At 33.6% G+C, this 89,092-nt stretch carries 72 protein-coding genes and 2 riboswitches (1 of these 74 running past the window's edge); of the genes, 25 read left to right on the top strand and 47 right to left on the bottom strand.

The annotated features are described in order from the left end of the window. Nucleotides 1-225 precede the first annotated feature (225 nt). The 16 genes from FLACOL7796_RS11470 to FLACOL7796_RS11395 form a co-directional block, all read right to left on the bottom strand. Nucleotides 226-1,635, bottom strand: a complete 1,410-nt coding sequence (locus FLACOL7796_RS11470; protein ID WP_173970919.1) for a pyridoxal phosphate-dependent decarboxylase family protein — start codon at nucleotides 1,633-1,635, stop codon at nucleotides 226-228. 107 nt (nucleotides 1,636-1,742) lie between these two features. Further along, the gene (locus FLACOL7796_RS11465) at nucleotides 1,743-2,966 is read right to left on the bottom strand and encodes a dicarboxylate/amino acid:cation symporter (protein ID WP_173970918.1); all 1,224 of its coding nucleotides are present in this window, start codon (nucleotides 2,964-2,966) and stop codon (nucleotides 1,743-1,745) included. Between the two features lie 330 nt (nucleotides 2,967-3,296). Then, nucleotides 3,297-3,950, bottom strand: a complete 654-nt coding sequence (locus tag FLACOL7796_RS11460) for a class I SAM-dependent methyltransferase (protein WP_173970917.1) — start codon at nucleotides 3,948-3,950, stop codon at nucleotides 3,297-3,299. 135 nt (nucleotides 3,951-4,085) lie between these two features. Further along, nucleotides 4,086-5,042 carry a methylenetetrahydrofolate reductase [NAD(P)H] gene (gene metF / locus FLACOL7796_RS11455; RefSeq protein WP_173970916.1) on the bottom strand — a complete coding sequence of 319 codons (957 nt, stop codon included), beginning with the start codon at nucleotides 5,040-5,042 and terminating at the stop codon, nucleotides 4,086-4,088. Between the two features lie 69 nt (nucleotides 5,043-5,111). Next, the gene (locus FLACOL7796_RS11450) at nucleotides 5,112-5,468 is read right to left on the bottom strand and encodes a four helix bundle protein (RefSeq protein ID WP_095928057.1); all 357 of its coding nucleotides are present in this window, start codon (nucleotides 5,466-5,468) and stop codon (nucleotides 5,112-5,114) included. Between the two features lie 78 nt (nucleotides 5,469-5,546). Beyond that, complete coding sequence (gene metH, locus FLACOL7796_RS11445; RefSeq protein WP_173970915.1) at nucleotides 5,547-8,222, bottom strand: methionine synthase; 2,676 nt, start codon at nucleotides 8,220-8,222, stop codon at nucleotides 5,547-5,549. A gap of 314 nt (nucleotides 8,223-8,536) precedes the next feature. Next, complete coding sequence (locus tag FLACOL7796_RS11440; RefSeq protein ID WP_173970914.1) at nucleotides 8,537-9,106, bottom strand: hypothetical protein; 570 nt, start codon at nucleotides 9,104-9,106, stop codon at nucleotides 8,537-8,539. 42 nt (nucleotides 9,107-9,148) lie between these two features. Next, on the bottom strand, nucleotides 9,149-10,153 hold the full coding sequence (locus FLACOL7796_RS11435) for a homocysteine S-methyltransferase family protein (protein ID WP_173970913.1): 1,005 nt from the start codon (nucleotides 10,151-10,153) through the stop codon (nucleotides 9,149-9,151). A 324-nt stretch (nucleotides 10,154-10,477) separates the two neighbouring features. Further along, a riboswitch (SAM riboswitch) is annotated at nucleotides 10,478-10,592 on the bottom strand. 437 nt (nucleotides 10,593-11,029) lie between these two features. Beyond that, nucleotides 11,030-12,082, bottom strand: coding sequence for an NAD(P)/FAD-dependent oxidoreductase (locus tag FLACOL7796_RS11430; protein ID WP_173970912.1), 1,053 nt, complete (start codon nucleotides 12,080-12,082; stop codon nucleotides 11,030-11,032). A gap of 203 nt (nucleotides 12,083-12,285) precedes the next feature. Next, the gene (locus tag FLACOL7796_RS11425) at nucleotides 12,286-12,867 is read right to left on the bottom strand and encodes a precorrin-2 dehydrogenase/sirohydrochlorin ferrochelatase family protein (protein ID WP_173970911.1); all 582 of its coding nucleotides are present in this window, start codon (nucleotides 12,865-12,867) and stop codon (nucleotides 12,286-12,288) included. A 160-nt stretch (nucleotides 12,868-13,027) separates the two neighbouring features. Beyond that, the gene (gene cobA / locus FLACOL7796_RS11420) at nucleotides 13,028-13,801 is read right to left on the bottom strand and encodes a uroporphyrinogen-III C-methyltransferase (protein ID WP_173970910.1); all 774 of its coding nucleotides are present in this window, start codon (nucleotides 13,799-13,801) and stop codon (nucleotides 13,028-13,030) included. Further along, nucleotides 13,794-15,884, bottom strand: coding sequence for a HEPN domain-containing protein (locus FLACOL7796_RS11415; RefSeq protein WP_173970909.1), 2,091 nt, complete (start codon nucleotides 15,882-15,884; stop codon nucleotides 13,794-13,796). The genes cobA and FLACOL7796_RS11415 overlap by 8 nt, the downstream gene beginning before the upstream one ends. Before the next feature lie 78 nt (nucleotides 15,885-15,962). Next, complete coding sequence (locus FLACOL7796_RS11410; protein WP_173970908.1) at nucleotides 15,963-17,207, bottom strand: sulfate adenylyltransferase subunit 1; 1,245 nt, start codon at nucleotides 17,205-17,207, stop codon at nucleotides 15,963-15,965. A gap of 129 nt (nucleotides 17,208-17,336) precedes the next feature. Further along, nucleotides 17,337-18,242, bottom strand: coding sequence for a sulfate adenylyltransferase subunit CysD (gene cysD / locus FLACOL7796_RS11405; protein WP_173970907.1), 906 nt, complete (start codon nucleotides 18,240-18,242; stop codon nucleotides 17,337-17,339). Nucleotides 18,243-18,516: 274 nt separating this feature from the next. Continuing rightward, complete coding sequence (locus FLACOL7796_RS11400) at nucleotides 18,517-19,227, bottom strand: phosphoadenylyl-sulfate reductase (RefSeq protein ID WP_173970906.1); 711 nt, start codon at nucleotides 19,225-19,227, stop codon at nucleotides 18,517-18,519. A 31-nt stretch (nucleotides 19,228-19,258) separates the two neighbouring features. After that, nucleotides 19,259-20,161, bottom strand: a complete 903-nt coding sequence (locus FLACOL7796_RS11395; RefSeq protein ID WP_173970905.1) for a sulfite exporter TauE/SafE family protein — start codon at nucleotides 20,159-20,161, stop codon at nucleotides 19,259-19,261. A 314-nt stretch (nucleotides 20,162-20,475) separates the two neighbouring features. Here FLACOL7796_RS11395 and FLACOL7796_RS11390 point away from each other — a divergent pair, with 314 nt between their 5' ends. Further along, nucleotides 20,476-21,258 carry a sulfite exporter TauE/SafE family protein gene (locus FLACOL7796_RS11390; protein WP_173970904.1) on the top strand — a complete coding sequence of 261 codons (783 nt, stop codon included), beginning with the start codon at nucleotides 20,476-20,478 and terminating at the stop codon, nucleotides 21,256-21,258. A 103-nt stretch (nucleotides 21,259-21,361) separates the two neighbouring features. On the opposite strand, the gene FLACOL7796_RS11385 is transcribed toward FLACOL7796_RS11390, so the two are convergent. The 11 genes from FLACOL7796_RS11385 to FLACOL7796_RS11335 form a co-directional block, all read right to left on the bottom strand. Then, nucleotides 21,362-21,772 carry an RrF2 family transcriptional regulator gene (locus FLACOL7796_RS11385; RefSeq protein ID WP_055097114.1) on the bottom strand — a complete coding sequence of 137 codons (411 nt, stop codon included), beginning with the start codon at nucleotides 21,770-21,772 and terminating at the stop codon, nucleotides 21,362-21,364. A gap of 286 nt (nucleotides 21,773-22,058) precedes the next feature. Continuing rightward, the gene (locus FLACOL7796_RS11380) at nucleotides 22,059-22,424 is read right to left on the bottom strand and encodes an RDD family protein (RefSeq protein WP_232067358.1); all 366 of its coding nucleotides are present in this window, start codon (nucleotides 22,422-22,424) and stop codon (nucleotides 22,059-22,061) included. A gap of 157 nt (nucleotides 22,425-22,581) precedes the next feature. Further along, on the bottom strand, nucleotides 22,582-23,754 hold the full coding sequence (locus FLACOL7796_RS11375) for a trans-sulfuration enzyme family protein (protein ID WP_173970903.1): 1,173 nt from the start codon (nucleotides 23,752-23,754) through the stop codon (nucleotides 22,582-22,584). 136 nt (nucleotides 23,755-23,890) lie between these two features. Next, nucleotides 23,891-24,316, bottom strand: coding sequence for an OsmC family protein (locus tag FLACOL7796_RS11370; RefSeq protein WP_173970902.1), 426 nt, complete (start codon nucleotides 24,314-24,316; stop codon nucleotides 23,891-23,893). A gap of 203 nt (nucleotides 24,317-24,519) precedes the next feature. After that, nucleotides 24,520-26,934, bottom strand: a complete 2,415-nt coding sequence (thrA, locus tag FLACOL7796_RS11365; RefSeq protein WP_173970901.1) for a bifunctional aspartate kinase/homoserine dehydrogenase I — start codon at nucleotides 26,932-26,934, stop codon at nucleotides 24,520-24,522. Nucleotide 26,935: 1 nt separating this feature from the next. Continuing rightward, nucleotides 26,936-27,919: an alpha/beta fold hydrolase gene (locus tag FLACOL7796_RS11360; protein ID WP_232067357.1), complete on the bottom strand. Its 984-nt coding sequence runs from the start codon at nucleotides 27,917-27,919 to the stop codon at nucleotides 26,936-26,938. Between the two features lie 77 nt (nucleotides 27,920-27,996). Next, nucleotides 27,997-28,105: riboswitch (SAM riboswitch) on the bottom strand. 189 nt (nucleotides 28,106-28,294) lie between these two features. Further along, complete coding sequence (locus FLACOL7796_RS11355) at nucleotides 28,295-28,486, bottom strand: hypothetical protein (RefSeq protein ID WP_121327140.1); 192 nt, start codon at nucleotides 28,484-28,486, stop codon at nucleotides 28,295-28,297. A gap of 612 nt (nucleotides 28,487-29,098) precedes the next feature. After that, nucleotides 29,099-30,187 carry a homoserine dehydrogenase family protein gene (locus FLACOL7796_RS11350; RefSeq protein WP_173970899.1) on the bottom strand — a complete coding sequence of 363 codons (1,089 nt, stop codon included), beginning with the start codon at nucleotides 30,185-30,187 and terminating at the stop codon, nucleotides 29,099-29,101. 224 nt (nucleotides 30,188-30,411) lie between these two features. Beyond that, nucleotides 30,412-31,716 (bottom strand): O-acetylhomoserine aminocarboxypropyltransferase/cysteine synthase family protein, encoded by a 1,305-nt coding sequence (locus tag FLACOL7796_RS11345; RefSeq protein ID WP_173970898.1) that lies wholly within the window; start codon nucleotides 31,714-31,716, stop codon nucleotides 30,412-30,414. A 71-nt stretch (nucleotides 31,717-31,787) separates the two neighbouring features. Then, nucleotides 31,788-31,985, bottom strand: coding sequence for a hypothetical protein (locus FLACOL7796_RS11340; RefSeq protein ID WP_173970897.1), 198 nt, complete (start codon nucleotides 31,983-31,985; stop codon nucleotides 31,788-31,790). A gap of 468 nt (nucleotides 31,986-32,453) precedes the next feature. Further along, nucleotides 32,454-35,300, bottom strand: a complete 2,847-nt coding sequence (locus FLACOL7796_RS11335; RefSeq protein ID WP_173970896.1) for a TonB-dependent receptor plug domain-containing protein — start codon at nucleotides 35,298-35,300, stop codon at nucleotides 32,454-32,456. A 530-nt stretch (nucleotides 35,301-35,830) separates the two neighbouring features. On the opposite strand from FLACOL7796_RS11335, the gene metK reads away from it, so the two are divergent. Beyond that, nucleotides 35,831-37,081: a methionine adenosyltransferase gene (metK, locus tag FLACOL7796_RS11330; protein WP_173970895.1), complete on the top strand. Its 1,251-nt coding sequence runs from the start codon at nucleotides 35,831-35,833 to the stop codon at nucleotides 37,079-37,081. A gap of 266 nt (nucleotides 37,082-37,347) precedes the next feature. Here metK and FLACOL7796_RS11325 read toward each other — a convergent pair whose 3' ends face one another. Then, nucleotides 37,348-38,814 carry a M28 family metallopeptidase gene (locus FLACOL7796_RS11325; RefSeq protein ID WP_173970894.1) on the bottom strand — a complete coding sequence of 489 codons (1,467 nt, stop codon included), beginning with the start codon at nucleotides 38,812-38,814 and terminating at the stop codon, nucleotides 37,348-37,350. 180 nt (nucleotides 38,815-38,994) lie between these two features. Between FLACOL7796_RS11325 and FLACOL7796_RS11320 the strand changes: the two genes are divergently transcribed. Then, nucleotides 38,995-40,767 (top strand): DUF4153 domain-containing protein, encoded by a 1,773-nt coding sequence (locus FLACOL7796_RS11320; protein ID WP_173970893.1) that lies wholly within the window; start codon nucleotides 38,995-38,997, stop codon nucleotides 40,765-40,767. A gap of 61 nt (nucleotides 40,768-40,828) precedes the next feature. On the opposite strand, the gene FLACOL7796_RS11315 is transcribed toward FLACOL7796_RS11320, so the two are convergent. The 4 genes from FLACOL7796_RS11315 to FLACOL7796_RS11300 all read right to left on the bottom strand — a co-directional run bounded on the left by FLACOL7796_RS11315 (nucleotide 40,829) and on the right by FLACOL7796_RS11300 (nucleotide 49,130). Further along, nucleotides 40,829-43,036 carry a hypothetical protein gene (locus tag FLACOL7796_RS11315; RefSeq protein WP_173970892.1) on the bottom strand — a complete coding sequence of 736 codons (2,208 nt, stop codon included), beginning with the start codon at nucleotides 43,034-43,036 and terminating at the stop codon, nucleotides 40,829-40,831. A 148-nt stretch (nucleotides 43,037-43,184) separates the two neighbouring features. Next, a complete protein-coding gene (locus FLACOL7796_RS11310) occupies nucleotides 43,185-45,416 on the bottom strand; it encodes a hypothetical protein (protein WP_173970891.1) in 2,232 nt (743 codons plus the stop codon). A gap of 92 nt (nucleotides 45,417-45,508) precedes the next feature. Continuing rightward, nucleotides 45,509-48,196 (bottom strand): carboxypeptidase-like regulatory domain-containing protein, encoded by a 2,688-nt coding sequence (locus FLACOL7796_RS11305; protein ID WP_173970890.1) that lies wholly within the window; start codon nucleotides 48,194-48,196, stop codon nucleotides 45,509-45,511. 43 nt (nucleotides 48,197-48,239) lie between these two features. Then, complete coding sequence (locus FLACOL7796_RS11300; protein WP_173970889.1) at nucleotides 48,240-49,130, bottom strand: GLPGLI family protein; 891 nt, start codon at nucleotides 49,128-49,130, stop codon at nucleotides 48,240-48,242. A gap of 224 nt (nucleotides 49,131-49,354) precedes the next feature. Between FLACOL7796_RS11300 and FLACOL7796_RS11295 the strand changes: the two genes are divergently transcribed. Beyond that, entirely contained in the window at nucleotides 49,355-50,170 is an 816-nt protein-coding gene (locus FLACOL7796_RS11295) for a hypothetical protein (protein WP_173970888.1), read from the top strand. Further along, the gene (locus FLACOL7796_RS11290; protein WP_121327165.1) at nucleotides 50,170-50,784 is read left to right on the top strand and encodes a deoxynucleoside kinase; all 615 of its coding nucleotides are present in this window, start codon (nucleotides 50,170-50,172) and stop codon (nucleotides 50,782-50,784) included. Before FLACOL7796_RS11295 ends, FLACOL7796_RS11290 begins: the two co-directional genes overlap by 1 nt. Before the next feature lie 710 nt (nucleotides 50,785-51,494). On the opposite strand, the gene FLACOL7796_RS11285 is transcribed toward FLACOL7796_RS11290, so the two are convergent. From FLACOL7796_RS11285 to FLACOL7796_RS11265, 5 genes are all read right to left on the bottom strand, one after another. Next, complete coding sequence (locus FLACOL7796_RS11285; RefSeq protein ID WP_173970887.1) at nucleotides 51,495-54,041, bottom strand: sodium-translocating pyrophosphatase; 2,547 nt, start codon at nucleotides 54,039-54,041, stop codon at nucleotides 51,495-51,497. A 114-nt stretch (nucleotides 54,042-54,155) separates the two neighbouring features. Continuing rightward, a complete protein-coding gene (locus FLACOL7796_RS11280; RefSeq protein ID WP_065449271.1) occupies nucleotides 54,156-54,686 on the bottom strand; it encodes an inorganic diphosphatase in 531 nt (176 codons plus the stop codon). Nucleotides 54,687-54,796: 110 nt separating this feature from the next. Further along, nucleotides 54,797-55,396 carry a DNA-3-methyladenine glycosylase family protein gene (locus tag FLACOL7796_RS11275; RefSeq protein WP_173970886.1) on the bottom strand — a complete coding sequence of 200 codons (600 nt, stop codon included), beginning with the start codon at nucleotides 55,394-55,396 and terminating at the stop codon, nucleotides 54,797-54,799. A gap of 310 nt (nucleotides 55,397-55,706) precedes the next feature. Beyond that, entirely contained in the window at nucleotides 55,707-58,208 is a 2,502-nt protein-coding gene (locus tag FLACOL7796_RS11270) for a DUF5686 and carboxypeptidase-like regulatory domain-containing protein (RefSeq protein WP_173970885.1), read from the bottom strand. A 70-nt stretch (nucleotides 58,209-58,278) separates the two neighbouring features. After that, nucleotides 58,279-59,256: a pyruvate dehydrogenase complex E1 component subunit beta gene (locus tag FLACOL7796_RS11265; RefSeq protein WP_173970884.1), complete on the bottom strand. Its 978-nt coding sequence runs from the start codon at nucleotides 59,254-59,256 to the stop codon at nucleotides 58,279-58,281. A 491-nt stretch (nucleotides 59,257-59,747) separates the two neighbouring features. On the opposite strand from FLACOL7796_RS11265, the gene FLACOL7796_RS11260 reads away from it, so the two are divergent. The 4 genes from FLACOL7796_RS11260 to FLACOL7796_RS11245 all read left to right on the top strand — a co-directional run bounded on the left by FLACOL7796_RS11260 (nucleotide 59,748) and on the right by FLACOL7796_RS11245 (nucleotide 63,258). Further along, nucleotides 59,748-60,494, top strand: a complete 747-nt coding sequence (locus FLACOL7796_RS11260) for an electron transfer flavoprotein subunit beta/FixA family protein (protein ID WP_173970883.1) — start codon at nucleotides 59,748-59,750, stop codon at nucleotides 60,492-60,494. Nucleotides 60,495-60,573: 79 nt separating this feature from the next. Then, the gene (locus FLACOL7796_RS11255; protein WP_173970882.1) at nucleotides 60,574-61,542 is read left to right on the top strand and encodes an electron transfer flavoprotein subunit alpha/FixB family protein; all 969 of its coding nucleotides are present in this window, start codon (nucleotides 60,574-60,576) and stop codon (nucleotides 61,540-61,542) included. A gap of 165 nt (nucleotides 61,543-61,707) precedes the next feature. Continuing rightward, complete coding sequence (locus FLACOL7796_RS11250) at nucleotides 61,708-62,331, top strand: bifunctional nuclease family protein (RefSeq protein ID WP_042566126.1); 624 nt, start codon at nucleotides 61,708-61,710, stop codon at nucleotides 62,329-62,331. Nucleotides 62,332-62,406: 75 nt separating this feature from the next. Further along, nucleotides 62,407-63,258: a thymidylate synthase gene (locus tag FLACOL7796_RS11245; protein WP_173970881.1), complete on the top strand. Its 852-nt coding sequence runs from the start codon at nucleotides 62,407-62,409 to the stop codon at nucleotides 63,256-63,258. Nucleotides 63,259-63,310: 52 nt separating this feature from the next. Here FLACOL7796_RS11245 and FLACOL7796_RS11240 read toward each other — a convergent pair whose 3' ends face one another. Beyond that, a complete protein-coding gene (locus tag FLACOL7796_RS11240; RefSeq protein WP_173970880.1) occupies nucleotides 63,311-63,607 on the bottom strand; it encodes an isoamylase early set domain-containing protein in 297 nt (98 codons plus the stop codon). A 236-nt stretch (nucleotides 63,608-63,843) separates the two neighbouring features. Between FLACOL7796_RS11240 and FLACOL7796_RS11235 the strand changes: the two genes are divergently transcribed. From FLACOL7796_RS11235 to porT, 4 genes are all read left to right on the top strand, one after another. Continuing rightward, complete coding sequence (locus FLACOL7796_RS11235) at nucleotides 63,844-64,188, top strand: 2TM domain-containing protein (protein WP_173970879.1); 345 nt, start codon at nucleotides 63,844-63,846, stop codon at nucleotides 64,186-64,188. Nucleotides 64,189-64,201: 13 nt separating this feature from the next. Beyond that, nucleotides 64,202-64,684, top strand: coding sequence for a dihydrofolate reductase (locus FLACOL7796_RS11230; RefSeq protein WP_173970878.1), 483 nt, complete (start codon nucleotides 64,202-64,204; stop codon nucleotides 64,682-64,684). A 588-nt stretch (nucleotides 64,685-65,272) separates the two neighbouring features. Beyond that, nucleotides 65,273-66,004: a bifunctional demethylmenaquinone methyltransferase/2-methoxy-6-polyprenyl-1,4-benzoquinol methylase UbiE gene (gene ubiE / locus FLACOL7796_RS11225; RefSeq protein ID WP_173970877.1), complete on the top strand. Its 732-nt coding sequence runs from the start codon at nucleotides 65,273-65,275 to the stop codon at nucleotides 66,002-66,004. Nucleotide 66,005: 1 nt separating this feature from the next. Beyond that, nucleotides 66,006-66,716 carry a type IX secretion/gliding motility protein PorT/SprT gene (porT, locus tag FLACOL7796_RS11220; RefSeq protein ID WP_173970876.1) on the top strand — a complete coding sequence of 237 codons (711 nt, stop codon included), beginning with the start codon at nucleotides 66,006-66,008 and terminating at the stop codon, nucleotides 66,714-66,716. A gap of 9 nt (nucleotides 66,717-66,725) precedes the next feature. Here the strand turns inward: porT and FLACOL7796_RS11215 are convergent, their stop codons facing one another. Beyond that, entirely contained in the window at nucleotides 66,726-67,454 is a 729-nt protein-coding gene (locus FLACOL7796_RS11215; RefSeq protein ID WP_173970875.1) for a TrmH family RNA methyltransferase, read from the bottom strand. A gap of 37 nt (nucleotides 67,455-67,491) precedes the next feature. Here FLACOL7796_RS11215 and tamL point away from each other — a divergent pair, with 37 nt between their 5' ends. From tamL to FLACOL7796_RS11195, 4 genes are all read left to right on the top strand, one after another. After that, a complete protein-coding gene (gene tamL / locus FLACOL7796_RS11210; protein WP_173970874.1) occupies nucleotides 67,492-70,047 on the top strand; it encodes a translocation and assembly module lipoprotein TamL in 2,556 nt (851 codons plus the stop codon). 58 nt (nucleotides 70,048-70,105) lie between these two features. After that, nucleotides 70,106-71,173: a class II fructose-bisphosphate aldolase gene (gene fbaA / locus FLACOL7796_RS11205; protein WP_173970873.1), complete on the top strand. Its 1,068-nt coding sequence runs from the start codon at nucleotides 70,106-70,108 to the stop codon at nucleotides 71,171-71,173. A 110-nt stretch (nucleotides 71,174-71,283) separates the two neighbouring features. Beyond that, complete coding sequence (accD, locus tag FLACOL7796_RS11200) at nucleotides 71,284-72,138, top strand: acetyl-CoA carboxylase, carboxyltransferase subunit beta (RefSeq protein WP_173970872.1); 855 nt, start codon at nucleotides 71,284-71,286, stop codon at nucleotides 72,136-72,138. 82 nt (nucleotides 72,139-72,220) lie between these two features. Then, nucleotides 72,221-72,823 carry a hypothetical protein gene (locus tag FLACOL7796_RS11195; RefSeq protein WP_173970871.1) on the top strand — a complete coding sequence of 201 codons (603 nt, stop codon included), beginning with the start codon at nucleotides 72,221-72,223 and terminating at the stop codon, nucleotides 72,821-72,823. 139 nt (nucleotides 72,824-72,962) lie between these two features. Here the strand turns inward: FLACOL7796_RS11195 and FLACOL7796_RS11190 are convergent, their stop codons facing one another. After that, complete coding sequence (locus FLACOL7796_RS11190) at nucleotides 72,963-74,009, bottom strand: NAD(P)-dependent alcohol dehydrogenase (RefSeq protein WP_232067356.1); 1,047 nt, start codon at nucleotides 74,007-74,009, stop codon at nucleotides 72,963-72,965. 99 nt (nucleotides 74,010-74,108) lie between these two features. After that, complete coding sequence (locus FLACOL7796_RS11185; RefSeq protein ID WP_173970870.1) at nucleotides 74,109-75,356, bottom strand: ABC transporter permease; 1,248 nt, start codon at nucleotides 75,354-75,356, stop codon at nucleotides 74,109-74,111. 166 nt (nucleotides 75,357-75,522) lie between these two features. Here FLACOL7796_RS11185 and purH point away from each other — a divergent pair, with 166 nt between their 5' ends. The 6 genes from purH (at nucleotide 75,523) to rodA (ending at nucleotide 82,770) form a co-directional block, all read left to right on the top strand. Beyond that, nucleotides 75,523-77,049, top strand: a complete 1,527-nt coding sequence (gene purH / locus FLACOL7796_RS11180; RefSeq protein WP_173970869.1) for a bifunctional phosphoribosylaminoimidazolecarboxamide formyltransferase/IMP cyclohydrolase — start codon at nucleotides 75,523-75,525, stop codon at nucleotides 77,047-77,049. A gap of 54 nt (nucleotides 77,050-77,103) precedes the next feature. Beyond that, entirely contained in the window at nucleotides 77,104-78,132 is a 1,029-nt protein-coding gene (locus tag FLACOL7796_RS11175; RefSeq protein WP_007804822.1) for a rod shape-determining protein, read from the top strand. A gap of 109 nt (nucleotides 78,133-78,241) precedes the next feature. Beyond that, nucleotides 78,242-79,072 (top strand): rod shape-determining protein MreC, encoded by an 831-nt coding sequence (mreC, locus tag FLACOL7796_RS11170; protein ID WP_173970868.1) that lies wholly within the window; start codon nucleotides 78,242-78,244, stop codon nucleotides 79,070-79,072. Beyond that, nucleotides 79,065-79,571, top strand: coding sequence for a rod shape-determining protein MreD (locus tag FLACOL7796_RS24675; RefSeq protein WP_232067355.1), 507 nt, complete (start codon nucleotides 79,065-79,067; stop codon nucleotides 79,569-79,571). Before mreC ends, FLACOL7796_RS24675 begins: the two co-directional genes overlap by 8 nt. After that, nucleotides 79,568-81,520, top strand: coding sequence for a penicillin-binding protein 2 (mrdA, locus tag FLACOL7796_RS11165; protein WP_173970867.1), 1,953 nt, complete (start codon nucleotides 79,568-79,570; stop codon nucleotides 81,518-81,520). Before FLACOL7796_RS24675 ends, mrdA begins: the two co-directional genes overlap by 4 nt. A 14-nt stretch (nucleotides 81,521-81,534) precedes the next feature. Further along, nucleotides 81,535-82,770, top strand: a complete 1,236-nt coding sequence (rodA, locus tag FLACOL7796_RS11160; protein ID WP_173970866.1) for a rod shape-determining protein RodA — start codon at nucleotides 81,535-81,537, stop codon at nucleotides 82,768-82,770. 311 nt (nucleotides 82,771-83,081) lie between these two features. On the opposite strand, the gene FLACOL7796_RS11155 is transcribed toward rodA, so the two are convergent. The 6 genes from FLACOL7796_RS11155 to xrtF form a co-directional block, all read right to left on the bottom strand. Continuing rightward, nucleotides 83,082-83,762: a DedA family protein gene (locus FLACOL7796_RS11155; protein WP_173970865.1), complete on the bottom strand. Its 681-nt coding sequence runs from the start codon at nucleotides 83,760-83,762 to the stop codon at nucleotides 83,082-83,084. A 130-nt stretch (nucleotides 83,763-83,892) separates the two neighbouring features. Next, nucleotides 83,893-84,234 (bottom strand): heavy-metal-associated domain-containing protein, encoded by a 342-nt coding sequence (locus tag FLACOL7796_RS11150; protein ID WP_173970864.1) that lies wholly within the window; start codon nucleotides 84,232-84,234, stop codon nucleotides 83,893-83,895. A gap of 48 nt (nucleotides 84,235-84,282) precedes the next feature. Continuing rightward, the gene (locus tag FLACOL7796_RS11145; protein WP_173970863.1) at nucleotides 84,283-86,289 is read right to left on the bottom strand and encodes a TonB-dependent receptor plug domain-containing protein; all 2,007 of its coding nucleotides are present in this window, start codon (nucleotides 86,287-86,289) and stop codon (nucleotides 84,283-84,285) included. A gap of 106 nt (nucleotides 86,290-86,395) precedes the next feature. Further along, the gene (locus FLACOL7796_RS11140; RefSeq protein ID WP_173970862.1) at nucleotides 86,396-86,794 is read right to left on the bottom strand and encodes an HYC_CC_PP family protein; all 399 of its coding nucleotides are present in this window, start codon (nucleotides 86,792-86,794) and stop codon (nucleotides 86,396-86,398) included. A gap of 46 nt (nucleotides 86,795-86,840) precedes the next feature. After that, on the bottom strand, nucleotides 86,841-87,287 hold the full coding sequence (locus FLACOL7796_RS11135) for an exosortase F system-associated membrane protein (protein WP_173970861.1): 447 nt from the start codon (nucleotides 87,285-87,287) through the stop codon (nucleotides 86,841-86,843). After that, entirely contained in the window at nucleotides 87,277-87,813 is a 537-nt protein-coding gene (gene xrtF / locus FLACOL7796_RS11130) for an exosortase family protein XrtF (RefSeq protein ID WP_173970860.1), read from the bottom strand. The genes FLACOL7796_RS11135 and xrtF overlap by 11 nt, the downstream gene beginning before the upstream one ends. Nucleotides 87,814-87,884: 71 nt before the next feature. Here xrtF and FLACOL7796_RS11125 point away from each other — a divergent pair, with 71 nt between their 5' ends. Both FLACOL7796_RS11125 and FLACOL7796_RS11120 read left to right on the top strand, forming a co-directional pair. Continuing rightward, a complete protein-coding gene (locus FLACOL7796_RS11125) occupies nucleotides 87,885-88,340 on the top strand; it encodes a GAF domain-containing protein (RefSeq protein WP_173970859.1) in 456 nt (151 codons plus the stop codon). A 37-nt stretch (nucleotides 88,341-88,377) separates the two neighbouring features. After that, nucleotides 88,378-89,092: the 5' portion of an energy transducer TonB gene (locus FLACOL7796_RS11120; RefSeq protein ID WP_173970858.1), read on the top strand. It continues 230 nt past the right edge of the window; only the first 715 of its 945 coding nucleotides appear in the window; the start codon lies at nucleotides 88,378-88,380; the stop codon falls past the right edge of the window.

Here is an 89,092-nt window from a genome sequence, read left to right as displayed (position 1 = left end):
TTATTTTTAATTATTCTAAATAAACTCAATGATTAACTTTCAAATAGAGAAATCAATAAAAAAACAATTGATTTCTTAAAATATAATTAGGTTTAACTTAATATTTGCTTAATTTTTAATGTGCAAAAAGTTAAATCGCAAAGCTCAACTTCATTAAAAAAAAGATAAATACAATAAAAAAAGCCCGCTTACAACATAAGCGGGCTTTTAAAAATTAGGTTTATTTTATATTTCCAGATCTAAAATCGTTTCTTTTAGTTCTTCAATTATTATTTTTATATCAGTTTCAGAGGTGCGCCAATTTACAAAAGAAGCTCTTATTCCTTTTCGGTTTTGATATACTGTTGGTGTCATAAACACTTTTCCTTTATCATTTAAAAGGCTTAAAAACTGACTTACTTTATCCTGATTGTGATCTCCTTTTAAAGTAAAACAGACATTATTAAGACGAATGGGCGCCAAAAGTTCAAACCTATCATCTTCAATAAGTTCATTTGCAAAATGTAATGCTAAGGCTGTACTTTTTTCTATAATATCTGCAAATCCTTCTTTCCCATAAGCTATTAGCGAAAACCAAACAGGCAAAGCTCTTAAACGACGAGAATTTTCGGGTAATACATTCAGATAATTAAAGTTCTCTAACGGATTCCCTAAATAGGGCGCGTTCGAATTCTGAAAAGTTTCTATTTGAAGATGTACATGTTTTTCTTTAATCAGGTAAAAAGCACTTTCGTAGGGTACATTTAGCCATTTATGGCAATCAATAGTAATACTATCAGCACCTTCCCAACCGTTTACAAGATGTTTAAATTTTTCTGAAACGGACGCAAAACCTCCAAAAGCAGCATCAATATGCCACCAGAAATGGTATTTTTCTTTTAGTTTTGAAATGGCTATAAAATCATCAAAATCAGCTGTGTTTACGGTTCCTGCGCTCGAAATCAGGATAAAAGGTTTGCCGTTTAAATTTTGAATGTTTTTTTCTAAATCATCAATATCAACAGCTTCACGATTACCTTCAATGGTTTTAATTGTGGTGTAATTATTACTTCCAATTCCTAACATCGCCAATGTTTTTATTGAAGATGAATGTGGCGTTGCAGTAAGAATATTGATTGTTTCAGTTATTCCGGTCTTTGCAAAATCTTTTCCTGATTGTGCTCCAAACCATTGTCTGGCAACACCCAAACAAGTAAAATTTGACATGGTTGCTCCTGTTACAAAACCACCTAAAAAAGATTTTGGCAAGTCTAATAATTGCAACAACAAATTGATGGTTTCAAATTCTATTAAAGCCGAAACTCCTCCCTGCGCTTTTATTGCCTGCGTATTTTGATCATAAACTGATGCTAACCAATCTCCCACAATCGAAGCCGGAGTTGAACCACCGGTTACGAAACCTAAATACCTTGGCCCGGGCGAAGCGACCATCAATGGAGCCAATCGTTCTTTAAATTCTTTTAGCGCCGCCAATGATCCTAATCCTTCTTCATCTAAATGTCGCGTTGGATCAATTGTATTGTTAGTTGAAGTTGGAATATTCTCCAGATCGTTCAGAAAATCTAAACTTTGATGTTTGGCCTGATTTAGTATATTTTCGAGATCATTGAGATCATGTTGAAGTATTGCATTCATTCTATAGTTTTTAAATGCTTGTACAAAAGTGCCGTTGTAGACATTGCCCACAAATAACACTGATTAAGCTGATTAACACTGATTTTTTATTTATTGTTGAAAAAAAATTACCACTTGGTTTTTTCAGAAAACCGCGAGACCATCATAGAAGAAATTACGTCGCCGTTGGCATTTAATAAAGTAGCAATAGGATCAACGAGAGTACCTAGGATCATGGCAACCGGCAAAGCTTGTTCCATTGGAAAACCGTAAACGGTAATGGCCAGAATTTCTCCTATATAACCTCCGTTCGGGATTCCGCCTTCGACAATCGATACAATTATGGTAATTCCTAATGCTAAAAGTATCGTAGATGGTGAAGTAAAATCTTTACCAAACATCGCAAAAAGAAAGGTTATTTTTAAAATAGACGACATACTCGAACCATCTTTGTGCAAAGGTGCTCCCAACGGAATAACTAAATTTCTGACGTGCTTAGGGATGCCCATTTTTTCAGCGGCATCGAGGTTTGCCGGAATTGTTGCAATACTGCTGCAGGTTCCTATCGCTGTTAATGAAGGCGTGATATTATTAGTCCAGAAAACAACAAAAGCTCTTTTTCCTCCAGCCACTAAAGCATACAAACTAAAAAATACAAAAAAGTAAAAAATACAAGCCAGATAATAAACACCTAACGGTTTGGCATAAACACCAAATAATTGCGGACCATAATAACTAACCTGATAGGCAAAATAAGCTCCTAAACCTATTGGAGCCAATTTCATAATCATCGTTAAAAGCTGTTTCATTACTTCGTTTCCTGAATCCAGAAAACTCTTGAAAGCATTTCCTTTTTCTCCTGATTGCAAAGTGGCAAATCCTATTAAAAATGAAAAGATAATGAGCGCCAACATGCTTTTTCGAGATAATAACTCATAAAAATCATTGGTTGTAAGCAATTGCGCAATCTGATCACCCACACTTCCGGATTGAATATTCTCTAAAGGAACTTTGGTAATTATAATATTTTCATGAATAGGAAAAAGATAAACGGCTATAATCATGACAATAGCCGAAATAAGAAGTGTTCCTAAAAAAACCGCGATCATGATTACAAATAATCTTCCTAGTTTTTCTGTTTTTTCCAGATTGGCAATAGAAGAAGTAATCGTAAAAAAGACAAGCGGAATAATGGCTGTAAAAAGCAAGTTCAGAAATATATCTCCAACAGGTTTTATAACGGCGACTTTTTCTTTAAAAACTAAACCGAAGATACTTCCAATTATAATTCCTCCCAGAAGTAATAAAACGCTGCTGTAACTTTTTAGAAAATTGATTTTTTTAATCTCCATGGTTTAATCGTATTATAATTTGGAAATAGAAACGTGAAATAAAAATCAATTAAATTAGTCAAAAAAAGAGTGCTGAAACTATTTTTTTATGCCACTGATTAAAAGGATTTCAAATGATTTTTTAATTTATGCGAATTAAATGTGTCGTCAGGCACTAAATATTGGAGATTGATCGTAAATTCGAAATGTGTCGGCGTGCCGTAGGTACGCATAGATATCGGTTTGTTGCGTACCTACGGCACGCCAAATCTATTTTAATTCATGATTTCTACCAACATTTAGTACCTAACGCTACAAAATAAAGAGTTTACGTCATGAATTCGCTAACCATTATTTCTCTAATACCATAGTTGTAAAAGCCCTGTCGACCAATTCTCCGGTTTTGCTTTTTACTTTCTCTGTTAAAGTCTCTTTATTGATGATTTTGAATTCCGATTTTGCTATTAATTCTTCGGCTTTTTCAGTGCTGTATAGCTCAAACTCGAATTGGGTAAAAGGAAGTTGTTTCATGAAACTTTCTTCGGCAAAAGTGATACATAATATTCCCTTTGGCTTTAAAACCCTATAAATTTCTGAAAGCAATTTTTCAGGTTCCTGCCAGAAATAGATCGTGTTTACTGTAAAAATTTTATCGAAAGAAGCTTCCTGAAACGGAATTGTATCTCCGTCATAAATCGAAAAGAAGGCTTGTTTTTGCGAAACAAAATTCCTGTTGATCTGGCGCGCTTCCTGAAACATTAATTCAGACATTTCGAGTCCGTAGTATTTAATATTTTCAGCTTGTTCGAATATAAATGCTACATGTCCTGCGTTTCCATGACCTAGTTCAAGAATTGTATTTCCTGCTGTTATATGTAGATTTTGAATCGAATGATGTGTCATGTTGATGTTAGTTTCATTCATCATGTTACCCATTTCGATCCCTTTTTCTCCCTTGGGATGTTTTAACTGAGAAGCTATTGCTTGTAATTCTTCTTGTTTCATAATGGTAAAAATTAAATTCCAAATTTAAAAATCCAAATTCCAAGCCTTGCTTGTCATTGCGGGGAACGAAGCAACCGCACTATCAAAAGTACAAAAGATAAGCAACATGAGATTGCTTCGTTCCTCGCAATGACATTAAAAAAGATGGCTCGCAATCTGGCGAATATTCTCTGATTTCCCCATTGAGTAATAATGTAAAACAGGAACTCCGGCCGCTTTTAATTCTAATGATTGCTGAATTGCCCATTCGATACCTATTTGTCTGATTTCAGCATTACTCTTGCATTGATCTACGGCATGAATTAAATCTTCAGGCAAATCGATACGGAAAATTTGTGGCAAAACCTGTAAATGTCTTTGAACGGCAATAGGTTTGATTCCAGGAATAATAGGAATTGTGATTCCTATTTCTCTGGCTTTTTCTACAAACTTGAAATATTTTGAGTTGTCGAAAAACATCTGTGTTACCACATAATCAGCTCCGGCATCTACTTTTTCTTTTAGTCTTTTTAAGTCTGATTGCAATGATGGAGATTCTAAATGTTTCTCCGGATAACCAGCAACTCCAATACAGAAATTGGCTCTGTTGTCAGCATCCATTACTTCATGAAGGTATTTACCCTGATTAAGTAAACTAATTTGTTTCACCAAATCAATGGCGTAATCGTTTCCTCCTGCTTTTGGCATAAAATATTGCTCGTCTTTCATGGCATCACCACGCAAAGCCATCACATTGTCGATTCCTAAATAGTTACAATCTACCAAAAGATATTCGGTTTCTTCTTTTGTAAATCCTCCGCAAAGTACGTGAGGAACGGTATCTACGTTGTATTTATGTTTTATAGAAGCGCAAATTCCAAGCGTTCCCGGACGCATACGAGTTAACTTTTTGTCTAAAAGTCCGTTGCCTTTATCAATATAAATATACTCTTCACGAGAAGTCGTTACATCAATAAATGGTGGTTTAAACTCCATCAACGGATCGATATTATCGTATAATTCCTGAATGCTTTTCCCCTTTTGAGGCGGAATAATTTCAAATGAGAATAATGTATTTCCTTTGGCGTTTTCTATATGTTCTGTTACTTTCATTCTTTTTTAGTTGATAGTTTTTGGTTGATGGTTGATGGTTCTTATCGAACTCAACAAGTACAACTTCAACTATATTAATTTTTTATAGTAGTTAATAAAACCGTTTAATAACTTTTTACAAGTTTGAATCTGTGCTAACACAATATTAAATGTATTCTCATCAATGTATTTTTGATCTAATGCTAAATAAAATTGTGTTTCTAATTCATATAATGATCCTCTTGAAATATGAAGAAAGTGTATTGTGTCTTTTGATGTTTGACGCCCACAACCTTCCGCTATATTTGAAGGAATTGAGATTGCCGCTCTTCTCATCTGATTTGTCAATCCAAATAATTCTTCCTTTGGAAACAGTTTAGAAGAGTCATACAATAAATTCACCAACTTCCGCGCTTCAATCCAAACTTCCAATTTACTGTATTCCATTTTTATTAGTTGTTTGTTGATGGTTGACAGTTATTGGTTCTTCTATAGTAATCTATCAACCAAAAACCATCAAGTATTCTAGTCTGCTATATTAGGGTTTAACCATTTCATCGCGTAATCTGTTGGTACATTACGTCGTTTGGCGTAATCTACCACCTGATCTTCTTTTATTTTTCCGAGTCCGAAATACCTGCTTTTTGGGTTTCCGAAGTAATATCCAGAAACCGATGAAGCCGGCCACATTGCCATACTTTCCGTCAAGGTTACTCCAATTTCTTCGGCTACATTTAAAAGTTTCCAGATGGTTGGTTTCTCCAGGTGATCCGGACATGCAGGATATCCTGGCGCAGGACGAATTCCTTTATAATTTTCTTTAATCAATTCTTCGTTGGTTAAAGATTCTTCGATATCATAACCCCAGAATTCTTTACGAACTTTTTCGTGAAGATATTCGGCGAAAGCCTCAGCAAAACGATCGGCTAAAGCTTTAACCATGATCGAATTATAATCGTCAAGATCTTTTTCAAATTCAGCCGCCCATTCGTCTACACCAAAACCTGTGGTTACACAAAAAGCCCCTATATAATCTGTAATTCCTGAATCTTTTGGCAAAATAAAATCGGCTAAAGCAATGTTTGGAGCGCCTTTCGTTTTTTGTGATTGCTGACGAAGCGTTAAGAATTTCTCTAAAACTTTTCCGTTTTCATCACGCAATTCAATATCGTCATCATCCACCTGATTCGCAGGAAAAATTCCGTAAATACCTTTTGCTTTTAGTTTTTTCTCTGCCAAAATTACTTTCAGCATCGCCTGAGCGTCAGCAAAAACCGAAGTCGCTTCTTTACCCACAACCTCATCCGTTAAAATTGCAGGATATTTTCCGTACAATTCCCAAGTCTGAAAAAATGGCGTCCAGTCTATATACGGAACCAAAACATCTAATTCAACTTCAACGATTTGTTTCCCAATTATTTTTGGTTTTGTTGGAGTATATTCAGACCAATCTAACGGAAATTTATTTCTTCGGGCATCTTCAATCGACAGGAAATTTTTATCTCTTGAACGATTTAAGAATGTTTCTCTAAAAGAATCATATTCTGCACGAATATCCGCCGCATATATTTTTCGGTTATGATCTAACAGGTTTCCTGCCACGGTAACGGCTCTCGAAGCATCGTTTACGTGAATTACAGTTTCCCTGTATTGCGGAGCGATTTTCACGGCTGTATGTGCGCGCGAAGTTGTTGCTCCACCAATCATAATAGGGATTTTAATTCCTTGTTTGTCTAATTCTTTAGCCAAATACACCATTTCATCAAGCGAAGGTGTAATCAGTCCGCTTAAACCAATAATGTCGACATTATGTTCAATCGCCGCAGCAATAATTTTTTCTGGAGGCACCATAACACCAAGATCTACAATCTCATAGTTATTACACGCCAAAACCACCGAAACAATATTTTTACCAATATCGTGAACGTCACCTTTTACGGTTGCCATCAATATTTTTCCGTTTCCTTGTTTGTCTCCCGCTTGTTTACTTGCTTCGATATAAGGCAATAAATACGCAACGGCTTTTTTCATTACACGTGCCGATTTTACTACCTGAGGCAAGAACATTTTTCCGCTCCCGAATAAATCTCCAACAACATTCATTCCCGTCATCAAATTAATTTCGATAACTTCAATAGGTTTTGTTGCGGCAAGACGCGCTTCTTCAACATCTTCTTCAATAAAAGCGTCAACTCCTTTTACCAATGAGTGCGTAATACGTTCCTGAACCGTTCCTAAACGCCATTCCTGAATCGCTTTTTCATCACTTTTTACTTCACCTTTTACGTTCTCAGCAAAATCCAAAAGTCTTTCTGTTGCGTCGTCACGTCGGTCAAGAATTACATCTTCAACGTGTTCTAATAAATCCTTTGGGATGTCATCATAAATCGAAAGCATCTCCGGATTTACAATTCCCATTGTCATTCCATTCTTGATCGCATGGTATAAAAACACCGAGTGCATCGCTTCACGAACCGTATCGTTTCCTCTAAAAGAGAATGAAACGTTACTTACACCACCGCTAATATGTGCGTGCGGCAAGTTTTCACGAACCCATTTTGTACCTCTAAAAAAGTCCAAAGCATTTAAGCGATGTTCTTCCATTCCGGTTGCAACGGGAAAAATATTCAAATCGAAAATAATATCCTGTGGAGGAAAACCAACTTTATTAACCAAAATATCATACGAACGCTGACAAATCTCAACTCTTCGATCATAATTATCCGCCTGACCAACTTCATCAAAAGCCATAATAATCGCTGCAGCTCCGTAACGTTTGATTAATTTGGCATGGTGAATAAAGGCTTCTTCTCCTTCTTTCAACGAAATCGAGTTTACAACACTTTTTCCTTGTACTACTTTTAGACCTGCTTCAATGATTTCCCATTTCGAACTATCGATCATAATCGGCACTCTCGAGATGTCGGGTTCTGATGCAATTAAATTCAAAAATTTAGTCATTGCCTGAACCCCATCAAGCATTCCCTCATCCATATTAATATCGATGATTTGTGCTCCTCCTTCTACTTGTTGTCTTGCAATATCAAGTGCCTCGTCATACTTCTCTTCCTTGATCAGGCGAAGGAATTTTCTTGAACCTGTAACATTTGTACGCTCGCCAATGTTTACAAAAACACTAGTAGGCGTAATAATCAACGGTTCTAATCCTGCTAATACAAGGTCTCTTCTATTTTCTGTCATTTCTTTTCTAAGTTACTAAGCTCCTAAGTTGCTTAGGTTCTAAGTTTTTTTATTCTATATTTTTTTAGGCGTTTAAACCTGTAATCTTTAATCTTATTTTGGGCGTGTCCCTCCGGGTCGGGCTATCCGCTATTAGTCCTCGCACTTCCTTCGTCAGGCTGTGGGCTAGCCGCTTCTATCCCTCACGCGACATTCGGTTTCAATTTCAACGGAATAAATTCCGTTGCTACCAATCTGTTGTTCCTACGAAACATTTATTTCCAATTAAACTCTTAATCAATAAAAACATGTTTTTCGAATCCTCCGTAAAACCTTTATTTTGCAGGCACCGGTGAGATGCTTGCGCTAGCTGTAATATTCAAAGCGATTTCGTTTAATGATCGAAGTAACTCATTTATATTATTTTTTGCCGAAACTTCATTGGCTAATCGTAACCTTTTTACCCCAATAAGTGCATCTGAAATTTTAGCGCTACCCGATTGTTTAATATTCTTACTAAACTTTAATTCATTTTTGTAATAAAACTTATACTCTATTGTAGTTTTGACCGTAAAAGTCGTACCAAAAAAAGGTTGATCTACAGAGATTAAATTAATTTCAAGAACCCAGTCGTCATCATTTGTAATCGAATCTATTTTCGAAAATATTTCAGATTCAATAACAGACTTTTTAAATGCCTCTTCAAAATTTTCATTAGAAATCTTAGACGTCCATAATGGATTTGTTTTTTTTCCGCCTGTAACAGATTTTATGTAAATTTTATCTCCAATTTTTTTTTCTGCTTTATAATTTTTAACCGTCATCCCTTCAATGCTTGCTGACGAAGCACATTGCGTAAGTAAAATTGAAAGAAAGACCAATAAACCTAAATATTTTAATTTCATATTAATTCTTCAAGGACAACTATATTTTCTTTATATAAATTTTTACACCAATACTGGCGCCACTCTCGGCTTATAATCCTTCGCCACTTCAGCAATTAATCGAATATGATCTGGAGTTGTTCCGCAACAACCACCAATAATATTGATTAAATTATCGTCTAAATATTCTTTGATGAATGCCTGAGTTTGTTCTGGTGTTTCATCGTATTGTCCGAATGCGTTTGGCAAACCAGCATTTGGATGCGCCGAAACATTAAAACTTGTATGTTGTGCTAATGTTTTCAAGTATGGTTTCAATAAATCAGCTCCAAGAGCGCAATTGAATCCTACACTCAATAATGGAATATGTGATACCGAAATCAAAAACGCTTCTACTGTTTGTCCTGAAAGTGTTCTTCCTGAAGCATCGGTAATTGTTCCTGAAACCATGATAGGGATATCAAGATTACGTTCGTCCTTTACTTCTTCAATAGCAAAAAGTGCCGCTTTTGCGTTTAAGGTATCGAAGATGGTTTCTACCAAAAGTAAATCGCAACCTCCATCCATTAAGGCTTCTACTTGTTGTTTGTAAGCAATACGTAAATCATCAAATGTTACCGCTCTGTAACCCGGATCGTTTACATCTGGTGACATACTTGCCGTACGGTTTGTCGGGCCAATTGAACCGGCTACAAAACGTGGTTTGTCCGGATTTTTGGCTGTAAATTCGTCTGCTACTTCTCTTGCGATTTTAGCCGATTCGTAGTTTAGTTCGTAAACCAAATCTTCCAGGAAGTAATCGGCCATACCGATTGTCGTTCCTGAAAAAGTGTTGGTTTCTACGATGTCTGCGCCAGCTTCGTAATAAGCGGCGTGGACATCGCGGATCGCTTGTGGTTGTGTTATGGATAGTAAATCGTTGTTTCCTTTTAATGGATGCGGGAAATCTTTGAAACGCTCTCCGCGAAAATCTTCTTCGGAGAAATTATAGCGCTGCAACATGGTTCCCATTGCTCCATCAAGGATTAGGATATTTTTTTTTATTGCTTCCTGAATTGTTATTGACATATCTTTTGACTTTTAGCTGCTAAGACACTAAGGTTCTAAGTTGCTAAGTTTTTATTTAATTATAATTTCCGTTTTAAAAACCTGTCGGTTTTAATACGATTTTGATTCACATTAATTCCAAAAATTCACTTTGTTGGCTCATTAGCCCCGATTGAAGTGGAAATCCTTTTGCTTTTTTCTTTAAAAAGTAAAAGATTGCAACGAAAAGCGGGAACGATTGATGGCAAAAATGCGCCAATGATTCGCTCATGATACCAAAGTGAATTCGGTAAAATTATATTGTAAGTTGTCAGGAAGAGTTTTGAGAAATACTTTTATGTATTTGTGTTATCTATCTTAAATACTATGGTTAGTATAAAGTAGAATGTAGCACCTTCTTTATGATAAAGGGTTGCTAAGGTTTCATTGGGTCTTTTCCCTCCGCCTTTCGTGATAACTTTCAGTAATTTTAAGAACAGTGCAAAGTAAAGACATAACCTGAACAATTGCAAGTGTTTTTTAAAGTTTCTAAGTGGCTAAGATTCTGAGGGTCTAAGTTTGTTTTTTTTAAGGAGCTGAGAGACTAAGATTCTAAGATACTGAGTTTATAAGTTTAATATTTTACTTATATTAAAAGCTCCAGCGGAGCGTAATATTTATAAAAAAATTATCCCCACAAAATAAAGCTCCAGCGGAGCGACATAGGGATCATGTTTTGAACATAATATTTCACCCCGCTGGGGCTCTATTTAAAAACTCAATTATGCTATTCTATAAATATATCATCCCTCTGGGATTCTTAATAATAGTGAATAAAAAAAGCCCAAACCATAATGGTTTGGGCTTTATATATAAAAATCTTAGTATCTTAGTCGCTTAGCAACTCAGAACCTCAAATTAAACAATCGCCTTAACAACTGCTTTTGGAGCTTCTTTACGAGTTCCGTCGAAACCGTCTACACCAGAAACTGTTGTATATTTCAATACGTATTTTTTACCTGGATTGATGATTTGGTATGCTGCCTGACACATTAAAGTTGCTTCGTGGAAACCACAAAGGATTAATTTTAATTTTCCAGGGTATGTATTAACGTCTCCAATAGCGAAGATTCCCGGAATATTAGTTTGGTAATCTAATGCATTGTTTACTTTAATGGCATTTTTCTCGATTTCTAATCCCCAGTCTCCAATTGGACCTAATTTTGGTGTTAATCCGAAAAGTGGGATAAAGAAATCTGTTTCGATTTTACGGTGCGCTCCGTTTTCTTCGATATCTAATGATTCAACATGCTCAGCACCATTGATTCCGATAACTTCTGCTGGTGTAATTAATTTAATTTTTCCGGCAGTTTTTAATTCCTGTACTTTTTCTACTGAATCAAGAGCTCCTCTAAATTCGTTTCTACGGTGAATTAATGTTACTTCTGAAGCTACATTTGCCAAGAAGATACTCCAGTCTAATGCTGAATCTCCTCCTCCTGCAATTACAACTCTTTTGTCTCTGAATTTTTCAGGATTTTTGATGAAGTATTTTACTCCTTTATCTTCATAAAACTCGATATCTTCGATAAGTGGTTTACGAGGCTCAAAACTTCCTAAACCTCCTGCGATAGCAATAACCGGCGCGTGAAATTTAGTTCCTTTATTTGAGGTTACGATAAAACTTCCGTCTTCTTGTTTTTCGATCGTTTCAGCACGTTCTCCTAATGTATAACCTGGCTCAAATTGTTTAATTTGTTCTTGTAAGTTATCAATTAAATCTCCTGCTAAAACTTCCGGGAAACCAGGAATATCATAAATAGGTTTTTTAGGATATAATTCAGAAAGTTGTCCTCCTGCTTGTGGCAAAGCATCTAGGATATGACATTTTAATTTTAGTAATCCTGCCTCGAAAACGGCAAATAAACCTGTTGGTCCTGCTCCAATTATAAGTATATCTGTTTTAATCATTATGTTGTTGTTTATAATCATTCTTAATAATACAAAGAAACGAATAATATATTCTAATGTCAAATGATTTTTATCATTGATTTCCTTGCTAAATTTTTTACTCTTTATTTTTTAATGAAGCGGTAATCTCGTTCATCCATCGGGTTATCCCGAAGCCTCGGGACGACGCTACAATATAAATCGTTCCTTCGGAACCTCTTTTCTTATCCTTTATTTTTCAATGAATCGGTAATCTCGTTCATTCTTCTAACCTTGTCTTCAAAATTACCTTTCAAAGTTTTCCTGTATTCATTGAGGTTTTCGACCATTTTATTGATATCCTCGGGGATAACTTCTTCGAAAAATTCCCGTAACCTTTTGGCGGTTGTTGGTGATTTCCCGTTAGTTGAAATCGCAATTTTCACATTTCCTTTTGTTACGATTCCGCCTAAATAGTAATCGCATAAATCTGGCGTATCGGCAATATTGCAAATCAAATAACGCTTTCGGGATAAGTCGTATACCTTTTTATTGACTTTTAAATCATCGGTACAGGCAATAACCATATGGCGTTTTTTGAGCATTTTCTTTTTAAACTTCGATTTTGTTAATGTAACCGAAGGATGTTTCTCTGCCAAAACCTTTATTTCTAAATGGAAATTTGGCGCTACCACCTCAACATTTGCATTAGGACTCGACTTTAGTAAAAAAGAAAGCTTTTCTAATCCTACATTTCCTCCTCCAACAATCAAAACGTTCAAATTATGAAGTTTTAAGAATATTGGATATAATTCGTTTTGTTCCATTTTAATTTAATTTCATCTAAACAAAATTAGATGATTTACCAATGAGATGTTCCTGATGGAACATTTTTCTTTGGCAACATTGGGTTGATCAACTCCGTTATTGTCATGCGTACATCGGGTTAAAACCCGACGATACAATATCAATTGTTCCTTCGGAACTTTATCTTGTGATTTCTTTTGATAGAAATTCTTCGTAAAATCCTTTTAGTTTATTGCTTTCGCGAACCACTTCTCCTAAAACAATAATGGCTGGTGAACTCAATTCTTTTTCTTTTACAATATTCAGAATCGAATCTACTGTTCCAACTCCTACTTTTTCATCAGAAGTTGTTCCGTTTTGAATGATCGCTACGGGTAGATTTCCTTTACCTTCTTTTTGAAACAAATCGATAATCTGAGGCAATTTGTGCATTCCCATCAAAATAACTACTGTTGCAGAAGATTGCGCCGCCAAAGCTACATCCGAAGATAATTTTCTGTCAGAAGTTGTTCCGGTAATCGCCCAAAAACTTTCTGAAACACCTCTTTTAGTTATCGAAATTCCCTGACTTGCAGGAACAGCAACAACTGAAGAGATTCCGGGAATTACAAAAGTTTCAATTCCGAAGCTTTCTACAAATTCTATTTCTTCGCTTCCGCGTCCAAAAATAAACGGATCTCCACCTTTTAAGCGCACTACATTTCCGTACGTTAAAGCATTATCAACAATCAACTGATTGATTTGATCTTGGGTATAGGCGTGATTTCCTATCTTTTTTCCAACAAAAATTTTGATGGCATTTTTAGGTGCGTGTGCTAAGATCTCATCATTGGCTAAGGCATCATACAAAACCACATTTGCTTCAGCTAGTGCTTTTACAGCTTTGAGCGTAAGCAAATCCGGATCGCCGGGACCTGCGCCAACTAAAGTTACTTTTGGTTTGATATTAAGCATTTGCTAATTCTTGAGCTCTGTATTTTTCGATAGTATCAAAAAATGAAATTCCTTGTTGAATATATGCTTTTGCAAATGCTTCTGAAGGCTCATTTTGATTGATTTGATATACTAATTCTCTAAATGTTGTTGGCAATTCTATTTTAGATGTTGCGATGAAAACAGTATCAAATAAGTCTACAATTCCTGCGTGATTATTTGTTTTTTCGTTTTCTGAAAGCAACAATGCTTTTGCACCATTTACAAATCCTGCATAAGCATGATAAATAGCATCTGACCATTTTCCTTCGTCGAATGATTCCTGAGCAAACGTCAATTTATCTTTGGCTTCTAATAATAATGTAGCTACTAAATCAATTACAACTCCGGCACATTCTCCTACTCCAACTGCTTTTACATAGTTGTCTGCATTACCCCAGTCTACGAAATCAGCTTCGGTTAAATTGGTTACATCTGCAAAAGGTTTTAAAATTTCATAGAAATATTTCTCTCCTTTTAGATCGTAATAATTAAGGAATTTTTCTCCGTTTGCATTCGCATCAAAATCATTTAAGATAGTACGCAATGCATCTGGTCCTCTTCGGCTTGGAATTTTAATTACTTTATCAGCAAAACGTCCTGATCCGTTTCCTAATCTTCCTCCGCCTAATAAAACCTGTAAAGCCGGAGCTACTAATTTTCCTGAATTGATCGACATTCCCTGAAAACCAATTGCCGACATATTATGTTGCCCGCAAGCATTCATACAACCCGAAATTTTAATCTCAATTTCCTGATTGTTTAAATACTGAGGATATTCTGCATTTAAAACTTTTTCTAATTCTTCTGCAATACCGGTACTACTTGCAATCCCCAAATTACAAGTATCTGTACCCGGACATGCCGTAATATCTGCTGTAGAATTATATCCTAAATGAACAAAATTCAGTTTGGCTAATTCCTGATAAAAGAAAGGTAAATTCTCCTCTTTTACGTGACGTATTACAATATTTTGACGCAATGAAAAACGTAGTTCGTTTGCTGCGTAATTTTTAATTAAATCAGCTAATAATCTGGCTTTATCAGTATAAAAATCTCCTAATAAAACTTTGATCCCAATAGCATAATAACCTTCTTGTTTTTGTGCAATTACATTCGATTTTTTCCAGGCTTCATATGCTTTGGTATCTTCGATTGTAACTTGCGGCACTTCTAATAAAGGTTCCGGAATTGGTCCGTCAAAAGCTGTTGTGTCGATTTCGTAAGTTTCGAAAGCGATTGCTTTTTTCTCTTTTTCAACCAAATCAAGGAAAACATCTCTTCCCATTTCTTTGATTAAAAATTTCATACGGGCTTTCATTCTTTTTGCACGTTCTCCGTATCGGTCAAATATACGAATCACACCTTCTGCCGTTGGAATGATTTGATTTGCCGGAACGAATTCCGTAAGCAATTCTGCATGTGCCGGCTGAGATCCTAAACCTCCTCCTAACATGATTTTGAAACCACGAACACCATCAACAATTTTAGGGATAAATCCTAAATCGTGTAAATAGCTCAAGGCTGTATCTTCGTCTGAAGATGAAAACGAAATTTTGAATTTACGTCCCATTTCCTGACAAATCGGGTTTCTTAATAAGTATTGAAACAAAGCGTGTGCATAAGGCGAAACATCAAATGGTTCGTTTACATCTACACCTGCTAATTCGCTTCCTGTAATATTTCTAACGGTGTTTCCACAAGCTTCACGCAAGGTAACATCGTCTTTAGCCAAATTTGCCCAAAGTTCTGGAGTTCTGTCTAAACTTACATAGTGAATCTGAATGTCCTGACGTGTTGTAATATGCAAACGTCCTGTAGAATATTCATCAGAAACTTTAGTAATACGTACCAATTGTTCGCTCGTAACTTTACCGTAAGGCAACTTGATACGAATCATTTGAACGCCTTCCTGACGTTGCCCATAAATTCCGCGTGCTAAACGAAGACTACGAAAACGCTCATCATCAATTTTTCCTCCACGGAATAAGTGAATCTTTTTTTCTAAATCGATGATCTCTTTCTGAACAATCGGATTTTCTATTTCTGTTCTAAAACTTTCCATTTTCTTTTTGCTTTTGGCTTTTAGCTATAGCTAACTTTAACTTTCTTATTTTGTGCTCAAGGCTAAGTCTATCGCATTTTATCTAATAAATCCAACTCCCGCGGTGGTATTGGTTGCTGTATCAATTAAGATAAAAGCGCCGTTTGATTTATTATCATTATAGGCATCAAAATATAATGGTTTACTTAATTTGATGCTTACTTCTCCTATTTCGTTTATCGCTAATTGCGATGCTTCTTTTGTTCCTGAATAGTCTGTCGAGATAGTATTTTTAATACTTTCTACTTTGGCTAAAACTGAATTTGTATTGTGTTGTACAATATATTTTGTTCCTGCAACCAGCTTTTTACTGTCCATCCAACAAACTGTTGTACTGATTTCTTTTTCAATTTTTGGAAGTTCAGATGATTTTACAATCATATCGCCTCTTGTTACATTGATATCATTTTCTAATTCGATTGTAATCGAAGAACCTGCAACGGCTTCATCAAATTGTTTGTCGAAAAAGTGAATTTTAGAAACTTTAGATTCTGTTAAAGAAGGTAAAACCGTAACGGCATCTCCAACTTTAATTGAGTTTCCGTATAATTTTCCTGCGTATCCTCTAAAATCGTGGTACTCTTCTGTTTTAGGACGAATAACGGTCTGAACCGGAAAACGTGCTTTTCCTGCTTCAAAAACATCTTCGGCATCTAATCCTTCTAAATGTTGTAAAACAGTCTGACCTGTATACCAAGGCATATTTTCTGATTGATCCACCACGTTTCCGCCATTGATTGCACTTAACGGAATATAACTTACGTTTTGTTCCTTAAAAGTACTTTTTGCGTTTAATGCCTGAAAATCTGCTTTGATTTTATTGAAAACTTCTTCAGAATAATCTACTAAGTCCATTTTGTTAATAGCTACAATTACCTCTTTTACTCTCAATAAATTATTGATAAAAAAGTGACGATAAGTCTGCTCAATAACTCCTTTTCTCGCATCAATTAAAATAATAGAAACCTGAGAAGTCGAAGCTCCTGTAACCATGTTTCTTGTATATTCTACGTGACCCGGAGTATCGGCAATAATGTAACTTTTCTTTGCAGTCGAAAAATAAATATGCGCAACATCAATCGTGATTCCTTGTTCTCTTTCGGCCACTAAACCATCAGTTGCTAATGAAAAATCAAGATAATCATATCCTTTTTGTCTGCTGCTTTTTTCGATTGCTTCTATTTTGTCAGTCGTCAATGATTTTGTGTCGTACAATAATCTCCCGATCAAAGTACTTTTTCCATCATCTACACTTCCTGCTGTTGCTATTTTTAAAACTTCCATTCTTACTATATTGTTTCAGGTTTAAAGCTTCACGTTCTTTCGAAACTTATAAATCTGTATGTTTTTGTTTTTTTGATTCTAACTTTTAATTAATTCTGAATTGCATTTATAATTCACAACTCATAATTATTAAAAGTATCCTTGTTGTTTTCTTTTCTCCATTGCGGCTTCAGAACGTTTGTCATCGATTCTGGCTCCTCTTTCAGAAATAGTAGATTCTCTAATTTCTCCTACTACTTCCTGGATTGTTGCTGCATAAGATTCAACAGCGGCTGTACAACTCATATCTCCAACGGTTCTGAAACGAACAATTCTTTCTTCGATTTGCTCGTCTTCTTCCTGATACACATAAGGAGAATGCGACCAGATTAAACCGTCTCTCAAAAAAACTTTTCTTTTATGTGAAAAATAGATTGATGGAATCTCGATGTGTTCTTTTTCGATATAACTCCAAACATCTAATTCTGTCCAGTTTGAAATTGGGAAAACACGAACGTTTTGTCCGTTTTCTATTTTTCCATTCAAAATATCAAATAACTCAGGTCTTTGATTTTTTTCGTCCCATTGACCGAAATCATCACGAACCGAAAAAATACGTTCTTTAGCTCTTGCTTTTTCTTCATCACGACGTGCTCCACCAATACAAGCATCAAATTTAAATTCTTCGATTGCATCTAAAAGTGTTGTGGTCTGTAAGCTGTTTCTACTAGAATATTTCCCAGTTTCTTCAACCACTTTTCCTTCATCAATAGCATCCTGAACATTACGAACGATTAATTCTAATCCTAATTCTTCTACCAATTTATCTCTGAAAGCAATTGTTTCAGGAAAATTGTGTCCTGTATCAACGTGCAAAAGAGGAAACGGAATTTTAGCAGGAAAAAATGCTTTTTGTGCCAAACGCACTAATGTTATAGAATCTTTTCCTCCAGAAAAAAGTAAAACAGGTTTGTCAAATTGTGAAATTACTTCTCTGAAAATGTATATCGCTTCACTCTCTAAAGCGTTTGTTTTTAATACTGAACTTGAACTCATTTGATATTTTGTTTAATGCTTGATAGTTTTCCAATTTTAAGATCGTTGTGAGTTTAATCTAAAACCTGTAATACTATCGTTATTCTGTGTTTTTTGTTTTTGTTTTTTCAACGGATTTCAATTCGTTGGTTCGAGACGTTATCTTCTTCAATCTCCATCGTGTCGAAATCCATTGCAATCTTATAAATCCCCCGGATTAAAATCCGGCGCTACAATATGGATCGTTCCTCTGGAACTTTAAATCTATATTCTTTATTCTATTCTCTTGCTTCTTCTATTCTTTTTTAGCACTATGCAAACCACATTCTTTATGGCTTGATTCCCACCACCATCTTCCAGCTCTAATATCTTCACCAGGGAAAATTGCTCTTGTGCATGGCGCACATCCTATACTTACGAAACCTTGTTTGTGTAAGGCATTTTGAGGAACATTATTTTCTGACAGATACGCTTCTACTTCTTCTAAAGTCCATTTTAATAAAGGGTTGAACTTTATAATTTCGAAACCTCCATCGTATTCAAACAATTGCAGATCATTTCTATTCTCAGATTGTTCGGCTCTTAAACCGGTAATCCAAACTGAGTTTCCTACCAAAGCTTTTCGTAACGGAACTACTTTTCGAATAAAACAGCACTCTTTTCTGTTTTCTACCGAATCATAAAAGCTGTTTGGCCCTTTTTGTTGTAGTAAACTTTCTACTGCCGCTGCTTCCGGAAAGTATACTTCGATTGGTTTTTTGTATTTTTTTAATGTTTTATGAAAAACATCATAAGTTTCCTGAAATAATCTACCGGTGTCTAAGGTAAAAATGGTAATATCAGTATTACTTTTTGCAATAAAATCTGTAATTACCTGATCTTCCTGACCAAAAGAAGTCGAAAAAATTACTTTTTCCGGATATTCATTTGCTAAAAAAACCAACGTTTCTTCCAGCGAAAAATCTTTTGTTTTATCTAATAATGATTGTATAATCGTCGCACTCATAATCTCTTTCTTTCCCTTTCTAAAAAACTTATTACAATAATTTAGATAATGTTTTTAAACTCAATAATATAATTAAAATTCCAACTGCAACCATCATTGGTTTTCTTTTGATTTTATTTACCAAATAAGCTCCTAATGGTGCTGCAATTACTCCTCCTAAAATTAAACCTATAATAACCTGCCAGCCGTGAATTCCTCCAAAAAGCATGAAAGTAATTCCGCTTGCAAACGAAATCGCAAATTCAGCTGCATTTACAGAACCAATTGTATATCTTGGATTTCTGCCTCGTCCTAATAATGTCGACGTTACGATTGGGCCCCAGCCCCCTCCGCCAACAGCATCCATAAAACCTCCAAAAGTCGCTAAATAGCCAAGCTTTTTTGTTTTCTTTTTAACGATGGTTTTAGCTAATGCTTTTCTGATGATAATAACCGCTAAGAGAATCATGTAAACCGCTATAAATGGTTTTATAACATCTCCGCTAATTACATCAGACAATAAATAAGCTCCTATAACAGAACCTAAAACTCCCGGAATTAATAAATGCTTTACCAGCTTTTTATTAATATTTCCGAATTTATGATGCGAAATTGCCGACGCTCCGGTAGTAAACATTTCTGCAACGTGAACTCCTGTACTGCTAATTACCGGCGGAACTCCGTAAGCCAGTAAAAATGAAGTCGAAGTTGCTCCGTACCCCATTCCTAATGTCCCATCTACTAACTGAGCAAAAGCTCCAATAGCAAAAAACATTAAAAAATCTGAATCAAATCCGGAAACTAATCCTTCTATCGAAAATTCAGCATGATGCTTGTATATCAACGTGGATAACAAACCTATTAACAAAACCACGGGAATCACAACCCACAACTTTTCTTTTATCGATGCATCAGATCTAACATCATAATTAGCAATTTTTAATTCTTTTTCCATACTCAGTGGCTTGGTTTTGAGCTGCTAAATCTATTACCCTATCGGGTTAATAGATTACTATGCAAAATTAGTACTTATTTCTAAATATCAAAACATTATTTAATTTTTTTACAACTCTAATTCTCTTTTGATTAAGAATCGGGCAACTTAAAATAATATAACAAATTGGCTTGTTAAGTTAAAAATCGTATAGCCCTGTATTACAACCAAATAAACTATCAAAGATATTCGTTTGCAAATATAGTATTTTAAAGTCTACCACATCTATCGGATTATTATAAAATTGTTCTTATTTTTACGGCAAATATTTTTTCATGGATTTTCAAATAGGTCTTGTAATTGCCGGTTTATTAGTAGGGTTTGTAGTAGGATTAACAGGGGTGGGTGGAGGCTCCTTAATGACTCCGATTTTATTGTATTTTGGAATTCCACCAACGACAGCAGTTGGAACCGATTTATTGTATGCTGCATTTACCAAAATGGGAGGTGTATTTGTGCATCATAAAAAAGGAAATATCAACTGGAAGATAACAGGATGGCTTACTTTAGGAAGTGTTCCTGCAGCCTTATTGACTTTATGGATATTAAACAGCATCAAAACCGATATTTCGACTATAAATTCGGTTATAAAATACAGCTTAGGCTGGGCATTGCTTTTTACTTCAATTGCGATTTTATTCAAAAAGAAGCTTTTAAGATATTCTCAAAAACACGCCGGAGATAAATTTCACAGCGAAAGTCATACTCAAAACATGCTGACTATTGGGATTGGGGTTTTACTTGGAGCGACTGTAACTTTAACTTCTATTGGTGCCGGAGCCTTAGGCACGGTAACTTTATTCTTTCTATATCCGCTTTTGCCAACACCTCGCTTGGTAGGAACTGAGATTGCTCACGCCGTTCCGTTAACGCTTGTTGCCGGAATTGGTCATGCCTCAATGGGAAATCTTGACTTAGTTTTACTAGGCCAGCTATTATTAGGATCGCTTCCCGGAATTTTTATTGGAAGTATGTTAAGCGGAAAAATTCCTGACACATTACTTAGAAATGCTATCGCTGTAATGCTTTTTCTGGCAGGATACAAACTGATTTTTTAAAACAGTTTTCTTTCACCATATAAGTGATATAAGTTCATTTAATTAAGCTATGCGGCAAAGTCTAAAATGAACTTATATAACTTATATGGTTTAAAATTTTCTCTTAAAATGCAATATCTGCCAGGGAATTACTTTCTAATATTTTAAGTGTATTATCTCTAACTTCCATCATTAAACGTCTTGCTGCACAAGTAGTTTCGTCATCACAATCGTCGCATCTTTCATAAAAATTATGACTCGCACAAGGCAGTAATGCAATTGGACCTTCAAGGATTCGGTATACTTTGGCCATACTGATATCTTTTGGATCTTTTATCAGATAATAACCTCCGCCTTTTCCTTTTTTAGCGCCAAGGAAACCAGAATTTCTAAGTAATAACAAAATACTTTCCAGGAATTTTATCGAAATATGTTCACTTTTAGCAATTTCGGCAATTTGTACAGGTTCATTATTTTCACGTCTAGCTAAATAAGTTAAAGCCTTAATTCCGTATTTTGTTTTCTTTGAAAGCACTTATATATATTTTAGATTGTAGAATGTAAATTTTAGATTTATTCCTAAAATTACAAACTTCATATTTTTCTGCAACAAAAATAAGCTTTTTGAATGAGAAAAATAACACAATGAAAAAGTAAGTTCTACTAAATTAGTATAGTTTAATTAATCTGCTTCTTGAACACCAATTAAATTGAATTCATGAAATGATTTCACTTCTTTTTCTAATGCTTTTTTACTTACAACAAAGGTATCTGAAATTGAATCATGCCATCCTCTTGAATTCCCTAAAAAACTAAATGCATCAAAAGGAATTAAACGACACAAACTTCTTTTTAAAAATAGTTCCAAAACTAGGCCTTTCTCCATTTTCATCGACAACGACAGTTCCTGTAATAAATTTCGCAATCGATCTTCCAAATAATCCTTCCATTACTGTGTAATAAATTATCGAAAAGATTATCACAATAATGTTCCATCCTAAATCACCTAACTCTTGTAAGGATTGAACAACCGAAGTTAAACCAAATAAGCTTGATAAGATACCAATCAGGATACCAAATGCCATCAAGGTGATTAAAAAGAAAACAAGATCTAAAACGTAATTTAAGAAACGTGTTCCAGTAGAAGCTAATAATTTATCATCTAAAACGTAAGTAGAATTACTCATGTGCGGGTCAAGTTTAAAATTTATTATTATTTTAATTTCGTTACTGTCAAAAATATACTTTTAACGTAACAAATATAAAATAAAAAACGATTTTTAACAGTAAAAAAATTACAGTCAAAAATCGTCATTCTTATTTTAATCTAAAATCTAAAATTATTTAATCCAGCGCTTGCTTTAAATCAGCAATAACATCTGCTACTGTTTCTAAACCTACAGAAACACGTACCAAACCTTGAGTAATTCCTACTGCTAATTGATCTTCTTCAGACAATTTACTGTGCGTCGTAGAAGCCGGATGTGTTACAATTGTTTTTACATCGCCAATATTTGCCGAAAGAGAACATAATTTAATCTTGTCCAGGAATTTTCTTCCTGCTTCAAGACCACCTTCAATTTCTATTGCAATAATATTACCCCCTAAAAGCATTTGTTTTTTGGCAATTTCATATTTTGGATGAGATTTCAAAAATGGATACTTTACGGTTTTTACATTTGGATGGCTTTCTAAAAATTCAGCTACTTTTAAAGCATTTTCGCAATGTTTATCAACACGAACTGCCAAAGTTTCTAAACTTTTCGATAAAACCCACGCATTAAATGGCGACATTGCCGGTCCTGTATTTCTTGAAAACAGGTAAATCTGACGAATTAATTCTCCTTCTCCTACTACAACTCCTCCTAAAACACGACCCTGACCGTCTATTAATTTTGTTGCAGAATGAATTACTAAATGCGCACCGTATTTAATAGGCTGCTGAATATATGGTGTAGCGAAACAGTTATCGATTATTAAAATCAAATTGTGCTTTTTTGCAATTGCGCCTAATAATTCTAAATCAATTACATCAACACCAGGATTTGTAGGTGTTTCAGCATATAGAATCTTAGTATTTGGTTTAATAAAACTTTCTATTGTTTCGGGTTTATTGATATCAAAATAAGAAGTTTCGATTTTCCATTTTGGAAAATAAGTCATGAACAACGCGTGAGTTGATCCAAAAACACTTCCTGCAGAAACAATATGATCTCCTGATTCTAACAATGCGGCAAACGTAGAATATATTGCAGCCATTCCGGTTGCAAAAGCATAACCGGCTTCGGCACCTTCCATCGCACAAACTTTGTCAACAAATTCTGTTGTATTTGGATTGCTAAAACGAGAATAAATATTGCGGACTTTTTCTTCTGTAAAAGAAGCTCTCATGTCCTCTGCGTCTTCAAATACAAAACTTGAAGATAAAAACAAAGGTGTTGAATGTTCCTGAAATTGTGTTTTTTCTAAATGTGTACGTATGGCTAGAGTTTCAAAGCCAAATTCTTGTTCGTTCATTTTTTTTGTTTTTTTGTTTCAGGTCTAAAGTTTCAGGTTACTCGACGAGCAAAATCTTCATCTTAAACTTAAACAAGTGAATCTTTGTAGCCAATCTAAAAATTTTCTAATTCTCAAATTGACTCATTTTCTAATTTTATAATGCTTCGTTGTTCAATACAACTTTGTAATTGATCGTAGCTGTTGGTTCAACCGTTTTAGAAACGGAGCAGTATTTCTCGAAAGAAAGCTGTGCCGCTTTTTTTGCTTTTTCAGGATTGATGTCTCCTTCTAAGTAAAAAACCACATTGATTACTTTAAATGGTGTTGCTTCTCCAACTTTTACGCGTTCTCCTTCTACCTCAGCATTAAATGCTGTTATTTCCTGACGTTGTTTTTTTAATATCGAAATCATATCAATAGCGCTGCATCCTGCAACTCCCATCAAAACTAATTCCATCGGACTTGCACCTAAATCGCTTCCGCCAAATTCGGCTCTGCTATCAACATCAACTACATGCCCACGTTCATTTTTAAGTTTAAAATGAAACGCGTCGTTTACTCTGTTTAAGGTTACTTTCATTCTAGTGTTGTTTTTTATTGTTGTTTGTTGTTTTATTATTCGCAATCTTGTCATTTCGACGTAAGGAGAAATCGCATTAGATTGTCGACAAAGATTGGGCCTTTTTGTTGTGGAGTTTCGTGTGTGATTTCTCGTTCCTCGAAATGACAAACTATACTCAATACAATAAATCTAAAATCTACCCTCTAAAATCTAAAATCAAATTACCCTTTATCAGATAATCTCAAGATATCTCCAAAAACCCCTCTTGCCGTTACTGCAGAACCTGCACCGGCTCCCTGAATTACGATTGGGCGATCTCCGTAAGATTCTGTATAAATTTCGAAGAAAGAATCAGATCCTTTTAATCCTCCTAAAGCAGTATCAGAAGGTACTGAAACTAATTTTACTTCCAGAATCCCTTTATCATTTTGCAAATCTCCAGACAACTCACCAATGTATCTTAATACGTGATTTGGCTTTTGATCTGCTTTTATTTTATCATAAATTGGGTCGAATTCTTTTAGTTTTGTCAGGAAATCAGAAACATTTCCTTCGCGTAAATGTTCCGGAATTAGATTTTGAATTGAGATTTCTTCAAATTCATTCTGAAGGTCTAATTCTCTTGCCAGAATCAATAATTTTCTTCCTACGTCATTTCCGCATAAATCTTCACGCGGATCTGGTTCTGTATATCCGTTATCGATTGCTTCTTGCAAAATCTGACTAAACGGAGCATCTTTTGCAGAGAAATTATTGAATAAATAACTCAATGTTCCTGAGAAAACTCCTTTTATTTTTGTGATATTTTCACCAGAAAGGTGCAATAATTTTATCGTATCAATTAATGGTAAACCTGCACCAACATTGGTTTCGTACAAATAATTCTTTTGGTTTTCGGCCAGAGCTTTTCTTAATTCTTTATAAAAACCATAGCTTAACGTATTCGCTACTTTATTCGAAGAAATCAAATCAAAGCTGCCTTCTGCAAGCGTAATATAATTTTCTACAAAAGCAGCACTTGCCGTATTATCGATCGCTATTAGGTTTTCTAAATGATGCTGATTGGCATACTCAATTACATCGTTTATAGTATACTCTAATCCGTCTTTTTGAATATCATTTTTCCAGTCAGCAGTTACTCCGTTTTTATTTAAAAGTAATTTCTTCGAATTCGCAATTGCAAAAACATTCAGTTTAATGTCTTTACGTTTTTCGATTGCTGCTGCAGATTCCAGGATTTGATTGATTAAAGTTCCGCCTACTAATCCGTGACCAAAAATCGCAATGTTGATTTTCTTAGAAACTCCAAAAATCTCTCCGTGAATTACGTTTAAGGCTTTGTTTAGTTCTGCTTTTTTAACCACCAAACTCACGTTTTTACCCGTAACGGTGTTGTTAAACAGTATTGGAACTATTTTATTTTTAATTAAAGCGGTGTAAGGTTTATGAAAAGTACTTAAATCCTGACCAATGATCGAAATTACCGAAACATTATCCGTAACCGTTATTTGGTTTACATCTTTAGAATAAAAATCATTCTCAAATTCTTTCTCTAATTCGACCATTGCAGTTGTTGCTTTTTCTGTCGCGACAACAAGCCCAATTCCTCTTTCTGAAGAACCTTGCGAAATGATGCTTACACTAATATTGTGATCGCCCATTACTTTAAAAATTCGGGCATCGACTCCGGCTTTCCCTAATAATCCGCGTCCTTCAAGATTAACTAACGATACATTTTCTAAAACAGAAAGTGTTTTGATTCCTTCTTTTGCCGAATCTGAAGTGATTAAAGTTCCGCGGTTTTCATGATTGAATGTATTTAAAATACGTAGTGGAATATTTTTTTCTAATAGAGGAATTATGGTTTTTGCGTGCAAAATTGTAGCACCAAAATTGGCCAATTCATTTGCTTCATTAAACGATAAAAATTCGATTTTTTTAGCATCGGCAACCAGATCCGGATTTGCTGTATAAATTCCGTCAACGTGCGTGAAGTTTTGTAATTCTTCAGCATTTAGGTAATTAGCAATTAATGATGCTGTATAATTACTTCCGTTTCTTCCTAAAGTTGTGGTGTCGTTATTGTTATTTGAACCAATAAAACCGGTCACAATATTTACGGTTGAACCATTATGTTCTTTAAAATAATTGATAACGTTTTTCTTCGAAAGTTGCTCTAATGGTTGTGCATCACCAAATTTAGAATCGGTTTTTAATAAATCTCTCGAATCGACAAAATTAGCAGGAACGCCTTTTTCTTTTAAAATAGACGTTAATAATTTAGCCGAAAGCAATTCGCCTTTAGATAAAATCTGATCTTTGATTTTGTTGCTGTAATCTCCAATTAAGCTAACGCCTTCAAAAAGCTTTTCTAAAATATTAAATTCTTCAGATAAATCTACCTGCGGATAATCTGAAACTTGATAAGTTTTAAAATTCTCAAATAATGGTTTGTAATTCCCGTTTTTTGCAGCAAGTTTTAAAATATATTCTAATTCATCTGTAGCATTTCCGCGAGCCGAAACGACAACAGCAATTTGTTCTCCTTGATTTACTTTATCAGAAATGATTGAAACTACTTTGTTAAGTCCTTCTCCGTTTGATAACGATTTACCTCCAAATTTTAATATTTTCATTTTATTTTTCTATTGTTTCTGCCTTAAAAATGTCGGCAAGTAAATGATCTAATTGTTTGTACTCGATTAAAAAAGCGTCATGTCCGTGAACCGAATCTATTTCGCTGTAAAAAACATTGTCTTTGAACTTTTTTAATACCTGATAAGTTTCCCGATTTTCTTTTGGTGTAAAAAACAAATCTGAATTGATTCCGATAATATAAATCGCTGCATTTGTTCTGGACAATAAAGTTTCGAAATCCTCACTATTTCTGGTAATATCTATGGTTTTAAGCAATTGGTTCATCAGTTTATATGATGCCAATTGGTATCTCTTTTGTAGTTTTTGGCCGTGATGCGCCAACCAGCTTTCTATATTAAAAATAGAAAGTTCGTTATTGATTGTTCTTTGAAATTTTTCTTTGAATGATTCAGGAGAGCGATAACACAACATAGCATGAATTCTGGCATCTTCTATAGGTTTTGAAGAATTGTTCAGGATTTGCTCTTGCAGGTAGCAATTTGCAATCATCCAGTCTGTCGATTTCCAGTCGGTTGCAATAGGTATCAGGTTTTGAGTAATGTTTGGTTCTAATGCAAGAATTTCCCATGCAATTCCTCCACCTACAGAACCACCAATAATGGTGTGTACCTGGACAATATTTAATGCCTCTAAACCTTTAATAAAAATTCGGGCAATATCTCTTGTTGTAAAATCCTGATAGTTTTCGATGATAAAAGAATCATTCCCGTTTCCAGGAACGTCGAATGCCAATATGGTATATTTGTTGGTGTCGATTGTTTTTTCGTCGCCAATTAAGTCATTCCACCAGCCATTTTCTCCGGTAACCTGAGCGTTTCCGGTTAAAGCATGATTAACCAAAACTATAGGCGCGCTATGCAATGGCAAACCAAAAAGTGTAAAGCTTAATGGCAATAATGGGTATGATGCACCACTTTCTGTGATGAAATCTTGAATTATAATGGGACTTGGTATATTTTCCAATTTCAAATCTTTTTAATTTTGATTTGTATGTGGAAATATTAGAAAGAAAGTACTAGAGTGAAACTAGAAAATTCTTGTTGTTATCTTTCCACGTTTGGGCGTGGTAGAATGCAGCACCTTCTTCGATTTAACGAAGGGTTGCTAAGGATTCATCGGGTCTAATCCCTCGTCCTTTCTTTATAACATTTCAATACGTATTTGAACTTAACGGTGCAAATTAACTACTTATTTCTTAAACTAACAAATTTTATCGAAACTGATTCCTCAATTTCTTAAACATAATTCAATCAGAAACTATTGTACGCAAAAAATTACCGAACAATTTGCCCAGTAAATTTAAGCAGGTATTACCCTAATTTATGAGTGCTTTTCAAGTTAGATGAAAAGAGTTTCATTTTCTTTTGAATACATCAAAAACAATAATGAATTTGGTTCTTTTTTCTCCGCTTTTTTATCAGTCTCAGTTATTCCGAAACTTGGATGGATCAATTCGTTAACTGGCGGAGGATTATTTCTTTCGATTTTGCTTCTGAAAAGTTTTTTTCTTAGGTAGTTGATTGTGCTCATGATATTTAAGTTTATGTTAGTTTGCGTTTTATAATCTTTATCGTTTGTTTAATTTTTTGTTATGGCAACCAAATGGAATAAAAAAACCCTTTTGATTAAAATACCAAAAGGGTTTAAGTTTTTTACAACTTATATATACTTTTAGTATCAACAGACTTGTACACAAATACGTGCGACATTAAACATCTTGTTCATCTGTAGGGATTTATTCATCTGTGATTTAATTGCTATTTTAAAAAATTCTTGCATTTGTTTTATTTTAATAAGCTTCCCGGAAACTGCCGAAATATTTTTACTTTATTCTTCTTTTTTAATCAATAAGAAATAAAGTTGCTTTAACTTTTGTCCCGATCGACATAACTATTATTCAGAATACTAAATTTATTTTCTGGTAATTTTGAGGTATTACAAATGTGCGAATATTTTTTCAATTACGCAAGTGAGGATCAGCAAATTAATCTTAAAAAACGTTAAAAAACACCATTTTAACGTTAAAAAACATCTTACAAATTTAAGATATTAAAAATTGAACGTTAAAACCTACAAAAATAAACGTAATGAACTTTCCTGTTTCAATATATCAAAGAACAACTAACTACTATTCGAAACCACTTACAGCCAAACTGCTTCTTTATTTTTAATTTTTTCGGCTACCTTTAAAATGTCAGTTATTATCCCTCTCGAGATTGCCTGTTTACATGCCGAAGCACTTTGAATTGCTATTGGAACATCTGCGTAAGATTGTGTATAAATTTCAAAAATGGTATCTGATCCTTTTAGCTGACCTATGGCGGACCAAACTGGTTCTGAAACTAATTTGACTTCTAAGGTATTTTTCTGTAAATCAAATTCACCTACATATCTCAGTACATGATTATCTGCCTGGGCTATTTTGGCAATTTTAAACGATTTATCGATCGCATCTTTATTAAGAATTCCGTTTTTTTCCAGATGTTGTTCTGTAATAAGAGAATTAATTTTTATATCCGAGAAATCGAAATCTTTCCCGATCTCTCTCGTCAAAATCAGTAGTTTTCTGGCAGTATCATTTCCGGACAAATCTTCTTTAAAAGTCGATCGCATCAATCCGAGTAAACTGGCATCTTTTAAAAGAGACGAAAAAGTAGCATCTTCGGTCGCAAAACGGTTAAAAACATAACTTAGATTATCAGAGAAAACACCTCGTATTTTTGTGATTTTTTCACCCGAATAATACAAATCTCTTAAGGTTTGCAAGACCGGAAAACCAGTATCTACTGATGTTTCATACAGAAATTCTTTGTCGTATTTTTTAAGATTGGCCCTAATCTCTTTATACAGATCAATTGGCAGTGTATTGGCTTTTTTATTTACCGCTACAATATTAAATCCGTTTTCGATCAAAGTATTATAATGATGAATGAGCTCATCGCTTGCTGTGGCATCAACGGCAATTAGATTTTCAAACTCATTTTCTTTCGCAAATTCGATAATATCCTGCACTTTAAACGGAACTGCCAATTCTAGAAAATTGGTTTCCCAGGCATATCCAACGCCTTCTTTCTCAAAAAATGCTACGGTTGAATTTGTTATAATTGGAAAATGAAAATCGATATTTTTACTTTCAAGAAAAAACTCCTGACTTTCGATTATCTGATTGATCAAAGTACTTCCGATATTTCCAATTCCAAAAAGGATGATATTTATTTTAAGCTTTGACATAATTTTTAATTTATTGGGGGTTAATTAAACCATATAAGTGATATAAGTTCATTTAATATTATCAAACTATATGATTTAGACGCACTGCTGTGCGTCTCTACTAAAATGAACTTATATCACTTATATGGTGAAAAAACTTTTATATAGATAGTTTTTTATAAAAAATCACCTCTAGCAGAACTCACGCTACTAAAGGCAATTTTTCAAACAAAAAACAAAAAAACCTAATTTTTATTAATACTGTATTGCGATTGGGTAACGCTTGCGAAAGCAGCCTGCAAATCAGCTATTAAATCCTCGATATCTTCAATTCCGACAGAAAGTCGGACTAAATCTTTTGAAACTCCCGTTTCTAGTTGGTCAGCATCAGACAATTGTTGGTGTGTAGTACTTGCCGGATGAATGATTAATGATTTTGTATCACCAATATTGGCTAAAAGAGAGAACAATTTAGTTTGATCTACCACTTTTTTAGCGGCATCAAAACCACCTTTTAGTCCAAAAGTAATTACACCACTTTGTCCTTTTGGCAAATATTGTTGTGCCAAATCATAATACTTATTGTTTTTAAGACCTGGATAATTTACCCAAACCACTTCTTCTTGCTTTTCTAACCAAGAGGCTAAAGCCAAAGCATTTTCGCTATGTTTCTTGATTCGGATTGGTAATGTTTCTAATCCCTGAATGATCTGGAAAGCATTAAACGGACTCAAAGCGGCACCAAAATCACGCAAACCTTCGATTCTTGCTTTTGCTATGAAAGCTGCATTTCCTAAAGCTTCGTGATACACTAATCCGTGATATCCTGCAGAAGGTTCTGTGAATTCAGGAAATTTTCCGTTCGACCAGTCAAATTTTCCTGCATCGATGATAACGCCTCCTAATGAAGTTCCGTTTCCTGAAATATATTTAGTTAAAGAGTGAATTACGATATCTGCTCCATATTCAATTGGGTTTAATAAATAAGGAGTAGCAACCGTATTGTCTACAATAAAAGGTACCTTAAAGTTTTTGGCTTCCGCCGAAATTCCTTTCAGATCTAGTACATCTAATTTTGGATTTCCCAGAGATTCTACAAAAAAGGCTCTTGTATTTTCTTTGGCCGCTTTTGTGAAATTTTCCGGTTGAGAAGGATCTACAAAAGTGGTTGTAATTCCTAGACGAGGTAAAGTTACATTTAGCAAATTATAAGTTCCTCCGTATAAACTATTCGAAGCAACAATATGATCGCCCGCTTTTAGCAATGTCAATAAAGCTGTAGAAATTGCCGATGCTCCAGACGCTGTAACTACAGCTCCAATTCCGCCCTCAAGCGCTGCAAGACGTTGTTCTAAAATATCGTTTGTCGGGTTGTTTAATCGTGTATAGATAAATCCGGCTTCGGCAAGACCAAATAAATTGGCAGCATGATCTGAATCGTTAAATACATATGATGATGTCTGGTAAATTGGCACTGCTCTGGTCCCTGCATTTTTAGTAACATCGTGTCCTGCGTGTAGTGCGTTTGTAGCGAATTTTTGTGTGCTCATGATCTTAATTTTTTAGGTATTGTTAATACTATATATATTGTTATTGAAATTGTTTCTTTGAAATTGGTATTTTATTGAATAAAAAAATCGTCTCCTTCTTCTTCAATATTATACATTAAAAGCAATAATGATTTTTGACTTCTTATTACAGCCTGCTCTGCATTTAATCTTGCCACTTCTCTTGTAATGTCTTCAGATTTATTATTGGTATTATTTTGAGAATCGTTTCTTAATAAATATTCTACTGCGATTGAGTTTAGCGTTTTCATAATTTAAATTTTAAAAGTGTTGAAATAAAAAAAAAGCCCTTTAGGATGGCTACCAAAAGGGCTTATAGTTCTAACTATAACAAAGATTTTATCTTTCACTTTTGGCAACAGCGAATTGGGATGCACATTTGCATCATCTCACAACATATCATCATATTTTTCGCTATTGTTTTCATTTTTATTTTATTTAAAAATTAATCTCTTATTTTAAACTCGACTAATTCGATAGAGTAAATATATAAAGTATTTTTAGATCTACCAAATTAAAAATTGATATTTAACATTATTTTTTTCGAAGCCCTGTAAATACTGGTATTCAGCGGTAAAAAAAATAGCCCGCGGGTTTTGCGGATTTGAACCGATTTACACAGGTTCTTTATATTCTCTTCTATTGTCTTAAAATTTAATGATTAAAAAAATCTGTGCAAATCCGTTTGATCCGTTTAATCTGTGGCCAATCTTATATTCTTAGAACTTAAAACTTAATCTGGCAAAACCAAATCTTCCGTTCAATCCAAATTGTGATACCGCTCTTGAATAAGCAAACTGATTTGCGTTTGTTAAATCTGTGCTTGGCGCAGGAGACAATGTTGGCGTTGTATTCGTAAAGGCCGGAGTTGCAGGATTGTTTCTGTCCGGATAAACATCTCCTATATTATTAAGACCAATTGTAAATCTGAATTTCTCATTGATTTGATATCCTAAAGATAAATCGGTAACAATTTTAGCGCTGTATTCAGGGTGCTCATAAACAGAAGACGATCCGTCAAGATTTACATCTGTTGCTCCCGGATCAGTTACTTTTCCGAAATAGCTGTTTCTTAAATAAATATCCAGTTTTTTGATACTAAATGTTGTCATTAAATTTGCTTTCAATTTAGGAATTGCCTCTTCTAAATAAACTCTGCTTGATTCCGGAAAAAATGAATACACATAAGGATCTCCACCTGCATCAATAATAGATTGAGGAACATTCAATTTCCCTACTCTTTTGGTGGTATTATAACTTAAAGCAAAATCGTTTCTAATAGTAAAGTCCTGGATTACATCGTATTTTTGAGAAATCACCACATCTATACCTTTTGTTTCAGAGTCAATCCCGTTAGTCCAGAACGATGCTCTTTCTACACCTTTTAAATCAAATGCCTGTTGAAACAAAGTCAATGCATCTTTTTGCTGTTGTGATGTTGCCGCCGTGATCTGAGCATCTGTTGGTCTTGCATATTGTCCTGTTAAAACTACTCTGTCGTCGATTCTTGTAAAATAAGCATCTGTTGCAATTGTAATATTGGCTTCAGGAATTTTGAATGTAAATCCTGTACTGATACTTTTAGATTTTTCAGGTTTTAAACTTTCAACTCCAATACTTTTAGCTGCCTGAGAATCATTTGTAAAATAACCTACCTGATAAGGTGCACCGTTGATGAACTGAGTAGAACTTGATTCAAAATATTTTTGTTGTAATGATGGCGCTCTAAAACCTGTTTGTCCGGAAATTCTCCAATTAATATTATCGTTCAGTTTTAAAAGAGAAGCCAGTTTAAAGATTACTGTACTTCCAAAATCTGAATAATTTTCATAACGAGCGGCACCGTTTAAAAGCCAGTTTTTAGTAACATTCAATTCTAAATCAAGATAAGCTGCACCACTTTTTCTGTCTTTTTCTTTAGCATCAGAAGGCTGAAATCCTGAGAATCCCTGTGCTCCTGCTCCGCGCTTATTACCATAAAAATCTGTTACGATCAATGGTGAATTACTTGGCAGAATTCCGGAAACTAAAGCTCCATTTACATCATACAATCCGTAAGAAGCTTCTTCCCCAGCTTTTATCTGATAGTTTTCATATCTGAATTCTCCACCAAAAGCAACGTTTAATCCTTCCAGAACATCTAACTTTTTACTGAAATCTAAATTGGTGGTACTTTGTAAAAATGAAACTTTACCAGCATCAAAACTAGAAGGAGAATTTACTCCCAAAGTCGCATTAATAGTATTGTTTACATCGTATTGAAAAGAGTTTGTTCCCAAATTTGTACTTAAATCGGTATCAAAACCTAATATATTTGTCGTAACACCAAGCGCTGCAGAAGCATCTAGTATAGACGATTCTATTTCTGGTAAAAATCCGTTTTGATACACTTGCGTGAAAGCACCGGAAGCATTTGGCAATCTGTTAAAAGCATAAGATTTACCATTTCTATACGAAAGTCCCCCAAAAGAATACAAAGATGTAATATCAGACAAAGGATATTTTGTATTATAATATAGTTGTCCCGATGCCAATTCTGACTGACCAACACTCATATTATAATCGCTTCTTTCCTGACCTCTGTAAGCAATTTCATTATTAGTAACATCAAAATTTAAAGCATTTTGCATTTGCGTAAGTGTTGTTGCAGAAGAAATTGCGGTTTGTTGTGCCGGCGTAAAATAACTTACTTGTGGAGCATATTGCTGCAATGTGCTAAGAATTTGCGACGTATTTGGCGTGTTATTAATATTGCTAAACAATGAATTGATAGCAACTCCATTTTGAGCAGCTCTGTTTTCTATTGCATTGTAAGCATTAAAAATAGTACCGTTTCTAATTCCAGCTCTGCTTGTTGCCTGTCTGGTTACGGCGCTTCCGGTAATGTTCAGGAAACTTCCTTCTTTACCTAAAGACGTTCCGTAGTTTAAATCTGCCTGTACGGTTTGTCCATCAGCTCCACCTTTAAAATTATTAGATCCTGAAGATAAATTGGTACCATATTGAATACCTCCCGAAATAAAGTTAGCATTCTTTTTTAATACAATATTAATTACTCCGGCGATAGCATCTGAACCGTATTGAGCAGCTGCACCGTCACGTAAAACTTCGATTCTTTCAATAGCGAATGATGGAATTGCATTTAAATCTGTTCCTACAGATCCTCTTCCCGGAGATCCGTTGATATTTACTAATGCGCTTGAATGTCTGCGTTTACCATTTACTAATATTAAAACCTGATCCGGACCTAAACCTCTTAATTGTGCAGGATCGACGTGATCTGTAGCATCTGCAGTAGAAGTCGCATTACTGGTAAAAGAAGGGGCAACGTAATTTAAGATCTGGGTAACGCTTGTTTGTGGCGAACCTTTTGTAATGTCAGAAATATTAAAAACATCTACAGGAACAGGGACATCAGTTTTTACTCTGTTTTTACTCCTCGATCCTACTATTGTTACTTCAGATAACTCATTATTTTTCAGGCTATCTTGTTCTTTTTTATTTTCCTGAGCATAAACACCTGAAAACGTGAGCAGACCTAAAACGATTAGTACATTTTTTTTCATTGCTTTTAAGATTAATTTAGTGGTTTTGGCTTAAAAAGTATTTGCAGTTATTTTTATCGAGACAAAAAAAAACCTCTGCAATCTGCAGAGGTTTCTATTTATATTTTTGAAAAAAAATTACAATAGCGTCTCTGCGGATAACTCCGGCATCTTACAAGACATCATATTGCAAACTGTAAATTTCATTTTCTTTAATTTTCGTGAGGCAAATTTGCAAACTATTTTTTAATCAGCCAAACAAAAACTGAAATATTTTCTATTACCCTATCAAATTAGTATATTACTGTTAAATTTCTGCTATAAAAAATAAAAAAAGTTGAACTTTAATTTGCAAATCAAAATGGTTTTGTACTTTTGCACCCGAATACGGAGGAAAAATTTGAACTGATTGCAACCTCTTCATAATGAAACGGTTCGTTATGAATGCTGAAAGATAAATTTCGGCATTAAAAAATGCTAAAGCAGACTATCTCCTTTAGCCCTTTTTAAGCAATTTTTTTCCTCACTTAATTTTAATTTAATAAATTATTATGGCTTATTTATTTACGTCAGAATCTGTTAGTGAAGGGCATCCAGACAAAGTTGCAGATCAAATTTCGGATGCATTAATTGATAACTTTTTGGCATTTGATGCTGACTCAAAAGTAGCTTGCGAAACTCTTGTTACTACAGGTCAGGTAATTTTAGCTGGTGAAGTAAAATCGAATACTTATCTTGATGTGCAGCAAATTGCCCGTGATGTAATCCGTAAAATTGGATATACAAAAAGCGAGTATATGTTTGAAGCAAATTCTTGTGGAATTCTTTCAGCAATTCATGAGCAATCTGCAGATATTAATCAAGGGGTTGACAGAGCTAAGCCAGAAGAGCAAGGTGCAGGAGACCAGGGAATGATGTTTGGTTACGCAACTAACGAAACTGAAAACTACATGCCATTGGCACTTGATTTATCTCATAAATTATTGCAGGAATTAGCAATTTTAAGACGTGAAAATAACGAAATCACTTATTTACGTCCTGATGCAAAATCGCAGGTAACTTTAGAATATAGCGACGATAACAAACCAACTCGTATTGATGCGATTGTTATCTCGACTCAACACGATGATTTTGATGAAGAGGCTACTATGCTGGCTAAAATCAAAAAAGATATCATCGAAATTTTGATTCCAAGAATCATTGCTAAAAATCCGGAACACGCGCATTTATTCAATGATAAAATTAACTATCATATTAACCCAACAGGAAAATTCGTTATTGGAGGACCTCACGGAGATACTGGTTTAACAGGAAGAAAAATCATTGTTGATACTTACGGTGGAAAAGGTGCTCACGGTGGTGGTGCATTCTCTGGAAAAGATCCGAGTAAAGTTGACAGAAGTGCTGCTTATGCTACACGTCATATCGCTAAAAACTTAGTAGCTGCAGGTGTTGCTGACGAAATCTTAGTACAGGTTTCTTATGCAATTGGAGTTGCTGAACCAATGGGAATCTTTATTGATACTTACGGAACTTCTAAAGTAAACTTAACTAACGGTGAAATCGCTAAAAAAGTAGAAGCTATCTTTGATATGCGTCCTTACTTTATTGAGCAACGTTTGAAATTAAGAAACCCAATCTACAGCGAAACTGCTGCTTACGGACACATGGGACGTAAACCAGAAGTGGTAACTAAAACTTTTTCTGCTCCGGGAGGAAATGCAAAAACAGTTACTGTTGAATTATTTACCTGGGAGAAACTTGATTTCGTAGACAAAGTAAAAGCTGAATTTGGATTGTAATTCAATCTGAAATATCTACATACATAAAGAGGCTGTCTATTTATTTAGACAGCCTCTTTTATTTTTAATGGATTTTGAAATCTGTGTGTTTATTTGAACACGGATGAAACGGATTTACTTCGTAAAGTCGCGGATAAAAACGGATTTTTTATTTATATCCTGCCTAAAGCAGAAAATAAAGAAAGAAAAAATCTGTTTTTATCTGCGTTTTCGCGGTAGCGAATCCGTTTTATCCGCGTCTAAATTTCAATACCAATAAAACGAATTTATCGCTCTAATTGTACATTAGGTAATGTTTTAGGACGAGAAGCATCGTTAGATAAAATCCAGCCGGTGCGGTACATCCATTCGGTCATTTTATGCAATTTTACGAAATCAATGTTTTCAGATTCATCCATTGGTGTATGGTATTGACTATGTAAAACACTGGTATAGAAAACAGATGGAATTCCTCTTTTTGCATAAGGCAAATGATCAGAACGGAAGTAAAAATATTCCGGATGTTCTGGTCTGTCCCAAAGTTTGTCTAAATCAAATTTCGGACCTTCATCGTTGGCTTTTTTAGCAATTGCAACCAAATCTGATGAGTTTTCGTGAGGAGAACTCGAACCTAAAAGAGCGGCCTGATTTACATTATTTCTACCAATCATATCTCCGTTTAAAACAGCAACAATGTCTTTTTCCGGAACTGTTGGGTGCGATGCATACCATCTTGATCCTAATAAACCACGTTCTTCTGCTCCGTGAAATACAAACAAAGAAGTTCTTTTTCCGGGTTGTTTTTTATACGCTCTTGCAATAGCCAGCATTGCCACACAAGTACTCGCATTATCATCAGCTCCGTTATAAATAGAATCCTGACCGTATTTTTGTCTTACGCCGTCATGATCCTGGTGTCCGCTAAAAAGCACGTATTCATTTTTTAATTTAGGATCTGTTCCTGCAATTGTTCCAACTACGTTTACAGATGGATATTTGTAAGTTTCAGAAACTACTTCTGTAGACAAAATATCTTTAGTCGTTTTCAGATAAGCCAATTGATCATTGTGTACCCAAAAAACTGGCATTGTTGAACCAATTCTGTCACGAACACCTTCGATACCATAAACACCTCTTGTCATTTGTGGCTCGACCTGAGACCAGCTTTCTTCTGCCAATTGATCTGCCACCATAATAAGTGCCGACGCTCCTTTTTTTACTACAAGATCATAGTATTTATTTCGAACAAGACCAGGATAACGTCTTTCGAATAAAGAGATATCATCTGCAATTCCTTCTTTAGAAGCTAATATAACAACCGCTTTTCCTTTGATGTCTGCTTTTTCAATTTCTTCTTTAGTTGCAGCACCTAAATATACTAATGGCGCATCTACTTTAATATTTGTGGTTTCTGCTACGAGAACATCTTTCCACAATTTATATTCTTTTGATCCAATTTTAAATTTTGTATTTGGAGTCACCTGATGCCTGTACATATCAAAAAACTGAAAATAAGTTCCATCATCACCAGCCGGAGCCATTCCTGCTTCTTTCGCTTTATTCGCCAGCCACATCGATACTTTCAGTTCATCCAGAGTTCCTGCTTCACGACCATTAAAATGATCACCAGCCATCTGGTACATATCTGTTTTTAGATCTTTATCTGTAATTGCTGAAACTAGCGGTTTCTTAATTGCCTGTGAGAAAACGACTCCTCCGTAAGCAATCAAAACGAGCATCATTTTATTTTTCATACGTTTTAATTTAGTATTCCAAACTTAATAATTTATAGAGAGAAAAATGTCAGTTTCTGTTCGAAATCGTACTGAAATGCTAAATCAATAAAATGACAGGAATATTTTTTTTGCATTATTATTTTTATTTGGTTATCCCTTACAATTTAGCTTACTTTATACAAAATAACTGATTAAAATATGAGCAGACTTCCTTCGCTACAAAACGTTCTAAACGCAACATTAAAAACAGTTCTCAGATTTCCGTTAGAAATTATAACTTCGATCGCAGGAACTGTATTTGCTATTGTTCTTAACGAGTTAGACTACAATGATCCTAAACAAGAGTTTTATCAAAAAGCTTTAATGAGTAGTTCTTTGTGTTTGGTTTTATTTCTTTCGGTTAGCTTATTTTTTATTGCGGCAAAAAAGAGTAATATTCTACGTTATATTACCAGTATTGTACTTGGCAGCTTGATCGTACTCTTTGTTTTTAATTTTCATGAACGCATTACAGAAATAGAAATGCAGCAATTTTTAGTGCTTAATATTGCTTTGCATTTACTGGTTTCGTTTGCAGGATTTTTGCCAAGAACTTATAACCAGGATGAATTTTGGGAATTCAACAAGCAGCTTTTTCTCCGAATTTTAACCTCAGCACTCTATAGTATTGTACTCTATTCTGGTTTAGCATTAGCCATATTAGCAATTGATAAATTATTTAAGGTTGAATTTTACAATCATATTTATCTTCATATCTTTTTTATTATCGCCGGAGTTTTTAATACGACTTTCTTTTTAAACGGAGTTCCGGAAACCAATAACAGCGAGAATCCATTGGTTTTAAATTACCCAAAAGGACTTAAAAACTTTACTCAGTATGTTTTATTACCCTTAATAAGCCTTTATTTGGTTATCCTAATATGTTATGAAGCCAAAATATTAGTAACACTTTCTTTGCCGGTTGGCTGGGTTTCCTACCTTGTTTTGGTATTTGCCATTTTCGGGATTCTGTCTTTTTTATTGGTTCATCCTATTGCGACCGAAACCAATAATTTATGGATGAGAACATTCAATCGTTGGTTTTATTTTCTTTTGATTCCATTATTGGGATTACTTTTTTGGGCAATTTTATACCGAATCAATCTTTACGGTTTTACTCATGAGCGTTATTATGTTCTTTTATTATCAATATGGCTGAGTATTGTTGTGGGGTATTTTCTGATTTCAAAACATCCAAAAATAAAATTCATTCCTATAAGTATGTGTTTGGCCGGATTGTTTTCTATTGCTGGCCCACAAGGTGCTAATTACATTTCAAAACACAGTCAGTTATCACGATTTGAATCTTACATGCAAAAATCAAATCAAAAATTGACTTTTGAGCAAGAACAGGATTTAAGCAGTATCGTTTCTTTTTTAGAAAATAATTATGGTGTAGAAAGCATGGTTCCTTATGCTAAAAACAAACTGGAAGCGCTTCTTAAAAAACAAAAATCTCCTAGTTATTATGAAATCATGAAAAGCTTAGGATTTGAATACCGATCTCCATATGATCGAAAAAATGACGACGATGGCTCTTTCTATTATTATTTTTATGGAAATGATGATAATACAGTAGAAAACATTCACGGACAAGATTTTTTATTTACGCTCTCTAATAATACTGATTTTAATTGCGATAAGTGTACTTCGATAGACGGAAAAGCATATAGCATAAAATCAAAAAATACAGATTATGGTCTGGATTTACAAATTAATCAAGACATTATTCCTTTAAAAATAAATGATTTTGTTACTAAGAATTCTGTCTTTAGAAGAAACAATAACACAAATGAAAATGTCATACAAAAGATCGAAAATTCAAAATATACGATTACATTAAACTATATTAGTGTAAATGGTAAAATCGAAAAAGAAAAGAAAATCATAAGCAATTATCATATTAAAGTGATGATTGGCATTAAAAAATAAAAAAGAACCCGACAAGATTTTCAACTTTGTCGGGTTTTTATTTTGAAATTGAAGACAGAACTTAGTACGTTCCGTTTTGCATTTTGCTCAATGTTTCTTTTATGTCATTTGCTGTTGTATCTTCCATAGCTTCATCTTTTAAATGTTTTACTGCGAGCGTTTGTGTTTCGACTGCTTTTTCTTTCTGTCCGTCTTTATAATACAGTTGTGCCAGAGTATCTAAATAAAAAGGATTGCTTTTGTTTAATGTCAAACTGCACTCCGACCAATTTATAGCTTTCTTTATGTAAGACTGATTTTTTGAATCTAGTACAGCTGCCCATGATATTTCGTTGAACAAATTAGCATGATAATTTTTAAACTCTTTCCAATCATAATAATATAAAGCATTAGCATCAAAACCATTATCGTATATTTTATCTAAATTCTGAATAATGTTTTCTTTGTTTACTAAATATTTATCGAAGTACTTTTCAAATTCTTTAATACGCTCATTATTGCTCTTTGTTTTTTCTGCCCAATCAGCCAGGCTGCTAAAGTAACTGGCATAAAATTGAAAATTTGCTTTATCAATCAATAAAATTTTCTCGTAGGTATCTTTTATTTTTTTTGGATCAGATTTGGTATAGCTACCGTCTTCATTATACGTAGAAGTTGCATTTTGTAATGCGTTTGAAATCTCCGTACTTATATTTCCTATTTTTATTAAATTGTTTTCCTGATCATTTAATGCTGCTCGTTCTGCATCAATTGCATCGTAATGTTTTAGTAGATAATCTATAGATTTAAAATCGACTTCGTCTAAAATTTTATCTTCTAAATATACTTGTTTTGTATACCCAACATTTTTTATTTCCTGAAAAATAGCCTGAACAAGTAACATATCCGGACTGGTGTCTTTTTGATGTGCTTCTATTATCTTTTTCCAGACTTGTCGTGCTTTCTTTTTATCTAAATTGAATTTAATAAACTTAAAATCGTCTTTACTCCCGTCTTCCTCACTATATTCATAATCGTAATCGCCCAAAGCTCCCAATGCCGAAACCTCATGAAATGCTTTTACCAATTTAGCATCTTTTGAGTTTTTATCATTTATTATTTGGGCAAAATTATTCTTTAAAAAAGTTCTTTTCAGCTTACCATTAAAAGAATCATAATACATAAACTTATCTATTTTATCGGGAGATAAATTTGAATTTGCCCATGCTAAAATAGTTCCGTTTGCATCTAAAACCATTAGCATAGGTGAATCTGTCATTTTATTCTTCTTCAGCCAGCTTTCATCTTCTTTTGATGCTAAACAAAAATTATAAAGATCGTATTGAGGATCATAAGTATTAGAAATATAACCTATGTAGCGTTCCTGTTTTTCTATTAAAGCATCAAACTCAGCTTTTGCTTCTGTATTTTTTGGGTCAGCATATACTACTAAAAATTTATTCCCGTCAGCTTTTGTCTGTTGTAAAGCTTTAGGTAATGATGCTGCAATATTGAGTTTAAAATCAGTCTTTGGTAAATCATCATTTTCTTCAGGAGAGGCAACATCTGTATCTTCTTTTCCGGGATAAGTCCAACTTAAAACTTGTTTTCTTTCTAAAGGCGGAATTATTGATTTACCTGAATCAACAATAGGTTCTTCGCTATGAAAAACAGTCATATTATCATCTGCTGCACCAATTGACAGTTCGTTTCTTTTCCTGTCCAAATAACCTTTGATCGCTATATTAGGCAATACATAGTTCACCTTTACTTTTAGTTCTGTTATCGCATTTGGTATTTCGTACTTAAATATTTGTTTTGGCTCATAATCGAATCCTTCGTTTACGAAATATAAATATTGAGTACGATTCATTTCAAAACTTTCATTAAAATCACCATTTCCATCATATCCTGTTAAATCTGATACTTTTTGATAATGAATCGAATCTGTACCATTTTGTGCACCAATATAAATACCATATAATGAACTATATTCCTCAAAACTAACCTTAATTTTATCTTGCTTAATTTTGGCGTTTTTTATATATTGAACTTCAAAAACAGATTTATCTCCATCTTTGTTTTTAAACAATAACGAATCGTTTGTTACTTCATAATCTCCATAAGAAAGTACTAATTCGAACTTATTATTATCCAATAAATTAAATTTCATTCTTCGTCCTAAATTATCAACCGAATAATAGGATTTACTTTTTAAAGTCTCTTGCTGAGCAAATGAAGAAGTACTTACCAACAAAAAAACCAACCACAACAACACATAATTCCGCATAACTATTTTTTTTAAAAAAATACATGTAATTCCTACAAATATATCTGATTAAAAGATGTTTTCAAATTATTTATAGCTAAATTATTACAAATAAGAAAGCCTGATAATTTTACAATTATCAGGCTTTCTTACTATTATTTTTTTATAATTAGTACGTTCCGTTTTGCATTTTAGCTAAGGTTTCACGAATATCTGTAGCGGTTTCTTCTTCTACATAATCCGTTAAATATTTAACGGCGAGAGTTTGTGTTTCAATCGCTTTTTCTTTCTGTCCGTCTTTATAATACAACTGTGCCAGAGTATCTAAATAATAGGTATTGTTTTTACTGATTATCAAACTATATTCTGACCACGTAATGGCTGACTTTATAAAACCAGTATTACCCGGTTTTGAAACTACGGTCCATGCAGCATCATTGCACAAGTTCGAGTGGTATTCTTTAAAGGCATTCCATCCATTATACGAATATTCAGAGTTCGCATCCATCGAAGTAAACATTGTATCCAGTTTTTCGATAACACTTCCGTTATCTGTAGCAAGATTAGCATTAAAATAAGTCGTAAACTCTTTTAAATAATTGGTATTCGATCCGCCTTTGTCTTGTACCTCAGCCAAATAAGTAAAGTAATTTTGGTAGCATTCAAAATTTCCTTTTCCTGCGGCAATTAATTTTTTGTAAACCGAAATCGTTTTGCTATCATCTTTTACCGCCGTAGTAATGCTATCAGAAATATAGTTGTTTTGCTGTAAAGCCGTTGCAATCTCAGTAATTAAATTTCCTATTACATGCAACTCTCCTTCTTTTTCATTAAATGCTACACGTGCCGCATCAATGGCATCATAATGTTTTATCAAATAATCTATTGCCAGAAAATCAGTATCATTTAAAACTTTATCTTCTTTAAAAAACTGTTTCGAGAATCCCTGATTTTTAATTTCTCTCACAATCGTTTCTGCCAAAAACATATTAGGATTTGTGTCTTTTTGATGCGCTTCTATCAACTTTTTCCAAATTTGAGCAATTTCTTTTTTGTCTAATGTTGTAGTGGCAAATTTAAATTCGGCAGCATTATCATCAGTTGTTACGGTATAATCTGTGTCGTAATCATACGGTATCTCCAAAATTGCAACTTTATTAAAAGCCTGAATCAAATCAGCATCAGTAGCTTTTTTATTTTTTAATGTTTTATTAAAATCTAATAATCCATCTGCTCTTTGTAATTTTTTATAAAGCCCGTCATAATAATTAAAGAGGTATTGCTTGTCCTTCAAACTAGATTTTGCAGTAGCTAAAACATCCCCATTATTATTCAGAATAACGATACTTGGAGCATCTGTAATTTTATTCGTTTTCAGCCATTTTTTATCATCGGCAGTAGTCAGGTAATAATTATACAAATCATACTCCGGATGGTACGAGTCGTACATCGTATAACTCATTTGAGTTTCCTGATCTTTTATAAAAGTATCAAAATCAGCTTTCGCCGAAGGATTTTTGCTATCAGCAACAATTACTAAAAATTTATTCTTTGCATTTTTATTGGATGAAAGAGCATTTTTAAGATTGTTTTCAATTTTTAATTTAAAGTCAAATGTTGGCGTATAAGATTCAACTGCTACCGCCGTAGAATCACTTGCTAATCCAAAATCTTCACTTACCAAAGCCTCTTTTCCCGGATAGGTCCAATTTGGAACTATCTTCTTTTCTACCGGAATTACTTTTGCTATTTTTTCTGTCTGAGTTTCTTTAGCATTACGAAAAACCAATGGATTTTTTCCTGAATTTTCAGAAATCATCAATTCATTTGTTTTGGGATCAAAAAAACCGCTAATGTTTAAATCTCCCATAACATCTAATTGATATTTAATAGTGATTTCTGAAACGTCTTTGGGTAGCGCAAATTTTGAAATTTTACCTTCACCAGTATATTCTTCATACACTAAGTACAAATAATCTGCACGATCAATTTCAAAATCAACATCTATTTTATCACCATCAGGATTTACTTTATCTCTTATATCAGTCAATCTTTGATATTGTACTTCGTCTTTCCCGTTTTGAGTACCTACATAAAAGGAAAAATATGAAGGATCTAAAAACTTAACTTTAATTTTTTTTGCTTTAGCATCATTTTTAAAAGCCACCTCAAAAGCACTTTCTGATTTTACCTCCGGGGTAAACAATAATGAATCGCCTTTAATCTCATAATTACCTGAATAAAAAACCAATTCATATTTATTGTTTTCTAATAAATTCAACTTGATCTTCTGCCCTTTGTTAGTAGACAAATAAGATCCTTTTTCGATATTTTTTGTTTGAGAAAATGAGGCTGATATTAAACAAAAGAAAGCGAAGAAACTCCATATAAAATTACGCATGCTTAAAATTTTAGTTGTTACTATTTCAAACAAAGATATTTCTTTCTTATTTAAAAAGAGTATCAAAAAAATAAGATAATGTAATTAAAATACTATAAATTATATTTCATCGAAAATATGATGTAACGGGGTTGTACCGTGTATTGTGACACTCTTGTAGAAAACTGCGAGAAGCTGTCATCATTAAGATATTTTGTATTTAACAAGTTCGTTGCCGAAATTTTGTACTCCCATTTGCTATCCTTTTTTTGATAAATTAAACTGGCGCTTAAAAAATCATATTCGTTATCGACTGTTTTATTGCCATTGTAATAATGGTAAAATTCATATTCTGACACAAACGAAAAACTATCCAGGAAATAATAATCTAGTCTTGCAAAAGGCTTGTCTGTATAATAAGTTGAGCCGCTGTATTTGTTTATCAAAGCATTATAACCAAACTCAATATTGGGTAAGTTTTTATAATTTGTTGAAGCTTTTACGGTATAACTTTGACTAAAACTTTCTGTAGTCGCTAATTCATTATTCTGAATATTATTAAATTTAGACCAATTGAAAGTCGCGTTTACAGATGCTTTATAATTCTTTAAAAAAGAACGTCCGTAATTTCCCATTCCGGTAAAAGTTTCATCGGCCAAATTAGAATTATAAGGCGATGATGATTGGTTGATTCCTGTAAAATCTGCACTGGTTTTAATCGCATCTACTTTTTTAGTATAAGTTGCATTGGCAAAAATGTTTTCAAAATTGAACATGTTGTATTTAAAATAACGCAACGAATGCACTTGCGAAGTAGCATTTTCTAAGAGACGATTTCCGCGGAACAAACTACTGTAATCAGACAAAACATAACCTGCAGCTAACTGATTAATATCTGTAAAATCATTCGTTAAGGAGAAATTATACGTCAAACTTTCCGATTTTTTGATTTGATATAAAGCGAAAAAATCAGGCAATATTTTTACGAAATTTTGAGAATAATCAGTTCCTAATTGTGTGTTTTTCATATTATAAGAATGCACACTAACCCCCGGAGTCAAAGTAAATTTTCCTGCCAGAATTTTATAATGAAATCCCAGAAATACATCATTAAAATTATAATTGACTTTATTATTGTTTTGAGGATCATCTAAATCATTTCTGTCTCCGTTATCCAACATTTGAAAAATATGGGAATTAAAATCCTGATACGAAAATGTATTACCAAGTGTAATATTGATGTTGCTTTTTGGCGTCACCATATAATAGTAATCCAGTTTGGCATCTAATTTATTCGTTTTTACAAATCGATCCTGATTCAGGTCATTTCTTTGCTGTCCCGAAGTATAACCTGCTAAATCAAAAGGTTGTGTGCGTAGATTGGCGTTATAAAATGGGTTTTCGTCCTGATACAGATGCTGCATTTCAAAAGCAAAAATATTTTTATCGCTTTGCGTGTAGTACAAACTCAAATCCTGTTTTATAGATGTTGGATCTTGTTTTTTATTGGTCAGGATTGTTTCTAAAGTTGAAACTTTATTCACCACCGATTCACGCAACAAATCAGTATCTTCATTTTGTTTCGACAACTTCGTTAAGATGTCATAATCAAACTGAAATTTATCATTGGGTTTATATATAGAACTCAGTTTAAAAAGCCCTAGATTATTTTTTTGATGCGTTTCTTCTTCTCTTTTTTGTTCATCTCCAGAATCTAAAATTGTCGTTTGAGATTTCGTTTCAAGATCAGTTTTTGATGTAGATAATATGGCAAAACCACTAATGTTCCATTTTTTTGTAACGGAATAAGCAAAGTTTGTCGCTCCAAATTTCGTTTCAATTTCTTTCGCGCGATTGTTTCTCAAAATCGAAATTCCTAAATCATTCGATGAAATATTAAAATTACTTCCGCCTTTTTGCATCATATTTTTAAATCCGCCTGTGAACTTAAAATAATCTTGTGCTGTCAACGGTAATTCTCCAATATTATTAAAATTGGTAATTACATTAATGCTGTACTTGGGACTGTAATAAAATAATTTAGGATTAATAATATAGCGGCTGTCAAGTTCACCAACTCCAGTTCCGGCAGTTACATCTCCAAACCAAAAGTTCTTTTTACCTTCTTTCAGTTTAATATTCATTGCCACATTATCCTGATCATTCCCTAAACCTTTTAAGGCTCCAACTTCATTATAATTTCTTAATACCTGAATTTTATCAATGGCATCGGCCGGAATATTTTTAACACCAAGTTTGGTATCTCCATCAAAAAAATCTTTGCCTTCAACCATTAGTTTACTCACTTTTTTACCCTCCACTTCAATCTCACCATCGGCATTTACCTCCACTCCCGGCAATTTTTTCAGTACATCTTCCAGCTTTTTCTCGGTTCCTGATTTAAATGAATCAGCATTGTATACAATGGTATCGCCTTTTATAGAAACCGGCATTTCACGCACAATCTCAACGCCCTGAAGTTCGATTCCGGCATCATCCATTACAATATTCTGGGCAATATTGGCACTTTGCGTTGCAATTGAAATCTCTTTCGACTTCATTCCCAGATAACTTACTTTGATAGAATAAGAAGTATTTGGCTTTAATGTAAGCTGAAACTTTCCTTTGTCATTGGTAATTCCGTAAGAATCCATTGCTTTTGTGGCAACATTAATAGCCATTATATTGGCCATTTCTAACGGATTTTTTTGCTCATCCTGAATAAAACCATCAAAACGAACACTTTGCGAAAAACATATAGAAGTAAATAAAAAGGCGAGTATAAAAAGAGTTTTGTTCATTAAGAAAATGATTAGAATAAATATTTTTTTGAGATCATGCGTTTTATCTTCCCATCATAACAGGAGCAGCAGATCTTGCACGCCCGCCATTCATATCTCTAAATTCTTCCATTTTTTTAACTACAGTTTCGTCATAATCTTTCTGAGTTACTACTTTTCCTTTTTTAGAAGGTTTGATATCTACTTTATCTTTTGCATTCAACACAACTTTAGAACATAAAATTGTAGTCGATCCGTCATTTATTTCTAAAATTAAACCCGGAAGTCCCCAATAATTCTCCGGACCTTGGTTTACAGGAATTTCCGGCGTATACCAGGCCGTTACTACAACTTCTTTTGGCAACTCAAAATTATCCGAAAAATTGGTTTTAGTTTCGCCGGAAGTCTTTTTGGCTTCATCCTTTTTGTCATCAGTTTTTTTAGGCCTAAAGTTTCTAAAATCGGTTTTACTCGGTTCTTTTACTGCAGTTGCTTTGTAGCAATTGTATCCGCCAATTTGTTTGGTTTCCTGCTCTAATTTCCAATTTAACTTTGGTAACGAATCCACAACAAGAAATTCCTTGCCCATAAATTCTTTATCAACAGTATATGATTTTGTTTTTACATCTTTATAGAAAGTGCCACCGCCTCCCATCATCGAACTCACCATAACGCGAAAACCTCCTTGTTGCCCCGGACTTTCCAATTTTTCTTCTTCTTTATAAATAGAAGCCGATTTATCAAAATTCAGAATAAAGGTTTTTTCCAGCATTTTTTTCATTCGCTCTTCCATACTTTTTTGCATTTCCGGGGTAATGTCACGATTGCCTCTCATGCCTTCAAACTTTGGCGCTTGTGTTTTTGACTCGTAAACGGCCATTCCCTGAAAATCTTTTTGAGCCTGCATTTGCGTAAAAGCAAATAAGAAAGACATATAGTAAAATACTTTTTTCATTGTGTTTTCTTTAAAATTGATTAAGCCTGATACAACTTACTACTCAAATGTATTATTTATTTTAAAATACAGAAAGTTAAATATATCAATACCATTAAAATATAGACAAAACCGACTATAACTTAGACTATTACAGCATAATAGAATTTAAGCGGTAAATGTCTCTTAATTAACTAATTTCTATAAAGGTTTTTTGTAATTTGGCTCTTTAGAAAACCAATATCATGAGTAAAACGGCACACTTTTTTTTAAATCTTCTTTTTATTGCCGGTTCCCTTACTGCTGTTTTTTCGCAAAATCAAAAAATAAAAGCTTCTTCAGTTTCTCATTTTTCAATAATTGCTGATGAATTTTCAGGTTATGATTCTTTTGGATATTCTTATCAGATTAAAAACAATGTTTTTAGTAAAACCAAAGACAAAGAAGTATTTGAGTATAAAAATGTATCGCTGGGAAAAATTAACAAAGTCGATTTACAAAATCCGCTTAAGATTGTTTTATTTTATGAAGATTTTAATAGCGTAGTTTTATTAGACAATCAGCTGAATAAAGTGACAGAGATTAATTTTTCTCTCAACAATACGCCTATTGTTGTTTCGGCGATCGGGATGTCTACACAAAATCAATTATGGATTTTTAACGCGTTAAACCAACAAATAAGCCTTTTTGATTATTTGAAAAATGAATATAAAACCGTTTCTACTCCATTGATAGAAACCATAAAATATTACCAAACAGACTTTAATACTTTTTACTGGATCGATAAAAAAAACAATTGGTTTTCTTGTGATATTTTTGGAAAAACAACTGCTTTAGGAAAAGTAGCTGATTTTGATACCATCGAAATAATCAATAATCACCAATATCTTTTTAGTAAAGCTAATTTGTTGTATTTTAAAGACATTACAAGTACAAATTCGAATGCATTTTCTGAAATTGAAATTTTAGAAAAATCGTTTGACAAATTCTACTACAAAGACCAAATTTTATCTATTTTTACAGCTAAAGAAATAACAAATTATAAAATCGTAACACCGTAATGCACATAGCAATAGCAGGAAATATAGGAGCAGGAAAAACAACTTTAACTAAATTATTAGCCAAACATTTCAAATGGGAACCTCATTATGAAGATGTAGTTGATAATCCGTATTTAGATGATTTTTACCATCAGATGGAACGCTGGTCGTTTAATTTGCAGATTTATTTCCTAAATAGCCGTTTCCGTCAGGTATTGCAAATCCGCGAAAGCGGGAAGAAAATTGTTCAGGACAGAACGATTTATGAAGACGCACATATCTTTGCTCCCAACTTATATTCGATGGGATTAATGACAAGTCGCGATTTCGAAAATTATACTTCACTTTTTGAATTGATGGAATCATTGGTAAAAGCACCGGATTTATTAATTTACCTAAGAAGTTCTATTCCTAATCTTGTTGGACAAATTCATAAACGCGGACGTGATTACGAAAATTCTATTTCGATCGATTATTTAAGCCGTTTGAACGAAAGATACGAAGCCTGGGTACAAACGTATACTAAAGGAAAACTATTAATTATTGATGTTGATAATATAAATTTCGTTGATAATCCTGAAGATTTAGGAAACATCATTAACAGAATTGATGCTGAATTGAACGGGTTGTTTTAGAAACACGAATTTACACGAATAAAAAATGCCTCTAAATAATTTTAGAGGCATTTTTGTTTTCTAAAGCTAAAATAATATATAAATCAATTACTCTTTATCATGATATTTTTGTACTTAATCTATTTTTGACAAAATGCCTTATTTTACAAATTAACAAATAAAAGGCTACTTTTGCAGATTGATTCTAATCTTTATAAAGTCATGCTTAAAATAAAAATCATACTTAGGGGGCTCTTTATAAATGTGAGCATATTTTTTATTGGAGCTTTAATGATCGACAAAAATATGATTATATTCTTTATTGGAGATTTAATGATCCACAAGAAACTCAGTAATTTTTACCCCATCCTCCCCTTGCTTTTATTCATGAATTTTTGCTTTCAATGGTATGTCCTTTCCAAAAATCCAAAATCTTTTAATAAAACAAACTGGCTGATTGCATTGATAAATTTTGTTTCAACTATAATTCTTTCTTTACTCACTATAGCAGCTTGGTATCTACTAATTGCAATTTCAGGAATACCCAAAAATAGACCTCCAGAAAATCATAGTACATTATATCAAAAAGAAGATTACAAAAAAATTAATTTAACGAGCTCATCTATTTATTCCTATAAATTCTAAAATCAAAAAAAATGCCTCTAAATTATTTAGAGGCATTTTTATTTTTAAGAAACTTTGTCAAAGTTTAAAACTTTGACAAAGTTGTTTTATTTAGCAGTAGCTGTACTAATTTTTGCTTCAACTTCTTCTTCTGTTCCTTCGTAAACTTCGGTGGTTGTTTTACCATTTGCAGTTTTTGTTACAGTTCCGACAGCTTTGCCGTTTTCATTTCTTAAATCAACACGAACTGACGTTTTATCATATTTACTAGTATCAAAACAATCTGTTTTTTGGTATTTTCCAGTGGTATCAAAATGAGCTAAACATTTCGCTGTTTCTTCAGCCGTGCAGCCTTTTTCTTTACACATTTTAATACATTCTTCTTTTGTCATTCCAGACATGTCGCCGCATTTAGAAATACCTGCATGCATCTCTGTTTTAGCACAACATGAACCTTTTGCTACTAAACCTGCATTGGCATGTCCTTCTCCTAAAATTGGTGCAATTACCAATCCTATTAAACAGGTTAATTTGATAAGGATATTCATTGATGGTCCTGAAGTATCTTTAAACGGATCTCCAACTGTATCTCCGGTTACGGCAGCTTTGTGTGCATCAGAACCTTTGTATGTCATTTCTCCGTTGATTAGAACTCCTGCTTCAAAAGATTTTTTAGCATTGTCCCAGGCACCTCCGGCATTGTTTTGAAAAACTGCCCAAAGTACACCAGAAACGGTAACTCCAGCCATATATCCTCCTAACATTTCAGCAATTAACTGATTGTTATCTGCGTAAACCAATTTTCCTAAAAGTACAATCGCAATCGGGAAACCAATTGTCAGGATTCCAGGCAACATCATTTCGCGTAAAGCGGCTTTGGTAGAAATCTCAACACATTTTCCGTATTCAGGTTTTCCGGTTCCTTCCATAATTCCAGGAATTTCCTTGAATTGACGACGTACTTCATAAACCATATCCATAGCGGCTTTTCCAACAGAATTCATGGCTAAAGCCGAGAAAACTACGGGAATCATTCCACCCACAAATAGCATGGCTAAAACTGGTGCTTTAAAAATATTAATTCCGTCGATTCCTGTAAAGGTTACGTAAGCTGCAAATAATGCTAATGAAGTCAATGCAGCAGAAGCAATTGCAAATCCTTTTCCGGTTGCTGCGGTTGTATTTCCTACTGAATCTAAAATATCGGTTCTGGTACGAACTTCTTTAGGTAATTCGCTCATTTCGGCAATTCCTCCAGCGTTGTCAGAGATTGGTCCAAAAGCATCGATGGCTAATTGCATAGCTGTAGTTGCCATCATCGCTGAAGCAGCTAAAGCTACTCCGTAAAAACCTGCTAATGCATAAGAAATCCAGATTGCTGCTGCAAACAAAATTACCGTCGGAAAAGTAGAGATCATTCCCGTTGCCAATCCTGCAATAACGTTTGTTCCTGCTCCTGTAGATGATTTTTGTACAATTGCCATAACAGGTTTTGTACCTAATCCTGTATAATATTCCGTAACTGATGAAATAGCTCCACCCACTACTAAACCAACCAAAGTTGCATAAAAAACTCGCATTGATGAGATGTCTTTAGCGCCTTCGCCAAAAAAGCTCATTTGCATTGTTTCCGGCAACATGTATTTTACTAAGAAGAAACAGGCAATTGCGGTTAACACAATCGATACCCAGTTTCCTATATTTAATGCTTTTTGTACTTGTGCTTCTTTTGCATTGTCATCCGATATTTTTACTAATGTCGTTCCGATAATCGAGAATAAGATACCGAAACCTGCAATTGCCATTGGTAGTAAAATTGGTCCAATTCCGCCAAAAATATCCTGGATGTTTCCGCCCATATCTTTGATCACGTAATTTCCTAAAACCATTGCTGCCAGAACAGTTGCTACATACGAACCAAATAAATCAGCTCCCATTCCTGCAACGTCTCCAACATTATCCCCTACGTTATCAGCAATTGTAGCAGGATTACGCGGATCATCTTCCGGAATTCCGGCTTCTACCTTACCTACTAAATCGGCACCAACATCAGCCGCTTTTGTGTAGATTCCGCCACCAACTCTGGCAAACAAAGCGATTGATTCTGCACCTAAAGAGAATCCTGCTAAAGTTTCTAAAACCTTAGTCATATCTTCAGATGAAGTCCAAACCCCATTCATAAATATTTGAAAGAAAACAATAAAAAATCCTGTCAGACCTAAAACAGCCAAACCTGCAACGCCCAATCCCATTACGGTACCACCGGCAAAAGAAACTTTTAATGCTTGTGGTAAACTTGTTCGGGCAGCCTGAGTGGTTCTAACATTTGTTTTAGTAGCTATCTTCATTCCCATATTTCCAGCCAAAGCCGAGAAAAATGCTCCAAAAATAAATGCCACTACTATTAATATATGTGTTGTAGGAACAATAAAAGAAATTCCGGCTAAAACTATACTGGCACCAATTACGAAGAAGGTTAGTAATCGGTATTCTGCTTTTAAAAATGCTAATGCGCCTTCGTAGATGTAATCTGAGATCTCTTTCATCTTGCCATCGCCAGCATCTTGTTTTAGGACCCAAGTCCTTTTTATTGCCATGAAGAGTAATCCTATAATTGCCATAACAATTGGCAAGTAAATCATAAATTCGTTCATAATATTATAATGGTTATTGGTTAATATTCAATAAACTATGTAAAACGAATTTAAACAAAAAAGCAATACTCCTGACGGCAGTATTGCTTTTTTTATAATAGAATAGGGTAAAAATTATTTAATACTAAATAATCCCTCTGGTTTATTTTCAATATCATCAAAACGCTTTGTACACTCAGCAATAATTGCAAATGCTTCGTTTACATCTCCCCAACCTTCTACATCTACTTGTTTGTTTTCAAGGTCTTTGTAAACCTGGAAGAAGTGCTCGATTTCTTTTAATAAGTGACCGTTAATATCTGAAAGATCGTTTAATGAATTCCAGATTGGATCTGAAACCGGTACACAGATAATTTTTTCGTCTGGTCCTTTATCATCTGCCATATGGAAAACTCCAATTGGTTTTACTTCTATCACACAACCAGGAAAAGTTGGCTCATTGATTAAAACTAATACATCAAGAGGATCTCCATCAAGTGCTAAAGTTTCAGGAATAAATCCGTAATCTGCCGGGTACATCATTGAAGAGAATAACATTCTGTCGAAACGCATTCTTTTGATTTCAAAATCGTACTCGTATTTATTTCTACTTCCACGTGGTATTTCGATTAAAACATCGAAAGTTGTTAATTTGTCTGCGGTCATTTTCGTTTTTTATTTTTTCTATAATTTCGATTGCAAAAGTAACTAAACAATCCTTTTTTACAATAAAAAACTTCATTAATATGCCTACTTTTCTTTTAAATAACAGACAGTTAATATGTAATTTTCCTGTTTCGCTTATTTAAGTAATAATGCCACAGCAAATATGTCGCATAAGATCGATACGGACTCCATTGCTGAGCATGAATTTCCATTTCGTTTTTGTCGTGAATATTCAATAATTCTTTGATAGTATTAACGACTGCAATATCGCCTAACGGAATTAAATCCGGCTCCTGAAGACAAAACATTAAGTAAATATCAATAGTCCAATTTCCAATTCCTTTTAGTTTAATGAGTTCTTCCCGAACTTGTTTTGCTGATTTTACAGCTAAACTTTCTATATCTAATTCTTTGTTTAAAACGGCATCGGCTAATATTTTGATGTATTTTGTTTTTTGGCGGCTTACACCTAAAACACGAAACTCTTCATCTGACAACATAGCCATTGTTTCAGGATTGCAAGTTGTGTAAGCTTTTATTTTTAAGAAGGTGGCTTTCGCCGAATCTATAGAAACTTGTTGTTCGAGAATTAACAACACCAATGTTTCAAAACCTTGCGGACGTTTGGGGATTGGCGGTAATCCGTATTTGTCGATGATTTCCTGAAATACAGGATTTTTTGTGGATAGAAAATCGATAGCTTCTTTCATGACGTGATTTTTAGCCCCGATAGAAGTGGAAATCCTTTTGTGCCGGGGTTCGGCACAAAAGATTGGAACGGATAGCGGGAATAGCTCCTAAAATTAAAAAATAATCTCGCAAAGACGCAGAGACGCTAAGTTTTTTGCATGTTGATTTTGCAGATTTAAACCGATCAACGCTGATTTTTTTTTTGAATCTGCTTAAATCTGTAGAATCAGCATAAAACAATCCAAGTTTAAAAAATAAAAAACGCCAAGTTGCTAGTAATAAAAACTTAGCGACTTGGCGTCTTTGCGAGATTATTTCACTCTAATTATCTTAAAAATAGAATCCGAAAGATCCTTTTACTGCAAATTTATTAGCATCTGGAGTGTTTAAATAACTTCCTCTCCAGGAGAAATCGATACGGAATACTTTGAAGATATTTCCTATCCCGGCGTTGTATTCCCAATATACATTTTCTGGCGCATTATACGGTAATCCCGAAGCATTGATCGCTCTGTTTGCATCTGAAATTGTTCCGTAAACTCCTTTTACTCCAACAAATTCTCTCCAGTTTAGTTTTCTCATAAATGGAATTCTGGCAAATAATCTTCCTCCAAAATCATGATTCCATTGTAAAGTGGTATACTGATCTGTAATAAATTCGTAGAAATTCAGGTTACTAAACGTATTTTCGATTGTAAAATAAGTCTGGTTTCCAGGAATAACACTCATTAATCCTAACGGAATTGTACCAAAGGTTTTTCCGGTTTCAAGGATGATGTTTGATCTTCCTAATGGTCCAATTATAATAGGTTGTTTGTAGAATAATTGTATTTTTTCGTAAGCGAAATCACTTTGCATCACTCCTTTTAGTCCGTAACTGAAGTTAACAAAGAAATGGCTAAACGGGCTGTCTACAAGACTACGCTCTACACCAAAACCAATAGTTTTACGATTTGGCATAAGCTCAAACTGAACATTGGCTTCGAATTGTTTTACTGCGCTTTGTATTACTCCGGCAGGATTTGCGTCGGTTGGAAGCGTTGTATAATAATCGAGACTAAAGGTTGGCGAAGCAGATTCTAATGTCCTGTAGGAAACACCTGCCTGAACAACAAAGTTCTTTAAGGGTTCCATTTCGATCGAAACGTTGCTCAGATTAATATTGGTTAGTTTTCCGTTGCTTCCTGTTGTAAATAAGGCTGATGACGCGAAACTTCGTCCTAAAATATCATTTGTTGTGGTTAAGCTGGCACCAATTTGCTCGATGTCACGCCTGTTTCCTCCGGAAATAATGATTCGCTTTTTCTTGTCAAGCATCCATTTTCCTGAAACTCCGTATTTGAATTTATTATCATCAAAACCGTATGCGGTATAAGCTTGTATACGCCATGGATCGTTTGGACCGAAATAGGTTCTTCCTCCTGCTCTAAGTCTTAATCCTTCGACTTCATTATAACCGAAAGTTGAGAATATAGGCCCAAAATCGAAGTTTTTAAACTCAACATAACCACTACCCAAGATCGATACAAGACTATATAATTGCTTAAATCGCTTGACGGTTTGCAGCGTATCCAGCATTTTGTAAATACCGGCTTCGTCTTTATTTAATTTCTCGAAACGATTTTCTTCCCAAAATTCAGGCGGTCGTTCATAAACAGCATTGTCTATGTAATTGACTTCTTCTTTATAAAACTTCTCTGGTTTCTGGATATTAAATTTATGATTACGATAGAGCGTTGTTCGTTTTCCGTAAACACCTTTTGATTTTTCTTTTTTATTTAAAGCAAAATCCGACATCATGTAGTCGCGGGTTAACAGAAAAACAGAATCGTTTTCTACCTCGAATTCCTGCTCGATATAAATATCTTTTACCCAGTTAATATTGGCACTTTTGGTAACACCCATATTAATTTTCTTGATCGCAAAAGTAGAATCGTTTACCCAAAAGTCTCCTTTGAAGGTTAACTCGTTTTTACGTCTTGGATAGAAAACAATGTTATAACACCATTTTTTATCAATAAAAGCACTGTCTTTTAAAACATAGTTATAAACGTCAATTCCGGTTCTTGAAAGCGGACTTGTAAAACTTTTATCGAAAAACTTAAGGTGATTGTCGTAGATATTGTAATCTGAATAAAGGTCTTTTACAAATGAAAGAATTTGTTGGTTTCCATTAAAACCTGACATTTTATTTCCTGTAATGTTCTCTTTTACTTTCTTTAATTTGTTATCTCCGTAAACATCATAAACTGATTCGTTGATAAAAATTGGAAGGTAGGTTTTTCCCGTAACATCAGATGTGTCAACATGTTTAAAGACAAACTCCATTCCTTTAAAGAGTTTGTTTTTCATAAAAGCACTATCGATTGTGTTCATATCAAACTCAACCTTCTCGTACTTTTGCATTTGGTATTGATTGAATTGGTACAAACCGTTTTTACGTTTTCGCTCCCAAATTTTTCTCAATATGTCTAATGCCGGGTTATTTTTTTTAGATGTTTTTCCGGTAAAAATTACTACTTCATTTAATGCCTCAGCTTCGCTTAAAACTATTTTAAAATCATAATTTACCGCTTTGTCTAATGAAACTTCTCTATCTGAGAATCCTGCAGAACTTACCAATAAAGCAGTGTAAGTTGTTGGCGATTCGAGATAAAAACGACCGTCTTCGTTAGAAACAATTCCGGTATTTGAACCTTTAAAAACAACATTGGCAAAAGGTATTGGCTGATTAGACTTGTCCAAAACAATTCCGCTCACTTTAGTTTGTGCAGTAGCAATCGTCGCAAATGCGAATACAAAAAATAGGCTGAGTAAAATTATTCTTTTCATCATCTGGGCAAAAAAAAACTTCATCAATTAACTATGAATGATGAAGTTTTGTGAGTATTTTAAATGTGTATTATTTGTATAACACTTTTTTAACTGCTTTTACTACATCACCTGCATTTGGTAACCAGTCTTTTAATAATACCGGAGAATACGGTGCAGGAGTATCTGCTGTTGTAATACGTTGAATTGGCGCATCAAGGAAGTCGAAAGCTTGCTCTTGAACGATATAAGTAATTTCAGAAGAAATACTAGCGAATGGCCAAGCCTCTTCAAGAATTACTAAACGATTTGTTTTTTTAACAGATTTTAAGATCGCGTCTTTATCCATCGGGCGAACTGTTCTTAAGTCGATAATTTCGCAAGAAATACCTTCTTTAGCTAATTCGTCAGCAGCGATAAAAGCTTCTTTGATGATTTTACCAAAAGAAACGATAGTAACATCTGTTCCTTCACGTTTAATATCAGCAACTCCTAATGGAATTGTGTATTCTCCGTCTGGCACTTCACCTTTGTCACCATACATTTGCTCAGACTCCATAAAGATTACCGGGTCATTATCACGAATCGCAGCTTTTAAAAGTCCTTTTGCATCGTAAGGAGTTGATGGTACAACCACTTTAAGACCTGGAGTATTTGCAAACCAGTTTTCTAAAGCTTGTGAGTGAGTTGCTCCTAATTGACCTGCAGAAGCAGTTGGTCCGCGGAAAACGATAGGCACATTAAATTGTCCACCTGTCATTTGACGCATTTTAGCAGCATTATTTATAATTTGATCAATACCTACTAAACAGAAGTTGAAAGTCATGTACTCTACAATAGGACGACAACCGTTCATAGCTGATCCTACTGCTATTCCTGTAAAACCAAGCTCAGCAATTGGAGTATCGATTACTCTTTTTTCGCCAAACTCAGCAAGCATTCCTTTTGAAGCTTTGTATGCTCCGTTGTATTCTGCAACTTCTTCGCCCATTAAATATATGGATTCATCGTGACGCATTTCTTCGCTCATCGCTTCGCAAATGGCCTCTCTAAATTGTATTGTTCTCATATTTATATTGTATGTTGAATTTTCTGAAGAGCAAAAATAAATATTTTAAATAACTTAAAAGCATAAATTAGATTTAAAATCACATGATCTTCCTTATACCTTGCGCTTTTAACTTTTTAAATTTTATTGTGACATTTACGAAATCGATATAATTAAGATTATTTCAGTCATAAAGTGCTTATCATACAAACTCAACTCTTTTTGTTTGATTTTTATTTTATCAAATTCTTTCACTAGAACGTAAGAATCCGAAAACTAGTATAATTTGGCCTAAACTTTAACACTTGAGCGGATTGCCTGATTTGCAAAATTCCTAAGAATCAACAGAAATGAATGAATTATTTATTTTTAGACATAGCAAAACAGCTTCTAAATTTCAGAATCTGCGAAATCGTAATAGTTTTTAAATAATATTATGCATGCATAGTATTTTATTCCGATTTTAATTTCTAAATTTGTAAAAGCATATTATAAATATAAAATATATACTTATGAAAATATTAGTTTGCATCAGCCACGTGCCTGATACTACTTCAAAAATCAACTTCTCCAATGGTGACTCAGAATTCGATACCAATGGTGTTCAATATGTAATTAATCCTAATGACGAGTTTGGTTTGACACGTGCCATTTGGTTTCAGGAACAACAAGGCGCTACTGTAACTGTAGTAAATGTTGGAGGACCTGATACTGAACCAACTTTGCGTAAAGCTTTAGCAATTGGTGCAAACGAAGCTATTCGCGTAAATGCTAACCCAACTGATGGTTTTTTTGTTGCAAAACAATTGGCTGAAGTAATTAAAAACGGAGGTTATGATCTTGTAATTGCAGGAAAAGAATCTCTTGACTATAATGGTGGAATGGTTCCTGGAATGATTGCAGGAATTTTAGGTTCTAACTTTTTAAACTCTTGTACAGCTATTACCGTTGATGGAAGCAATGTAAAAGCGGTTCGTGAAATCGATGGTGGAAAAGAAACTGTAAGCACAACTTTACCATTAATCATTGGCGGTCAAAAAGGTCTTGTTGAAGAAAAAGACTTGCGTATCCCTAACATGAGAGGTATCATGACTGCAAGAACAAAAGCACTTACTATTCTTGAGCCGGTTGATGCTCCTGTAAATACAAAAGCGGTGAAATTTGAAAAACCAGCTCCAAAATCAGCAGTAAAATTAGTTTCTCCTGATAATTTAGATGAGTTAATCAATTTATTACACAACGAAGCAAAAGTAATCTAGTAATCTAGTATTCAGTAATCAGTTTTAAGTGTTCAGTTTTAAATAATCTGAAATCTAAAATCTAAAATCTAAAATTATTATGTCAATATTAATATACGCAGAATCTGCAGAAGGAAAATTTAAAAAAGTTGCTTTTGAATTAGCTTCTTACGCTAAAAAAGTAGCAGAAACTCTAGGTACAACCGTAACCGCTTTAACAGTTAACATTAGCGATGTAAGCGAATTATCTAAATACGGAGTAGACAAAGTATTAAAAGTAACTAACGATAAATTAGCTGGTTTTACCGCTAAGGCTTACGCCGATGTTATCAAACAAGCTGCTGAAAAAGAAGGAACAAAAGTAGTTTTACTTTCTTCGACTACAGACAGTATCTATCTTTCTTCATTAGTTGCCGTGGCTTTAAATGCCGGTTTCGCATCAAATGTTGTTGGATTACCGGTTAGCACTTCACCTTTTCAGGTAAAAAGAAATGCTTTCTCAAACAAAGCTTTCAATATTACAGAAATCAATACTGATGTAAAAGTTCTTGGCTTAGCTAAAAACTCTTACGGAATTTTCGAAAGTGCAGGATCTGCAACTGAAGAAGATTTTAATCCATCAATTGGAGACAATGATTTTGGTGTAAAAGTAGAATCTGTAGAAAAAGTAAGCGGAAAAGTATCTATTGCTGATGCTGATATCGTAGTTTCTGGTGGACGTGGATTAAAAGGCCCGGAAAACTGGGGATTAGTTGAAGATTTAGCAGCTGTTTTAGGTGCTGCAACAGCATGTTCTAAACCTGTTTCTGATTTAGGATGGAGACCTCACAGCGAGCACGTTGGACAAACAGGAAAACCAGTTGCAACAAACTTATATATTGCAATAGGAATCTCTGGTGCAATCCAGCATATTGCGGGTATTAACTCATCAAAAGTAAAATTAGTAATCAATAACGATCCTGAGGCTCCTTTCTTTAAAGTTGCTGATTACGGAATTGTTGGAGATGCCTTTACAATTGTTCCTGAATTAATTGAGAAATTAAAAGCTTTTAAAGCGCAACATTCTTAATTTAAAAATTCTCTATAAAAATATAGCTGCCTAAAAACAAGATAATCGTATCTTTGTTTTAGGTGGCTTTTTTGTTCCATATTTTTTGATTAAAATTGCACCTTTATTTTTCAATCAAAAAAAGTCTTAAAATGAGGCAATAATTGCCCTTTTTTACCCACATATATGAGTCTAGTAAAATTATCCATAAAAGGAATTTCATACAGTCAAACTCAAAATGGCGCTTATGCCTTAATTTTGAACGAAGTTGATGGCGAACGAAAATTACCAATAGTTATTGGCGCTTTTGAAGCCCAGTCAATTGCTATTGCCTTAGAAAAAGAAATAAAACCTCCTCGCCCATTAACGCACGATTTATTCAAAAACTTCGCTGAGAGATTCGATATTGTCGTAAAACAAGTCATTATTCACAAACTTGTAGATGGCGTTTTTTATTCGAGCTTAATTTGCGAAAGAGATAAAATCGAAGAAATTATCGACGCCAGAACATCTGATGCAATTGCATTGGCTTTACGTTTCAACGCTCCGATTTTTACTTATAAAAATATTTTAGACAAAGCTGGTATCTATTTAAAATCGAATACTGCAGAAACTGATCAGGGTTCTCAGGAAATTGATGATGTACTTTCTAATCCGGAAACTTTTGGCCATGAAGAAGAAAGCAATCAATCCGGAGATGTTTACGCAAAACATAGTTTACAGGAATTAAATGAACTTTTAGATCAGGCTGTTTCGCAGGAAGACTATGAAAAAGCCGCAAAAATCAGAGACGAAATCTCTAAAAGATAAATCATTGTTTAATCGTTGGTTTGTTTATTCGTTAAATCGATTAAACAATTGAACGAATAACCGAATAAACAAAAAATGAAACAATATTTAGACTTGGTAAAACACGTTTTAGAAAACGGTAATCAAAAAGGAGACAGAACAGGAACAGGAACCAAAAGTGTTTTTGGTTACCAGATGCGTTTTGATTTAAGTGAAGGTTTCCCAATGGTTACAACCAAAAAATTACACTTAAAATCGATCATTTATGAACTGCTTTGGTTCTTAAAAGGTGATACGAATATAAAATATCTTCAGGAAAACGGAGTAAAAATCTGGGATGCCTGGGCAGATTCTAATGGAGATTTAGGTCCTGTTTACGGACATCAATGGCGTAATTGGAATAGCGAAGAAATTGATCAGATTTCTGAATTAATTACAGAACTAAAAACAAATCCAAATAGCCGAAGAATGTTAGTTTCGGCTTGGAATCCTTCAGTATTGCCGGATACAAAAAAGTCATTTGAAGAAAATGTTGCAAATAATAAAGCAGCCTTACCTCCTTGCCATGCCTTTTTTCAGTTTTATGTAAGTAGTCCTGATCCTGAAAAAGGAGAAACAAAAGGAAAATTATCCTGCCAGTTGTACCAGCGAAGTGCTGATATCTTTTTAGGAGTACCTTTTAATATTGCATCTTACGCGTTATTAACGATGATGATTGCACAGGTTTGTGATTTAGAATATGGCGAATTCATCCATACGTTTGGAGATGCGCACATTTACAACAATCACTTCGAGCAATTAGAATTGCAATTAACACGTGAGCCAAAACCATTACCAAAAATGATCTTAAACCCAGAGATTAAAAACATTTTTGATTTTGATTATAATGACTTTACACTTGTAGATTACGAACCGCATGCGGGAATAAAAGGAAGTGTTGCTGTATAAATTATAAAAAAATCCGCTTAAAAATTTAAGCGGATTTTTTTATACTGTCTTTTTATACTACTAACACACTATTTTCACTTCCTGCAAAATCATTCCATTTATAAGAATCTGCTTCAGGATCATTTACATAACTTCCGTCAATTACGTACTTAAACTCGTAAATTGCATCTTTAACCAAGTCGTAAGTGGCCTTAAAAGTGCCATTTTTCAACTTACTCAAAGTTCCTTCCTCAACATTCCAGTTGTTAAAATCGCCAACAACCGCTGCCGAACTTGCGTCTTTAGCATCTATAGAAAATGTAACTTTAACTACCGGCTTCGTTTTAATAAATTGTTTCTTTAAAGACATAACTATTTAGTTTTTAGATTCATAGACTAAATTACACAAATTCAGATGAATTTTCGATACCTTCACAACCGATTTATGATAATATCAAAAACCGAATATTTTTTTACCTATTTAATAATTAAATCTGCTTAAAATTTTGGATTTCAAACTCTCAGCGCATTTAAGGAGAAATATTCCAGCATCTAAATACGGTCATTAGAAAATAAATTTTAACTTTATAACCTCATTTATATCTTATGGAAAAAGAAGTGCACGAACAATACGAATATGCCAGAAGAAGACTTAGACAAAAGAAGATTCTATACTTTCATTTTGTGCTTTTTTTACTGGGAAGTTTATTTTTATTTATTGCCAACAGATTTTTCGGTTTTGGCGCTAACACAGAACAAAACTGGTGTGTTTGGGGAATTACGATATGGTTCTTTATCTTTATTTTGCATTTTATAAAGGTATACATCACAGACAGGTTCATGAATAAAAAATGGGAAAGAGAACAAATTGACAGACTTGTTGGTTTACAACAAAAAAGAATTAGTCAATTAGAATCCAGAATAATTGAGGATACCGAAAATAAAATTTAGTTACTAGATTGCTATGATTATAATGATAGCGGCTGTTGCCGAAAATAACGCACTTGGAAAAGACAATGAATTAGTTTGGCATTTACCAAATGATTTTAAAAGATTCAAATCGCTTACAACGAATCATCATATTATTATGGGAAGAAAAACTTTTGAAAGCTTCCCGAAACCACTTCCAAACAGAGTTCATATTGTAATAACACGCCAGAAAGATTATCATCCGGAAGGCTGTATTGTAGTAGATAGCATCGAAAAAGCCATTGCTGCCTGTCCTGAAAACGAAGATTCGTATATTATTGGCGGAGGCGAAATTTACAATCTAGCCTTACCTTATACTGATATTATAGAAATAACCAAAGTTCACCATACTTTTGAAGCGGATGCTTTTTTTCCAAAAATTAATAAAAGTGAGTGGCAGCTTGTAGAATCTGAAGAAAATTTTAAAGATGAAAAACATCTTTTTGACTACACTTACGAAACATACATTAGAAAATAATAAAACAAAAAAAAACATCCTCTTGTGAAGGATGTTTTTTAAAACGATTGATTTTTAAATCTGACTCATTCGAGTAATAGCTTTGGAAAAAAAATCACAAATGTTAAGAAACATTTGAATAACTGAATAACATTTAATGTTAAATGAGAACGAATCTCAAAGTGCCTTTAATAACAAATACCACTAAGATATTAAAGGCAAGAAAATTAAAATTTCCAAAAACAAATTTAATCCTAAGAACGTATTTCGCGCTTTAAAAAGAGTATTGGCCCCAAGAACAATACTTTCAAAGCTACTTACAAGAACAAATGAAATTACCAAGGCGAAAAAAATATTCATTTGATTCAAGTCATTAATTCAATCAATCATTAAAATTTTATCTTTTTAACTGAAGCAAAGTTGGCCATAAAATCTATGTCCCACAATACCCACTTTTAGTGATTTTTTCAAAATACCCACTTTTGGTGATGGTCAAAAATCCGGCATCCATCAACAATTAAAAGCCTCCTGCTAAAACAATTAATTTACAATTTCAAAAACTCAATTACAGTTAAGTCAGATTGTATTATATTTGCGTAAATAAAAAAAATGTCTGAAAAAATAACCCCATATAAAGACTCTTCTTTAGGTAAAAAAGAGCAAGTTGCCCAAATGTTTGATAACATCTCAGGGAACTACGACAATTTAAATCGCGTAATTTCATTTGGAATCGATATTAAGTGGAGAAAGAAAGTATTAAAAATAGTTTCGGATAAAAAACCAAAAGTCATTCTTGATATTGCTACAGGAACTGGTGATTTGGCTATTTTAATGGCACAAACAAATGCAGAAAAAATTATTGGTCTTGATATTTCTGCCGGAATGCTGGAAGTTGGAAAAAAGAAAATCGCAGAAAAAGGATTATCGAATTTAATTGATATGGTTTTGGGAGATTCTGAAAAAATACCTTTTGAGGACAATTATTTTGATGCTATAACGGTGGGTTTTGGAGTGCGAAATTTTGAGCATTTAGAAAAAGGATTTGCTGAAATTTTAAGAGTTTTAAAACCTAATGGCGTTTTTGTAATTCTTGAAACTTCTGTTCCGGACAAAACACCTTATAAACAAGGTTATAAATTTTACAGCAAAAACATACTTCCTATTATTGGAAAATTGTTTTCTAAAGACAATTCTGCTTATGGTTATTTGTCTGAATCTGCTGCTGCTTTTCCTTACGGTGAAGCGTTAAACAATATTTTGAGAAAAATTGGGTTTATAGATGTTGTAGCTATGCCTCAAACTTTTGGGGTTGCCACCATTTATTCTGCATCTAAAAAATAGTATGAAAAAAACTGTAGTCTTACTTTTATTAGTCTTAACGACAAACGGATACTCTCAATTTGCTAAAAGCATGTTCAGCAAGGATCCCATTATAAATCTTGAAAACTGGCAAAAACAACGCTTGTATTTTGGATATTATTTAGGTTTTAATAGTTTCGATTTTAAATTTGACTACAAAACTCCCGGTCCGGATATTCAGGTAAAAAAGACTACTGGTTTTAATGTAGGTGTTGTAGCCGATTTAAGATTACAGGAATACATTAACCTGCGTTTTGAGCCAGGTTTGTATTATACTAAGCGTGATTTGTATTATCCAAATCAACCTTTAGAGAAAGATTATTTAAGAGAAGTAAACAGTACTTATATTCACTTTCCTTTATTATTAAAGTTTTCGTCTATGCGTACCGGAAACATTCGCCCTTATTTAGTAGGAGGAATGTCTACAACGCTAAATTTATCCAGCAACGCAAAATCTAAAGACGATAACTTTGAAGGAAAGTTTAGAACAAAACAATGGACCGCAGCTTACGAAGTAGGTTTTGGAATTGATTTCTTCTCTGAATACTTCATCTTCTCTCCTTCCATCAGAGGTATGTTTGGTATTACGAATGAATTAATTCATGACAATCCAGCAAAAGGACCTAGCCCATGGACCGATAATATCGATTCTATGAAGTCAAGAGCTATTTTAATTAATTTTACTTTTCATTAAAACAAATTCTTAACTATTTCGTTTAAACTCACTAAGAATAATTGCTGTTGCAGTAGCTACGTTTAAACTTTCGGTTTTTTGCAGCTCTCCAAATCTAGGAATTGTGAGTCGGCTTGTAATTATTTTTTCAATTTCTGATGAAATCCCATTCGCCTCATTACCCATAATAATGATTCCGCTTTGAGGTAAATTAGATTGATAAATGTTTTCGCCATCCATAAAAGTTCCAAAAACAGGAATATTAGCTTCAGTAATAAAAGTTTTCAAATCAACATAATTCACATTTACTCTGGCAATAGACCCCATAGTTGCCTGAACTACTTTTGGATTATAAATATCGACAGTTTCTTTAGAACAAATAATTTGTTTGATACCAAACCAGTCACACAGACGTAAAATCGTTCCTAAATTTCCGGGATCACGAATATCGTCGAGAGCTAAAATCAAACCCGAACTGGTTATTTTATTTTCTGATGGAATTTTAAAAACCGCCAAACATGAATTTGGAGTTGATAAGGCACTAATTTTTTTAAGTTCCTGCTCATAAATAAGCGTACGTTTTGAAGAATGAACTTCTTCAAAATCATTTAGAGTCGTATATAAATGCTCTAATTCAAAATTGGATAACAACAATTCTTGAATTACTTTTACTCCTTCGGCGAAAAATAATTGATTTGCAAAACGTTGCTTTTTTTGATGTAAACTTGATATAAGTTTTATTTGGTTTTTACTAACCATAAAATAATGTACTTTTGAATTAAATATTTAAGAACACTTGAAAAAGAATTCCACAAAAATAACAGCATTTATTCTAATAGCAACATTTATTTGCGGTTGTAATGCTGTAAAAAGAGTTCCAGATGGAAAAAACCTTCTTGTAAAAAACACAATTCTCGTAAACGGAAAGGCTACGAACGATGAAATAGCGTCTAATCAGATGTATCAAAAACCAAATGGTACTTTGCTTGGGTATCGTTTACGTCTAAACTTATACAACTTAGCCAACTTAAATCCGGATTCTACTTATCAGGCAAAATTTAAGAATCATCCTGGCTTATACGAACGTCAGGCAAAAATATTATCAGCAAAGCAAGTAGATCGTCTTGGACAATCTTTTCTTTATAAAGGTATCCATGAATTCCTTAGAAATACAGGAGAACCTCCTGTTGTTATTGATACGGCAAAAACAAAAAAATCTCTTTTACGTTTAAAATTCTATTACTTTAATAATGGTTATTTTAATGTAGCAACAGATTATAGTATTGATAGTGTTGCCAGAAAAAAAGCCAAAATAAATTATCTTATTACAACTGGTCCGGCCTATACTTTAGATACGATTAAAACCAATATCAAGACTCCGGCTCTGGATTCTTTATACAGAACCAATAATGAACCTTCATTTTTAAAATCGGGAAAACAATATAAAACTGCTGATTTTGAAGATGAAAAAAATCGTCTTACTACCTACTTTAGAAATCACGGAGCTTATTTCTTTCAGCCTACTTATGTTACTTTTGATATTGACACCATTGGCAAAAAAAATAAAGCTGACGTAACTCTAATTGTTAACAACAACAATATTCAAGAAAGAGATTCAAGCAGAACAGAACCTTTTAAATTATACAAAATAAGCGATGTTAACATTTACACAGATTATTCTGCTGCAAATGCAAAAACAAAAATAACAGACAGTACGACGTACAACAACTTTAATTTGTACAGTCACAAAAAATTAAAATACAAACCTCGCGCTATTACTGATGCCGTTTTCATCAATAAAGGAGGAGTTTTTTCTGATACCAGAACAACACTTTCTTCAAGGTATTTAAACAACTTAAAAATCTTTAATTATCCTTCAATTCAATACGAAGTCGACAAACGCGACTCAACAGCACAATCTTTAATTGCAAATGTTTATCTAACACCAAGAAAGAAATATAGTTTTGGAGCTTCGCTTGACGTAACCCACTCTAATATTCAGGATTTTGGTATTGGAGCAAGTATTTCTGAAACGATTAGAAATGTATTTAACAGAGCTGAAACACTTGAAATTTCGGCGCGTTTAAATGTGGGTTCGTCAAAAGACATGGCCAATCCTAATGATAATTTCTTTAACGTATCTGAATATGGTCTTGATTTAAAACTGAACTTCCCTAGGATTCTATTGCCTTTTGGAACAGAGAAAATTATTCCAAAAAGGATGATTCCTTCTACAAGTATTGCTGCAGGTTTCTCTAAACAACGGAATATTGGTTTAGATAAAGAAAATTTTACGGGAGGTATTGCCTACAATTGGTCTCCAAAACGAAATAACACCGCAAAACTTGAATTGCTTAATGCACAATTTGTGCGTAATTTAAATCCAAGTAATTACTTCAGGGTTTATACTTCTTCATATAATGAATTAAATAATATTGCAGGAACTTATAATACTGTACCAAGCAATGTTGACAATGATGGAAACTTAACAATACCTGATGGAGCAAATAATTTTACGAAAGAAGTATTAGCCGACCAAACTGTATTAAGACCAGGAGATGCCGAATATAAAGACGTACAAAGCATAGAAGAAAGAAGAATTCGTTTGACAGAAAATGACTTTATTTTAGCAACAAGTTATACGTTTACTAAAACCACTAAAAAGGATCTTGCTGATAACACCTTTTATCAGTTTAAAACCAAAATAGAATCTGCCGGTACTTTATTATCTGCTATTTCAAGCATTGCAAAACTGCCTGAAAATTCGCGAGGCAACTACGAAATATTTAACTTAGAATATTCAGAATATATTAAAACCGAATTTGATTATATCAAACACTGGGATTTTGGAAAAGAAAAAGTATTGGCCGTAAGAAGCTTTTTCGGGATAGCCATTCCGTTTGGTAATTCAGATTACATTCCGTTCTCCCGAAGTTATTATTCAGGAGGTTCAAATGATAACCGCGCATGGCAACCTTACTCTTTGGGTCCGGGAAGCACGAACGCTGCGAACGATTTTAATGAGGCGAATATGAAGATTGCATTGAGCGCAGAATTTCGTTTTAAAGTTTTTGGAGATGTGAAGGGAGCGATCTTCGCAGATGCCGGAAATATCTGGAATGTGCTCGATAATGTCATCGACGAAAAGGCAAAATTTAACAACGTAAACGATTTAGCTGAAATTGCTTTAGGATCAGGATTTGGTTTACGTTACGATTTAAGCTTTTTTGTTATTCGTTTAGATTTAGGCTTTAAGACTTATAATCCGGCGCATGAGAAGGGAGACCGTTGGTTCAAAGAATACAATTTTGGCCATTCGGTTTTAAATTTTGGGATAAATTATCCTTTCTAATGCTAATTAATTCTTATTTTTGCAACCTAAAAACTAAAAACAACTAAAAAAAATTACAATGGCACACAATATTAAACCCGGAGTAGCTACAGGAGATCAAGTACAGGAAATTTTTAATTATGCAAAAGAAAAAGGTTTTGCTTTACCAGCAGTAAACGTTACTGGGTCTAGCACAATCAATGGAGTTCTTGAAACTGCAGCGAAACTAAATGCGCCAGTTATTATTCAATTTTCAAACGGAGGAGCACAATTTAACGCTGGAAAAGGATTATCTAACGCTAACGAGAAATCAGCAATCGCTGGAGGAATCGCCGGAGCAAAACACATTCATACTTTGGCAGAAGCTTACGGAGCTACCGTAATCTTACACACTGACCACTGTGCAAAAAAATTATTACCTTGGATTGATGGTTTATTAGATGCTTCTGAAAAACATTTTGCAGAAACAGGAAAACCATTATTCAGTTCTCATATGATCGATTTGTCTGAAGAGCCAATCGAAGAAAACATCGAGATCTGTAAAGAATACTTGGCTAGAATGAGTAAAATGGGAATGACATTAGAAATCGAACTTGGTATTACAGGTGGTGAAGAAGATGGTGTTGACAATTCGGATGTTGACAGTTCTAAATTATACACTCAACCAGAAGAAGTAGCTTACGCTTACGAAGAATTATCTAAAATTAGCCCTAAATTTACAATTGCAGCTGCTTTTGGAAACGTTCACGGTGTTTACAAACCAGGAAACGTAAAATTAACTCCAAAAATCTTAAAAAATTCTCAGGATTTCGTACAAGACAAATTCAAAACTGGTGCTAACCCGGTAGATTTCGTTTTCCACGGAGGTTCAGGTTCTACACTTGAAGAAATTAGAGAAGCTATTGGATACGGAGTTATCAAAATGAACATTGATACAGATTTACAATTTGCATATACTGAAGGAATTCGTGATTATATGGTTAAAAACATTGACTATTTAAAAACTCAAATTGGTAACCCAGAAGGTGCTGATGTTCCTAACAAAAAATACTATGACCCAAGAAGATGGGTACGTGAAAGCGAAGTGACATTCAATACAAGACTTGAGCAAGCTTTTGCTGACTTGAATAACGTAAATACACTTTAAATTTTAGACTTCTGATTTTAGATTTCAGACTTCTAAAAAAGCCTGAAATCTAAATTTTGAATCAGATTGAAAAATCTAAAATTTAAAATCTACATTCTAAAATTAAAAAAATGGCTTGGTTTAAAAGACAAGAAAAAGGGATTACGACTGCGACCGAAGATAAAATGGACGTTCCTAAAGGATTGTGGTACAAATCTCCTACTGGAAAAATTATTGATGCTGACGAATTAGCCAGAAACTTATTTGTTAGTCCTGAAGATGATTTTCATGTTAGAATTGGAAGCGCAACCTATTTTGAAATTTTATTCGACAATAATGAATTTGTTGAATTAGATAAAAACATGACATCAAAAGATCCTCTGCATTTTGTGGATACAAAAAAATATGCAGAAAGATTGAAAGATGTAATGGAGAAAACTCACTTAAAAGACGCTGTGCGTACCGGAGTGGGAAAATCTAAAGGAAAAGAACTTGTTATCTGCTGTATGGATTTTGCCTTTATTGGTGGATCTATGGGAGCTGTTGTTGGAGAAAAAATTGCCAGAGGTATTGATCATGCGATCAAAAACAAATTACCTTTTGTAATGATTTCTAAATCAGGTGGAGCTCGTATGATGGAAGCTGCTTATTCGCTAATGCAATTAGCCAAAACATCAGTAAAATTAGCTCAGTTAGCTGAAGCTAAATTACCATACATTTCGCTCTGTACAGATCCAACTACCGGAGGAACAACTGCATCATATGCAATGTTAGGAGATATTAATATTTCTGAGCCTGGAGCTTTAATTGGTTTCGCTGGTCCTCGTGTTGTTCGCGATACTACAGGAAAAGATTTACCAGAAGGTTTTCAAACTGCTGAGTTCTTATTAGAACACGGTTTCTTAGACTTTATCACGCCAAGAAAAGAATTGAAAGACAAAATTAATTTGTATATCGATTTGATTCAAAACAATCCTATTAGATAGTTTTAAACTTCTAAAAATATAAAAAATCCCATTGCTCCGGCAAATGGGATTTTTTTATATCTTTATTTTAAATCCATCTTCTATGACAAGACTTTTTATTGGTTTTTTAATTTGTTTACTCTTTTTGAATTGTACTAAAAAAGACGAGAAGATTGTTGAGAAAAACAAATCTTACATTATCTCTTATGAAGATGAAAAACTTGAAAAATATTACGATTCCATAAAAAAACACACTGACAGATTTGCCCTTCCTCCAAGAAAAGGCTTCTATGCCGAGAACCAATTAGTAATTGACAAAAAGGGAAATTTTTATTTTTATCAAAAAAGATATTTCCTTGAATTTTGTAGTTATGGCAGTGAAAAAGACACACTCCCTCATTTTCTTGATCTTCAACCAAAAGACATTGTTAAAATCCCTAAAACATGTTTAAATGATTTTTTATCAGAAAACATTTTAGACAAAGAGAAAAACAGACAAATATTAATTATTGCTTCTCAAAATGATACTATAAAAAACACTTCTTTTTTCAAGTTTATAAATAAAAACCAATTGCAAACATATCAAATCAGAAGAACCACCCAAGAAGAAGACACTGTTTTAAAATACAAAACCAATAGTGATTACTATTACTCTGATTCCATTAAATGGGATCGAAGCAAAATTAAGTTTCGAAATAAGAACTAAAAAAAAATCCCGAGAAAAATATTTCTCAGGATTTTTTTAATACCATATATTTTCTTAAAAAGTAAGTTGAAATTATTTAGCTAAAGCCAAATAAAACTCAACACAAAAAACTTAGAGACTTAGCATCTTAGAACCTTAGCTACTTAAGAGAAGCCATATCAATTACAAAACGATATTTTACATCACTTCTATTCATACGATCGTAAGCTTCATTAATATACGCCATATCGATAATTTCAACATCTGAAGTAATATTGTGTTCAGCACAGTAATCCAGCATTTCCTGAGTTTCTTTTATTCCTCCAATCAAACTTCCTATAATACTTCTTCTCTTCATGATTAGAGTAAAAACAGGGATTTCTGCCGGCGCCGGTGGAGCACCAACTACAATCATAGTTCCGTTTGTCGTTAATAAATTCAAATAAGCATTATGATCGTGTTTTGCTGAAACTGTATTCAATATAAAATCGAAACTATTCGCAAGAGATTCCATTGTTGCAGGATCTGAAGTTAAAGCAAATTTGTGCGCTCCTAATTTTTTAGCATCGGCTTCTTTTGAAGGAGAATGACTCAACATCGTAACTTCGGCGCCAAATGAAACGGCAAATTTTACCGCCATATGTCCTAAACCGCCAAGACCCAAGACTCCAACTTTATGACCTTTACCTACTTTTAGATATCGTAATGGAGAATAAGTTGTAATTCCGGCACATAATAATGGCGCAACTCCTTTTATATCCAATTTTTCAGAAACATGAAGCGTATAGCTTTCATCAACAATGATACTAGTCGAATATCCTCCACGAGTTGGAATATTAGTTCCTCTTTCTACACTATTATAAGTTCCTGTCATTCCTTCGTCACAAAATTGCTCCTCGCCTGACTTGCAACTAGGGCAAACTCTGCAAGAATCAACAAAACAACCTACACCGGCTAATTCTCCAACTTTAAACTTAGAGACTTCGCTACCAACGGCAACAATTCGGCCTACAATTTCATGTCCGGGAACTAAAGGATAATCAACAGGTCCCCAATCGCCTTTTGCGGTATGAATATCTGAATGGCATACGCCACTATATAAAATTTCTATCTGAACCTGATGAGCACCAACTTCTTTTCTTTCAAAAGTATAAGGTTTTAACGGATTTTCAGCATCATAGGCTGCATAAGCTTTTACTGGTATCATTTTATTGTTTTTTTTGAATTAAGCTATTAAAATTACAATAAAATTCAACATCAAAGTAAAAATTGAAGTTGCAATGGTTCTTTTTATTTAGGATTAGTTTTACATTCCGGTTCTAATCGCTTCGACCGGATCTAATTTTGCTGCTGAAATTGCCGGAAGAATTCCTGAAATTACACCCACCAAAATTGATAATCCAGCTCCGATAATGATATTCCAGAAACTTAGAACAAATTCAAAATCTAATAAATTAGTTAAGAGTATCGACATCAGCCAAACAATCAGCAAACCAATCATTCCGCCTATCAAACAAAGTATAACAGCTTCAAATAAAAACTGAAATAATATAAATCGATTTTTTGCTCCTAACGATTTTTGGATACCAATTAAATTTGTTCGCTCTTTTACCGAAACAAACATAATATTTGCTACACCAAAACCTCCTACTAAGAACGAAAAGAAACTTATAAATATTCCTCCAAATCTTAAACTTCCCAGAATTCCATCTACAAAATCAGTAAAACCCGAAAGTACATTAATAAAGAAATTATCAGACTCCCCTGCTTTCATTCCGCGAATAGCACGTAATTTCTGTGCAACTTCGGCTTTATAAGCCTCCATATCTACTCCTTTAACAGGCTTCAAAACAATAACCGGAGTCATTGCATCACTGTCACCATACATTCGACGTAAAAAATTGGTTGGTAAATAAACTGATGTATCATTACTATCGCCAAAAAAACCAGCACCTTGTTTTTTAATTACGCCAATTACGGTAAAACGCTGTCCGTATAAACGAATATTTTTTCCAATAGGATCGCTGGTCCCAAAAAGTCCTTCGGCTATATCATAACCCAGAACGATAACGGCGCTTCCTGAATTTGATTCGGATTCAGTATAAAATCTTCCTTTATCAAAACTCAACCCTTCGATATCGACCATTTCGCTGGAAGAAGGAACTATATTAACATCACTAACGGTTTTTGAATCGTATTTTAAAGTTTCATGTTTTACAAAAAGCTGGTAAGCGACCTGATCTGTATTATTAAGTGAATTTTTTAAACTTATATATTCGTCGTATTTTACATTTGGGAATTGCTCTCTTTTCCATTGTGGAATTTCAGAAGGCCCGAAGCAATATTTCATCAAATAAATCGTATTCTTATCTAAACTGCTTAAATCTTTTGAAATCTTTCTGTCTAAAGAATCTACCGCTGCCAATACCGCAATAATCGAAAAAATACCAATAGTAACACCTAAGAGTGATAATAAGGTACGCAATTTATTATTCCTCAAAGCGTTTATAGCAAAGCGGAAACTTTCTTTTAATAACCTTAGATAAACCAGCATATACGTGTATTTTTCATGAAAGTAAAATTCAATAAATTAAAATCAAAATCCTAATAAAAGTTAACTTACTCATCAGTAGATTTTTTTAGCATAATGTTACACTAATTTTCTTTAAATTAATATATAAAAAAACTACTTTTGCAGTCTGAAAAATCATAACTACACAATGAGCACAACTAAAACAATACAATCAGCATTAATATCTGTTTTTTCTAAGGATGGACTTGAGCCAATCGTTAGAAAATTACACGAGCAAAACGTAACACTTTATTCGACTGGAGGAACTGAAGATTTTATAAAAAATCTTGGAATTCCTGTAGTTCCTGTTGAAGATATTACTTCATTCCCTGAAATTCTTGGTGGAAGAGTAAAAACTTTACACCCGAAAATTTTTGGAGGAATTTTAAACCGTCAGGATAACGAAAGCGATGTTCAACAAATGAAGGAGTTTGACATTCCTCAGATTGATCTGGTTATTGTTGATTTGTATCCATTTGAAAAAACGGTTGCTTCAGGTGCAAGCGAACAGGATATTATTGAAAAAATTGATATTGGTGGAATTTCATTGATCCGTGCCGGTGCAAAAAATTTCAAAGACACTGTTATTGTAGCTTCGGTTAACGAATACAGCTTGCTTTTGGATTTAATTACTGAGCAAAACGGAGCAACAACTCTTGAAAATAGAAGATTACTTGCTACAAAAGCGTTTCACGTTTCATCTCATTATGATGGTGCAATTTTTAATTATTTTAATACTGACGAAACAATCTACAAAGAAAGCATTGCAGATGGTCAGGTTTTAAGATATGGAGAAAATCCTCATCAAAAAGGTTTCTTTTTTGGAGATTTTGATGGGATGTTCAAAAAAGTTCACGGTAAAGAATTATCATACAATAATTTATTAGATGTTGATGCGGCTGTAAACTTAATCAATGAGTTTAAAACTGACGGACCAACGTTTGCTATTTTAAAACATAACAATGCTTGTGGTTTAGCTTCAAGAAAAACAATTAGCGAAGCTTATTTAGCGGCTTTAGCTTGCGACCCAACATCTGCTTTTGGTGGAGTTTTGATTGCAAATACTAAAATTGATTTAGCTACAGCACAGGAAATCAATAAATTATTCTGTGAGGTAGTAATTGCTCCAAGTTATGATGATGATGCAATTGCCGTTTTACAAGAAAAGAAAAACAGAATTATATTAGTTCAAAATGAAGTTGAATTACCTTCAAGACAAGTAAGAACATGTCTTAATGGTTTGTTAATTCAGGACAGAAATAATATTACAGATACTAAAGAGCATTTAAAAACCGTTACCATTACTGAGCCAACCGCTCAGGAAATAGAAGACTTAATATTTGCTTCAAAAATTTGTAAAAACACAAAATCAAATACGATTGTTTTTGCAAAAAACGGAACATTAATTTCTTCAGGTACTGGCCAGACATCAAGAGTTGATGCTTTGGTTCAAGCTGTAGATAAAGCTAAAGCTTTTGGATTTGATTTAACCGGTGCTTCTATGGCAAGTGATGCATTTTTCCCATTTCCGGATTGTGTAGAATTAGCTAAAAAAGCAGGAATAACAGCTGTAATTCAGCCTGGAGGTTCAATAAAAGACGAATTAAGCATAAATTATTGCAACGAAAATAATCTTGCAATGGTATTTACAGGAACACGTCATTTTAAACATTAATTTGTTTAACTTTGTTCAAAATAATTTATAACATTTTAAACCCCTAAAAAACTTATGGGATTTTTTGATTTCATGACCGAGGATATTGCGATAGACCTTGGTACCGCAAACACTTTAATCATACATAATGATAAAGTTGTTATTGATAGTCCGTCAATCGTTGCACGTGACAGAATATCAGGCAAAATCATTGCTGTTGGTAAAGAAGCCAATATGATGCAAGGTAAAACGCATGAAAATATCAAAACCATAAGGCCTTTGAAGGACGGTGTTATTGCTGACTTTGATGCTTCGGAAAAGATGATCAACATGTTCATCAAAAGTATTCCTGCATTGAAAAAAAGAATGTTTACTCCAGCCTTAAGAATGGTAGTATGTATTCCGTCTGGTATTACTGAAGTTGAGATGCGAGCTGTAAAAGAATCTTGTGAAAGAGTGAACGGAAAAGAAGTTTACCTAATTCATGAGCCGATGGCAGCAGCAATTGGTATTGGTATCGATATTATGCAACCTAAAGGAAACATGATTGTTGATATCGGAGGTGGTACTACAGAAATTGCAGTTATTGCATTAGGCGGTATTGTATGCGACAAATCTGTTAAAATTGCAGGTGACGTTTTTACAAATGATATCGTTTATTATATGCGTACTCAACACAACCTTTTTGTGGGAGAAAGTACTGCTGAAAAAATAAAAATTCAAATTGGAGCTGCTATCGAAGATTTAGATGGTCCGCCAGAAGATATGTCTGTTCAGGGTAGAGATTTACTTACCGGTAAACCTAAACAAGTTGATGTTTCTTATAGAGAAATTGCAAAAGCATTAGACAAATCGATTCAGCGTATTGAAGATGCGGTAATGGAAACATTATCTCAAACTCCTCCTGAATTAGCTGCAGATATCTACAACACTGGTATTTATTTAGCTGGTGGTGGATCTATGTTAAGAGGTCTTGACAAACGTATTTCGCAAAAAACAGATTTACCTGTTTATATTGCAGAAGACCCGTTAAGAGCTGTAGTTCGTGGAACCGGAATGGCTCTTAAAAACATTGCAAAATTTAAAAGCATCTTAATTAAATAAGATTCAACCAATAATAAATATATTTTATAAGAGTTAAATTAATTGAATTTGACTCTTATAAAATTTGAAACTTAATAGCATATCCTGAAACAAAATAACCAAACAAGAAATGCAGCAAATTTTTAATTTTATTATAAGAAACAGTAATCGATTGCTGTTTTTGCTGCTTTTAGGCATTTCGTTGGCTCTCACAATTCAAGCGCATTCTTTTCATAGAAGCAGAGTAATCAGCTCGGCTAATTTTTTAAGCGGAGGCGTTTATGAAAAAATCAATCATATTAATGAGTATTTGAATTTAAGAACTGAAAATGACGAGCTTGTACTTGAAAACGCAAGATTAAAAAGTCTTCTATTCAATAAAGAAGATACTGATACTACAAAAGTACCTTTAGCGAATAACGTAAAAGGAATCAAACCTGCAGATATCATTGTTTCAAAAGTAATTCACAATTCATACAATACGCACGAGAACTATATCACCTTAAATTCCGGATCAAATGACGGAGTTAAACCTGATATGGGTGTTATCAACAGTTTAGGAATTATTGGCGTAATTGATAATACTTCACCAAGATATTCAACAGTAGTAAGTATTTTGAATATGAAATCGCATATTAACGCTAAATTGAAAAAATCAAACCACTTTGGTTCGTTGACATGGAGCGGAAAAAGCACAGGATTTGTTCAGTTAGAAGATGTACCTAGATTAGCTTCTATCAGAAAAGGAGATACAATTGTTACCGGTGGTCAATCTGTAATTTTTCCGGAAGGAATCAACATTGGTACAGTCGACAAAATATACGTTAAAACAGGTACCAGTTATTATGTCATAAACGTTAAACTATTTAACGACATGACAAACCTAGGACACGTTTACATTATCAAAAGTAAGGACAGAGAAGAACTTATTAATTTAGAAAAAAAGGAGAAAAATGAATAGCGCTGTATTAGGCAATATTTTTCGATTTATTATGTTACTAGCAATTCAGATTGTTATTTTCAATAATATGAATTTTTTAGGGTACATAAGTCCCTTCCCATACATCCTATATATTATTTTGTATCCGGTAAACAGCAACAGAGCAGGTTTAATTTTCTCTAGCTTTTTACTAGGACTCACAATGGATATGTTTTGTAATTCAGGCGGAATTCATGCAACAGCCTGCGTTATCCTTGCCTACTACAGACCTTATATTTTTAAATTCTCATTTGGACTGAGTTACGAATATCAAACTATTAAACTAAATGATTCATTAACACCTGAAAGGTTTTCATTTATTTTAGTATCTGTTCTATTACATCACATTGTATTATTCGTACTAGAAGCATTTCAATTTAAATTCATTTGGGACATTTTACTCCGAACATTATTTAGCTCAATATTCACAATAATTACCTCAATTATAATAATTTACCTTATTAAGCCCAATAAACGATGAGAAAAATTCTGCTGCCCTCTTTAATTATCGTTGCAGCATCTTTGCTAGTGATGAGGGTATTTTATTTGCAAATTATAGACGATTCTTTTAAATTAAAATCAGAAAATAATGCAATCAAGAAGCAGTATGACTATCCTGAAAGAGGCTATATTTATGACCGAAATGGAAAGTTATTAGTTGCGAATCAGGCTTCTTATGACATCATGGTAATCCCGAGAGAGATTAAAGAAGATCTTAACGTTAGCGAATTTTGCACATTATTAAATATTACTAAAGAAGACTACGACAGGAGAATTGCAAAAGCCAGAGTATACAGCCCAAGGCTTCCTTCTGTATTTTTACCGCAATTAAACAAAAATGAATTTGCTGCTTTTCAGGAAAAAATCAGAAAGTATGAAGGTTTCTATTTCCAGAAACGTTCTCTTCGTGATTATGAAGTAGATTATGGCGCCAATATTTTTGGCTCTATTTTACAGGTAAATGAAAAATTAATTGCTAAAAACCCTTATTACAATAGTGGCGACTTAATTGGAAGACAAGGTGTTGAAGAAAGCTACGAAGAAGTTTTACGCGGTATAAAAGGTGTAAAATACATCCAGAAAGACAAATACAATAGAGAAATTGGTTCTTATAAAGAAGGCAAATACGACACTATCGCTGTTGCCGGAGAAGACATTAATCTGACTATTGATGCTGAACTTCAAAAATATGGTGAAGAATTAATGATCAATAAAAGAGGTGGAATTGTTGCCCTTGAGCCTAAAACAGGTGAAATTTTGGCATTAGTTACCGCCCCTTCTTATGATCCTGGTATTTTGGTGGGAAGACAAAGATCTAAAAATTACACGCTTTTATATCACGATTCGATTGCAAAACCATTATATGACAGAGGCCTTCTGGCAGAATATCCTCCTGGTTCACCTTTTAAAATCTTAACAGGTTTAGTTGCATTACAAGAAGGTGTTATTAATGAACAAACGACTTTTATGTGTCACCACGGATTTAGTTATGGTGGTGGACGTTTTATGAAATGTCACGGTTTTGGACCTCATCAATTACATAACGGAATTTATCTTTCCTGTAACACTTACTTTGGTCAGGCGTATATGTTAACCATTAACAAATATAAAGATCCGGGCAAGGCAGTTGACGTTTGGAGTGATCACGTAAAAAGTTTTGGATTAGGACAATTTATGGGTTATGATTTACCAACAGGTAAAAGAGGAAATATTCCAACTTCTAAGACCTATAAAAAAATCTATCCTAACGGAGGCTGGAGAAGTTCAACAATTGTATCCAATGCTATTGGTCAGGGTGAGGTTTTGATGACTCCTATTCAATTAGCAAATATGATGGCAACTGTTGCGAATCAAGGTTATTATTATACGCCTCACATCATTAAGAAAATTGAAGGCAAAAAAATCGATTCTAAATTTACAACAAAACACGTAACTACAATTGATCAAAAATATTTCCCACCGGTCATAAGTGGTTTATTTGATGTTTACAACAAAGGTACAGCTGCTTCACTTAGGGTAAATGGGATTGATATTTGCGGAAAAACAGGTACAGCAGAAAACTTTGCCAAAATTAACGGAAAAAGAACTCAGCTTAAAGACCACTCTATATTTGTTGCTTTTGCCCCAAAAGACAACCCTAAAATTGCTATTGCGATTATGATTGAAAATGGAGGTTTTGGAGCAACAGTTGCAGGACCAATTGCTAGTTTAATGATCGAAAAATACTTAAGAAAAAAAATCACAAGAACTGATTTAGAAATTCGGGTATTAAACAAAAGTCTTGTAAGTGAATATGCAAAATTAGGAGGACCGACTGCAGCGAGCGCTATTGAATCTACTCCGAAAGACTCGGTTATGAGAGCAAAAATAGCAAAGCTGCCAAAAGTAGAAGTTAAAAAAGTACCTTTAGACACCACCCAAGAAAATTAATACAATTATTTCAAATGAAAAACCAAAGTATAAAAAATAACATTGACTGGATAAGTGTTTTTATTTACACTGCGTTGGTAATATTGGGATGGCTAAACATTTATTCCTCGTCATTATTATCTACCGACGGAACCTATCAAAAACAGTTAATTTTTATTGGCTGCACCATTCCTTTGATTTTTATCGTACTTTTTGTTGATGGAAAGTTTTATGAAAAATACGCCAGTATCATTTTTGGTGTTTCATTATTATCACTAGCAGGTTTATTCCTTTTTGGAAAAACGATTGCTGGTCAAAGATGCTGGTATGCGATTGGAAGTTTTACTATTCAGCCTTCTGAGTTTGCAAAAGCCGCTACATCATTAGCATTAGCAAAATATTTAAGTGATACACAAATTAATCTAAAGGACGTAAACAGGCAAGTTCAGGCTTTGGCTATTGTTTTTCTTCCTGTATTATTAATTCTACCTCAACCCGATCCTGGAAGTGCTTTAATTTACAGTATTTTTATTGTTGTTCTGTACAGAGAAGGATTGCCTTCATGGTACGTATGGACTGGTTTCATCACTATTTTATTATTCGTTTTAACGCTTGTCTTAGAACCTTACGCTGTTATTTTAATTGCTTTAGGAGTATTAATTATTATCCATTTTAAAGGCAGGGCTGTCGACAGAAACATTCTTTTAAGCGGTATTTTATTGGCTGTAATTTCGGCTTTTGTATTGTCTGTAGATTATGTTTTCGACCATATTTTTAAGCAACACCACCGTGACCGTTTTAATATCTTATTAGGTAAAACTGTCGACATGAAAGGTATTGGATACAACACCAACCAATCAGAAATTGCGATTGGATCAGGAGGCTGGATTGGAAAAGGTTTCTTAGAAGGAACTCAAACCAAAGGAGGATTCGTTCCTGAGCAACATACCGATTACATTTTTACAACCGTTGGTGAAGAATGGGGTTTTGCAGGATCAATAGTAGTTATTGCGCTTTTTGTTGGTTTATTATTAAGAGTAATTTATTTAGCCGAAAGACAAAAAACAAAATTCAGCAGAGTTTATGGCTATTGTGTTGCCGGAATTTTATTCACTCACTTTTTTGTAAACATTGCAATGGTTATCGGGATTTTTCCAACTATTGGAGTTCCTCTTCCTTTCTTTTCTTATGGAGGTTCCGGACTTTGGGGATTCACTATTTTGCTGTTTATCTTCTTAAAAATGGATGCGAATAAGGTAAATGAATGGTAGGCTTTTGGGATAAATTCCAAGGTTGAAAATTCCAAATTCCAAACTTTAGAAAAGTTACATTTTAAAACAAAACTCTTCATTATTTTAAGTTGAGTTGTTTCTAATATTCAATGCTGTCATTGCTTTTAAAAGCACGAGAATCTCATTTAAAGGATAATTTTAACCAACATACAACTAAGCCCAAAGCTTCAGATTTAGGTAACGAATGACAATATAAACTTATCATTCTCGACGTTTAAAAATCATACAGAATTTCAAGCATAAAAAAAGTCCGAAGTTTAAAACTTCGGACTTTTTTATGTGTATGTTAATTATATCTTTTCGCTTGGTCTTTTCTTTAAAAGCTTTACTAAAACCGGGAAAGTAGAGATTATTACGATGATAATAATAATATATTCAATATGGTGTTTTAAATCGATTCCTTGTTTTAAGAACACTCCGTATAGATAATGTCCTGCGAAAATCAGGATAAACGACCATAGAAAAGAACTCAGAATATTATAAAACATGAATTTCTTTTTATCCATAGAAACTATACCTGCAATGATTGGTGCAAATGTTCTGAAAATTGGAAGGAAACGTGCATAAATAATAGCTTTTCCTCCATACTTTTCGAAGAAGTCTTTAGATTGTAAAAGATATTTTTTCTTAAACCAGAATGAGTCTTCTTTTTTAAACAAATAATAACCGCTTTTGGCTCCAAACCAATAGCCTGTCATGTTTCCTAAAACCCCCATTATGGCAACAAGAGTAGAAAGCACAAATACATTTATAAAGTCTGCCGGAATATCAACCACATTTAGCATCAGGTCGCGGCTGTAAATACCCGCCAAAAAAAGTAAACTGTCTCCCGGAAGGAAGAAACCTGCAAAAAGTCCTGTTTCAGCAAAAACGATAAACAAAACAATAAATAAACCAATTTGGACACCGCCAATACTTAATGTGATATAAAATTCAGGGTTAATTAGTTGAGTCCAATCAAAATTATTCATAAATGCGTTTGGTTATATTTATAAGTTCGTGAAATTAACAATAATTTGCTTCAACACCAATAAATTGCTATATTTTAAAGATAAATTAACTATTAAAAAGCCCAAGTTTACACTTGGGCTCGTAAGATAATTATTCTCTTACATACTTGCAGCAAGAATGTAAATTTTCATAATCAGTATCTGTTGCCTTAACATCCTTAGTATCATGCCCTACTTTGGCAATAGCTTTATTCAAATCTTCAGGAGATGACTTTTCTTCATTTAAAATTACAGCAAGCTGGTGTGAACCAATATCCCAAGTTGCTGACTTTACGCCAGGAACCGCAAAAGCTGCTTTTTCGATTCGTTTTTTACATTGCTCACAATTACCGTTTACTTCTGTAGTGTATTTTAAATTCTTGTTTTTCTTAGTTTGCGCCTGCGCTGAAAATCCTAAAAAAGATACTAATGCAATTAAAATTATATTTTTCATATTGTTTATTATTTATTGTTATTAAAATTGATTTTTGAAACTGAATTTTTATTTTATTTTAAATCGTAATCCTGCGTAATACATTTGCCCAAAAATTGGCGCATACGCAATAGATGCATCAAAGTTAGGACCAAATGGGTTTTCGGCACCTAAAATTGCTTTTTGTTGTTTATAGTTTCCTATATTTTCTCCTCCAACATATACTTCTAAAACCGGAGAAATAACTCTTGTTACCTGAACATTCATAACAGCATACGAAGGCGAGAAATCAGGAAACTGATCTTCTACAGGATTTGATGCCGTATAAGGCAATTGCTGTTTTCCTGACCAGTTAAATGTATAATCAAACTTCCATTGTTTACCATTATTTAAGTTGGTTTCATATTCTAAATTTCCCAAAAAACGGTGTTTGGCCTGTAATGGACGTTGAAAAGTACCTGTTAAATAATCTGTCTGAATGTCATAATATTTGTATGCCGTTCTAAGGTTAAGATTATGAATTAACTCATAATTAAATTCAAACTGAAAGCTATTTGCAAAAGAACTTCCTCTTAAATTATAAAAAGAAACTTCTTGCGGGCTTTGCATCAAATCTACAACGGCCTGATTTTGAAAATCGGTACGATAGAAATCAAATCCGGCTTCGGCATTTTTATTAAAAAGTTTGAATTTCTGAGAAAAACTCACTCCGTAATTCCATGCAATTTCAGGATTCAAACCATAAATCTTTCCGTTTGTATCTAAAATCTCAAACGTTCTTGAACTAGCAAAAAGTTGTTGGTTCTCTGCAAAAATATTTGCCGAACGTTTTCCTCTACCTGCAGAAAAACGAATTACTCCATCTTTCCAAGGATTGTATCTCATATGCAAACGAGGCGTTACAAAAAAGCCCAAACGATTATGATTATCTACTCTACCTCCTAAGATTAAACTAAAATTATCGGCATTATCATACGTATATTCAAAGAACGCTCCTACCGAATTATCAATTCTACTATAGTCGTTTACATTCACGAATTCCTGATACTGATCATAAGTAAAATTTAAACCCGTCGAGAACTTATGCATCGTGTTGTTGATAATCGAATTGAAAATTAAATTCGAATAAAAACTATTCTGCTTAATGTCATACAAATTCAATCCAAAATAAGAGTTTTGATTATGACTATTGAAAGCATTCTGAAAACCTATACTTTGATATGGCATATCTTTAAAAACGTAACCAATCTTGGTAGAAACATCAAAACGTTCTGTATTAATTTCTGAACCCCAATGATTTGTTGTTCCGCGATCTCTGTCTTTATCAAAATCAACTTCTCCGGTTTGTTTTTTATCATTCATATATCTAAAATTGATAAAACTAACCAAACCACTTTCAGGATTATAATATTGATAACGATTTAAAACATTGATTTGTTTCCCAAGCGGATTATCCAGAAACCCGTCGTCGTTCATGTCGTTTTTCGCTACACGGGCATTTCCGTGCACAAACAAACTTGTAGCCCATTTATCAGACAACTTTTTATTAAAATGAGTATTTACTTCAAAACGCGCATCGGTAGAACCGTATACGTTTAAAAAGAACGGAATGTCATTTAAAGGTTTCAAAAGTTCTGTATTAATCTGACCCGAAATACTTTCATAGCCATTTATAACACTTCCGGCTCCTTTGGTAATCTGAACACTTTCGATCCAGGTTCCGGGCGTAAATGACAATCCGTAAGCCTGAGAAGCTCCACGAACCGAAGGAATATTTTCTTCAGTAATTAACAAATACGGACTGGTCAGCCCCAGCATTTTTATTTGCTTGGTTCCTGTTAAGGCATCAGAAAAATTGACATCTATTGATGGATTTGTCTCGAAACTTTCGGCGAGATTACAACAAGCCGCTTTTAGTAATTCTTTACTAGTAATAACACTTGTATTGGAAGTAAGGGTATAAGATTTTTTAATCCCTTTTTGCTTTTTGGTAATTTTTACTTCGTCCAGATCTTCTTGTGAAAATGCAGCAACAGAAAGTAAAATCATACCCAAAAGCATGATATTTTTTTTCATAAAAAAAGATTTTAATGTAATTAGAAAAAGCTGTTTTGTAGAAAATTTTCTAAATAAAAAAACAGCATAGTACAAACCATAAAAGGCTTGATTCTAAACATTAAAATCAGGAATAAAAAATATATTGGCTATACAGCTTAAATAAGGGGGGCGCATTCGCATCAGAATAATACGAAATGATTTTATTGCTTTTGAAATTTGGAATTGATACAAAAGCAACTGGTTTGAATTCCTGAATTACAGCCGGAAAAGCAAATTGAAAAAAGAAAAACTTAATAGTGGCATTGTCAGACTTTTTCTCAAAATGAACTACTTTGTCTTTACAACAAGAAGATTTCTTTTCAGACTCTCCACAACATTTCTTTTCAGGAGATGCAGTAACAGAAGTGTTTAATGAAACAGAAGCTATCTCGCCACCACAATAATGCACATCAAAAGCAAACCCAATGTTGGAAACCAACAATAGGAACGCTAAAAATAATCCTGTGCACTTTTTTAAATTCATGATGCAAAACTACCAAAAAAGAGTTAAAAAAATATCTAATGAAATGTTATTTTTTAAGATTTTGCTGCTGATAGTAAAATGCAGGTATAAACAGCAAGACAAAAATGGGCTGAATAATAAATCTTCTGACATAAAAAAGAAGCCAGCTCCAATCCTTAAAATAATTAATAATTACAAAAAACATCCCTAAAAGCAATATTAGAAAAAAAACATACAAAATCGCGCTAAACTTCAGTATTTCAACCTCCTGAAATAAGGTATAAATAAGAAGTAAGGACAAAAGAGTATTGAGTAGATAACGAAATAATAATCCGCCAAAAAGCCTAAAAGAATCTATTGAGGGAAAAGGCGCATCTTTAAAATCAGATTCGAAATAAGCTAAGAAAGGATCATAAAACAATTTCCCCTCAAAAGCTCTTATAACACCAAAACATACTATAATAAAGATTGCAGTTATAATTTTGCCTTTATGTTGAAGCAGCTTACTTAGCATATTTAGAAAATTTATTTACCCATACAATCCATAAGATAAAAACAGAACCATAAATAATGAGCGGAAAAAAAGTACCGTGTAAAAAATGATTGTACTTAGGAAAGTAAAACAACAACACAATCAAAAGAGCGATTCGAACAACATTTAGAATATATATGAACAAAATACCGAACAAAATATAAAGCAAGGTTGTTTTTAGTTTTCCTGAAAAAGCAAGCACAAAAGAAATAAACAGGATTATAACACTTACAGCATTACATCCCTCAACAATTCGCACACTATAATGCTTATTGTACCAAACCTCTAACCAGGAATCGGTAATACTTTTATAAATTTTAATATCGCAATGAAACACATTCATTAATTGCGCTACATTTTTACCTACTATATTGGTTATTCCGTCGACATCATTTACATCAAAAGTATCGAGATACAATTTATAAACTAATGTAAGTACAATATAGGCAGCAAAAAAAGTGCTTATAAATATAAGGAAGGGCTTAAATTGAATGAGGTATTTTTTCAACAGAATTTTTTTTCAAATTTATGTATTTTTTGAGATTAGCTTTAAATACTTTTGTATAAAATTTTAAGATTATGACATTTCAGGAATTAGAACCAAAAATAAGCGCTATTGTAGCTGATACAAAATTAGTTAGAGACGAAAAATTATTGGCTATCTGCCAACTATTGAATGCAAATGTAGAGTACTATAACTGGGTTGGTTTTTATTTCGCCAATCATGAAGCCAAAACTTTGCATTTAGGTCCTTATGTAGGAGCAGAAACCGATCATACTGTGATTCCGTTTGGAAAAGGAATCTGCGGACAAGTTGCCGAAAGCAACGCCAATTTTGTGGTGCCGGATGTTGCCGCACAAGACAATTATATCGCTTGTAGCTTTATTGTAAAATCTGAAATCGTAGTTCCTTTATTTGTAAACGGTCAGAATATTGGTCAGATTGATATTGACAGCCATGTTATAGATCCCTTTACTGAAGCTGACGAACGTTTTTTAGAATTTGTAAATCAGGAAGTTGCTAAATTGTACTAAAAATAATACATTCGCGTAACTTTACTTTTAATTCTTTATGAAACTAATTTTACGCGTTTTCTTTTTCTGTATTATTTCAACAAAATTATATTCTCAAACTGACGCTACTTTAGACAAAGTTATTTATCTGGATTCTAACTCTGTAGAAACAACAGACGAAAACTATAAATATATAAGAGTAATAAAAGAGTATTTTTCTAGTAATAAAAAAACTTATACAGTTAAGGATTACTACAAATCACAAAAATTACAGATGATTGGCACATCATCTGACAGGGACATTCTTAAAGAAGAAGGCCCTTTTGTCTACTACTATGAAAATGGCAATAAAGAATCAGCAGTAAGTTATTCAAAAACAAAAAAAACAGGAAAAGAGTTTAATTGGTATGAAGATGGAAATTCAAAATCTGAACTTGAATATTTTAGAAAAAAGGATGAAGTGCTTTTTAAAGTAAATAGTTTTTGGAATCCAGAAAAAGAACAAACAGTAATTAATGGTAATGGCCACCTTAAAGAAGTAAACGAAGAAGTTGAACAAAGCGGGAAAATAAAAAACGGCCTTCCTTATGGAATCTGGAAAGGAAAAAGCATAGAGACTCAATGTACATTTACAGAGAATTATGAAAACGGAAAACTAATATCCGGAGTAAGTATTGACTCTTTAAATATTGGTCATCATTATAAAATTATATTTCAGGAAGCCGTACCAAAATCCGGCATGCAATCCTTTTATAGAAGCATCTCTCAAAATA

Source organism: Flavobacterium bizetiae (assembly GCF_902804475.1).
Lineage (GTDB): Bacteria > Bacteroidota > Bacteroidia > Flavobacteriales > Flavobacteriaceae > Flavobacterium > Flavobacterium bizetiae.
This window is presented reverse-complemented; position numbering and strand designations above follow the sequence as displayed.

Excerpts from the sequence above, each read along its gene's own strand:
- metF (WP_173970916.1), bottom strand. The coding sequence starts at position 5,042 with ATGAAAGTAACAGAACATATAGAAAACGCCAAAGGAAATACATTATTC.
- FLACOL7796_RS11435 (WP_173970913.1), bottom strand. The coding sequence starts at position 10,153 with ATGTCAATAACAATTCAGGAAGCAATAAAAAAAAATATCCTAATCCTT.
- FLACOL7796_RS11305 (WP_173970890.1), bottom strand. The coding sequence starts at position 48,196 with ATGAACAAAACTCTTTTTATACTCGCCTTTTTATTTACTTCTATATGT.
- FLACOL7796_RS11290 (WP_121327165.1), top strand. The coding sequence starts at position 50,170 with ATGCACATAGCAATAGCAGGAAATATAGGAGCAGGAAAAACAACTTTA.
- FLACOL7796_RS24675 (WP_232067355.1), top strand. The coding sequence starts at position 79,065 with ATGAATAGCGCTGTATTAGGCAATATTTTTCGATTTATTATGTTACTA.
- FLACOL7796_RS11140 (WP_173970862.1), bottom strand. The coding sequence starts at position 86,794 with ATGAATTTAAAAAAGTGCACAGGATTATTTTTAGCGTTCCTATTGTTG.
- FLACOL7796_RS11125 (WP_173970859.1), top strand. The coding sequence starts at position 87,885 with ATGACATTTCAGGAATTAGAACCAAAAATAAGCGCTATTGTAGCTGAT.
- FLACOL7796_RS11340 (WP_173970897.1), bottom strand. The coding sequence starts at position 31,985 with ATGAAAACGCTAAACTCAATCGCAGTAGAATATTTATTAAGAAACGAT.
- FLACOL7796_RS11195 (WP_173970871.1), top strand. The coding sequence starts at position 72,221 with ATGACAAGACTTTTTATTGGTTTTTTAATTTGTTTACTCTTTTTGAAT.
- FLACOL7796_RS11255 (WP_173970882.1), top strand. The coding sequence starts at position 60,574 with ATGTCAATATTAATATACGCAGAATCTGCAGAAGGAAAATTTAAAAAA.
- mreC (WP_173970868.1), top strand. The coding sequence starts at position 78,242 with ATGCAGCAAATTTTTAATTTTATTATAAGAAACAGTAATCGATTGCTG.
- FLACOL7796_RS11450 (WP_095928057.1), bottom strand. The coding sequence starts at position 5,468 with ATGGAATACAGTAAATTGGAAGTTTGGATTGAAGCGCGGAAGTTGGTG.
- FLACOL7796_RS11380 (WP_232067358.1), bottom strand. The coding sequence starts at position 22,424 with ATGAGTAATTCTACTTACGTTTTAGATGATAAATTATTAGCTTCTACT.
- FLACOL7796_RS11145 (WP_173970863.1), bottom strand. The coding sequence starts at position 86,289 with ATGAAAAAAAATATCATGCTTTTGGGTATGATTTTACTTTCTGTTGCT.
- FLACOL7796_RS11265 (WP_173970884.1), bottom strand. The coding sequence starts at position 59,256 with ATGAGAACAATACAATTTAGAGAGGCCATTTGCGAAGCGATGAGCGAA.
- FLACOL7796_RS11215 (WP_173970875.1), bottom strand. The coding sequence starts at position 67,454 with ATGGTTAGTAAAAACCAAATAAAACTTATATCAAGTTTACATCAAAAA.
- FLACOL7796_RS11175 (WP_007804822.1), top strand. The coding sequence starts at position 77,104 with ATGGGATTTTTTGATTTCATGACCGAGGATATTGCGATAGACCTTGGT.
- FLACOL7796_RS11335 (WP_173970896.1), bottom strand. The coding sequence starts at position 35,300 with ATGAAAAAAAATGTACTAATCGTTTTAGGTCTGCTCACGTTTTCAGGT.
- FLACOL7796_RS11440 (WP_173970914.1), bottom strand. The coding sequence starts at position 9,106 with ATGAAATTAAAATATTTAGGTTTATTGGTCTTTCTTTCAATTTTACTT.
- FLACOL7796_RS11245 (WP_173970881.1), top strand. The coding sequence starts at position 62,407 with ATGAAACAATATTTAGACTTGGTAAAACACGTTTTAGAAAACGGTAAT.
- FLACOL7796_RS11315 (WP_173970892.1), bottom strand. The coding sequence starts at position 43,036 with ATGCGGAATTATGTGTTGTTGTGGTTGGTTTTTTTGTTGGTAAGTACT.
- FLACOL7796_RS11285 (WP_173970887.1), bottom strand. The coding sequence starts at position 54,041 with ATGAACGAATTTATGATTTACTTGCCAATTGTTATGGCAATTATAGGA.
- FLACOL7796_RS11325 (WP_173970894.1), bottom strand. The coding sequence starts at position 38,814 with ATGAAAAATAAAATGATGCTCGTTTTGATTGCTTACGGAGGAGTCGTT.
- FLACOL7796_RS11410 (WP_173970908.1), bottom strand. The coding sequence starts at position 17,207 with ATGGAAGTTTTAAAAATAGCAACAGCAGGAAGTGTAGATGATGGAAAA.
- metK (WP_173970895.1), top strand. The coding sequence starts at position 35,831 with ATGGCTTATTTATTTACGTCAGAATCTGTTAGTGAAGGGCATCCAGAC.
- thrA (WP_173970901.1), bottom strand. The coding sequence starts at position 26,934 with ATGAAAATATTAAAATTTGGAGGTAAATCGTTATCAAACGGAGAAGGA.
- FLACOL7796_RS11185 (WP_173970870.1), bottom strand. The coding sequence starts at position 75,356 with ATGCTGGTTTATCTAAGGTTATTAAAAGAAAGTTTCCGCTTTGCTATA.
- FLACOL7796_RS11260 (WP_173970883.1), top strand. The coding sequence starts at position 59,748 with ATGAAAATATTAGTTTGCATCAGCCACGTGCCTGATACTACTTCAAAA.
- mrdA (WP_173970867.1), top strand. The coding sequence starts at position 79,568 with ATGAGAAAAATTCTGCTGCCCTCTTTAATTATCGTTGCAGCATCTTTG.
- FLACOL7796_RS11230 (WP_173970878.1), top strand. The coding sequence starts at position 64,202 with ATGATTATAATGATAGCGGCTGTTGCCGAAAATAACGCACTTGGAAAA.
- FLACOL7796_RS11240 (WP_173970880.1), bottom strand. The coding sequence starts at position 63,607 with ATGTCTTTAAAGAAACAATTTATTAAAACGAAGCCGGTAGTTAAAGTT.
- porT (WP_173970876.1), top strand. The coding sequence starts at position 66,006 with ATGAAAAAAACTGTAGTCTTACTTTTATTAGTCTTAACGACAAACGGA.
- rodA (WP_173970866.1), top strand. The coding sequence starts at position 81,535 with ATGAAAAACCAAAGTATAAAAAATAACATTGACTGGATAAGTGTTTTT.
- FLACOL7796_RS11415 (WP_173970909.1), bottom strand. The coding sequence starts at position 15,884 with ATGGAAAGTTTTAGAACAGAAATAGAAAATCCGATTGTTCAGAAAGAG.
- FLACOL7796_RS11400 (WP_173970906.1), bottom strand. The coding sequence starts at position 19,227 with ATGAGTGCGACGATTATACAATCATTATTAGATAAAACAAAAGATTTT.
- FLACOL7796_RS11295 (WP_173970888.1), top strand. The coding sequence starts at position 49,355 with ATGAGTAAAACGGCACACTTTTTTTTAAATCTTCTTTTTATTGCCGGT.
- FLACOL7796_RS11460 (WP_173970917.1), bottom strand. The coding sequence starts at position 3,950 with ATGAAACAAGAAGAATTACAAGCAATAGCTTCTCAGTTAAAACATCCC.
- FLACOL7796_RS11350 (WP_173970899.1), bottom strand. The coding sequence starts at position 30,187 with ATGTCAAAGCTTAAAATAAATATCATCCTTTTTGGAATTGGAAATATC.
- FLACOL7796_RS11150 (WP_173970864.1), bottom strand. The coding sequence starts at position 84,234 with ATGAAAAATATAATTTTAATTGCATTAGTATCTTTTTTAGGATTTTCA.
- FLACOL7796_RS11310 (WP_173970891.1), bottom strand. The coding sequence starts at position 45,416 with ATGCGTAATTTTATATGGAGTTTCTTCGCTTTCTTTTGTTTAATATCA.
- purH (WP_173970869.1), top strand. The coding sequence starts at position 75,523 with ATGAGCACAACTAAAACAATACAATCAGCATTAATATCTGTTTTTTCT.
- FLACOL7796_RS11370 (WP_173970902.1), bottom strand. The coding sequence starts at position 24,316 with ATGAAAGTAACCTTAAACAGAGTAAACGACGCGTTTCATTTTAAACTT.
- fbaA (WP_173970873.1), top strand. The coding sequence starts at position 70,106 with ATGGCACACAATATTAAACCCGGAGTAGCTACAGGAGATCAAGTACAG.
- FLACOL7796_RS11135 (WP_173970861.1), bottom strand. The coding sequence starts at position 87,287 with ATGCTAAGTAAGCTGCTTCAACATAAAGGCAAAATTATAACTGCAATC.
- FLACOL7796_RS11300 (WP_173970889.1), bottom strand. The coding sequence starts at position 49,130 with ATGAAAAAAGTATTTTACTATATGTCTTTCTTATTTGCTTTTACGCAA.
- FLACOL7796_RS11280 (WP_065449271.1), bottom strand. The coding sequence starts at position 54,686 with ATGACCGCAGACAAATTAACAACTTTCGATGTTTTAATCGAAATACCA.
- FLACOL7796_RS11470 (WP_173970919.1), bottom strand. The coding sequence starts at position 1,635 with ATGAATGCAATACTTCAACATGATCTCAATGATCTCGAAAATATACTA.
- FLACOL7796_RS11395 (WP_173970905.1), bottom strand. The coding sequence starts at position 20,161 with ATGGAAAAAGAATTAAAAATTGCTAATTATGATGTTAGATCTGATGCA.
- FLACOL7796_RS11425 (WP_173970911.1), bottom strand. The coding sequence starts at position 12,867 with ATGGAACAAAACGAATTATATCCAATATTCTTAAAACTTCATAATTTG.
- FLACOL7796_RS11155 (WP_173970865.1), bottom strand. The coding sequence starts at position 83,762 with ATGAATAATTTTGATTGGACTCAACTAATTAACCCTGAATTTTATATC.
- accD (WP_173970872.1), top strand. The coding sequence starts at position 71,284 with ATGGCTTGGTTTAAAAGACAAGAAAAAGGGATTACGACTGCGACCGAA.
- FLACOL7796_RS11190 (WP_232067356.1), bottom strand. The coding sequence starts at position 74,009 with ATGATACCAGTAAAAGCTTATGCAGCCTATGATGCTGAAAATCCGTTA.
- metH (WP_173970915.1), bottom strand. The coding sequence starts at position 8,222 with ATGACAGAAAATAGAAGAGACCTTGTATTAGCAGGATTAGAACCGTTG.
- FLACOL7796_RS11430 (WP_173970912.1), bottom strand. The coding sequence starts at position 12,082 with ATGATTAAAACAGATATACTTATAATTGGAGCAGGACCAACAGGTTTA.
- cysD (WP_173970907.1), bottom strand. The coding sequence starts at position 18,242 with ATGAGTTCAAGTTCAGTATTAAAAACAAACGCTTTAGAGAGTGAAGCG.
- FLACOL7796_RS11355 (WP_121327140.1), bottom strand. The coding sequence starts at position 28,486 with ATGAGCACAATCAACTACCTAAGAAAAAAACTTTTCAGAAGCAAAATC.
- cobA (WP_173970910.1), bottom strand. The coding sequence starts at position 13,801 with ATGCTTAATATCAAACCAAAAGTAACTTTAGTTGGCGCAGGTCCCGGC.
- FLACOL7796_RS11345 (WP_173970898.1), bottom strand. The coding sequence starts at position 31,716 with ATGAGCACACAAAAATTCGCTACAAACGCACTACACGCAGGACACGAT.
- FLACOL7796_RS11375 (WP_173970903.1), bottom strand. The coding sequence starts at position 23,754 with ATGAACGAACAAGAATTTGGCTTTGAAACTCTAGCCATACGTACACAT.
- ubiE (WP_173970877.1), top strand. The coding sequence starts at position 65,273 with ATGTCTGAAAAAATAACCCCATATAAAGACTCTTCTTTAGGTAAAAAA.
- FLACOL7796_RS11320 (WP_173970893.1), top strand. The coding sequence starts at position 38,995 with ATGAGCAGACTTCCTTCGCTACAAAACGTTCTAAACGCAACATTAAAA.
- FLACOL7796_RS11250 (WP_042566126.1), top strand. The coding sequence starts at position 61,708 with ATGAGTCTAGTAAAATTATCCATAAAAGGAATTTCATACAGTCAAACT.
- FLACOL7796_RS11465 (WP_173970918.1), bottom strand. The coding sequence starts at position 2,966 with ATGGAGATTAAAAAAATCAATTTTCTAAAAAGTTACAGCAGCGTTTTA.
- FLACOL7796_RS11270 (WP_173970885.1), bottom strand. The coding sequence starts at position 58,208 with ATGAAAAGAATAATTTTACTCAGCCTATTTTTTGTATTCGCATTTGCG.
- FLACOL7796_RS11235 (WP_173970879.1), top strand. The coding sequence starts at position 63,844 with ATGGAAAAAGAAGTGCACGAACAATACGAATATGCCAGAAGAAGACTT.
- FLACOL7796_RS11390 (WP_173970904.1), top strand. The coding sequence starts at position 20,476 with ATGGATTTTCAAATAGGTCTTGTAATTGCCGGTTTATTAGTAGGGTTT.
- FLACOL7796_RS11275 (WP_173970886.1), bottom strand. The coding sequence starts at position 55,396 with ATGAAAGAAGCTATCGATTTTCTATCCACAAAAAATCCTGTATTTCAG.